The organism is Pseudomonas sp. AM8, assembly GCF_036346475.1.
GTDB classification, from domain to species: Bacteria; Pseudomonadota; Gammaproteobacteria; order Pseudomonadales; family Pseudomonadaceae; genus Aquipseudomonas; species Aquipseudomonas marginalis.
Genome location: NZ_JAOTNX010000001.1, coordinates 453,821 through 562,006, shown reverse-complemented (window position 1 = coordinate 562,006; position 108,186 = coordinate 453,821). Strand labels below are relative to the sequence as shown.

Sequence of the window (108,186 nt, the reverse complement as noted above, 5' to 3'; positions counted from 1 at the left end):
CCCCCGCATTGGATTTGTTGAAAAAAGTTCGCGCCGAACATCGCGTCCACAGTTATGAACACGACCCCAAGGCGGCCTCCTATGGCCTGGAGGCCGCAGAGAAATTGGGCCTCGACCCGGCGCAGGTGTTCAAGACCTTGTTGGCCAGCAGTGAAAAAGGCGAATTATTGGTGGCTGTGGTGCCGGTCGTCGGAAGTCTGGACCTCAAGGCCCTGGCTCATGCGGCGGGTGTGAAAAAAGTCGAAATGGCTGATCCGGCAGCGGCGCAGCGTTCCACCGGTTACCTGCTGGGAGGCATCAGCCCACTGGGGCAGAAGAAGCGGCTGCGCACATTTATCGATGTAACGGCGCAGCCGTTCGCGACAATTTTTGTGAGTGCGGGGAGGCGCGGGCTGGAAGTGGAGTTGTCCGCCGCGGTGCTGGCGGAACATACCCAGGCCAAATTCGCAGAAATTGGCCGGGTGTAATCCCGATATGCTGGAGAATCAATGTGGGAGGGGGCTTGCCTCTCCCACACGTTGATCATTGACTCAGCCAGCCGGGCTGTAGCGCCGTACGCCGGATTCGGCGTGAGGAACCTGCGCCGCGACGCTGCCTGAGGCCTGGAACAGCACCAGATGCTCCGCGGCCACGCGAATGCCCACTTGTGCGCCCACCTGATGGTCGGCATGGCTGGGGAAAATCGACTCCAACTGCGCACCCGTCGGCAGTTGTAGGCGGTACAGGGTTGATGCGCCGAGGAAGGTCTTGCCGACGATCCGCGCTTTCAAGGCACTGTCCGGCGCGTAGACGATGTCGTCCGGGCGCAGCAAGACGTCCACGGCACCCCCCGTAGGCCAGGTGTAGGCGCGGTTTCCGCGCAGGTCGCCCAGTTCGGTGTGGACGGACTCGGGCGAACTCAACTGGCCACGAATGAAATAACCCTGGCCGATAAAGCTGGCGACATACGGCGTCAGGGGTTCGTGATAGAGGTTGTAGGGGGTATCCCACTGCTCCAGGCGCCCTTCCTTGAACACTCCGACGTGATCACTCACAGCGAACGCCTCTTCCTGGTCATGGGTGACCAGGATCGCACTGGTGCCCCGTGCCTTGAGGATGTCGCGTACCTCGTGGCTGAGCTTGCGCCGCAGTTCGCCGTCGAGGTTGGAGAACGGTTCGTCCAGCAGCAACAGTTGTGGCTCCGGCGCCAGGGCGCGGGCGAGGGCGACGCGTTGTTGCTGGCCACCCGACAGTTCGTGGGGGAAGCGCTTGCCCAGGTTCTTGAGGTTGACCAGCTCCAGCAGTTCGGCGACCACACGGTCTTTTTGCGGGTGTTTGCGAATGCCGAAGGCGATGTTGTCGGCCACGCTGAGGTGGGGAAACAGTGCGTAGTCCTGGAACACCATGCCGATACGACGTTTCTCCGGCGCCAGGGTAAAACCGGCGCTGGAGATCACTTCGCCCGCGAGGCTGATTTCGCCTTCGTGCACCGGCTCAAAACCGGCAATCGCGCGCAAGGTCGTGGTTTTGCCACAGCCCGAAGAACCCAGCAGGCAACCGATATCGCCCGCGTTGAGGTGCAGATTGAGGTTCTGCACCACCCGTTGATCCTGGTAGCCGCATGCCAGATTGCGCAAGTTCAGCAGTAATGGCTGGCTCATGCGTGGTGGTACGCCGGTTCGACGAGGAATTCGAGCAGGGCTTTTTGCGCGTGCAGGCGGTTCTCTGCCTGGTCCCAGGCCACGGAGCGTGGGTCATCGAGCAGGTCGAGGCTGATTTCTTCACCCCGGTGGGCGGGCAGGCAGTGCATGAACAGCACGTCCGGCGCGGCCATGTCGAGCAGGGCGCGGGTCACCTGGAAGGGCGCGAACAGGGCCAGGCGCTTGGCGGTTTCGTCTTCCTGGCCCATGGAGGTCCAGACGTCGGTGCTGACCAGGTGGGCGCCGATCGCTGCATCCTTTGGATCGCGCAGGATCTGCACACGGCCATCGGCCTTGGCCAGGAACTCGGCGGCCGGTTCGAAGCCTTCCGGGCAGGCGATGCGCAGGTGGAAGTCGAACTGAATCGCCGCTTCTATATAGCTGTTGCACATGTTGTTGCCGTCACCGATCCAGGCCACGGTCTTGCCCTGGATCGAGCCACGGTGCTCAAGGAAGGTCTGCATGTCGGCCAGCAACTGGCATGGGTGCAGGTCATCGGACAGGCCGTTGATTACCGGCACGCGCGAGTTGGCGGCGAATTCGGTCAGGGTGCTGTGGGCGAAGGTACGGATCATCACCGCATCGAGCATTCGCGACATGACGATCGCGCAGTCGCTGATCGGCTCGCCACGGCCCAGTTGGGTGTCACGCGGCGACAGGAAGATGGCCTGGCCACCCAGCTGGATCATGCCCGCTTCGAACGACAGGCGAGTGCGGGTCGACGACTTCTCGAAAATCATCCCGAGCACGCGGTTTTTCAAAGGCTCGAACAGTACGCCGCGGTTACGCAGGTCTTTAAGCTCAATGCCTCGACGGATCACGCTGACCAGCTCTTCGGGCGTGCAATCCATCAGGGAGAGAAAGTGCCTTGCGCTCATCATTAACTACCTTTTTGCAACAGACCGCAGATACTCAAAGCCTTGTTTATTGTGACAACGGGCGAGACCTGCGGCGAAAGCCGCACGGGGCGACGAAATAGGGGAAGGCGCGATCTTATAATTAAATGTCGCGTCTTACCAATAGGGCTACGGTTTTATGGGTGTTCAAGAAGGGCGCAAGAGCGCATTCGAAGACGGTTTCCAGACAGCAGCAGGTCATTTGTACACTGGCCTCGCAACCATTTGCAATGTGCAGGGGCGGGCCCAGGCCGGGCTGTGTCGGTTTTAGACGTGGGTTACAGGCTCTGTAACATTTGCTCATGTTTGCTCATGGCCTGGCCTGATGGCTATCGATTCACAGGGCGAACGATGCTGGTGCCTGTCATGGTCACGGCCCATAGTCAGGCCAAAGCCCAATAAAGAGACTGGCCATGACCAAGACTCTCCACCACCGTGCGTGCCACCTGTGTGAAGCCATTTGTGGCCTGACCCTGGAAACCACCCAAGCCGAAGACGGCAGCCTGGCGATCACCTCGATCAAGGGCGACACGCTGGACAGCTTCAGTCGCGGCCATATCTGCCCCAAGGCCGTGGCATTGCAGGACATACAGAATGATCCTGACCGCCTGCACCAGCCCATGTTGCGGGTGGGCAGCGAATGGCAGCCAATCCCGTGGGATGAGGCGTTTGCCCTGGTCGCCGAGCGGCTGGCGGGCATCCAGGCGCGGCATGGACAGAATGCAGTGGCGGTGTATCAGGGCAACCCCAGCGTGCACAACTATGGGCTGATGACCCACAGCAACTACTTCCTCGGCCAGCTCAAGACGCGCAACCGATTTTCTGCCACCTCCGTAGACCAGTTGCCCCATCACCTCACCAGCCACCTCATGTACGGCCACGGCCTGTTGCTGCCGATTCCGGACATCGACCACACCGACTTCATGCTGATCCTGGGCGGCAACCCGCTGGCCTCCAACGGCAGCATCATGACCGTGCCCGATGTGGAGAAGCGTCTCAAGGCTATCCAGGCCCGGGGTGGCAAGGTGGTGGTGGTCGATCCTCGGCGCAGTGAGACGGCGGCGATCGCTGATCAGCATCTGTTCGTGCGGCCTGGCGGGGATGCGGCGTTGCTGTTCGGGGTACTCAACACACTGTTCACCGAGAACCTGACGCGTGACAGTCATTTGCCGGTAGAGGGCCTTGAGGATGTGCGCCGTGCGATCCTCGGCTTTACCGCCGAAGCCATGAGCCGCCAGTGTGCCGTACCCGCCGGGCAGATTCGCCAGTTGGCACGGGATTTCGCTGCTGCGGATAAAGCGGTGTGCTACGGGCGCATGGGGGTGTCGACCCAGGCGTTCGGTACGCTGTGTCATTGGCTGGTGCAGTTGATCAACCTGGTCACTGGCAACCTCGACCGCGAAGGCGGTGCGTTATGCACCAGTCCGGCAGTGGACTTGGTCGCGTCCACCGGTGGCGGGCATTTCAATCGCTGGCAGAGTCGCGTGTCCGGGCGCCCGGAGTACGGCGGCGAGTTGCCAGTGTCTGTATTGGCCGAAGAAATGCTCACCGGCGGCGAAGGACAGGTCCGCGCGCTGGTGACGGTGGCGGGCAACCCGGTGTTGTCGACCCCCAATGGCCGCCAGTTGGAGCAGGCCCTGGACGGCTTGGAGTTCATGGTCAGCATCGACCTCTATATCAACGAGACCACGCGTTATGCCGATCTGATCCTGCCGTCCACTTCGGCGCTGGAAAACGACCACTACGACACCACGTTCAACATGTTCGCCGTGCGCAATGTCACCCGTTTCAATCGCGCGATCCTGCCCAAGCCTGAGGGGGCGTTGCATGACTGGGAGATCTTCGTCGGCCTGGCCACGGCATTCGCTGTGCACACCGGTATGGCGCTCAAGCCCACCATGCCGCCTGCGCAAATGATCGACTTCGGCCTGCGCGCCGGCGCTTATGGTGATGCGTCGAGCCATCAGTTGTCGGTGGCGAAGCTGGCGGACCATCCCCATGGCATGGACCTGGGGCCGCTCAAGCCAAATCTCGCCGCGCGGTTGAAAACCGTGGATGGCAAGGTGCAGGCGGCACCGGCAGTGATTCTGGCGGATCTGGCGCGCTTTGCGGCGCAGCCGATGCCTGTGGCTGACGAGTTGCTGCTGATCGGCCGTCGCCATGTGCGCAGTAATAATTCCTGGATGCATAACTATCACCGGCTGGTGAAGGGCAAGCCTCGGCACCAGTTGCATATGCATCCCGATGACCTGGCCAGTCGCCAGTTGGCAGATGGGCAGTGGGTGCGCGTCAGTTCACGTATCGGCATGATCGAGGTGGAGGTGGTCGCCAGCCTGGACATGATGCCCGGCGTGGTCAGCCTGCCCCATGGTTGGGGTCACGGCCGTCCGGGGGTGCAGATGAGCATCGCCAGCGAGCAACCGGGGGCGAGCGCGAATGACTTGACCGACGAGCGGCAATTGGATGAGTTGTCGGGCAATGCGGCCTTGAATGGCGTACCTGTCCAAGTCGCTGCCGCATAAGGAGCCCGAGCACCGCGTTGGAATTTTGCGTTACAATGCGCCACCGTGCCGACCTGTGAGTCGCAAAGTTCCAGCCGAGGTGTTCCATGGATATCATCGAAACGATCAAAGAGCAGATTGCCAACAACACCATTCTGCTTTACATGAAGGGCGCACCTAACGCTCCTCAGTGCGGTTTCTCCGCGAAGGCTTCCCAGGCTGTTATGCAGTGTGGCGAGAAGTTCGCTTACGTGGATATCCTGCAAAACCCGGAAATCCGCGCCAACCTGCCGAAGTACGCCAACTGGCCTACCTTCCCGCAACTGTGGGTAGCCGGCGAGCTGGTCGGCGGTAGCGATATCATCACCGAAATGGCAGCTGATGGTTCGTTGCAGGCGTTGATCAAAGATGCAGCAGCAAACGCGGCGGCTAAGACCGACGCTTGATTCGCCTGTAATAAAAAGCCCCGCTTCTCGTGAGAGAGCGGGGCTTTTTTGTACCTAGCGACGGGATTATTCGCCCATCTGCGATTGCAGGTAGTTTTCCAGGCTGACTTTATCGATCAGGCCCAGTTGGGTTTCCAGCCAGTCGATATGTTCTTCCTGGTCTTCCAGGATGTCTTCCAGCAGTTCGCGGCTGCCGAAGTCGCCCTTGGTCTCGCAATGTGCAATGGCGGCCTTGAGGTCGCTGTGGCTCTTGCGTTCAAAGCCCAGGTCGCTGCTGATCATTTCCTGGGTGTGCTCGCCGATGTTCAGCTTGCCCAGGTCCTGTACGTTCGGCAGGCCTTCGAGGAACAGGATGCGCTTGATCAGCGCGTCGGCGTCCTTCATGGCCTTGATGGATTCTTTGTATTCACGCTTGCCAAGCTTTTCCAGGCCCCAATCGTCGTACATGCGCGCATGCAGGAAGTACTGATTGATCGCGACCAGTTCATTGGCAAGGATTTTGTTGAGTTGCTGGATGACTGAGATGTCGCCTTTCATGACTGGGGTCCTGCCCTGTAGTAGCTGTGTATAAGGCGGAGTTTGAGCGGCGAAAACCCTAGTGTCAAACCTAAGTTATTGAATAATAAATGAAAATTAATCGGAATAAGAATGTTTGTGTTCCGCGTCTTAGCGCTAACTAATTGAATTACAGGCATAAAAAAACCGGACACTCGGTCCGGTTCTTCAAAACACGCCTATTTAGGCGTGTGTAAATTCTGCTGAGTAGGGAACAGCGGCCTGTGCTGTTTGCAGCTGCGTCAGGGTTTCCCGTACCACTTGCTTGGCGAGGCAAGCACATTTACCACATTGACTGGCAACGCCGGTGGTTTCACGCACTTCCTTGTAGCTGCAGCAACCTTCATAGATTGCTTCGCGGATTTGTCCGTCGGTGACGCCGGTACACAGGCACACATACATAAGGGAGAACCGTCGCGGGTTTAAGGCTTAAGTGCGATGGATCTTAATGTTAACGAGAATGATTGTCAAAGTAGATTCGTAGGGTATTGGCCTGCACCGCCCTCACGCTGACGAACGGTTTTTTCAGTGTATGATGGTCGGTCTTCACGAAGCGTGACTGCGTCACAGGGCTGTCGCTTGAATGCGGCAGACTCAAGGCCGGTCCTTTTACTTCAATCGTCACCCTTACATCAGGAGATACCCAATGAGCGTACTCGTCGGCAAACAAGCCCCGGATTTCGACGTACCTGCCGTGCTCGGCAATGGCGAAATCGTTGACAGCTTCAAACTGTCTGAAGCCATCAAAGGCAAATACGGCCTGGTGTTCTTCTACCCGCTGGACTTCACCTTCGTCTGCCCTTCGGAGCTGATCGCTCTGGACCACCGCATGGACGATTTCAAGGCGCGTAACGTTGAAGTGGTTGCCGTTTCCATCGACTCCCATTTCACCCACAACGCCTGGCGCAACACGGCCATCAACGATGGCGGCATCGGCAAAGTCAAATACACCATGGCTGCCGACATGAAGCACGACATCGCCAAGGCCTACGACGTTGAGTCCGAAGGTGGCGTGGCTTTCCGTGGCGCGTTCCTGATCGATGACAAGGGCGTTGTGCGCTCCCAGATCATCAACGACCTGCCGCTGGGCCGTAACATGGAAGAGCTGATCCGCCTGGTCGACGCCCTGCAATTCCACGAAGAGCACGGCGAAGTCTGCCCTGCCAACTGGAAAAAAGGCGACAAAGGCATGAACGCTTCGCCTGAAGGCGTTGCGGCTTACCTGACCGAGAACGCTGGCAAGCTGTAAGCCGGATTCGCGGGACAAAAAAACCGGCCTGAGAAGGCCGGTTTTTTCATGCGCGGGATTTGACCTCAGTCGCCGAAGTCTTCCCAGCCGCCCATCTGCTTCCAGCGGTTGACGATGCCGCAGAACAGCTCGGCGGTCTTCTCGGTGTCGTAGCGGGCCGAGTGGGCTTCGCGACCGTCGAAGTCGATGCCGGCCGCCTGGCAGGCCTTGGCCAAGACGGTCTGGCCATAGGCCAGGCCAGCAAGGGTGGCGGTGTCGAAACTGGAGAACGGGTGGAACGGATTGCGCTTCATGTCCAGCCGCGTCACGGCGGCGTTGAGGAAGCCCAGGTCGAAGCTGCTGTTATGCCCGACCAGGATCGCGCGCTTGCAGCCGTTGGCCTTCAAGGCCTTGCGTACGCCACGGAAGATATCGGTGAGTGCCGCCTCTTCGCTGACGGCCATGCGCAGGGGGTGATCCAGCTTGATCCCGGTAAACTCCAGGGCTGCCGCTTCGATATTGGCACCTTCAAACGGCTCGACGCGGAAGAAGTGGGTGTGCTCCGGATACACAAAGCCCTGTTCGTCCATGCCGATAGTGGTTGCGGCGATTTCCAGCAGTGCATCGGTGGCGCAATTGAAGCCGCCGGTTTCTACGTCGACAACGACAGGCAGGTAGCCGCGGAAACGTTCGGCCATCGGGTGGCGCGAACCACCACCGCCACCGTGTTCCTGGTCGTCATCGTAATGGTCTTCACTCACTTGCTTTCCTCCAGCAGGCGCCAGCGCAGTGTTTCACCGGCGCGCAGCGGGATAACGGTCAGCTCGCCAAATGGCAGGCTGGCGGGGGCAGTCCAGTCTTCACGGACCAGGGTGATACGGTCGGTATTCGCCGGCAGGCCATAGAATCGCGGGCCATTGAGGCTGGCGAAACCTTCGAGTTTATCCAGGGCGTTGCGCTGTTCGAACGCTTCGGCATACAACTCGATGGCGGCAAACGCGGTGTAGCAACCGGCACAACCGCACGCGGCTTCCTTGGCGTGCTGGGCGTGGGGCGCAGAGTCGGTGCCGAGGAAGAACTTCGGATTACCGCTGGTCGCGGCATCCAGCAAGGCCACCTGGTGGGTGTTGCGCTTGAGGATCGGCAGGCAATAGAAGTGCGGCCGAATCCCGCCCACCAGCATGTGGTTGCGGTTGTACAGCAGGTGATGGGCGGTGATGGTTGCGCCGACGTTGGCCGAGGCCTCGGTGACGAACTGCACGGCATCGGCCGTGGTGATGTGCTCGAACACCACCTTGAGGGTCGGGAACAGCTCGACCACGCGGCGCATGTGCTCGTCGATGAAGATTTTCTCGCGATCGAACACGTCCACGTCGCCACGGGTGACTTCACCGTGGATCAGCAGCGGCATGCCGACTTCGGCCATGGCTTCGATGGCCGGCAGGATCTTGTCGATGCTGGTCACGCCGGAATCGGAGTTGGTGGTCGCACCGGCCGGGTACAGCTTGGCGGCGTGCACGAAACCGCTGGCCTTGGCCTGGCGAATTTCTTCGGGCTGGGTACGGTCGGTGAGGTAGAGCACCATCAACGGTTCGAAGCGGCTGCCGGCCGGCCGTGCAGCGAGGATGCGCTGGCGATAGGCGTCGGCTTCGGCGGCATTACGCACCGGTGGTACCAGGTTAGGCATGATGATGGCGCGGCCAAACGTACGCGCTACATCGGCCACGGTTTGGGGCAACGCAGCACCATCGCGAAGATGAATATGCCAGTCGTCGGGACGCAGCAGGGTCAGGCGGTCGGACATTGGGGATTCCAGGCGGGTCAATCTGGTGGGAATGCTACCGGAAAAGACTCTTGCAGGCACTCGCTATCAAGTTTTGCAGGATGCATCCGATAGCCTTTCGTATGCCTTATCGATGTATGACGCTTTGAAGTGTTGTAGAAACCAGTGGAGCCTCCCGTGCGCCAGCATTATCTAGCCCTGCTCAGTGTGTTCGCCAGCCTGCCTGCTATGGCCCTCACGTTCCAGACACGTCTGGAGAATATTGAGTGGAAGGTAGAGGGGGACAAGTTCGAGTGCCGCCTGAGCCAACCGATCACCGACTTCGGTTCGGGTGAGTTCGTGCGCCGGGCCGGCGAGCAGGCGACGTTTCGTCTGAAAGCCTATAACGGGTCGCTGGGCGCAGGGTCGGCCACCTTATTGGCCGCCGCAGCCCCCTGGCAGCCCGGTCGGGGTGACATCAATCTCGGCGCCGTACGTGCCGGTAGCGGTGATGTGCTGTTCAACAGCTCTCAGGCCCAGGCCGGGCGTCTCTTCAACGGTTTGCTCGATGGACGCTCGCCCACTGTGCGGCACTATGGACGTGAGGGTGGCTATTCGGAGATTCGCCTGCTGCCGGTGAAATTCAACAAGGCCTACAGCGACTATCAACTGTGCACCGCCAAGTTGCTGCCGATGAATTACGATCAGGTCAAGCAGACCGAAGTGGGCTTCCCCGGTGGCGGCATCGAGCTGGACGCTGCGGCAAAGCAGAAGCTGGCGGTGATTCTCGAATTCATGAAGGCGGACCCTACCGTCAACCATATCGAATTGAACGGCCACTCGGACAACAGCGGCAATCGCCTGAGCAACCGTGATGTTTCACGCCGTCGTGCGCTGGCGGTGATGGACTACTTCAAGGCCAACGGTATTCCTGAGTCTCAGATCACCCTGCGGTTCCATGGTGAAAGCTACCCCTTGGCGCCCAACACCACTGCCGCCAACCGGGCCCGTAACCGCCGTGTGAATATTCAGCTCGAACGCGTGGCTGCCCCTGAGAAACCGGCCCCCCAGGCCACGGGGCCGAGCAACCCGGCACACACCTCCTGAAGTGCGACCATCGGTCGCTCGCTCGACATAATCTGTCGCTTTATCTTCATTTGCTGTCGCGCCCCTGTAAATCCACGGTTTTGATCGGTAGAATCGACGCCTTTCCGTACAACCCCGTGGAGTGATGGCATGGCCGACGTAAACAAGGTCGTTCTCGCGTATTCCGGCGGCCTGGACACTTCGGTGATCCTCAAGTGGCTGCAGGATACTTATAACTGTGAAGTGGTGACCTTCACCGCTGACCTGGGTCAGGGCGAAGAGGTCGAACCTGCACGTGCCAAGGCGCAAGCCATGGGCGTGAAAGAGATCTACATTGACGACCTGCGCGAAGAATTCGTCCGCGATTTCGTCTTCCCGATGTTTCGCGCCAACACTGTCTACGAAGGCGAGTACCTGCTGGGTACTTCCATCGCACGTCCGCTGATCGCCAAGCGCCTGATCGAAATCGCCAACGAAACCGGCGCTGATGCCATTTCCCATGGCGCCACCGGCAAGGGCAACGACCAGGTGCGTTTCGAACTGGGTGCCTACGCGCTCAAGCCCGGCGTGAAAGTGATTGCCCCCTGGCGTGAATGGGACCTGCTGTCCCGTGAAAAGCTGATGGATTACGCTGAAAAGCACGCGATCCCGATCGAGCGTCATGGCAAGAAAAAGTCCCCGTACTCGATGGACGCCAACCTGCTGCACATCTCCTATGAAGGCGGCGTGCTGGAAGACACCTGGACCGAGCACGAAGAAGACATGTGGAAATGGACCGTCTCCCCGGAGAACGCTCCAGACAAGCCGCAATACCTGGAACTGACCTACCGTAATGGCGACATCGTCGCGCTGGACGGCGTCGAAATGACCCCGGCCACCGTATTGGCGACGCTGAACCGTATCGGTGGCGAACACGGCATCGGTCGCCTCGACATCGTCGAGAACCGCTATGTGGGCATGAAGTCCCGTGGCTGCTACGAAACCCCGGGCGGCACCATCATGCTGCGTGCCCACCGCGCCATCGAGTCCATCACCCTGGACCGTGAAGTGGCTCACCTCAAAGACGAGCTGATGCCCAAGTACGCCAGCCTGATCTATACCGGCTACTGGTGGAGCCCTGAGCGTCTGATGCTGCAACAGATGATCGATGCTTCCCAGGCCCACGTGAATGGCGTTGTGCGTCTGAAGTTGTACAAGGGCAATGTGATCGTTACCGGCCGTAAGTCGGATGACTCGCTGTTCGACGCCAACATCGCCACTTTCGAAGAAGATGGCGGCGCCTACAACCAGGCCGACGCAGCGGGCTTTATCAAGTTGAATGCATTACGCATGCGCATTGCTGCCAACAAAGGTCGTTCGTTGTTCTGAGTGTCAAGCCGGTTGTAAAAATGGCCCCTTGTTCAAGGGGCCATTTTTTTGTCTTGAATTCTTGATTAAGTCCACTTTCTTTAAACTTGTTTAATCAGTGTTTTTGATGATGGGGACGCTGGTTTTTTGTCGGGGGAATGTTTTTTATCATTTGTGTAGGAACCAGTCTTACAGATAATTCACTCATGTAGGTGCGAGGAGTATGTAAGAAGCCAAAAATTCTGTAGGAAATAAGGATGTAAGTAAATATGTTAAATGGAACTGAAACTACCGATTTTTCTCTGCCAGCTCCGCTACCTGCAGTCGACAGGCAAGGGGCATTTCCTGATAGTTGCGTGCGGCACGTTTACCTTATCCCCTGGGGGGGCTGGAAATTTCACTCAAAATATGTGAGGTCCCGGAAAGTTCTGAAGGGCCTCATAAAACTGGAAACATCTGTATCGGTGTTTTTTTGTAGGGCGTTTCCTTTATCTCTGTGGGTTGGGTCTCTGCTTGCTGTTGCTCGGGGGGGAACGCTATGCCAACTAGGAAACGACTAGGCTATTGTGTTTGCTCTAAATAATTCGAACAGCGAAATTGGACTTTCTCATGAATAAAGTGCTGATCGTAGATGATCATCCCGTCATTCGTCTTGCTGTGCGTATGCTAATGGAGCGTCATGGTTATGAGGTCGTTGCAGAGACCAATAACGGTGTCGATGCGTTGCAACTTGCGCGGGAGCATATGCCGGACATTGTCATACTGGATATTGGGATTCCCAAGCTCGATGGCCTGGAAGTTATTTGCCGACTTTCGTCTACCAAGCAGGCTGTCCCGTTCAAGGTCCTGGTGCTCACCTCCCAGGCTCCAGGTCACTTTTCGATGCGTTGCATGCAGGCGGGTGCTGCTGGCTATGTGTGCAAGCAACAGGACCTGACTGAATTGCTCAGCGCGATCAAGGCGGTGTTGTCGGGCTACAGCTATTTCCCAAACCAGGCACTCAACTCGGTACGCTCCACCATGGGCAATGCCAGTGAGGCCGATATGGTCGAGCGTCTGTCCGGCCGGGAGATGATGGTGTTGCAGCAGTTGGCCCGGGGCAGGACCAACAAGGAGATTGCCGACGGTATGTTTCTCAGCAACAAGACCGTCAGCACCTACAAGACTCGTCTGCTGCTCAAGCTCAATGCCCGCTCTCTCGTGGACTTGATCGAGCTGGCCCAGCGTAACGGCTTGGTATAGGTGAGGGCACAGCACTGCGCATAGGCCGCACAACCGGCAGAAAAAAGCCTCCGACAGGGAGGCTTCCGGCCGTCGACCGCTTGATCAGAGGTCGAAGTCGTAGTCGGCCAGTTGTTTTTGCAAGCGTCGTTCTTCCAGAAGGTTGTCGATAGTACGGCGTTTGCTCAGATTGGTCTTGGCGACCTCCGCCACAGGTGCTTCCACGCCATCGTCCTCCGATTCAACGAGGTCGTCTTCCACATCCAACTGTTCTTTGTCAGTGCTCATAACGTTAACTCCGGAGTAAGACTGCCGTTGGCGCTCCTTATAACGATAATCCATGAATGGGTAAAAAAGATTTTTTCAATCGACTGATCGAGAAAACCAATGAACCCTCAATCGTCCGACGTCTTGTCCTTGTATTCGCACAGGTCTTCAATGCGGCAGCTGCCGCAGCGCGGCTTGCGGGCCTGGCAAACATAGCGTCCGTGCAGGATCAGCCAATGGTGGGAGTCAAGCAGGTACGGTTTGGGCACGAACTTCATGAGCTGCTTTTCCACTTCGACCACGTTCTTGCCGCGGGCTATTCCGGTTCGATTACTGACCCGAAAAATATGGGTATCCACGGCCATGGTGAGTTGCCTGAATGCGGTGTTGAGCACCACGTTAGCGGTTTTACGGCCCACCCCCGGCAGGGCTTCCAGTGCTTCGCGGGTTTCTGGCACTTCGCTATTGTGCCGTTCTATCAGCAAGCGGCAGGTCTCGATGACATTCTTGGCCTTGCTGTTGTAGAGGCCGATGGTCTTGATGTACTCCGATAACCCGTCCACGCCCAGGGCGTAAATCGCCTCTGGCGTGTTTGCCACGGGATACAGCCTGGCCGTGGCCTTGTTGACGCCGACGTCCGTGGATTGGGCCGACAGGATCACTGCAATCAGTAACTCGAACGGCGAGGAGTAGGCCAGTTCGGTCTTGGGTTCCGGATTGTCTTCGTGAAGCCTGCGAAAAATTTCCAGGCGTTTTGCGGCGTTCATGGGGCGGAAGGTTCCTTTCGGGCAGTCAGCGTAGTTTCGAATAGTGGGTCCAGGCCTGGAGTCCTGCGAGCAGGACAACCCGACGATATCAATGTGGTGTCGGCGATGGACTGTAACAACCCCCAGGATTATCAGTCATGTGCCATGGGCGTCTACTTGGCGCTGCGCATCATCGAGCTTGTGTTGCGCGTCGGCTAATTGTTGCGGATCCGCCTGTTGGTCGAGGGCTTTCTTCAACTCGGCCCGGCGCATCGCCAATTGGATTTTGGCGCGCTTGAGGTCGGCGTTGTTGACGGCAGGCAGCGGTGTCGCGGGTGTGTGATGCTGGCCCAGGGCTGCCAACGCCTGCTCCGCTGCCTCGAACTGCTGTTGCAGGGCGATCAGTTGGGATTGTTGTTCAAAGGTCGGCGGGTGCCCAAAAGCCTGCAAGGATTTGTGCAATTGGGCGCGGCTCATGGCCACATTGATCTTGGCTTTTTTCACCTCCGCATCCTGGGCGGCTCGCGCTGCGTCAAGTGGCAAAGGGGGAGTTGGTGCTGAACGCTGAGGCCGCGCCACACGTTGGGCAATCCTGTGCTCTTCTTCCCGTTGCAGGCGCGCATTGCGTTGTTCAAAGCGTTGCCGGGCACGGTCGCGCTTGAAATCTCGTTCACGGCGTTCGTTTTCGTTCGCTGCCAGGCCGCCGACGATCGGCAGCCCTGTGACCAGTGGGCGTAACTCAATGCAGTCGACGGGGCAGGGCGCGACGCACAGGTCGCAACCGGTGCACTCATCGATGATAACGGTGTGCATCAACTTGGCGGCGCCGACAATCGCGTCCACCGGGCAGGCCTGGATGCATTTGGTGCAGCCGATGCACTCGGCCTCGCGGATGTAGGCGACCTGGGCCGGGGCGTCGCCACGGCTGGTATCCAGCTCCAGAATGGGTACACGCAGTAATAGCGCGAGGCCGGTGATCGTCTCCTGTCCTCCGGGTGGGCATTTGTTGATTGCCTCGCCCCGGGCGATACCCTCGGCGTAAGGCTTGCAGCCCGGGTGCCCACACTTGCCGCATTGTGTCTGCGGCAGCAGCGCGTCGATACGTTGAATCAGATTCATGGAGTGATCATTGGCGTGCCGGTTGAACAAACAGGGTTTGATTATCCGGCAAGCGAGAAGGGGGGACTAGTTGAAAAGCCCCGTCGCCGAAACGACAGGGCTGTTTTGCAGCGCTTACTTGATACGTTGACCCGGCTTGGCGCCGCTGTCAGGGCTCAGCAGGTAGATCTCTTCGCCGCCAGGGCCCGCCGCCATCACCATGCCTTCGGAGATACCGAACTTCATTTTTCGCGGCTTGAGGTTGGCAATCATCATGGTCAGGCGACCATTGAGCTTGGACGGGTCCGGATAGGCGCTCTTGATTCCGGAGAACACGTTGCGTTGTTCGTCACCAATATCCAGGGTCAGGCGCAGCAGTTTGTCGGCCCCTTCCACGGCTTCGGCCTTGATGATCAGTGCCACGCGCAGGTCCACGGCAGCAAAAGCGTCAAAGTCGATTTCCGGGGAAAGCGGGTCCTTGGTCAGCTCGCCGTTACCGGCCGGTTTCGATTCGCCGGTATCGGTCTGGCTGGCGGCCAGGTCTTCTTTCGAGGCGTCGGTCATGGCCTGGACCTTGACGGGGTCGATCCGGGTCATCAGAGGCTTGAATTCATTCAACTGATGGTTGCTGAGCAACGTGGCGTGGTCGTTCCAGGTGAGCGGGGCGACATTGAGGAACGCCTCGGCGTCGGCGGCCAGCAATGGCAGCACGGGCTTGAGGAAGATCACCAACTGGCGGAACAGGTTGACGCCGGTGGCGCAGATCGCCTGGACCTCAGCCTGCTTGCCTTCCTGCTTGTTCAGCGACCATGGCGCCTTGTCGGCGATCCAGGCGTTGGCGCGGTCGGCCAGGCCCATGATCTCGCGCATGGCACGGGCAAAGTCACGGGCTTCATAGGCGTCGGCGATGCTTGGCGCGGCAGCCAGGAACGCGTCGGTCAGTTCCGGCGCGGCGTTCTCGGCCACCAGCAGGCCGGCGTTGCCCTTGTGGATAAAACCGGCGCAGCGGCTGGCGATGTTGACCACCTTGCCGACCAGGTCCGAGTTGACCTTCTGGACGAAGTCTTCCAGGTTCAGGTCCAGGTCGTCGACGCCACGGCCCAGCTTGGAGGCGTAGTAGTAGCGCAGGTATTCCGGCGACAGGTGGTCCAGGTAGGTGCGTGCCTTGATAAAGGTGCCACGGGACTTGGACATCTTCTGGCCGTTGACCGTCAGGTAGCCGTGTACGGCGATACCGGTTGGCTTGCGGTAGCCCGAACCTTCGAGCATCGCTGGCCAGAACAGGGCGTGGAAGTTGACGATGTCCTTGCCGATGAAGTGGTACAGCTCGGCGGTGGAGTCCTTGCCCCAGAACGCATCGAAGTCCAGCTCCGGCGTACGGTCGCAGAGGTTCTTGAAGCTGGCCATGTAGCCGATCGGCGCGTCCAGCCACACGTAGAAGTATTTGCCGGGCTCGCCAGGGATCTCGAAGCCGAAGTACGGCGCATCGCGGGAGATATCCCACTGTTGCAGGCCTGCATCCAGCCATTCGGCGATCTTGTTGGCCACGGCGTCCTGCAGGGTGCCGCTGCGGGTCCAGGTTTGCAGCATCTGCTGGAAATCCGGAAGCTTGAAGAAGAAGTGCTGGGAATCCTTGAGTACCGGGATGGCGCCGGAGATAGCCGAGCGCGGGTTCTTCAGGTCAGTCGGTGCGTAGGTGGCACCGCACTTCTCGCAGTTGTCGCCGTACTGGTCTTCAGTGCCGCATTTCGGGCAGGTGCCCTTGATGAAGCGGTCGGCCAGGAACATTTTCTTTTCCGGGTCGAAATACTGCGTGATCGAGCGCGTGGCAATGTGCCCGGCGTCCTTCAAGCGCAGGTAGATCTGGCTCGACAGCTCGCGGTTTTCGGCGGAGTGGGTCGAGTGGAAATTGTCGAAATCCACCAGGAACTCGGCAAAGTCGGCGCTGTGTTCAGCCTGCACATTGGCGATCAGTTGTTCCGGGGTGATGCCTTCCTTTTCGGCGCGCAGCATGATGGCCGAACCGTGGGCGTCGTCCGCGCAGACATAGATGCATTGATTGCCGCGATGCTTCTGGAAGCGCACCCACATATCGGTCTGGATGTACTCAAGCATATGGCCAAGATGGATGGAACCATTGGCATAGGGCAGGGCGCTGGTGACGAGGATCTTGCGTGGCTCGGACATGGGGCTCGGCTACTTGATGAAACGGAGGTCGGCCACTATAAAGCGCCGGGAAATTTATTTCACCCCGTGGTGCTGTTTCAGAATCTTCCGCACCTGCGAAAGCATGCCGTAACGCGGCTGGAACGGTTAGGATAGCCGCCTGTTTCAGTCAGTCTTTTTTCGGGAGTTGCCCATGAGCGCCGTCAATCGCGCAGCGGTGGAAGCCGTTCTTCGCCAGTACACCGACCCCTATTTGAACCAGGATCCGGTCAGCGCCGGCTGTGTACGCGCCATCGAGGTCCAGGGTGACCAGGTCTCGGTCCAACTGGAGCTAGGTTATGCCGCCGGCCTGTTCAAGAGCGGTTGGGCGCAGATGCTGCAAATGGCCATCGAGGGCCTCGACGGCGTGCGTGCCGCCAAGGTCGACATCCAGTGCGTGATCGCTCCGCACAAGGCCCAGGCGCAGATCCCGGGCCTGGCCAACGTCAAGAACGTGGTGGCAGTCGCTTCCGGCAAGGGCGGCGTGGGCAAATCCACCACCGCAGCCAACCTGGCCCTGGCCCTGGCCCGTGAAGGCGCGCGCGTGGGTATTCTCGACGCCGATATCTACGGCCCGAGCCAGGGCGTGATGTTCGGCATCGCCGAAGGCACGCGGCCGAAGGTCAAGGACCAGAAGTGGTTCGTGCCGATCGAGTCCATGGGCGTGGAGGTCATGTCCATGGCGTTCCTGACCGATGACAACACGCCGATGGTGTGGCGCGGGCCGATGGTGTCCGGCGCGTTGCTGCAGTTGGTCACCCAGACCGCCTGGGGCGACCTGGATTACCTGGTGATCGACATGCCGCCAGGCACCGGCGATATCCAACTGACCCTGGCACAGAAAGTCCCGGTGGCCGGCTCGGTGATCGTGACCACGCCCCAGGACCTGGCGTTGCTGGACGCCAGGAAGGGCGTGGAGATGTTCCGCAAGGTCAACATTCCGGTGCTGGGTGTGGTGGAGAACATGGCGGTGCACATCTGCTCCAACTGCGGCCACGCAGAGCATCTGTTTGGTGAAGGCGGTGGCGAGAAGCTGGCGACCCAGTACGGCGTTGAACTACTGGCCTCGTTGCCATTGTCGATGGGCATTCGTGAACAGGCCGACGGCGGCAAGCCCACCGTAGCGGCAGAGCCCGATGGCCAGATCGCCATGATCTACCAGGAATTGGCTCGCCATGTGGGCGCCCGGATCGTCCTGCAGGAAGCGGCGGCCCCGGCAATGCCGACCATTACGGTCAGCGACGACTGAACTCGCTGAAGGACAAGAAGCCTCGACTTGTCGGGGCTTTTTCTTGCCTGGACATCGGTCAATGGGTTTCTTTTACGCTTTTACGCAATGGCGCGCGTAAGCATTCGCTTACTTTCTCGTAAGTGTTTGGTTTTTTTGCCGGGGGTGTGCGTCTCTAATCCTTGAGGGAGTTTTCTATCTAATTGAAATATAACAATTATTTATCTTTGTCTGGGCGCTGGAAACTGTCAGTGCCAAGTTTGGATCCCGTTGAACTTCCCTCGGAACTCTCTAACATCAGCCCTGTGTCCACGGATTGACACAGCCATCAAGGAACGATGGTTGAAGGAACGTCGCAGGATGCGATTCATCAGGATGATGAAAAGGAACACAGGGACTAGGGAAAAAATGTGGGCGGGTCATACCGCCCCTTTTTTCGTCTATAGAAAAGTGAATGCGTTCCCCGGAACGCAAAAAAGGCCCTTGAAGGGCCTTTTTTTGTTGGGCAGCGGCGCTTTTAGCGCTCTAGTTGCTCAATCTTGTTGGGTTTGCCATCCCATTCGGCGGCATCCGGCAACGAGTCTTTCTTCTCGGTGATGTTTGGCCAGATTTCAGCCAATTCAACGTTCAACTGAATGAACTGTTCCATGCCCGCCGGGACTTCGTCCTCGGAGAAAATGGCGACGGCCGGGCATTCAGGTTCACACAGGGCGCAGTCAATGCACTCGTCCGGGTGGATGACCAGGAAGTTCGGGCCTTCGTAGAAGCAGTCCACCGGACACACTTCTACGCAGTCGGTGTACTTGCACTTGATGCAGTTGTCGGTGACGACGAAGGTCATTTCTAATTCTCTCCTCAGGCGGCGGCAGCGAAACCCTTTGTGGTAGGGCTCGCGAGGTTCGGGAGCGATAGTCTGCAGGCCAGGCTAAGAGCCAGCAGCATCCCAAACCGCGCGAGAGTCTATCAGCTTGCAAGCGTGAGCGTTATATCCGAGTCTTCAGTGCATATAACATTTCCAGCGCTTTTCGCGGCGTCAAGTCGTCCAGGTCAAGCTTTGCCAATTCATCCAGCACCGGATGGGGCAGGCTGGCGAACATATCGCTCTGGTGCGGCGCAGCAGGTTTGCGGCTGGCCTTGGCAGGGCTGGCCACCACGGTTTCATGGGGCAGGGCCGTGGTTTCCAGGCGGCTGAGGTGCTCGCGGGCACGGGTGATCACGTCGTTCGGCACGCCGGCCAATTGCGCCACGGCCAGCCCGTAACTCTGGCTGGCCGGCCCTGGCAGCACGTGGTGCAGGAATACGATGCGCTCGTTGTGCTCGGTGGCATTCAGATGCACGTTGGCCACCAGCGGCTCGCTTTCCGGCAGCACCGTCAGTTCGAAGTAGTGGGTGGCAAATAGCGTATAGGCACGCAGATGCGCCAACCGTTCGGCCGCCGCCCATGCCAGGGACAGGCCGTCAAACGTACTGGTGCCGCGACCCACTTCGTCCATCAGCACCAGGCTGCGCTCGGTGGCGTTGTGCAGGATATTCGCGGTCTCGCTCATTTCCACCATAAAGGTCGAACGGCCACCGGCCAGGTCATCGCTGGAGCCGATCCGGGTGAAGATGCGATCCACCAGGGACAGCTCGCAACTGGCTGCCGGCACAAAACTGCCGATATGCGCCAGCAGTACGATCAACGCGGTTTGACGCATATAGGTGGATTTACCACCCATATTCGGACCGGTGATCACCAACATGCGCGTATCATCGTCCAGCGACAGGTCGTTGGCGACGAACGGCGTGGTCAGCACCTGCTCCACCACCGGGTGGCGCCCCTGCACGATGCGCATGCACGGCTCGCTGACAAACCGCGGGCAGTTCAGGTCGAGATTCAGCGCCCGTTCGGCGAGGTTGCTCAGCACATCCAGCTCCGCCAGGGCGGCGGCGGTGTCCTGCAGCGGCGCCAACTGGCTGATCAAGTCTTCCAGCAACGCCTCGTAGAGCATCTTTTCCCGGGCCAGGGCACGGCTCTTGGCCGACAGCGCCTTGTCTTCAAACTCCTTCAGCTCCGGGGTGATAAAACGCTCGGCACCTTTGAGTGTTTGGCGGCGTTGATAGTCGATGGGCGCCGACTCGGCCTGCTTACTCGGCAACTCGATAAAGTAGCCATGCACGCGGTTGTAGCCCACCTTCAGGTTGGCCAGGCCGGTGCGAGCTTTTTCGCGGGCTTCCAGGTCGATCAGGAACTGCCCGGCGTTTTCGCTCAGGGACTGCAGTTCGTCCAGTTCGCTGTCGTAGCCGGTCTTGAGCACGCCGCCGTCACGGATGATCGCCGGCGGGTTGTCGATAATGGCCTTTTCCAACAGCGCTGCCAGTTCCGGGTAGGTACCGGCCGTTACGGCGAGCTGTTGCAGGTGCGGCGTATCCAGTTCGGTCATTGCCACTTGCAGTTGCGGCAGGGCGCTGAGGGCATCGCGCAGACGCGCCAGGTCACGGGGTCGCGCATTGCGCAGGCCGATCCGCGCCAGGATGCGCTCGATGTCGCCGATTTCCTTCAGCTGCGGCTGCAGCTTTTCAAAGCGATAGCCGTCCAGCAGGCAGGTAATCGACGTCTGGCGCGCCTGCAGCACCGTCAAATCCCGCAACGGACGGTTCAACCAGCGGGTCAACAGACGGCTGCCCATGGCGGTTTGGCAGCGGTCGACCACCGATTGCAGGGTGTTATCGCGCCCGCCGGACAGGTTGGTGTCCAGTTCCAGGTTGCGACGGCTCGCGCCATCGAGCACCACGGTATCCTCCAGGCGCTCGTGGCGCAGGCTGCGCAGGTGCGGCAGCGCGGTGCGTTGGGTTTCCTTGGCATAGCTGAGCAGGCAACCCGCAGCGCCGATGGCCAGGGTCAGGGTTTCGCAGCCGAAGCCTTTAAGGTCCTGCACCGAGAACTGCTGGCATAGACTTTTCAGCGCCGAGTCACGCTCGAAATCCCACGGTGCACGACGCTTGGTCCCACGGCGTTTTTCCGCAGGCAGATCCTTCGGCCAATCATCCGGGATCAACAACTCCACCGGGTTGATGCGCTCCAGCTCCGCCAGCAGGTTTTCCCAGCCCTTGATCTCCAGCACGCTGAAATTGCCGCTGGTGATATCCAGTACCGAAAGCCCGAACAAGCGCTCATCGCCCAGCACCGCGGCGATCAGGTTATCGCGACGCTCATCCAGCAGCGCCTCATCACTCACCGTCCCCGGCGTAATAATGCGCACCACCTGGCGTTCCACCGGGCCCTTGCTGGTGGCCGGATCGCCGATCTGCTCGCAGATCACCACCGATTCGCCCAGCTTCACCAGCTTGACCAGGTAACCCTCCAGCGAGTGATAAGGGATCCCGCACATCGGAATCGACTGCCCCGCCGACTGCCCGCGCGCGGTCAAGGTGATGTCCAGCAACTTGGCGGCCTTCTTCGCGTCTTCATAGAAGATCTCGTAGAAGTCGCCCATGCGATAGAACATCAACTGATCAGGGTGCTGGTTTTTCAGGCGCCAGTACTGCTGCATCATTGGAGTGTGACTTGAAAGGTCTGTCATACGGGGCTTTCGGCTCTACCTGTCTATTTGACAATTCACATCTGTCTAATACTACAGGGATTTTTTAGGCATTGTTGGCGGCAGGCCTACGTTGATTTTGCGCAGGCGCAGATAACGTTGCGTCATCTTGGCGTCGGTGTGGCCACCCAGCTTTTGAGCGTCGTTGCCCTGGTCATCGGTGTCGGAAAGCGACTTCGCGCGCAGGTCGTGGAGACTGGCATCTTCGACGCCGGCCTTCTTGCAACTGGTCGCAAACGCATCTTTAACCGAACTGTAGTGCACCGGTTTTCCGCCACGCGGCGAACAGAACAAAGTGAGCCCGCGGATCTTCCGTGGGAGCGCCTTTGCCCGGGCCACCAGGTCCTCCAGGTCTGGCGTCATCTGCACCAGCAGCCTCGCATTCGTCTTCTCCTGTTTGAAGGCTATGCCCTCGGGGCTGATGTCGGCCAACCGGATGGCCAGGACGTCACCGATACGCTGGCCGGTCAGGTAGCACATCTCATAGATGACGCGCATGTTGTCGCTTGAGTTGGCGCAGATCGCCTGGAACTCGCCGTGGGTGATGTACCTGTCACGCTTGTGCTCAAGGTGTCGCCGCACGCCGATGCACGGATTCGAATCGACAATCTGCTGCTCTAGGGCATAGGTGAACACCGCCCGCAGTACCGAGATCACCCGGTTCGACATGTTCGGCGTGTCCGCCATGTGCAGCTTGAGCGCGACGACGTGCCGCTGAAGCACCTCGCGCGGCTCGAAGTCGGCGAAGTTTTCCTTCAATCGCTCGGCCGCCGCCTCGTATTGCTTGAGCGTGTTCGGTTTCAGTGCCGGCTTCGTCCTGGTGCGCATGTGCTCGAGTGCGTCGTCGATCAGTTTGGGCATCCCGCCCAGGCTGCGCTTGTCCAGCAGCATGGCGTATTCGGCGAGAGACGCCTGAAACTCAGTGCCGAGGCGCAACCACTTGCCCTTGCGGACCAAGTAGTACGCGCCGTGCTTCTGGTACATGCACGCCGGCAGGTGCCGGTCCTTCTTGCGCGGTCGCATCTATCTCACCTCAGCACAGCCGCAACTCCGGCCCCTTCCTTGATTGAATACCACCCAGCCGCCCAATGACAACTTGGCGCAGCACCTTTGGGTGCCCATCACCACCTACCGCGAACCCGTATCGTTCGGCGGTCAGCCACTTTATCTGTGCCCCTGGCTTTTTATATCCGGTCAGGTCGGCAACTTCCTCTGCTGTCAAAAACATACCTACCTCCCGCTGCCCTTGCCGGGCCGCGCTGTCTTGATCAATTTAATTTGGTGTCCTTGCCGCGCTGGGCGGCAGAAGCTGGGGGAGAGTTATGCGATCGGCACGTAAGCTTCGCCGCGGCGTTCAGCCGAAGCCTTTCGGTAAGTCTCGTTGGTGTATGGAGCATCAGGCTCGCGACGGACAAAGGTCATCTGGTAGTGGGAGCCTTTGGCGCGATGCGTTCCGGCGCAGTACTTCTCGATCAGGTACTGGGCGTCGTGCTTGTCGCCTTTCTCCGCGCGGCTGCCGGTACCGATGGTCCCGCCTTTCCACGACCCCTTTTCTGGGCCTGTCTCGCCGTCAAAAGCGATATCCAGCTCAACGAAAGTTCGCGTAGGGCGCAGCGCACCGAAGTACTTTTTCACCCAGCCGGTACCGATTCGGTAAACGCGCTTCTCCATATGGCAATAGGCTCGTATTTCCTGGCCGTCATAGTCCTTAAGCAAAAATACATAGCGGGGCATTGTGTCTTTTATGGCCTGAGCTTCCTTGTAGCCAAGGCGAACACCTTTGCTCTTCTCGATATGCTCAACGCCGTTTGCGTCACACAGCGCATTCAGGACCAGATCGAATTCGCGCCAAGGGAATGAAAAGTACCGAGACTTTTCAGATTGCGAGTCCATTGTGCTGGGCCCAAAATTTGTATGTATTCCTCGGGTCTGTAGGCGGAACCCGTACTTTCGAGCGTGATACTCGAAGTAGTCGAGATGACCAAACTGTTCAAGCCGTCGCGCTGTAGCTTCCGGGCTCAATGTAGTGAATGTGTGCTTCTGCGCCCAAGGCTTGATGATGTTGGGAATTTTGATCCAGGCTGAATACTTCCAGACGTGGATGATCAGCTTGTTTCCTGGGTAGTCGCCGTTGTCGCCGGAGTCGATGGCGATGCCGAATATGCTGTCACGCTGGCCCTTGTAGTAGAGGTCGATGAAGTTGAGGATCACGAACTTGTCTTGCCATGGATTGGCCCTGAAAACATTGCGGGAAAACCAGGCTTTGATTATTTCGAACATGCAGGAATACCTCGCCCGCCGTTCACCGGCAGGCATGTAGGGGGATTGGGGTTATGGCTTCGGCGGCGCTGGCAGTGCTTGCCAATGGGTCACGTAAAGAAGGTCGTGAAACTCACCAGTGAAGAAGCTGTTGTGTTGGGAGGCAATGAATATGTCGATGCCGTCGGAGCAAAGGACATCAGCATCCTCATCAGGAAGGCGGTCGCTAACTTCAATCCACCCGCTCATGGCCTTGGCCCCTTGTAGATGAAGACGTAGGCGAACCAGAGGGTGGCGATCATGGCGTCACCCGCTGGCCGAGCATCACGTCGGCGACAATTTCCCAGAGTTGGGACGGTGACCACTGGTAACGGTCGAATTCGTCATCAGGCTTCACGCCAACCAGGCAGCTTGAATGCGCACCGCGTGAATATTCGCCGAGCTTCTGCATGATCGTTGCGACCTTTCCATCGCCACCCGGCTCAGTCCGATGAAAGTGGTAGGCCTTCTGATCGTAGGTGCAGCCAGCACTGATGTGGTAGCTGTCGATCTCAACCATATGGCCTCGGCCATCCGGTAACCATGGACGTCCACCGCAAGCTGTGCGTGCGCCCTCATGCAGGTAGAGCATGAATCCACCGCCCGCTGAGGGGTCGAAGCGGTACTCAAGGTTGTGCTGCACGCCAATCAGGACGCGCGACACGAAGTCAAAACGGTGGTCATGGATCGCTGAATCTTTGAAGCAGGCCCGCCGGGGAAGCTCGGGGTGCCAGACATGCAGGCGCTGATTTCCTTCCAGCTGGACCTGCACAAAGCCCAGGCCGTGCAGGGTGATCTTGTCGGTCATTACGTCGTCGATGATGCTCACGGCGCCACCTCCCGGCGTGCCCACTGAACATAGGGGCCGTCATCCGTGTCGAATATCCCCATCAGGAACCACTCAGGGCCTGGCGATTCGGGATTCCAGGCAGTGCACGCGGCATCCTCGTCAGGTAGATCGTCGATCTCGTCACCCGAGTGCCAGCCTTTCAGCTCAAGGCCTTGCTCCTTCGTCCAGGCGATGTAGGGTGCAGGGTCTTCGCCGCCGCCAAAATCCGGAATGTCCGGGTGATACCACCAGCCGTCTGCATCGCGCTTCACCTCGACCGGCCCGAACGACTTGCTAGCGCTGTGCGCCTCACAGGGAGTGACGTAAACCACGTCGGAGTAGTACCCACCGCCAGAGCTGAACTCCATCTTGCAGCCGCACTTGGCAGGCTCGCTGTTGACGAACGTAATCTTTTCTTCAGGCATGACTTCGTCCTTGCCGCTATAGCGGCTGACTTTGAAGGGGGAGGGGTTACAGGTTTTTCGTGAAGAGTACGGATGTGCTCTTTTCTGATTTCAGGCCTGAGCGGCGGCGAACTCTTCGGCGCTCGGCAAATCCTCCAGGCAGGCGAAGATCGGCATTCCCAGCTCGCGCGCGCGGTGGACCTCGCCCAGGGTCCCGGCGCTGTAACGCCAGCCATTGACCAGGACTACCGCGTCGCAACGCTCCATCAGCGCCAGAGTGCCGTCGAGGAAGAACTGATCTTGACCGGGCAGGTCGTCATCGAAGTGCGCGGTGTTGGTGTGGGGGCAGAGCGGGAACCAGCCAAGGCGTGCGGTGGCGACGGCGACCGACCTGGCCTCAAGAATGTTCTCGGCGATTAGCTCGCGGGTTGCGGCGCGGTAGGGCCCAGCCACATAGACGACTAGTATTTTCTGTTTGGCGGACACAAGAATTTCCTTGCCGGACCATGCCCGGGCGGTGGAGTGGGGGAGTTCAGAGTTGTTGCAGAAGTCGCCGGCCGATCCAGCGAACCACTGTGACGGCCTTGCTGTTGCCGATCGCCTTGTAGCGGGGGCCGTCTGGGCACAAACCCAAAACCCTTCCGCGCCAAGGTATGCGCGTGTAGTCGTCAGGGAAGCCCTGGAGGCGTTCGCACTCGCGCGGAGTGAGACGCCTGACACTGCTCGACGAGACTAAGGCCTCGCTACCACCCCCAGCGTCGCCGGAGCTTTGACGAAGGGATGGGAGGCCCTGACCGTAGTCGCTGATCCCGCGCAGGACCGACACAATCGGTTGGCCGCGCCCGGTGCCGTCCTCGCTGCCGTCGAACCCTTCAGCTTTCAGTGTGTGCGTGATTTCTCCAGTGATGCACACGGCCACCTGGCCGCCAGCGTTGGCATGGCTGCCTGAGTGATTCATGGCGCGCAGGGTGGGGGCGATCTCCCCAGCGTCAGCGCCGTGATCCTTGCAGGAGAAAGCCAACACCGCATTTTCCTGGCCGTTGTTCCTGCCCAGGGCAAAGGCGAGCTTGTCGCTGAAACAGGGGTCTTGAGTGCCATGCACCACCAACAGGCCAGATTCAGCGTCCTGACTGGTCGCGCTGCCAGTCGCCTTGCCGTTGGCGTTAAGTGTGCCTGCGATCAAGTGTCCTGCCTGGGCGTGGTCGACATCGGCGCCGCCATCTGTGCTGCGCAGCGCGCCGGCGACCGCAAGAAAGTGACCTGCCGCTGCGCCCTCCGGTCTTCCGCCTGAGCCACCACTGCATGCGTTACTTGTGAAGGCACCGATGACATCTGGCTGAACAAAGAACGTCTCGCTGTCCAGGTCGTTGCGGCCCTCATGGTGGGTGAGGGTACCGGACTTCTCGATAGAGCCGGACATGCGCCCGGCGCCGAAGGCAGGTATGCCGCCGAACATCGACACCGCCGGTCCGAAGTCGCCTTCGCAGCTAGGGCAGCCATAAGCGCCTAACTGCTCTGGAAAGACGTACTCACATCCTTCTCCGCACTGGAGCGCAGGGCCGAAAGGAGCTGTTCCGGTAACGTCCTGCCCCTGGCCTCGGCGCGGCGCAGTATCCCGGCGCACGCTTTCTCGCTCAAAAAGTACCTCGGTGGGATCGAACCCGTCTCGAGCACTTGCGACAACGAACACACGACGGCGTCGTTGGGCCAGGCCGAAATATTGGGCGTCCAGGACCCGCCACGCGATTGTTCTTTTGGGTCCATACACACAACCAGCGTCCTGCCATTTTTTCCCTGGAGGCTGCAGCTCGCAGTCTTCCCCAGCAAGCGCGCCAAGAAAGCATCCGAAGGCGTTCCCTTTGTCGCTGAGGACGCCGGGGACGTTCTCCCAGACGATAACGCTGGCGGGCTTTCGCTGGCCGGCGCGAACATAGTCAACTGCATCTGCAAGCTCCACGTATTTGATGGTGAGGGCGCCGCGCGGGTCGGTGAGGCCTTCCCGCATACCGGCGACCGAGAAGGCCTGGCACGGGGTGCCGCCGACCAGCACGTCCGGCGCCGGGATCTTGCCTGCCAGCACCAGGGCGGCCAGCTTTGTCATGTCGCCGTGGTTTGGCACGTCCGGGTAGTGGTGGGCCAGGACCGCCGAGGGGAACGGCTCAATTTCAGCGAACCAGGCGGCGCGCATGCCCAGCGGGTGCCAGGCTTGGGTCGCGGCTTCGATGCCGCTGCAAACGCTTCCGTATGTCACGTTCATGCGGCCTCCTATGGGGTTGGGGTTACTTCTTCTGAAAGGTCTTGGTGAGCGCGGCGTTGACGCTGTTACCGCGCTTCAGCACGACGCGGGCGAGTCCTGCCCGTTCCGCGTGGCTATGGCTGGCCTGGCTGAGCAGGCCGAAGTAACTGTTGGCTGTCTCGCGCAGATCCTCGGCCGGTGCCGCGGCGGTGCGCTTCAGTGCCTGGGCCAGTGACCGCTTGCGGGTGGTTCGCCGCCACGGCTTGATGACGTGGCCAACGAAGTCGACGCCGCGATCCACGGGCTGCAGGATCGTCTTCGTGGGGTTGAGCTTGGCGCCGAGCCTGGGCAAGAACGCTTCGACCTCTGCCAGCCACTGGTTGAGCTGCTGCGGCGACTCATGCAGGAACACGAAGTCATCGACGTACCGTATGTAGTGCCTGGCGCGCAGCGTGTGCTTTGCGAACTGGTCCAGGGCATCGAGGTAGATGTTGGCGAAGAACTGCGAGGACAGGTTGCCGATCGGCAGGCCGAGGCGGGCAGGCTGCGCTACCAGACGCTTGTGCTGCGGTACCCGGTTGAACAAGTGCGCCGGGCTGCGTGTCTCGTAATCCTCGCGCGGGTCGTGCATGAGGATCTGCGTGGCCAGGGCCAGCCACCAGGCCTCGGTGATCCTGGCCTCCAGCTGCTTGCGCAGCACCGCCTTATCGATGGCGACAAAGAAGTTAGCCAGGTCGCACTTGAGGTAGAAGACTGGCTTCGACCAGTTCTCGCTGGCGCTGCGGATCTTCGACTCGAGGCGGGTAGCGGCGTACAGCGTGCCGCGCCCTGGAATGCATGCGCAACTGTCCGCTATGAAGCTGGCGTAGAAGCGCGGTGCCACATGGTTGTACATGAGGTGGTGGACGACGCGGTCCCGAAAGGCTGCCGCCCACACTTCGCGGGCTTTCGGCCTGGTGACAACGAAACAAATAGATCGGCCTGGCCGGTAAGTGCCGGCAATCAGGTCGTCGTGTAACTCCAGCAAGTTGAGCTCCATGTCCTTCTCGAACAGCCGGGCGCTTGCGGAATTCCGCTTGTTGCGCCGGCAGTCGTAGTAAGCCTGGACGAGATCCTCGAACTGGAAGGGGGCAACACTTAAATCTGCGGACAGGGCGCGCGAGCCGCTCGTTGTTCTTGTCGTTGTTGTTGAGCCAGCCATCTTCAAAGTCCATGTTGTAGGCGTTGTTGGCGGAGCGCTGCGACCTGTCGAGCTATCTACATCGCCAAACCGAAGGCAGTGCCGATCAGCTTGGAAACTGCGCGAGACCTACTCGGACGCTTTAGACCGGCGGTTTCTGTTGTGCGCATGGCGGTGACCCAGAGGTCAGCGGCTCGACCAGATTTGGCGCACAGGCAAGAGGGCCTTGACCCTCAAGCAGCGGGCGCGGTTGCGGACTTCTTCCAGGCATTTGCCTGTCGGCCAACTGAGGCCGTCATCTTCATTACTTTTCCGTGCTGGCCTTTGCTGATTAGCCCCATATTTGTAAGGGCTCTCAGCAAGTGATTGATCATCCAGATACTTTCCAAGAGAAGGTTGAGATGTGGCAGCTTCTCGCGGGTCATATTGGCGCGACCTATCAGTACCAACACATGCAGGCACTCGTCCCTGATCTTTGATCCCATAACCTGCTTAAGGTCTCGAGGAATGTTTCGAACAAGTGCGATTGCCGCGCCGAGCAACTCCTCGGCCACCTTGTGGATTTCCAAATCCGTATGCAGTGCCATCCCTGGCCTCCTGAAAAGCAAGGGTGCTATCGCACCCATGAATGAAGAATTGAATGATCAAATAAACTTTCTGCGGACAGGGCGCGCGAGCCGCTCGTAGTGCTTGTCGACGTAGTAGAGCCAGCCACCTTCAAAGTCCAGGCAGTAGGCGTAGTGGGCGGAGCGCTGCGTGCTGGTCCAGTGGTAGGCCTGGGTAAACGCCTCGGGCACTGTGATCTCGAGGAAGGACGCCTCACGGCGCGCCATCAGATAGAAGTCCTTGTGACCGTCGCGCTCGAAGTTGGCACAGAACTGGGCGGCCGGGTGGTCGTGCTCACGATTGCTGCTTGCCAGGTGAGCGGTGTTGGCCTGGCCATCCCATGGAGATTTGGCGCCGTCGAGTTCTTCGCCATAGCCGCCCCATTCGAGATTGGCCTCGGCATCTGCGCCCGTTGGAACGATCAGGTAGAAGGGCTTGTCGCCGCCGGGGAACAGGCCACCGTTGATGCCGCCTTCGCCGGGCCAGTACTCGCCGATAGGCGGGGCGCATGATGCAGCCGCCATGGGCGTGGCTTTACCACCCATCTCTGCGAGCACATGCAGCGCCAATTGATGGTTGGGCGTTGAGATGCTTGTTGTTCCATCGGTTACTGTAATCAGTTGCATGGGATGCTCCTGTGAGCGAGATAAGTTGCAGGTAGCCGGCGCTTCCCGACGAGCTTCTGGTCTGAGCGCCGTCCTGGCGCTCCCGGGAATCACCTGCGAAAAACGAATGAAGGAATGAATTACTGAATAGGGAGGCTGCGGACAGGGCGCGCGAGCCGCTCGTCGTACTTGACGCTGTCGCTGCGCCAGCCATCTCCAAAGTCCATGTCGTAGGCGCTGTAGGCGGAGCGCTGCGTACTAAGGTGATGCCAGCGCTCTTCATTCAGCACCACCAGGCCCTCGGCCTTGGCCGCCATCAGCAGTTGGCCCTCAAGGCAAGACGGGATGAAGCCATCCAGCTCAAGGGCCTTCACGGCGATCACGCTGCCAGCCTCAGCCATGGCGCGGGTGTTGGCCTCGCCGTCGCTGTAGCTGCCCGCGCCTTTGATCTCGACGCCATACTCGCCCCATGGGCCGCTGAGTTCGTCAGGCAGCAGGATCAGGGCGCGCTCTACGCCGTTGAGCCAGTAGCGGGTGCCGAACACGCCGCCGGCCAGAGGTTGGCCGCGCTCGGGGAGTTCAGCGGCGAGTACTGTTTGCTGCGCTTGCTTGGTCATGGGGTACTCCGGGTAAGCGCCGCCCTCCGGTTACCGGATGCAGCGAGTAGGGTGGGTTATGCTGGTCTTTCGATTTCGTCGTCAGGCTCTGGCGGGTAGTCGGCGAGCGACTTCATGCCCGCGGCCCTGATGATCTGCGACACCTTTTCAGTAACTACAAAAGGTGTCTTGACACACTTAAGCATCTGCGCTGCCGTTTCGAAGTCGGCGGCGATCACGTTGCGCAGCAGGTTCTGAAACACCTCCTGCTGGTTGTTGAAGCCGTGCTGCTTCATCAGGCGCTTGAGGTCGGCCTTGAACACGCCGGCCACCTCAACCGTAAACTTCTCGACGCCCAATGCAGCGTTCTTTTCGTTCGCCTTCTCGCGCTTGCGGCGCTGCTTCTTGGCTTCCGCCGTCAGCTCTTCCTCGGCCATCGCCTACCTCTTCGATTTCATGTGCTGGCAAATCAAGCCATGCCTGCCGCCGGCGCTGTCGCACCTGGTTGCTGATGCGCTTCATGGGGTGTCGGCGAACTTGAAGCCGTTCTCCTGGGCGATCAGCGTCACGCGCTTGATGTGCATGCCCAGGTTCTTTGCTGCCACGCTGGCTACGACGCCCTTGGCGGCTTCGGCGCGCACGGCCGGAGCCAGCTTGTCGCGTTCTTTCCGGAGGCGTTCGTGGTGAGCCGTGGTCCCGTTATAGGGGCCGTCGACTCCGACGCCGTTCGGGATCACCTGAACTGACTTGCCGGCGCCGAAGTAAGCGTCTAGCTGCTGGTTCAGGTTGTCGATGATCGAGTCCCGCGGGTCGGGCATTGGCACGCCGATCATGGCTGTGCACCGTAGTAGGCGAACAGCACCATCATCGCCGAGAAGCCGAGTGTCCATCGAAGCATGCGGAAACCGAAACGGCGTGACGTTGCCTTGGCGGCGGCGAAGAAGTCGGCGTTGCGCTCGAGCTGATCAGCGTACTGGCAGGCGCCGTCGTGGCCCGCTCGAGCGCCGCGGGAAACCCCGGTGGAGCGCTCCACCACATCGAACAGGTTCTTGCCGAGCGGCACCACGTTGAAGCGGGGCGCCTTCACTGGTTCTTCGCGACCGATCATCACGTACATCTCCGAGGCGGACATTTCGAATCGAGCCTGCAACGCCTGCAGGACCGCTAGTTTTTGGCGAATGGTTTGGTTCATCACGATTCCTTATGGTTGGTTGCGTCTATTCGTCAGCAGCCTGACCGCCTGGTGCGTGCCGGTGGGCCCAGGGGAGGGTGCTGACGAATAAAGACGAGGCGTAAAAAAGCCCGATCGAAACCGGGCTTTTCGTTCTGTCACAAACGCCTCCGTACGTGACAAGCCAGCGGGGCCGTCTGGGCTGCGCTGGTATCTGTGCGTTTACATGGCTGCCAATCCTCCGTGCTGAGATGAAGTAGCCGCCGGCCGGCTCACCACTGCCCAGGTGACGGGCTTTGCGCTAGGCTGAGCGCTCTCACACAACACAGCCTGCAAAGGAGGGCGAACTTGCCATGCGCAAATTCAAATTGAAGTACGGATATGACTTTGATGATTCATGTCCGAAGAGCTATGAGAGTGATCAGCCAATCAAGGTTGGTGATGCTATTTTCGTAACCAACGGCTTTTGGCACGGCGTCACGGACATTCGAATTCTGAAGAGAGATATTCAGCTAACTCTTTCGAAATCATCTCAATCCCCCGAAGAGGCAAAGCTTGTAATGAAGCAGCTATCGTCCGGCTGAGAACGATCGTTGCAAACTTCAAACAGCTTTGTTTTTCGATGTCTTGGCTGGGGTACATCAGGCTAAGTTTTGTCCGTAGCCCTGGATCTCCCTGGCAAGCCAGCGTCATTAGTGCCGCCTCTATGCGTGCTTGCAGTGAGGGCGCTTCTACTTTCGGCAGATCTTCAGCGACGCTTTTCATATTCCTATCCTCTCTGTCATCCCAAAGCACCCTCGCGAGAAGGTGCTTCAGTGATGCTGTCCGTCCAATTGCCGCCGGAAGGGGCGGGGCGCATTGCTTGCCGGGTCACTCACTCAGTTCTGGCGTTTCACCATCGAGCAGCCGTACAAGGTTTTCCCTGTCGTTGGCAGGCTTTCGGGCCTGTCTGCTCGCCGGTCGCCGGTAGAGGCAATGCGGTCTGTTGTTTGTTGCGCTGGCTGTTAAAGAGCGGTGGTGCTCAGCAGTGGCGGTGTGTCACTGCGATGGAAATAACAATAAGCTAATGCCTAATCATATGTAAATAGGTAATGCCTAATTATTTTCATGATGTAGGCATGCGCGCTATTCCGTTTTGGGAGATGACTTTCTCGGCAATCCTGATATAAGCTTCGCCTAAGCTGTATGGATATACAGCATTTATCTGGGAGGAGATTTCATGGCAAAGAAGCGGGCGGCACCGGCGGAACGGCAGGAAATGAGCGGGATGGAACGGCTCGGGCTGCGCGTTTCATCAATGATCAATCACCCTGTCGCGCAGGCGCAGCGTTGGGTCACGATTCATCGCCTTGACGCGGACGGGGATCGGGAGTGGGAAGAGGTGTTGGGCGTAATCGCCGAGACGGCCGAGCTTGAGCTCACGCTCAATGACGACGGCAGCGTGACGGTGAGATGGGAGCAGCAAGAAGTCGAGGAGACGGGAAGGGGAGAGGTTGAGTTTGAGCCAGAAGAAGAGGCGGCTCCTTTCTAGCAGGCAATAAAAAGCCCGCTAAACCGCGGGCCTCGTTTTACTTCTGCGGAGCCGATGCTGATGCCGGTTCCGACTTCTGAGCTGGCGGCGTATCAAGAGCTTTCTCACTCCTACCCATTTGGAAGGATGCAACCATGTTGGAGGTAAGCATGGCGTTGAACCCTGCGATACCGATCACAATGGCGAGAACAGTAGATACTGCAGTTACTATCATGGTCGTTTTCATCGAGCCAATACTCGACTTTATTTCTCCATGATTGCTGGAGATTTGATTGAGCGTCGCTTCCATTCTCTTGTCACGTTCCGCTTGGATAGCTACAAAGGCATCTATTTTTGCAGATACAGACTCAACCCGAGCGTCCATCTTGACTTCGATGGTCTCAAGCTTTGCGTTGAATTCTTCGCGCGTAATTTCAGTCATGGATTTAGTATGTCCCACGCCTTTCACGTTGTCACTCGCTCCTTCCGCTCCGGAGTGCTGAGAGGGAGCTCTGAAAGCTGGTGAGGCTTTCTCAAAGCCAGCCTTGATCTCCCCACACGTTGAGAACTTAATTTGCATTTTGGTCCTCATCTGTAGGATCTGGCCCGAATTCGAGCTCTGGTTCGATAGGGTTGTCTTCCACCCACTTCCTTACGACTTTGGCTAGGTGCTGCCTTAAGTAGCCACAGCTATCACAAAACAGGCCGAAACTTGATACCGTCAGCGGTTTAGATCCGTCCTTCAGCCGGGTTACGAGGCGATAAGTATCCTGATCTTCCTCATGATCGAAGGGGCAGATAACGGTCCATGTCTCCTCGCCGCATACTGGACAGTCGCTTTCGGGATTTTTGGCTTCTAGAAACCGGACAAAATCGTCTGAGGTTACCGCCAGCTTTGACCTTTCAGGTTTTTTAAGTGTTTGCTCGCTTGTCATTGCAATTCCTTTTCGGCGATTTTAGGTTGCCAAAGCACCCCTATAGCATGATAGCTATACTAAATTGGCATTCCACACCAGCAGCACGCGAGCCAGGATATAGGTGTCATCCATCCGGATGTCCTCGGGGTCGTGGTGCTTGTTGTCCGAGATCATCTTGAAGTGATCCTTGCCTTTCTTCTGTAGACGCTTCACGTAAAGCATGTCGTCGTGGGAGAAGAGGTAGATACCGTCGCCAGTGAACTCCCTGATCGTGATGTCCACGAGCAGCGGGTCGCGGTCTTTGATCGTCGGTGCCATTGACTGCCCCCACCCGGTGATCATCTTTAGGTGGAAGTGCTCTTTGAAGTTGACGCCCAGGTCGCGCAGATGCTTGGGGCTGACCCTGATGTCCTGGAGCATTTCGGGGTATTCGTGCGGTATCTGCCCGCCGCCCATCGCTGCGCGCACGTCGTAGTGGGCAATCCATACCTCGTCGCCTACTTGGCCTGGGCGAGAGAAGTCGACGTGTATGACGTTTCCTGAGTCGCTCTGCTCTGCTGCGGCCATCAGCCTGCTCCGAGCATCCTCTGAAAGGCTTTTGCCCTTGGTCGCCAACATCTGACGGACCATATCCGCTGCAGACGAAGCCATTGACTGCCCGTCATTACTGCGCTGACCAGAAGAGTCCTCGTTAGCTTCCTCGAGATTTTCGTAGGAGAAGCCTGGGCGTAGTCCCCAGTGCTCAGGGCCAACGACATCGGAGAAGTAGGCGATCACGTCCATCAGCTTTGATTTATCGATTCTGCCGTTTTTCACCCAGCCTTGTATCGACGGAGGCTTCACGGAGAAGTCGTCTGCGAGATTCTTTTTCGATACGCCCTTGGCGATCCGCGCGGCCTCAATGGCGGCGCCTAATTCTGGTCCGGTAAGCATTGCCTAATTAAGCCTATTGCGTTGTTGGTTAGGCAATGGCTTGCCCGCGATAAGGTAATGCCTTATATTCGGCATAAATCTCCAGGAGAGAACTCATGAAGTCAGCAGAAGCGGCCAAAGAAGCATCTCGCTTGCTGGGTAGTCAGGTGGAAATGGCGCGCCTGCTGAAGGTCACTGCACCCACCGTTAATCAATGGTGCTCCGGCGAGCGACCTGTTCCCGCAAAGCGTGCGATTCAAATCGAAGCATTGACCGGTGGCGCCGTAAATCGCGCCGATCTTTGCCCATCTTTTCCATGGGGGCAGATCATTTCTGCGGCCGGCGAGACTGCGGAGCAGACCGCCGCCTGACATCCCCGCTCAGCATTCCATTGACCAAATGATCGCCTTAGCACTGCAAAGGCGCCACGGAAACAAATTTGAGGTTTTACGAATGGAAGATTTCTTGAGGGCTTGCCACACCACCATCAAGGAAAGTGGGGCAGAAGAACTCGCCGGGAAGATGTGCCTGGCGCACGTGAGCCTGCTGCAGCGCTCGAACCCGGACAACTCGGCCCACCACCTCACCATTGAGCATCTATTCGGGGTTCTGCTGCACACCGGCGATATGCGCCCGCTGATGGCTCTTGCTGACAAGTTTGGCTTCGAGTTGCTCGCCCGTGAGAAGCCTGCAGCCAAGCCACTGATGGTCGCTCTCGGCCACCTTTCCGCCGAATGCGGGGATGTAGGCCGATTGATCTTCGATGCGGCCGCCGACAACCACATCAGCCAGCACGAAAAAGCGCAGGGCGAGAAGGCTATTCAGGAAGCGATCGATGCGCTGCATGTGCTACGCGAATCGCTCAAGGCCGCCTGAATCGCAGGCATAAAAAAACCGCCTGGCAGGGCGGTCCTTTCAACAGCAATAAAACTTGTGGGGCCATTATGAACACCAATACCGCTCCAGGCAATACCCCCCATGTCGCGACACTTTTTCGGCATGAACAAAACGTGTCGCGACACACGATGTCCTCACGAGAAATCGCCGAACTGACCGGCAGCACGCACGACAACGTGCTGAAAACCGTTCGGGCCTTGGTTGCCAAGGGTGTCGTTTCTTCAAACGACACCCCCTATATCCACCCGCAGAACGGTCAAGTCTATCGGGAGTTCCTGCTTTCCCAGCGCGACACCCTGGTAGTGGTTTCCGGTTACAGCGTCGAACTGCGCGCCCGGATCATAGACCGGTGGCAGGAGTTGGAGGCAAGGGCGGAACAGTTCCAGATTCCAGCCACCTATGCCGAAGCTCTGCAAGCGGCAGCCGACCAGGCCAAGGAAAACCAAACCCTTCGCTTGGTGATCCTGGATCAAGAGCCGAAGGTTTCCGCCATCAAGCGCCTGGCGGCCGCCGGCGGGGCGATCTGTATCAGTGATGCTGCCAAACAACTTCAGGTTCCACCCTCAAAGCTTTTTCAGTGGCTGGAGAAAAACCGGTGGATCTTTCACCGCGGCGGCTCCAAGCGCTGGACCGCCTATCAGCCGCGCATTACCTCCGGCTATCTGGTTCACAAGGTCACCGCGCTGAAGAGCGACCCGGAGACCGGCGGGGACCGTGCTGCCTTCCAACCTCTCGTTACGCCGAAAGGCCTGGCCTACCTGGCCGAAAAGAATATCGGAGCCTCGCTGTGAGTGTTCAAGCAATGTCCTGGGCGCTCTCTCTGCCCACCGAAACCCTGAAAGACTCGAGCGCGCGTCACGTGCTGCTGTGCCTGGCCAACTACGCCGGTTCGAACGGTACAGGTGCCTTTCCGTCCGCCTCTACCCTGGCCCAGGACACAGGTCTTTCCGAGCGCACTGTCCGTTACAAGCTCGACGACCTGGAACAGTCCGGGCTGATCAAGAAAGGCAACCAAGCGATCGCCGCGGTTCACATTGATCGCCATGACCGCCGCCCAGTCGTTTATGACCTTCAAATATTGCGGGGTGCAAATACTGCACCCCGTACAAAACGGGGTGCAGATTACGCAACGGGGTGCAACCCACAACAGAACGGGGTGCAGTCTGGAACAGAACGGGGTGCAGCAGCTGCACCCAATCCATCACTTAACCATCAAGGAACCGAAGAGCAGCAGCAGCGCGAGATTGACGAGTTGATCGCTGAGCAAGAACGCCAGGCTCTGGAGCCCCAGGATGATCGCCAGCGCTTCGCCATGTTCGCCGAATTCGTGCCGCCTGAAGACGCGCTGCAAACTCAACTGAAAATCGCCGGGATGCCAGCTGACGCCCTGACCGCTGAACTTCTTTCCGGGTTCAAGGGTTTCTTCGTCGCAAAAACATCCGTTGTCGATACGGCCGCCGGTTGGTGTTTCAAGCTGGTCGGCTGGATCAAACGAGAGCGAGCCCTGGCTGCCGGCACAACGACCAACGAGGAAGGCTCAGCCGGTGATGACTGGGCTGCGAAAGGAGTGCGCCTGTGAACCGATCAAACAAGCCTGTCGCCGTAGGTGAGCTGGTTGCTCGCCGCCGATCTGATCCAACCTATCGGGGCCCCGAGCAATCGCCGGACGTCGTCCTTGTTGACCATGCAACGCGCGCAGTGATCGATGATCTGTTCATGCGACTGCGTGGCGCGTGCGGCGCCTGGCGCCAGTCCTGGCCGTCCGAAGCTGTTATGAACGCCTCGAAGCTTGAGTGGCTGGGCGAGTTCATGCGCTCCGGCATTACCCGGATGGAGCAGATCGACCACGGCATGCGCGTCGTGAGTGCAAGCAAGTCTGCTTTCGTGCCTGCCCCTGGTGTCTTCGTCAGCTGGTGCTTCGCTCCTGAGGGCTTAGGATTGCCGAGCATTGAGTCCGCTTACTCCCAAGCCCTTCGAAACTGCCACCCAGCCATGCGCGGCTGCGAAAAGTGGTATCACCCAGCTGTTTACCACGCCACGGCTGCAGCGGGATTCCACAGTCTGTCGATGCTGTCTCGTGAGCTTGGGATGGCGAGCTTCGAGAAGCACTACCTGAACCAGTGCCGGCGTATCTGGCAGGGCGAGAAGTTGAGCCCGGTACCGCTGGCAGAGATTGCCCTGGAGCCGAAGATAACGCCCGAGGTGGGCAAAAAGGCCTTGGCCGAACTCCGTGCGCAGCGCGCTGGAGGTTCTCGATGAGCAAGCTCACGAATGCCGCACGCGATCGTGACTGCCAGGTTCGGTTTCCGGGCTGCACCTGCGAACCCTCCACCACGGTCCTGGCGCACTACCGGCTGGCTGGCACCTGCGGCATGGGCATGAAGCCCAACGACTTCCAGGCCGCTTGGGCATGCGGTTACTGCCACGACATCGCCGACGGGCGCCTGCGCGCACCCGGTGAGCTGACCAAGTACGAGATCCGTTTGTTCCTGGCCGAGGGCGTCATGCGCACCCAGGACATCCTCATTCGCGAAGGGAAGGTGAAACTTTGAAGCCGTTCAGCCCGAAGGTCTTCATCGCCAAGCCAGTACGCGCCAAGTCCATCGACCGTGAGGGCCTGGAGCAGGCCGCCTTGATCAAAGAGATCACCCTACGCTATCCGGCGGCGGCCAAGCTGATCTACCACGTCCCGAACGGTGGGCACCGGCACAAGCTGGTGGCGATGAAGCTGAAAGAGCAGGGCGTGAAGGCCGGTGTTCCAGACCTGGTGCTACCCATGGCTCGCGGTGGTTACTTCGGGCTTTACATCGAATTCAAGGCGACCGCGCCGCATGACGCCGCGGTATCCCCGGCCCAGGACGCATACCTGCAGGCGCTGACCGATCAGGGTTACCTCGCCATCGTCTGCCGAGGGCACTTCGACGCAATTGAGGCGATCCGGGCCTACCTACTTCAACCACAAACGAGGGCGGCCGCATGAGCCATAACTTTAAGCCGGGCGACCTGGCAATGATCGTCGGCGCTTACACCCTGTCGGAGAACATTGGCAAAGTTTGCGAGCTGGTTGAGCTCCTTGCTCCTGAGCAAATCAGCGCGTGGACAGATCCAATCGAAGGGTTTCGTGTTCAAAACGGTGATGACGGCAACGCCTGGCTGGTAGTGGGTGATGGTCTCGTATCTTGGTGCGGGGCCAGGTCCTGGGTGATGGCCGATCCCATTCATTTGATGCCTCTGCGCGGAGAGTTCACTCCTGAACAGCATAAGTCGCAGGAGGTGATCGCGTGACTACTGCTGCCGTGAAGATCACCGACGCCGAAATCAAGCGCCAGGCCGCCGGTACCGAGCGTGACCTGCGCGACACAGAAAATCGAGGCTTGTACCTGCGGTTTAACAAGGCCCGAGACCGTGCCTCGTGGTACCTGGTCACCAAGGGTGAATGGAATCTGATCGGCAAGTACCCTGACCTAACCGCCAAGCAGGTAGTCGCCGCGCTCCCGGCTATCCGCCTGCGCCTGGAAGCAGGAGAGGGCAGCAGTTTGTCGAAGTGGGGAACGGTCGGTGAGCTGCTGGCCTGGTACGCCGAGCGCATGGCCCGTGACCGCAACCTGTCGAGCAAACGCAAGAAGACCGGCGCTTCGGCGATCAAGTGCCACTTGATGCCGCGCCTGGCCGATCTGCCGTTGACAAGCGTCGACAAGGCCGCGCTCGACAGCCAATTGATGTGGCCGCTGCAGGAGGCGCTTTCCATCGACTACGTGCGACTGGTGTTCCAGTTGCTGGCCCTGGCATTCCGTCAGGCGTTCAAACTAGGCCTGATCGCCTCCAATCCAATGGCCGGCATCAAGTTCAGCGACTTCTCCAAGGCCAAGGTTGGGATCAAGCCTTCTCGGCTGCGCGGCGTCCAGTTGCCTGAACTGCTCGAGCAGTTTCTGACTGTGGTCATGTTCTATCCCACGTCGGGCATGCTGGCCTTGATGATGCTCTGCCATGGCACCCGCATCGGGGAAACACGCCAGGCCCGCTGGTCCCACATCAGCATTGCAGAGCGCGAGTGGTTCATTCCTGCCGAGAACACCAAGACCGGCGTCGAGCATCACCTGCCATTGACCGACCAGGTTCGCAAACTGTTGATCCGGTACCGCGAAGTCCAGCAGGCCAGAGGCTACGAAGGTCAGTTCCTGTTCCCGTCCCGTACTGGTACTGCCTTGAGTGAAGGGCAGTCCAGTGCCGTATTCGCCAAGCTTGGAGGCGGGGAGTGGACCAGTCACGACCTGCGCAAGGTTGCCAGGACTGGCTGGGCAGATATCGGCATCGACCACCTGATTGGTGAGCTGCTGATCAACCACGCCATGGGCCACAACGTGAAGGTGTACATCCAATCGGACGTGATGGCTCGCAAGCGTGAAGCCCTTGAGAAGTGGCACGCGCATCTAGACCAGCGTGGGTTTGCCCTGATTCACCAGTTGACCGGCGTTAGATTCGGAGATTCCGGTAATCCTCTGGAAGCCACGGAAGACAAGGGCTGCAAGGCCATTCAAGAAACAACCATAGGCGAGGTTTAAAAATGATGAAAAAGCAGCATGGCCCCGCCTTCCGCCGGGAATTGAAGTTCATCGTTGAGTGCAGCGTCTGCCGAGGCACCGGCATTTACACAGGCGTCTTTCATCAAATGACCTGCGAGAACTGCCACGCCTCGGGCTGGGTGTGCGGCAGAACCCTTGCCAGGTTGCCCCTCATCGATGTCGTGCAGGTTCTCAACGCCAGGCTAAAGGAGGTGCAGCAGCAGTTTGCAGTCGCTCAGCGCGCTTTGGCTGTTATGGGCGTCGATGCAGGCCCCGCTCGGCAATACAACGAGAACAACCGCCGTGGCCCAGGTGCCACCAACTTCACAGGGGATTGAGCATGGGCATCCAATTTACAGAAGATCAGGCTCGAGTTACCGATCAAGAAGCGGTGGTGGTTGGACTGTTGGCAGAGGCCTGGAATGAGTTTCTGAAGTTGCCCATAGAGCATCCAATGGAGCAGCGCGAGTTCTGCACGGCGATTCATTCGTGCCAAGACAAGATATTGGCTCGCGGTGGTCGTCGCGTCATCAATACACAAGCAGGGGATTGAATCATGGCCTTCACACCGACATTCAAAGAACGCACAGCCGAGGATCTGCTCGAGCATTGGGGCCGCTGGGTTGTCCTGGGCTCCGGTGTGTCCTGCTGCGCCTCTCGCGAGAACACCGTGCTGTCGCCGATGATCACCGACGACGACGCGCTGCTGATCGATGGGTTGATGGGCCGACTGCTCAAGCGGTACCCAGAATGCGGCCAGGTGCTGATGAAGTACTACACCAGTCGCGACACTTCGCTGATGGAGGTCGGCAAGAAAATGAAGTTCGGCGAAGAGAAGACTCGCGGGCTCTGGAAGGCGGGTATCGCCTGGATCGATGGGGCATTAGATATTCGTCGTCAGGCTGCTTGACAGCCCCGGTCCCTGCATATAGATTTCTCGTTACTTTGCGGTTTTTCCGCGAGCAAAGCCCGACCCTGAGTTGGGCTTTTTGCTTTCTGTAATGCAGATGAATGCGCGGATTGCTGATGCGCAGCAAGGCAGAATGAGAAAGCGCGATGACCCCGGCCACCAGATGCCACGGGGGCCGCAAGCCGGGGATCAGCACCGGCCATCTGCACCAATTACGAGCCTCGGCATTTGCCGGGGCTTTTTCGTTTTCGGCTCCACCACACCCGTTGCTATGGCCGGGAGTGCTGATGGGGCCGGATTTATCAATCTCCCCGAGAGGGAGGAAATCCGGATGCCACCCATGCCAGACAAGCCAGACACGTGGGCCCAGATCTGGCTGGCCCTCTCGAACCCGCTATGGCAGGGCGCAATCATGGCCGTCACGATTACTCTTCTTCGGGTGTTGTACGAAGCGAAAGAGCCAAACAAGTGGCGGATCATCTTGGAGGCGCTGATTTGTGGTGCTCTCAGCCTGTCGGCCAGCAGCATTATTGAGTGGATGACCTGGCCGCCGAGCCTTTCAGTAGCGGCCGGTGGGGCAATTGGCTTCATCGGCGTGACTGCGATCAGGGACATGATCATTCGCTTCCTGGGCAAGAAGGTGGACTCGGCATGAAGGCGATCGCTGCGGCAATCATCATCGCGCTGGTGGGCCTTCTGTTGGTTGGCATTCAACAGCTGCGGGTCGAGGATCTTCGCGAAGAGAAGCTCGTCGAGACCCAGGCAAAGGACGAGGCCATCAAGGCCAACACCGAGAGCCAGGCCACCATCACCACCCTGCGCGCTGAAGCAAAGCGCAATGCCGAATATCAGGCCGACCTGGCAAAGCGCCTTAAGGCCAGCCAGGACAAGGCGAAAAAGGCGGAGAAGAACTTTGAAGACCTCAAGCGCAACAGCAAGCCTGTTCGTGATTGGGCTGCTCAGCCTTTGCCTGACGGCCTGCGCGGCAAAGCCGGTGGTAGTGACAAAGACCCAGGCCGTAAGGCTGGAAGCCCCTGAACTGATCCCGTGCGAACGCATTGATGAGGATACCGCCGACCTTCGCCTGAATGGCGATGTGTGGGAGCTGAAGGACAGGGCAATCAACTTGCTCGACACGTGCGCCGACCAGGTAGACGCCCAGATCAAGCGCAGCCAGAGCAAGTAGTCAGCCACGGTGACCTCAGATGCTTCAGATCGACGCTCGAACAAACATCGAAGAGCTTTCGAAGGCGTTGCGCACGGTTGGTGAAAAGCAGTTGCCCTTCGCCTTTGCGTTGATGGCTACGCGCCTGGCCGTGCTCGTAAAGAAGGGGGAGTTGTCGGTATTGAAGGCCCGCATTGATAGGCCTACTACAACGACCCTGAATAGTCTTTACGTGAAACCAGCCAAGCCGGGTAAGCCAGAAGCCCGAACGTTCTTCAAGGACGCGTGGACATCAGGCGTTCCGGCTGACACCTACCTGCAGCAAGCAGTGAAGGGTGGACGTCGACCTCATAAGCGGTTCGAGAAAGCACTGATCGCAAAGGGGATCATGAAGCCTGGGCAGTACGCACTTCCAGCAGCATCAGCACTCAATCAGTTCGGCAACGTTCCCCGCGGCACGATCATGAAGATACTGTCGGGCCTTGGTGCGGCCGAGACTGTTAGTGGTGTGCAGGCCAACGCTACGGGCAGCAAACGCAGTAAGCGTAAGGGTAATGCCCAGAAGTATTTCGCCGGCGAAGTCGACGGCACCCAAGGTGTTTGGGAGCGGAAGAAGACGGCGTGGGGTGATGCGGTTCGGCCGGTGTTCATCTTCAGTGATGGGGAGCCTGGCTACCGAGTCATCCTCCCGTTCTACAAGATCGCCGACAACATCGTGAAAGCGAACAGGGTTCGTGAGTTCCAAAGCGCAATGGACACGGCACTGGCGACGAAACGATAGGAGTTCTTGAATGGACGGCGGTGGGCGCCCCTGGATGGTGCACCCACCCCCCCCTTTGGGTCCTTCCCCGGCCCCCAGCCCCATGCGGGTAATTCGGGCCCCGCGCGCCAAATATGTATGACCTTTTTCCCACGGTTGGTTGTTGTTTAATCATGGCCAAAAACGAAACAACCAAACAGCGCGGGTGGTTGAACAAATCCGAGATGGCTTCGAGCCTCGGGATTTCCCCGCAAGCCTTTGACAAATGGGGAGTTGCGCCTGTCGCCCGCATCGGTCGAGAGGCGTTCTATACCGTGCAGAACGTGGTGGAAAACCGCGTTGAACATGCGCAGCGGAAACAACAACCGACGGGGGATGGAACCGAAGGTCTCGATCCGCTGATTGAGTACAAGCTGCTCGAAGAGCGCCGCGGCCTCACCGCCGCTCAGCGCATCGCCCAGGAGAAGAAGAACCTGGTGCTCGACAAGCAGCTCGTACCTGTTCCATTCGCCACATTTGCCCTGGCAAAAATCGCCGCTCAGATCGGCTCGAAACTGGACACCGTCGGCAAGACCGTCACTCGACGCCACCCGGAGGTTGACCCTCGCATCATCGAGTCGGTCGAGCGGGAGATTGCGCTTGCTCGAAATATTGCCGCCAGCTTTGGCGAGCAACTTCCGGAATTATTAGATGAGTACGCTGAGTCCGTGGCTGAATGATCTGCGCAAGTCGATCAAGCTAGGACTACAGGCGCTCTACAAAGAACCACCGCAAACCGCCGTAGAGTGGGCGGACAAGAATTTCTACATGTCGGCTGAGTCCTCCTACAACGAGGGCAAGTGGACGACCGAGCCGTTCCAGGTTGCGATCCTGAACAGCATGGGCAATGACCTGATCAACGTCGTCAACTTCATCAAGTCGGCGCGGATCGGTTACACCAAGTTGTTGATGGCGAACATCGGTTACAAGATTCAGCACAAGCGCCGCAACGTGATGATGTGGAGCCCGACTGACCCGGACGCTGAGGACATCAGCAAGAGCCACGTCAACGGCATGATCCGCGACGTACCTGTAGTGGGCGACCTGGCCCCGTGGTTCGGCCGCAAGCACAGCGACAACACACTCGACCAAAAGATATTCGCCAACCGACGCACGCTCTGGATCCGCGGCGGCAAGGCTTCGCGCAACTACCGCGAGAAGTCAGCCGACGAGGTGATCTACGACGAGCTGTCCAACTTCGACGAGAGCGTCGAAGGTGAGGGCTCGCCAATCACTTTGGGTGATAAGCGTCTCAACGGTGCGATCTACCCTAAGTCGATTCGTGGCTCAACGCCTAAGCGTGTCGGCTCCTGCCAGATCACCAAGGCGGTCGAGGAGTCGCCATACCTGCTGAAGTTTCATATCGACTGCCCGCACTGCCACCAAGAGCAGACGCTCAAGTGGGGCGGCAAGGATTGCGAATTCGGCCTGAAGTGGGAAAAGAACGCACTCGGCGAGGCGGAAAAAGCTTGGTACTTGTGCGAGCACGCAGCCTGCGTGATCTGGCACAACGAGATGGTCGAGGCGTCGAAGACCGGTCGCTGGATCTGCGAGCATACCGGCATCTGGACCCGTGACGGGATGGACTGGTTTGGGGTTGACGGCGAAATTATGCGCACCCCGCGCTCCGTCAGCTTCAGCATCTGGGCGATTTACAGCACCTGGAGTACCTGGCTCAGCCTGGCGGAAGAGTGGCTGAAGGTGAAAGGCGATGTCTCAAAGCTGATCACCTTCATGAACACCACGCGCGGCGAAACTTGGGACGACGACCAGGGCGAGAAGCTCGACTCCGAAGTTCTGTACGGGCGCCGCGAAGTCTATCCGCAGGTTCCGGCCCTTGGGCTTGTTCTTGTTGGTGGCATCGATACCCAGGACGACCGTTTCGAGGGGCGTGTCTGGGCGTTCGGCCCAGGCGAGGAGGCATGGCTGGTCCATCGTTTCATTCTGATGGGCGATCCGGCCAGCGAAGAACTTCGCCGCAAGGTGGGGCTTGAGCTGCACAGGCAGTTCACTCGTGTGGACGGTACCGTGATGAAGGTTGAGCGCTGGACGTGGGATGCCGGCGGCCACTATGCGGACGAGGTGTACGCCGAAAGCCGTAAGCACGGCGTGCATTGGGTAGTGCCAATTCGTGGCGCGACCATCTACGGCAAGCCGATCGCGAACTTCCCGCGCACGAAGAACAAGGTGCACAAGGTATTCCTCACCGAGGTTGGTACCGACAACGCCAAAGAGTTGCTCTACAGCCGCATGGGTTTGCCGGTCGATACAGCTGCCTCTCAGGCTGGCGTGTCTCAGCCCGGGGTGGTTCACCTGCCGGCCAATGACGTGATCTGCGACGAGTCGGAGGTCAAGCAGCTCACCTCTGAAAAGAAAAAAGCAGCCATATCCAAAGGCAAGCGCGTGATGCGCTGGGACAGCGGTGGCCGCCGAAACGAGGCCCTCGACTGCTTCGTGTACGCGCTCGCCGCCCTGCGCATCTGCCAGCAACGGTTTGGGCTTGATCTTGATCTTCTGGTTTCTGCCGTCACTGGCGGCAATGAACCCGACACGGAAGAGCGGCCTAGGAAGAAATCCACATTCTGGTAGCGAGACTTATGGCTTTCACAATCGAGCAGTACCAGGCCTTGCAGGCGGCCATCGCCGAAGGCGCGCTGTCCGTCCGCTACGCCGACAAAAGCGTTACCTACCGGTCACTCGACGAGATGATCCGGATCCTCAAGCTGATGGCAACCGAGCTGGGGCTGAATGCATGTAACGACGGCGGTCGCCGTTATACCTCGTTTTCGAAAGGATACTGCCCATGAGCATGCTCGACAGCCTGTTTCCTGGGTACGCCGCCAAGCGATCAGATGCGCGCCTTAAAAAGCTCCGCACTGAAATGACCATGGACGTGATCAAGCGTCGCTTTGAGGGTGCGGCGGGCGGGCGGAGGAATGATGGATGGCGTACCAGCGGCACAGACGCCAACGCCGAGAATGCGCCGGCGTTGGCCAATCTCCGTAACCGCGCGCGGGACCAGCGCAGGAACAACCCTTTTGCCGAGCGTGCCATCACCGGTATTGCCGATAACGTGGTCGGGGCGGGGATAGTTCCGCTGCCGTTGGCCAAGCGTGATCGAGACGGCGTGAAGCTGATGGACCTTTGGCAGGCGTGGGCAGAGACGACCGCCTGCGATGCTGATGGGCTGGAGGATTTCTACGGCCTGCAGCACATGATCATGGAGGCGGTCGCAGAAAGTGGCGAGTGCTTAATTCGCCGCAGGCGCCGGTTCAGCTCCGATGGTCTGCCGGTTCCGGTCCAGCTTCAGGTACTTGAGGCCGATTTTCTCGACGAGTCGAAGGCCGCCATAGTTGGGCTCAACCGCATTATTCAAGGGATCGAGTTCGACGCACTTGGTAAGCGAGTCGCCTATTGGTTGTTTGATGAACACCCAGGAGCAAACGTTGCTTGGGGTTCGCTCCAATCTCGTCGAGTTCCCGCGGAAGACGTGATTCATGTGTTCTTCCGGAAGAGACCGGGGCAGGCCCGAGGCTACACCTGGCTGGCGCCGGTGATTCAGCGCATGCGCAACTTTGATGAAATGGAAGATGCGGTGATGGAGCAGGCAAAGATAGCGGCCTGCTTCGCTGGATTCATAACCAAAGACCCAGACAACAGCCCTCATGGCACCACGAAACGCCCGCCACTGATTGACCGCATGGAGCCTGGAATGCTTCAGGAACTGTCGACTGGGGAGGAGGTGAGTTTCGGTACACCGCCGACTTTCAACGGCTATGCGCCTTATTCATTGCAGGCCCTTCACGCAATTGCTGTGGGTCTCGGCGTTCCCTACGAGCTGCTCACCGGCGACCTCAAAGGAGTCAACTTTTCCAGCGGTCGTATGGGGTGGTTGAACTTCGCTCGCCGCGTAGACGTTTGGCAGTGGCGCATGCTGATCCCGCAGTTGTGTGATCAGGTTTGGCGATGGTTCATGGAGGCGCAGGTGCTGCTCCCTGGCGGAGTCATGGATGACGTCAAGGCTTACTGGGTTCCACCACGCCGAGACATGGTTGATCCAAAATCAGAAACGGAAAACGTGATCACCCGCGTGCGTAACGGCCTCACCACTTGGCCTGACGCGCTGCGCGAGCTAGGTATCACCGACCCCAAGCGGCACGCCGAACAAATCAAAAAAGCAAACGACATGATCGACAAGTACGGGTTGGTGCTGGACTGCGACCCGCGCCGAGTAGCGGCCGCAGGTTCGCCGAGTCAGCCACCATCAAACGAAGAGAAACCAGACGATGCCAACTCCGAATCAGGTGATGACACGAAAGACACATGAGACGCCGATGCTCAGCCTGCGTGCTGCCGTGCGGCCTGGCTCGGTCGATATTGACGCGCGAACCGTCGAACTGACCTGGACTACTGGCGCCAAAGGGCGGCGCTGGTCTTGGGATGTCGGCAGCTACATGGAAGAGCTTGATGTCAGCGAGGGGGCGGTCCGCCTTGATCGGCTCAACAACGGCGCGCCACTGCTCGACACCCACAACCAGTACCAGCTGAGTGCGGTACTCGCCGTGGTAGAGCGAGCCTGGCTCGATGGTGGCGAAGGTCATGCTCTGGTCAGGTTCAGCAAGCGTGAGGACGCTGACGTGGTCTTCAAGGACGTTGTTGACGGCATCCTTCGAAACATCAGCGTCGGCTATGCGGTGCACCGGTACGAAGTCGTGGAGGAGGAAGACGACAAGCTCCCCACTTACCGCGCTGTCGATTGGGAGCCTTTGGAACTATCTCTCGTCCCGATCGGTTTCGATGACGGCGCAAAAGTGCGCAGCGCCAAAACCCCGGCCGAGTACGAAGGCCAACGATTCCAAACAATTTTTGAAGTTCGGTCGGCAGTTGAGCCGATCGTAGAACCGGCCGCCGTGCCTATTATCCAAGAGGAAGTTGCAATGACCGAAGAAGAGAAGCGCGCGGCCGACGAGAAGCTTCGCCGTGAATCGGCTGAAGAAGAGCGTAAGCGCAGCCTGACGATTCGCACCATGGCCCGCAAGGTTGGCCTCAATGACGAAACCGTCGTCGAGGACTTGATCGCCCGTGGGGTTTCCGTGAGCGATGCAAGCGCTGCGCTGATCGATGCTGTGGCCGAGCGCCAGAACAAAGATCAGCCAAACACCCGCAACAGCCAGCCAACTATCGTAAGCGGTTTGGATCAGGCTGTTCTGACGGCAAAGCGCGACGCTATGCAAAATGCCCTGCTCAATCGTTGCAACCCGACGATCGCCTTGATCGAGGGTGCGCGTGAGTTCCGCGGTATGCGTTTGCTCGATCTGGCGCGTGAATGTGTGGAGACTGTCGGCGGCAATGCTCGCGGCATGCTTCCTCAAGAAGTAGCACGGGCGGCTCTCGGCTGCGATCGCACTGCAATGCGTGCCGCCGGCATGCATACCACCAGCGATTTCCCGATCTTGCTCGGTGGTGGCGTGACGCGAACCCTCCGAGATGCTTACGCCCAGGCCCCGCAAACCTGGCGCCCGCTCGGTCAGATGACCACCGTTCCGGATTTCCGCGCTACTACTCGCGCAGCTCTGGGTGACATCTCAGCACTGGAAGAGGTTAAGGAGCACGGCGAGTACAAGTACGGCAAGCTCGAGGAGGACGGCGCTCCGATCCGCGTCGCGAAGTTCGGCAAAATTATTGCCATTACCTGGGAAGCTGTAATCAACGATGATCTGGGGGCACTTACCCGGATTCCCCGCGCCTACGGCTTGGCGGCTGCCGAAACGGAATCCAACGTGGTTTGGAATCTGATCCTCAGCAACCCGAACTTTACCGATGGCAAGGCCATCTACGTCGCTGACCACGGCAACCTTGCCGCCAGTGGTGGTGCGATCAACACGACCACCTTGGGCGCGGCGCGCGCAGCGATGCGCAAGCAGAAATCCAAGGCTGGCGCATTTCTGAACGTTGAGCCGCGCTATCTGGTTGTTGGTCCAGACAAAGAGTTGGAAGCGTTCCAGTTCACCAGCTCCAATTACGTGCCAGCGAAGAACGCCGACATCAACGATGTCCGTAACACTTCGCTGATTGTTATTGTCGATGGCCGGATCACCGGCAATCAGTGGTTCTTGTTCACCGAGGCCGGTCTGATCGATACGTTCGAGTATGCCTACCTGGAAGGCGAGCCTGGCGTTTTCACCGAAACCCGTGAAGGTTTCGAAGTCGACGGTATGGAAGTCAAAGCTCGACTGGTCTTCGGTGCTGCCTGGATTGACTGGCGGGGCACCTACAAGAATCCGGGAGCGTAAGCCCGCTGTTCTATCCAACCCCAAAGGGCGTCAAGTGGCGCCCTTTTCGTTTTCCAGTTTCTGTCTCTAAAGGGGACCATGCATGAAGACTTATATCCAACCAGGCGATTGCTTGCCTGTTCTGGCACCTGCTGGCGGGACCGTCTCGGGCGAGCTCTACAAGGTGGGCGCGATCATCGGTGTTGCGGCTACCACGGAAGTCGCCGGCGCGCCGGTCGTACTCAAGACCACTGGCGTGTTCGATTTGACAAAAATCAGCGCGCAGGCATGGGCTGTTGGTGACCTGGTGTTCATGAACACCACCAGCCGCGCGCTGACCAACGTGTCCGCTACTGGTCTCGTACTGGTCGGCCTGGCTACCGAAGTGGAGGTCAACCCATCCGCGACTGGCGCCTGCCGCCTCAACGGCGTATCCGCGCCGGCGGCGGTGGCGTAAATGGGCTGGGCCTCAATGGCCCAGCGCATGCTCGGCGTTTCGATCCGCGCCTTCAGTGAGCCGCCAGCAGCGCTTGATCCATTGGGCGCTGTGTACTGGCTGACCGATGGTGTTGCGCCTGGTGTGCCGCTGGCGCAGGCGGTGTTCGATAGTGCCCACGTTACCGTCGATCCTGAGACGGGCGCGCCGGTGTCTTCTAACAACCCCACCCTCGGGGTTCGAGTGATTGACTTGCCGAACGAGCCTACGAACCGGGATCGCGCCCAGGCGCGTGGCGTTTTGTACAAGATCCACGACGTGCAAGCCGACGGAGTGGCGGGCGTAACTTTGTTCCTTCGCAAGGTTTGAATATGGCTCACCCACGAGAACTGATCCGCAAACAGGCCGTTGCGGTGCTGCTGGGTGCCACTAATGCGGGGGCCAGTGTCTATGCCAGCCGCGTGGCCCCGCTCATTTCCAACGGATGGCAGAGCGAGTTACCGGCGATCATCGTTTTCACCATGGACGAATCGGCAGAGATATTTAACCAGGCGCCCAGGGAATACAGGCGCAGGGTAGAGCTGGTGGTTGAAATTCACGCCGAAGGAAACGATGCGCTGGATGACACTCTCGACACCCTGGCTCGCCAGGTAGAGCGCCTCTTGCTCATGGACGACACGCTCGGCGATACGGTGAATGACCTGCAGTACGTGCGCTCGCGCATGGTTCTGCTGGACCAGTCGGAGCACCTGACGGGCGCGTGCCGCCTCATCTTCGACGCTGAATATTTTGATCGTCACCCCGACGACCTGTTCAACCAAAGCCTGCCAGACCTGAAGTCGGTTAAGACTGAATACAGCCTGGGCAACGCGCAGCCGAATCCGGCTGATCGCGCAAAAACCATCATCGAGGACCTGAATCCATGACCACGCGCGTGCTCGTGAAACCGGCCGAGGGCCGCCTGGTGCGTCACCCCGACACCTATGAGCAGATCAAGCCAGAAGGCTTGCCTGTTGAACTCAACAGTTACTGGATCCGCAAGGAAAAGGCCGGTGACGTCGTCATCAAAGAGGCTGTAGTACCGGCCGAAACCAAGGGTGAAAAACAATGACCATCGGAATGGATACGATTCCTGGTGCCGGCGCGCTTCGCAAGCCTGGTGTCTACAGCGAGATCGACAACAGCAAGGCGGTGCGTGGCCCTCAGCCGGTCAGCTACCGTCGCCTGCTGATTGGTCAGAAGCTGGCCGCCGGCGCTGCCGCTGCCAACACCCTGATCCGCATCACCAGCCCGGCCCAGGCAGATGTTCAGTTCGGGAAGGGTTCGATGCTGGCTGGCATGGTTCGCGCGGCGATGGCGATCGATACCTATACCGAGCTGCAAGTGATGCCGGTTGTTGATAATCCAGCAGGCGTAGCAGCAGCCGCCACGCTGGCGTTCACCGGCCCCGCCACAGCATCCGGCACCATTGAGCTGATGATCGCCGGGCGCCGCGTTTCTGTCGGCGTGATCAGTGCCGACACCGCAACCGTCATCGCGGCATCTGTGGTCGCGGCAATCACGGCCGCAGATGACATGCCAGTAACGGCCACCGCCGCGACAGGCACCGTTACGCTGACCAGCCGCCACAAAGGCGAGGCCGGCAACAGCTTGAACGCCCGTGTGAACTACTACACCGGCCAGGTACTGCCTTCCGGGGTCGCGGTCACCATCAGCGCTTTCACCGGCGGCTCTGGAAACCCAGAACTGGGTTCGGCGCTGGCGGCTCTGGGTGATGAGTGGTTCCAAGTATGGGGGCTGGCATATACCGACGCAGCCACCCTGGCGACGGTGAAGACTGAACTGAACAGCCGCTTTGCCTGGGATCGTGAAATCGAGGCCCACGCCTTCACAGCGGCCCGCGGCACTCAAGGCTCCCTTGGAACCCTTGGCGACAGCCACAACAGTCAGCACCTGGTCATCATGATGGCCAACGACGAGCCGATGCCGACGTACGAGAAGGCCGCGGAGACCATGGCCATTGCGGCCCTGTACGCCGCCATCGATCCGGCCCGGCCAATCCAGAATCTTCAGTACGCATGGTGCCTGGCGCCTGCAACGGCGGACAAGTTCACCAACCAGGAACGGAACCTGTTGTTGTTCGACGGTATCGCGACCAGCAAGGTCAATAACGACGGCACCATGGTCGTTGAGCGCCTGATCACCACCTACAAAACCAACACCGCCGGCGGCACTGACATCAGCTACCTGGACAGCGAAACGCTGTTCACCCTGATGTACATCCGCCACGACTGGCGCGACTACATTCTGCGCAAGTACCCGCGGCACAAGCTTGCCAACGATGGCACGCGCTACGGCGTCGGGCAGCCAGTGGTAACACCGGTGGTGATGAAGGCCGAGGCGGTCTCGAAGTTCCGTGAGTGGGAGCGTCTGGGGCTGGTGGAGAACATGGAAGACTTCAAGGCCAACCTGATCGCCGAGCGTAACGAGAGCGACCCAAATCGCCTGGATCTGCTGATCCCGCCTGACCTGGTCAACCAGCTGCGAATCGTCGCCAACAAAATTCAGTTCCGCCTGTAACGGCGATTGCCAGGAGAAAGAACATGGCAGGAAAAAACCGTATTGGCGGACTCATCGCCTTAAAGGTCAACGGCGACATTTACTTCGCCAAGGGCGCTTTCACTTACAACCTCGGCAAGCCCAAGCGCGAAGGCGTGGTGGGCTCCGACGTTGTCCACGGCTACAAGGAAACCCCTCAGATTCCATTTATTGAGGGTGAGATCACTGATCGCAACGAGCTGAGTCTCGAAGACCTGGTCACGCTCGATGACGCAACCATCACGCTGGAACTCGCCAACGGCAAGGTCATCACCCTGAGTGAGGCCTGGTACGCAGGCGAGGGCACCGGCAACACCGAAGAAGGCAACATCGCTTGCCGCTTCGAAGGCATCTCTGCCGAGGAAATCTCGTAATGGCAAAGGAAAAGACGATTCAACTCGCCGAGCAAATCACGTTCGGCAAGGACACGTTCACTGAGCTGACCGTGACCCGCAAGCTGAAATACCTGCGCGGCCATGCGTTGCGTATCACCTCGGATGGCAAGGGCAACGGCGGCGCGGACATGGACTTCGCCACCCTGATTGACCTCGGGGCCAAGATGGTTGGCCATCCTCCTGCGTTGCTCGACGAGCTGAGCGAGGACGATCAAGCCGCCGTCATCGGCGAGGCCCGGGATTTTTTGCTGAAGCACCTCGGGGGTGGGAAGGAGGCGTAACCGTCGTCGTCAAAGTTATGAGTGTTCAGCCGTCGGAAGTCATGGAAATGGATTTCGACGAGCTGAATTGGTGGCTTGAGCGCACCGAGGAGTGGGTTGGATGGCAGACAAAGGATACTCCCTAAACGTCATCATCGCCGCCGTGGACAAGATCACCGCGCCGTTGCGTGGGATATTCGGCAAGGTCAAAGCGGCGAGCGCTGGCATTGCAGGTGCGCTTGATCGTACCGGCCTGCCGATTTTCGCGAACAGCCTGAAGAACGTAGGCGGTGCGATCGGCGGCGTGGGTAGTGCGGTTGCTTCAAGCACCCGGAAGCTGCTGGGGCTCGGGGCCACGCTGGGAATCACAGGCGCAGCGCTGAACATGTTTTTCCAGGGTTTCGCTGATGCAACCGGCGCAATTGGTGATACTGCCGAGCGTACCGGCATCAGCCGCGAGCGATTCCAGGAGCTCAGCTTCGCTGCGAAGCTCAGCGGATCGTCAGCGGAAACACTGGGCGGTGCGCTGCAGAAGATGCAAATCAACATCGGCGCAGCAACGGCGGGCTCGAAAGAGCTTTCGCAAATGTTCAAAGGCCTGGGCATCAATATCAAGGATTCGTCCGGCAAGCTGAAAAGCTCAGATGCTTTGTTCGACACCTTCGTTGATCGAATCTCGAAGATCAAAGACCCGTCCCTACAAGCGCAGGCGGCGGTGAAGATCTTCGGCAAGAGCGCTACAGAGCTTTTGCCGTTGATTCGCGGTGGTAGTGCGGGACTCAAGGAAATGTCAGACGAGGCGCGCCGCCTCGGCGTCGTCATTTCTGACAGCGCGGTTCGTGAAGGCGAGGATTTCGGAGATACGCTTGACACTATCCATGCGGCACTCGGCGGTGTCAGCAATAGCATCGGTAGCTCCCTGGTACCGCAGTTGAATATGCTGGGCAAGCGGTTGATTGAGACGATCGTCAAGTACCGCCCACAAATTGAAGCATTCGCCACGGCGTTCGCCGAAAACCTGCCTGGGAACATCGAACGAGTCACTGGCTTTCTTGGTGACCTGTACGACGGTGTTCAGCCGGTGATCGAGATATTCGGCTCGCTTTCCGACACATTCGGCACGGCGAACCTGATATTCACGGCGCTCGGGTTGTACATCGGCGGTGGCTTCCTGATGGCGGTGCTGAACCTGGCGCTGGCCCTGAAGGGGCTCGGGTTGGCTATCACTCTCACGCCGGTCGGCTGGTTCCTGGCGGCGATCGTGGCCATCGGCGCTGCGGCCTACGTCATCTACAAGAACTGGGACAACATCGTCGGGTTCTTCGAAGAGAAATGGGCGGGCGTCAAGGCGGCCTTCAGTGACGGAATAATCAACGGTATCTGGAAGCTATGGAAGGAATACAACCCCATCACTTTGATGATGGAAGGCTTCAACGGCCTGATCAAGTACCTGACGGGCTGGGACCTGGGCGCAATCCTCGGCAGCAAGATCACCGAGGCTGTTGCCGCCATCAAGAACGGATTGCCCGACTGGGCTAAGAAGTTGCTTGGCATTGATGGTGCCGGGGTCAGTGGTGGTGCTGAAGGCGGATCGCCCTCTGCATCCACAGGCGGTGCAGATACCGACCTTGGTCGGCGCGCTGCGCAGATCGGCCGGGACGCTGTTCAGCAGATGGCCCCGCCTGAGCAAGCAGTAAGGGTGCAGGTCGACCTGAACAACGTCCCAGCAGGGTCCAAGGTGAAAACCGAGGGCAGCCAGGGAGCGACATTCGATACCGACATCGGTTACTCGATGATGGCCCCGTAACCGGAGTTCCCTATGGCTTGGCGAGACAACTACCGCGCCGCGACCTTTCGCGGCGTGGGCTTTTTTGTGGCTACGGCAGACAGCAGTCACGGCCGGCGCCAGGCAGTACACGAGGCGGCCCAGCGCGATATTCCCTATACCGAAGACCTGGGCCGAAAGTCTCGTGAATTCAGTATCACCGGCTACCTGCTGGGAAAGGAATACGATGTCGCCCGTGAAGAGCTGATCAAGGTCTGCGAACAAGCGGGCCCTGGTGTGTTGGTTCACCCGTACCGGGGTGAGCTGACTGTCGTCTGCCGGGGGCTCACCGTCAGCGAGTCGTCGGACGAGGGGGGTAAATGCACGATCTCGATGACTTTCCTCGAGGCCGGCGAGGCGTCTTACCCGTCTGCCAAGGTCGACAGCGTCAATGCGATCAGCGCAAAGGCGGGCGAGGTCACCGAAGCCAGCAAGGAAAACTTCGTTGCAGACTTCCTCACCAAGGGTTACCCGTCGTTCGTAGCCGAGGCGGCCACTACGCAGATAAAAGGGTTGAGCGATTTTTTGAGCTCGCCTGAGTTCATCGTTTCAAGCGACATACAGGCAGTATCCGACTACTACGACAAGGTCAAAGGCATCGGATCTGATGCGTTCAATCTTATCCAGGCCCCGTTCGAGTTCGCTGGCCAGGTCGTTGACGCTATCAGCAGCATCCGGTCAGCGTTCGGCGGCAGCGCGTTTGGAATGCTGATGAGTCTGTACAGCCAGTATTTCCCAACCTCCGACGATACATCCTCTTCTGCTACGCCGAGCCGTCAGCAGGTCGTGAGGAATACCAGCGCCGTTTCCGCGCTCGTTCGTCAGGCCGCAATTTCTGAGGCAGCTGTCGCCGCAGTGGTCACGCAGGCAACTGAGGACGTCTCCAACGGCGGCACGAAAACAACCTCCGAACCGACTAAATACGATAGCTACGAGGCGGCCATTGCGGTGCGCACTGAGCTTTCTGACAGGTTGGACGAAGAGAGCGAGTCGACAAGTAACGACCTGGTGTATGTCGCGGTTACCGATTTAAGGACCGCCGTGGTTCAGGCCGTTCCGGATCCTGAGCAGGACTTGCCCAGGCTCGCGACATTCTCGCCCAGGCAGACGCTGCCGTCTCTCGTTGTTGCATACCAGCTCTACGGTGACGCCAGCAGGGCCGAGGATATTGTGTTGCGCAACGACCCGCGCCGCCCAGGCTTCCTGATCGGCGGCCAACAGCTTGAGGTTCTTGCAAATGGATGACCTTGAACTGCTGGTCAACGGCATGAATTACGCGGGGTGGACCCAGGTTGGAGTAACGCGCGCCGTTGATGCGTCCTCTGGCGCCTTCACTGTGACCCTTACGGAGCGCTGGGAAGGGCAAGAGGGCAGGGGCGCTCAAGTAGAGCCCTGGCCCATTCTCCCAGGCGATAAGTGCGAGGTCCGTCTCGGCGGAATAACGATGGTGGTGGGCTATGTCGACATCTTCAAGCCTTCGTTCAGCGCGAATGACCACACCATCAATATCCAAGGGCGCGACCGGACATCGGACCTAATCGACTGTAGTGCCGTGCACACGCCGGACGAGTGGAAGAACATTGACCTATTGCGCTTCGCCCAGGTCTTGGCCCAGCCATTCGGCGTCGGCGTTTCGGCTGATGTACCGGTGGGCGCTCCATTCACGGTCTGCAAACTGCAGCAGGGCGAAACAGCGTTCGAAGCAATTGAGCGTTACGCCAAGCAGAGGCGCCTATTGCTGACGCCGGATGGCGCCGGCGGCCTACTGATCACCCGGGCGGGTAACAAGCGGGCCACCGTTGGACTGGTTCAGGGTGAAAACATCCTCAGTGCCACCGGAAGCATCGATCACAGCCAGCGTTTCCGCAATTACTTGGTTAAAGGGCAGGCTGGATACAACCCAAACAGTGATGGAGGCACTGAGGCGCATGTCGAGGGCGGGGCAAGCGACAGCGGAGTCAGGCGTTATCGACCGATGCTGATCGTCGCTGAGTCCGGTGGATCGAACGGCAGCGCCCAAGAGCGAGCTACCTGGGAGGCCAACAGCCGGCTGGGAAAATCAGCTTCCGCGTCCATAACCGTCCAGGGCTGGCGGCAAAGCCCGGGCGGGCCAATCTGGGAGCCAGGAATGCTGGTGCAGGTCAGGTCGCCATGGTTGCGCATGGATGGGCAAATGATTATTCGGCAGGCCACCTACGAGCGTGGGGAGGGCGGTACCACTACCAAGCTCGACATCGTCAGCCCGCAAGCCTTTTCGCCGGAGCCTCCTGATTCGAAGAAAGCCAAGGCAGGGAAAAAGGGCGGTCGGAATATTTGGGCGGAAGCCATCGGGGAAGAGGACAAAAAAGATGGGTAACCCAATTCGCGATCTCAGCAACCGCGTGATGATGATGTTTGCCCGTGGTGTTGTGCGCCGGGTCACCGACACGAACGGACGGCAGCAGTTGCAGGTGGAGTTGCTCAAGGACGAGCTGCGAGACGATATCGAACACATGCAGAACTACGGATTCACCAGCCACGCAAAAGGTGGTGATGTGGCCGTGGCCTTCATTGGTGGTAATCGCGAGCAGGGCATAGTCCTCGCCGTCGATGATCGCCGCTACCGGCTCGTCCTGCAGGCTGGAGAGGTCGCGATGTACGACGACCTTGGCAACAAGGTCGAGCTGCTGCGCGACATGGTCAAGGTCACGGCCGTTCAGCATGCGGAGGTTCAAGCCCCGACCATCAAGATGATCGGAGAGATTGAGATGGTCGGTAACGTAAAAATCCAGGGGAATATCGATTCCACCGGCACCGTTACAAACAACGGCAAGAACATCGGCAGCACTCACCAGCACGGTGGCGTGTTGTCTGGACCTGCGAACACGGGAGCGCCCATTTAATGGCTGACGCCGCAATGGTAATGACCGAGTTCGGCGGTGACCTGGTGCTGTTTGGTTTCGACCTTGAGCGCGATGACGGTCTTGAAACTGCCGTGATCATCAGTCTATTCACCGATCGCCGCGCCAGTGCTGAGCAGATCCCGCCCGAATATGAGCAGGACGATTTGCGAGGTTACTGGGGTGATATCACAAATGTCTCGGCGACCGACCAGACGGGCTCGCTGCTCTGGCTACTTGCCAGGGAGAAAGAACTGCCCCAAACGCTTAGCCGAGCTGAGCAGTATTGCCGTGACGCCTTGGCCTGGATGATTGATGACGTGGTGGCCACGACGATCGAGGTCGCCGCGTCATATCACTCGCGCGGCGTGATGCTGCTTGTTATCGACATCTATCGCCCGACCGGCCCGGCCGTTCGCTACCGATACAACTATGAATGGTCGGCCCAGGCCGGCAAGAGGACTGCCTGATGCCATTTGCTAGACCAACCTTGCCTGAGCTTATTGACCGGGTTACCACCGACATCAGCGGCCGCGTGACCGGCGTCCAAAGCGCAGTGCTGCGCCGCTCGTTGCTGGGGATCCTCTCCCGCTCTGAGGCTGGCGCAGTGCACATGCTCTACGGCTTCCTTGAGTGGGCGGCCAAGCAGGCGATCATCGACACTGCCGAGAAGGAATACCTCGAGCGCTGGGCAGCGATCTGGAAAGTTTTCCGCAAGGCCGCTGATTATTCGACCGGCGCCGCGCTGCTTACCGGCGCAATCGGCTCAACACTCCCAGCCGGAACGATCCTTCAGCGGCAAGATGGCGTGCAGTACCGCGTCCTGGCTGATGCGGTCTTCACTGATATCACGCTCCAGCCTACTGTTGTCGCCGTAGAGGCTGGTGCCGCTGGCGATGCGCCGGCCGGAACGCCACTGTTTCTGTTGTCTCCGGTAGCTGGCGTTCAATCGACCGGCTCTGCGGCCACTGACATTGATGGCGGTCTTGATGTTGAGACGGACGCCCAGTTGCTCAGTCGGTTACTGAAGCGTATCAGGCAGCCGCCACACGGCGGTGCAGCCTCAGACTATGAGCTTTGGGCTCTTGAGGTGCCAGGCGTCACCCGGGTATGGGTTTACCCACTTCAGATGGGCGCCGGGACTGTAACGGTCTTGTTCGTTTGTGATGGTGAGGCCGACATCATCCCGGACGCGGCGAAGGTCGCAGAGGTTCAGGCCTACATTGATGCGCGGGCACCGGTGACCGCCGAGGTGTTTGTCGCGGCTCCTGTGGCCGATCCACTCAATTTGGCGGTGAAGCTTTCGCCGAACACAGCGGCCGTCCAGGCCGCGGTGCGAGCAGAGGTCGCCGACCTGATTGTCCGCGACTCGAAACCTGGCAGCCCCATCTACATAAGTCGGCTCCGCGAAGCTGTTTCTATCGCCGCTGGTGAAGCGGACAACCAGATTACGGCCCCAACTGCGGACGTTGCGCACGCCACCGGACACATGGCAGTGCCCGGCACCATAACCTTCTCCAGCTTTTAAGGAGGCGTAATGCCGACAGCTGCCGACTACCTGGAGCAGCTGAAAACGCTGCTGCCTCCTGGACAAGCATTCCCTCGGGAATCTGGTACCACGCTTCACAGCCTGCTTGACGGCATGTCAATTGAACTGGCTCGGGTAGATGACCGGGGCGAAGCGCTTCCAATGGAGGCCAACCCATCCACCACCAGCGAGATGCTGAGCGACTGGGAGAGGGTCGCAGGCCTCCCCGACAAATGCTCAGGCGTTCTAGAAGAAACGCTGCAAGGCCGGAAGAACGCCTTGCTGGCGAAGCTATCCAGCACTGGCGGGCAGTCGGCGGCTTACTTCATCGAATTGGCGGGTGTACTCGGCTACACGGTGACCATCGAAACGTACCGGCCGTTCCGGGCAGGCCTTTCGCGCGCAGGCGATGCGCTTACCAACGGCGACTGGGTTTTCACCTGGCTGATCCGTGCTCCTGAAACATCGGTTATTTCGTTCCGCGCAGGGGTTTCGGCCGCAGGAGAGAGGCTGCGCACCTGGGGTAACGACACCCTCGAATGCAAAATTAATCAATTGAAACCGGCGCATACGATTGCGCTATTCGCCTACGGAGAATGACGCATGCACAGAATTGATGGCCCTGGGGCCACGGTCGATAACAAGTTCACCGAGGGCGATCCTGTTGGCGGTATTCAGGCGACAGTTGTAACGGACGACTGGCTGAATGATGTCCAGGAGGAGGTGATGAGCGTCCTGTCCGCCGGCGGAGTCACGCCTGTAAAAGGCACCCAGGACCAACTCCTGCAGTCGCTCTACAAGCTACTCCAAGTTCAGAAGGCCACGGCGTTCTCCGCTGCTGGCACTGCCACGGTGCTGACCCTAACGCCATCGCCAGCGATATCTGCTTACGCAACGAATCAGCGTTTCACTGTGAAGTTCCCTGTGAACTCAGGGCTGAACCCTACGCTGAACGTGTCCGCCAAGGGCGCCAAGAACTTGAAGCAGTATGACGCCACAGGAGCCAAGGTTGCCGCTGTTTTTTTTGCCGATCAGATATCTGATGTGGTTTACGACGGTACCGACTTCGTCCTGCTTGACCAGTTACTTTCCGCAGGCTCTGGATCAGTTCAAGGCGCATTTAAAAATCTTGCAGTTTCCGCTTCTGGCTTGGGGCCTGTCTGTTCGGTTGTTGCTGACGAACTGTGCGTCGGAAATGGAGCGGGCGGATACCAAACGCTGAGATCAGTAAATCTGACCCCTAGCTTTGCAGTTGCTGGGGTTAACGGTCTCGACGTCGGCTCGCCTGGGTCCCAAACAGCGTCAACTTGGTACTCAGTTTGGGTTATTTGGAATGGCACAACTGTCTCTAGCCTTTTATCGCTCTCTGCGATTTCACCATCATTGCCGGCGGGTTACACCCATAGAGCGAGGGTTGGATGGTTCTTGACTGATGCAACCGCTAACAAATACCCGTTTTCAAGCTTGCAATATGGTAGAAATGGATATTTCCGTGTCGCTGCCGGGACAAACTATGCCTCTCCAAGGGCCATTGCCTCAGGCACTACTTCCGGAGCCTATGTCGCTACGTCCGTAGCGCAACACTGTCCTCCTACGGCTTCGGTAATCATGCTTAGGTTGCATTCCTCTAATGCGAATAATGTCGTTGGAGCCGTTGCGCCAAATACGAGTTATGGCGCGCTCACCGCAGGAACTCCACCAACCTTTGCTACTTCTTTCGCTCCTGTAGTATTGACTACTCCGACAAATGCTTCTCCATATGATATGAGACGCGGAAGTGTGCCTCTTGAAGGGGCAAACATTTACTATCTATCAAACTCCAGCACCGTTACTCTGCTTGCTGACGGCTGGGAGGACAACTTATGAGTGGCTACGCAGTTAGGAAGGATGGTCAGGGTTATCGGTCGGTTGATGGTCCATCCCCAGACCCTGACGACGCATCGAAACTTTTTCCTGACCCTAAAACCGAAACATATACGTCGGATTTGCCACCCGATCCGGTTGCATTACCGCCAACAGCAGAAGAACTGCTTTCAGTAGCAAATTCAAAGCGGGATGAACTGTTAGCTCTGGCTACACTTCGGATCAACCCACTCCAAGACGCTGTTGATCTGGGTGACGCATCAGATTCTGACACCACACTTCTTAAACTATGGAAGCAGTACCGGGTCGCAGTTAACCGTACCTCAGCACAACCAGGCTTTCCCGGGGAAATCGACTGGCCCAGCCCGCCGAATTGATCCACAGAAACCGCGCGCCTATGACAATCGCCATACGCGCGCGGTTTGGTATAAGATATGCGCAACTTAAAATAATGGGCGGCAGGGATGATTTGGCCTTCAAAGTCATACGGAGACACTGATTTTATCACGGGGATGAGAGCTTTTGCGGCTATGGCTGTTATTCTCGTTCATGCAGGCGGCGCAGGCTTAAGAGAGCTTGGCGAAGCAGGAAACACGCTGGTAACGCTAGGGCGATCCGGGGTATATGTTTTTTTCGTAATATCTGGATTCAGTGTTGCACAGTCGTTTAATTCATCGAATGGATTTCCTGAATATTTTAATAAAAGAATATGGAGGATTGCCCCTCTGTATTATTTCTGGATCTTTCTTGCGATTTCTCTTTCCGTGACCGCCTCATTTTGGCAGGAGCGCTTTGGGGTTTCTGTTGATTTTTATAATATAATTATGCATCTTAGTTTTCTAAGTGTTTTCGATTATCGAGTGGCAAACACTATACTTGGAGTGGAGTGGTCTATATCAATAGAGGTTTTCTGGTACTTGTTCGTTCCGTTGCTTCTTTTTCTATGTCGAACAAAGCAATCAATGGCCATAATGGTTGTTTTAAGCGCTGCCCTATATCTCTTTGTAGATAAGCACTCAAGCGTGCTACCCATGCAACCTGAGGATGCAGAACTCGCTGTCTACTGGAGCCCTATCCCGTTTTTGTTTTCTTTTTGTCTTGGTATAGCGGCGTACAGGTTGCGGCCTGAACTACCAAAAACAAGCTTAATTGGCGATACTGTCTTGCTGGCGGCTCTTGTGTCTATAGCTGTTTACATAGTCAGGCCTGGTTTGATTACGTACTTCACTCAGGGGGACTTTATATATATGTCCTGCCTCGCTTTTGTTGTTTTGGCTTTCGGAACATCGAAAAGCAAAGTGTATAATCTTATTTTTGAAAGTAAGTTAGTTGTTGGGTTGGGTTCAATAAGTTATGGGCTGTATTTGTCTCATGTGCCAGTTATTAGGCTTCTAGAACGCTTTTCGCCTGATGCTTTTACTAATCATAAAGCTATCTCGTTTATTGTGGTTGCTGGAGCGTCTATTTTTATTTCTCTGATCACCTACCATGCTATTGAAGTACCATTCGGAAAGATTGGAAAGAGGATTTCTGAGTTGCCATTTTTTTCAAAGGGAAAACGCATACGTTTTTACAGTAGCTGAAAAAGAATAATCTCGTTAAGCCCGCCATGAGCGGGTTTTTTATTGTCTGGAGAAGGCCATGCCGATCACAGAGCAGCAGCTGCTGCAAGTACTCCCGAACGCCGGCCGCAGTGCCGGCGTTTTTGTTCCTGCCCTGAACACGGCCATGAACCGTTACGGCATTGTCGGCTCGCTTCGGGCTGCTGCCTTCATCGCCCAGGTGGGACATGAGTCAGGCCATTTTCGTTGGTTGCGCGAGATCTGGGGGCCCACGGCGCAACAGGCGGGCTACGAAGGCCGCGCCGATCTTGGCAACACGGTCAAGGGTGACGGCTATAAGTACCGTGGGCGTGGACTGATCCAGATCACCGGCAGGACGAACAATGCCGCGTGCGGTGAGGCCCTTGGCTTGGATCTGATCAATAAGCCCGAACTTCTGGAGCTACCGCAGCACGCCGCGATGTCAGCGGCCTGGTTCTGGTCCACCAGGGGGCTGAACACGCTCGCTGACCAGGGGGAGTTCGTGAAAATCACTCGCCGCATTAATGGTGGGGTGAACGGGCTAGCTGATCGGAAGGCTCTGTATGAAAAGGCGCTGAAGGTGCTTGGCTAACAGACCGACCATTGGTCGTGCCGTGAGGCTGGCTGGGCTATCCTTCCACTTTGTCCAGCGAGGATCCGACATGGAAGGTATGACGCTCAGCCCAAAGATCGAGCGCGAGGCTGACAAGCTGCTGGCGCAGATTGCCCGGGCGGACTCGATGATTGTTGCGGCGAAGGCGGGCGCTCGGGCCGAGGGCTTCGTGCTGGGCCTGGAGTCGGCCCGCGCGCTGACAGAGGCGACAATAGACCGGCTTTACGTGATATTTGACTCGGCTACTGAGCAACGTCTCAAAGCGCTTGCGGAGTAGGCGCTGCCGATGAAGCCTCCTTGAGTTCGCGCAGCTCGCCCAGCAATCGCTGGTTCTCCCTGAGCAGGTGGTCGCGCTGACCCGTGACTAGGTCGATCGGTCGAAAACTCACGTTGTCAGGTGCCTCACCGCTCAATGCCGATATGCGCTCAATGGCTTCCTTCAACCGGGTCTCTGCCGCTGCTTTGCCGGTGGCGAGCAGGTCATTCATCTGCACCAGGCCGGCCACATTGGCCCGGGCCTTTCGCAGCATCGCCTCGGTCTGGACGAGCTCGTCCTCGAGCAGGGCGCACTGGTGCTGGTACATTTCCAGGGGCGTGGGGCAGCTAAGCCAGTCATCGGTATCCATGTCAACGTTCATATTTCGAAACTCAAATACTGTATGTGCGCACAGTAATCGAGGCGTGTCGGATTTGGGAGTGGTGTTCGTCGGCAGGACGCCGGGAAGGGTGGTTTTCTGTCTAATACTACCTTGAGCAAAGTCGGTTTCATTGGGCTTAAAGCTCCAAGAATGACGATAGGGTTTTAGACAGGTTTAAGCGGAGGGCCCCGTAGCATAAGGCCCAAGACCAAACCAAGCCCATACTGCTGCATCATCGGGGTGTGGGAGGACAGATCGGACGTGTTTTTACTCATTGGATAATAGGCAAATTCGTTGAAAGGAGTGGGGCAAAGGTGGGGCGCTCGGCCCTGCTGATTTTGCAATGGCTGCAAGGTTAACACGCGAGGTCGGCCCTTCGCAGGTCGCAAACGGATAGGTAAAACGCAAAGTGGGATGGCGCATTTGTTTAAATGCGCAGGGACGTGTCGCTATTGGCGCGCAGCCGAAAATGCCTCCCTCAGTACGATGAGGCGATCGCCTTGGCCAGTTGCATGTCGGACATAAGAGGCGAGGCGTAGGTCGCGCGATAGTACCGAGATGCCTGTTCGAACTCAGCACCGCGGATCTCGCCGTCCGAACCGATAAAGGCGAGGGCATCGGTTTTGGAGGATGTGAAAAGCTTTGGCGCATCGGTCGTGAGAACGCTGGCTCCCCCAATCAGGATGGTGGGCACGAACGTCGTGTACATCAGCGCTTTATCGAAAGGGTTGGCGTTTTCAGCCGCCGCTACCGGGTTGCCGATCACTGCCACGGCAGCGATCGCCAGCGTCTTCCATGAGCCCATTCTTCGATGCTTCCATTTCTGTGAGAAGCCGCACGATAGCAGAGGCGGTCCCTTTGCAGATATAAGGCGCTGCCGAGCACAATGAATCCCGCGCTGAAGATGCGCTTTCGATTGAAGCAGGTCCACTGAAAGGTATTGCGAGTGCATAATTAATGCATGAATGATGCAAATTAGCATTTGCCAACCCCAAAAACTCCCGTCACTATCGCCGCTATGCAAAAACGCAACGTTTCTATCGTCTTAAGAGAACTGCTGGACCGCGACCGGATCTCCCCCACGGAGCTTCACCGGCGTACTGGCGTGCCTCAATCCACGTTGTCCCGGATTCTCAGCGGCAAGATCGTTGATCCGTCGGATAAACACATCTCGCGTATCGCCGAGTACTTCCGCGTCAGCACCGATCAACTGCGCGGGCGTGCGGCGGTGGGGGCTTTGCGCGATGACGGGCGCGACCCGACGCATTCGGAACTCAAGGATATAAGCCTGTGGGACGATGACACCCCCGTTAATGATGACGAGGTGTCGATCCCCTTTCTGCGCGAGGTTGAATTGGCTGCTGGATCAGGAAGATTCGTCATCGAGGAAAGCGAGAAGGCCAGCCTGCGTTTTGGAAAGCGCAGCCTGCGACATAACGGTGTGCAGTTCGACCAGGCCAAGTGTGTGACGGTGCGCGGCAACAGTATGTTGCCGGTACTGCGCGACGGCGCGACGGTCGGCGTGAATGCTGGCAAAAGTGGCATCGGCGACATCGTCGATGGCGACTTGTATGCCATCAATCACAATGGCCAGCTGCGGGTTAAACAGCTCTATCGCCTGCCTTCCGGGATTCGCCTGCGCAGTTTCAATCGCGATGAACACCCGGATGAGGACTACAGCTTCCAGGATATCCAGGATGAGCAGATCAGCATCCTCGGTCATGTGTTCTGGTGGGGGATGTACGCCCGTTAACCTCCTTGCGTAAGAGAGAGCCCGCCATCGAGCGGGCTTTTTTTCGCCCGTGGAAAATCGCCAAACCCTTTGCCCGCAAGGCATGAAATGCATCAGTGCATTATAATGGTGAAATAAATGCATTTGTGCATTGACTGTATATGCATAAATGCATATCCTTCATCTCAAGCCAGCCAACAAGGCCTGGTGGAGGCGGCAAGGATGCTGCCAAGGAAGACAAGGAAGGCACGCAACATCGGCAAGGACGCCATCAGAGCGATGGCAGGGATGCCAGGCAACACCGGCAAGGATGCCGACGCTCTTTAGTGACACCGCTTCAGCAACAGGCAGCGATGAACCGGCCTTAACGGTTCAGAGGGTTGGCAACTGACCCGGGTGTGCAGCGTAAAGCACCAGAAGCAGTTATCCGGCAGACAGGGATCGTGGTCGGAAAAACATCGAGGAAAGATCCGTACCGCGCCAGTAGCGCCGAAAGATCGACGCTGGACCGCATTACTGAAAAGCCTGGGCAACCGGGCTTTTTGGAATGCCTACCTATACATGGATTTACCCAAAAGCCGGTGCGTTGCCGGCATTGCTCAGCCAGGAGGCGTGACATGACAAACGAGCAGCAAGCGTTAGCGGAAATGCCTATCTGGCTGGTGATCGCACTGGCGCTGATTGGCGGCGTATCCGGCGAAATGTGGCGTGCCGACAAGGAGGGTGCCCGCGGTTGGTCGCTGGTCCGGCGTCTGGCCCTGCGGTCCGGGGCGTGCATGGTCTGCGGGGTTTCGGCATTGATGCTGTGCTACGCCGCCGGCATGTCGATCTGGACCGCCGGCGCCATTGGTTGCCTGACGGCCATGGCCGGCGCAGACGTCGCCATCGGCCTTTATGAACGCTGGGCGGCCAAGCGCATCGGGGTCAACGAAGCGCCGACATCCCGCTCGGATCAGCAGTAACTGCTGCAAGGACGCAACTGATGACACTTATCGAAAAACCCTCCCAACTGCCTGTAGCCATTGAGGGGGCGCTGAAGCGTGCCTTCCCACAATTACAGGTAGGCAACCACCAGGACGTTGGCGGCGCCGGGGATCACACTGGCGTGCTGATCAGCGTGGAACGCAACGGCCCCGGTGTGCGTTCCCGTGAAGGGCGCAAGGCGCATGCCTTGTCGGTATCACTCAGGGTTACGGTCGCCAGCGCGGCGGCGCCTTTTGACGCGTGCGACCTGGCCAGCCAATTGATGGACCTGGCCCTGGATAACCGCTGGGGCCTGCCGTCGGACCAGTGCGATTTACCCACGGCCGTCGCCGCGGCGCCCTCTGGGCTCGCCAGCGCCGAAACGGACTACGACACCTGGACCGTGTCCTTCACCCAAACCCTCTATCTCGGCCCGTCGTTGCTCGAAGACCCCACCGGCACACCGCTGTTTGCCCGCACCTGGGAAGTCTCGGACATCGACGATCCGGATCAATATCGGCCCCTGCAGGAGTAGTCCATGTTCGACGCATTGTTACGCATGCAACTGGGGCCGATTGTCGAGCGCCTGGCGGAAATGGAAGCCCAGCTCGAAGACCTGTATCGACGCGCGGACAGTTTCTGCCGCATTGGCGTGTGCCAGGAGGTCGACGCTGCCAGCAATACCTGCAAGGTCAGCCATGGTGAGTTGCTTACCCCGGCGATTCGGTTCTTCAACCCCAGCGCCGGTGCGCAGACCGAAACCCGTATTCCGTCGGTGGGCGAGCAATGCCTGTTGCTCAACTACGGCGGTGGGGAAGGGGGCATGCAGTCTGTGGCGCTGTTCGGGCTGAACAGTAGTCTGTTTCCACCGGTGTCCAGCGTGGCCTCGCTGACCCGGCGGCGCCATCAGGATGGCACCCAAAGCGACTACGACGATGCCAGCCACACCTTCAACTGGATTAACGGCCCAACCATGTTCAGCGGATCCCGCGAACAGGTCGACGTCAAGGTCGGTGCTGCCAGCCTGACCCTGAGCGCCCAGGGCATCACCCTGCAACTCGGCACCACCGGCCTCTCGCTGGATGCCGCCGGTGTGCATTTGAGCGGCCCGCTGGTGGATCACCAGGGCCGCGTGATCAGCCGCGCATAAGGATTTGCCATGATCGGAATCGATAGGAACACCGGGGCAGCCGTCGATGACTGGCTGCAATTCGTACAGCGTGCCACCCGAGCGCTGACCACCCCCTTGGGCACTCGCCAGAAGCGCCCGTTGTACGGCTCGATGATCCCGCAACTGCTCGGCCAGAACCTTGGCGATGACCTGTTGATCCTCGCCCAAAGCCACGCCGCGCAAGCGTTCTACAACAGCCAGAACGGCATTGTCGACTTCCAGCCCCAGGTCATCGTCGCCACCCGCCAGGGCGCCGGGTTATTGCTGCGTTTTGCCGGCACCTGGAAAAACCGACAACAATCCTTCGAGGTCGTGACATGAGTATGCTGATCCCAGGCCAGAACCAACTGGCGGAGCCGGCGATTATCGCGGTCGATGAGTTCGAACCACTGCTGGCGGAGTTCAAGGCGTTTGTCGTCGACTACGTCGCCATCCGCGCGCCGCACAGCGCGGCCAGACTCAAGGTCAGTCTCGACAACGAAAGCGAGCTGTTGACCCTGGCCCTGGAAGCGTTTTGCGTACGCCTGCAAACCCACGAACGCAAATATAACGCCCGCATCAAGCAGATGCTGGCGTGGTGGGCCACCGGCAGCAACCTGGATGCACGCCTGGCCGATATGGGCCTGGAACGCCAAGTGCTCGACCCCGGCGACCCGGCGGCTTTCCCACCGGTGCCACCCACCCTGGAAAGCGACGACGACGCGCGCCTGCGCTATTACCTGGCACCCCATGCGCCGGCGGCGGGTTCGCGGATGCAGTATCGCCGTGAAGTCTTCACCCTCGGCGAGCGGCCGTCGGTCAAGGTGCAAAGCGCCACACCGGGCGTGGTGACCGTCAGCTACACCTTCGATCCGGACGGCTACGCGGCCCAGGTCAAGGATGGCAACGGACGGCGCACGGCGCCTGGCGAAGTAATGGTCACCGTGCTTTCAAGGGAAGGAGATGGCACGCCGTCCGCCGATTTGCTTGACGGCGTACGGCGACATTTCGCACGGCCCGATGTACGCCCTGAGACCGACCTGGTCACCGTCCAAGGCGCGCAAATCCTGCCTTACAAAATTCGCGTGGTGGCCAGGATCAACGCCGGTCCGGATTCCGGACTCACCCAAGTCGCCGCGCAGAAATTGCTGCAAGACTATGCAGAGTCCTGCCATCGCCTGGAAGGCCGCGTAGACCCAAGTTGGATCGACTATGCGATCCACAGCGCCGGTGCCGCGCAGCTGCAGATCCTCGAGCCGCTGGCGCCGATCATCAGCACGGCATTCCAGGCCCCGTATTGCACGGGCGTCGAGGTGGAGGTGCGCACGCTATGAGTGAACCCAAAGCGAGTTTGTTGCCCGCCAACAGCTCACCGCTGGAGAAGGCTTTGGATCTGGGGTTTGGCACGTTGCTGGAGCGGGTTACCCCACCGTTTCCCGAACTGATGGACCCGGATCGTACACCCGCGGCGTTCTTGCCCTACCTGGCGGCGGACCGGGCGGTCAACGAGTGGAGCGCCACAGCCCCTGAGGTCGAGAAGCGCCTGACCGTCAAACTTGCCTGGCCCACCGCGCGCCGGGCCGGCACCCGCCAGGCCTTGGAAAATGCCGCCAAGGGCCTGCAACTCAGCCCTGAAGTGCTTGCCTGGTATGCGCAGAAACCGCCGGGCGTGCCCTACAGCTTTGTCGTACGGGCCTGGACCGAATTGCCCTACAGCGAAGCCATCGATGCCCGACTCGACCGCCGCCTGGCCGATGCCAAAAGCGAACGCGACATCCTGTCGATCTCCGTGGGCCTGAGCGCCTTCGGCCGCCACAGCATTGGCGCCGCCACGCTGTGCGGCGAACTGACCACGATCTACCCAAACGTGCTGGCGGGCGTCGAGGCCTCGGGCCGCGCCTTTGTGGCGGCCGGTCTGTACACCGTCGAAACCACCACCCTTTATCCACAGGAGCACTAAATGGCTGACTATTACACCCTGCTCACGAATGCGGGGATCGCCTACGAAACCGCCTGCAAGGCGGCTGGCGTGCCGATCAAACTGGCGCAGATTTCCGTCGGTGACGGCAACGGTGCTGTCTACAACCCCGACGCCAACGCCAAGGCGCTCAAGCGCGAAGTCTGGCGCGGGCCGCTGAATGCGCTGTTCCAGGACGAGAAAAACGTCAACTGGCTGATGGCCGAAGTCACCATTCCATCGGATGTCGGCGGCTGGTATGTGCGGGAAGCCGGACTGTGGACGGACACCGGGATCTTGTATGCCGTCGTTAAATATCCGGAGTCGTATAAACCGGTGCTGGCGACATCGGGATCGGGGAAAGAGTTTTATATTCGCTCAATCTTTGAGACCAGTAATGCGTCGATCGTGACGTTGTTGATTGATGACACGGTGGTGAAGGCAACTCGGGCTTGGGTGATGGACTACCTGGCGAAGGGGACGTATTCCAAGGCTGAGATTGAGGCGATGATTGCTCAGTCCTCGGCGCTGCCGGTGGGGTCCATGGTTGCGTTTCCGGTTGACAATGTTCCGGTGGGATTCCTGGAAATTGATGGCAGCGTGAAGAGTGCCTCGGCCTATCCCGATTTGGCGAAGTTTCTGGGGGCGGCGTTCAATAAGGGGGATGAAGGGGTGGGGAATTTCCGGCTGCCGGAGTCGCGTGGGGAGTTTTTGCGGGGTTGGGATCATGGGCGGGGAGTTGATGCTGGGCGAATGATCTGCTCCTCTCAACTCGATGCATTCCAGGGGTTCACTCCTGCTGGTTCGATCGCCTATTCGAAAAATGACCCCGCTCGATTTAAAGATCTGCGTGGGGTGCCGTGTTTCAACGGCGCTGGTGGCACAACTCCGGCAATTCCATTGGACTGGGACGCCACAGTTGTTTCAGTCGATAGTTGGTCGCTGACCGGCGGATTCATTGTCAGTGATGATGTGCATGGTACGCCACGTGTGGCGTCTGAAACCCGCCCGCGCAACCTCGCGGTGATGTGGTGCATCAAAGCCTGGAGCGCCCCCATCAATCAGGGAAATATCGATATTGCAGCGCTAGCACTGTTGGCAACGCAAGCCACCGAAAACAATCAAGGCACGGCCAAGATCGCAACGCAGCCGATGACGGACGCTGGGCTCGATGACGCCACCATCGTAACGCCGAAGAAGCTGCGCTTCGGCTTTCAATTCATTAAGGGGGTCAATGGAGCGATTATTTTCCCAACCTGGCTAGGAGGATGGATTATTCAATGGGGATCCACCCCCGATATCCCTAACGCTACAGCGGCTACATTTAATTACACCGTACCTTTCCCTACGGCCGCGATCTGCCCAGGGGCTTTTCGTCGCGCCCAAGGTAACAACTCGGCCACCGTATCGACAACGCTAAGTCAGATCACTATCAACAATCGCCCGCACTACACGCCGGATACTTCGGGAACACCAAATCCTTACTATTTCTTTTGCTTTGGTTACTGAGGGGGCGTTATGCGTAAATACCTAGCTTTGAATGACGCTCGAGAAGTGATTGCGCACTTGATTGAGGGCGTGCATGAAATCCCATCAGGTGCCGTCTTGATTGATGCCGAGCGTTGGTATGAAGTCACACAGAACATTGGCTATACATGGCACTTTAGCGATGACGGGGTGCTATCCAAACATCCCAAAATTGTTCCTCTTGAGGACCCCGCAAGGTTCGAACGTGAGAGGCGCGATACTGAGTTGGCCGCCGTCATATGGTTGCGCGAGCGCCACCGTGACCAGAAGGAAATTGGCTTTGATACAGCGTTGTCCGATGCACAGTTCGAAGAGTTGTTGTTGTACATGCAAGCCCTGCGCGACTGGCCACAATCGCCGAATTTCCCGGATATTGAGCATAGGCCCCTAAGCCCGACCTGGATCGCCAACCAAACTGAATAACGCCCCGCACCGCCGGGGCGTTTTCATTCCCTCTCTGAATACCTGCCGCGCTGAGCGGTTTTTTTTCGCCTGGAGATCCTACCTATGACCCACCGCCAAACCTACACCGTCCTCATCCCATTCCCCACCGGTGCCGGCCATTGGTCCACCGTCGGCGAGGAACTGGACCTGCTGGACGTCGAAGCATCCGCCCTGCGCACCGCCGGCCGCCTGGAACTGACCAGCGTCCTCAACGCCACCCCGGCCAAAAAGGCCACCACCAAGAAGGCTGACTAACCATGGCTGAGGTTCTGAACTTCGAGCACAACGGCATCACCGTCAATGCCACCGAATCCCCCGAGGCCATGGGCGGCCTTGGCGACAACGTGATCGGCCTGGTCGGCACCGCGCCGAATGCCCATGCGTCGATCCCGAAAAACGCGCCGTTCCGTATCAACAGTTTCACCACCCAGGCGCTGCTGGACCCTACCGGCGCGGAGTCTGGCACGCTGTTCCACGCGGTCTACCAGATCCTCAAAGTGGTCAAGGTGCCGGTCTACGTGGTGATCGTGGAAGAGGGCGCCACCCCGGCGGACACCCTCAACAATGTAATCGGCGGCAACGAGCCGGTCACCGGTCGCAAGTTGGGACTGGCGGCACTGGCCAGCGTGCCGGAAGACCTGACCATCATCGGCGCCCCTGGCTTCACCGGTACCAAGGCTGTGGCGGGTGAGTTCGCGGCCTTCGGCAAGCGTATCAAGGCCCGTGTGGTGCTGGATGGCAAGGACGCGGCTGTGTCCGACCAGGTGACCTACAGCGGTGAACTGGGCGGTGCCGAGCTTGGTTTCGACCGTTGCCTGCTGGTGCACAACATGCCGTCGGTGTACTCCAAGGCGGCGAAGAAAAACGTGTTCCTTGCGCCGTCGTCCCTGGCGATCGCTGCGCTGGCCAAGGTCAAGCAATGGGAAAGCCCAGGCAACCAGGTGACGTTCGCCGAGGACGTTTCCCGGGTGGTCGAGTACAACATCCTCGACACCTCCACCGAAGGCGACCTGCTCAACCGTTACGGCGTGAGCTACTACGCCCGCACCATCCTCGGCGGTTTCTCGCTGTTGGGTAATCGCTCCATCACCGGCAAGTTCATCAGCTATGTCGGCCTGGAAGATGCCATCAGCCGCAAGCTGGTCAAGGCGGGCCAGAAAGCCATGGCCAAGAACCTCACCAAGTCCTTCATGGACCAGGAGGTCAAGCGTATCAACGACTGGCTGCAAACCCTGGTCGCCGACGAAACCATTCCCGGCGGCAGCGTGTACCTGCACCCGGAGCTCAACAGTGTCGAGAAGTACAAGAACGGCACCTGGTTCATCGTCATCGATTACGGCCGCTATGCGCCGAACGAACACATGATTTATCAACTCAACGCCCGCGATGAAATCATCGAGCAGTTCCTGGAGGACGTTCTCTAATGTTTACCAACCGAGTCAGACAGGCCATTGCGGCCACCCTTCAAGGCCTGCCGTTGTCCGCGACGGTTGAGGAATTCACTCCGCCGAAGATTGAATTCGACATGGAGCCCATGTCCGGCGGGCGCTTTATCGCCGAGGAAATGGCCAAGAGCGGCAAGGTGCTCAATGCCACTCTGGTGCTGCAAGGTGCCGGCCCGGAAATCATGCTGGCCCTGGGCGTACGCCTGGGTGATGACATCCTGCTGAACGTGCGGGAAGCCGGCCAGGATCAGGACGGCAAGACCTACTTCACCTATCACACGGTCGGCGGCAAGCTGAAATCCCTGGTCGAAGCCAAGTTGAAGATGGGCGACAAGGCTCTCACCACGCTTGAGCTTTCCTGCCGCACTTACAACCGCCTGGAAAACGGCATCCCGGTCATTGACATCGACGTGCGCACCCAGAAGTTCGTGCTCAATGGTGTAGACATCCTCGGCGATGCCCGCCGCGCGGTGCTGATGCCGTAACTCCCCGGGGGCGGGCGTGCTCGCCCCTTATTTGATCAAGGAATTGCCCCATGGCCTGGATGCCACCGCTGCACCTCCTGCTGTCTCCGATCACCGCCGACACCGGCGCGACGATCCAGCAGGTGCAACTCAAGCCGCTGTACTACGCCGCGCAAAAAGAAACGCTGGCCCGGGCCGGTGATGACGAGGACGACCAGTTTTTCGAACTGGCGAAACTCGCCACCGGCCTGTCGGAAAAAGAACTCGACCAGCTCAAGCGCCCGGACTACGTGACCATCGCCCAATACGTACATGAGATGTCGACGCGCCCTGCGTCCTTTTTCCTCGGTGAGGCTGAGCAATCGGCCCACGACCAGCCGGTCCAATTGCTGCTGCCCCTCGAGGCTGCGGGTCGCAGCCTCACCGTTCTGCCCCTGGAAATGCCCGCCCTGCGCGCCACCAAGGTGATGAAAAAACTCCCCACCAACAAAGAGCGCGCCGAGTTCATCACTGCGCATTGCACCGGCTTGATGATCCCCGACCTGGCCGGCCTGACCGTGCCCGACTGGACGCAGCTGCAGGAGCGTATCGACGATTTTTTAAATCAACCGGCGGCCTTCTTTCGCAACGCGACATCGATGTAATCCTCGATGTGGTGCCGCTGGTGTATTCGGTCAATGAAGCGGAGATCCTTGCTTGGGACGCCGCAAAAGCATTACGCCGCTACGACATCGCGATCACTCGGCTTGGCGTTAAACAGGAGTAGAGCGGGATGCAAGAGACTAAATACGGGATCAAGCTCGCCCAGGAAGACCTGCGCTGGATGTTCGGCGAGGCGGATCTGGGCAATGCACTCGCCCCGTTTTCCACACGTGCTGTGGCGCCTGTAAGCCTGGAGGCTGCATCGCACCCGCAGTTTATGCTCGGCTCTACGTTGGCCACGCTGAGTGTGGATATCAATGCTCTGACGCAGGAGCAAGTGCGGCTGCGTGAGACGTTGGAAACGCTTAATAGTACGTTGTTCATCAACAGCAATTCTTTGGCACCGAGAGAGGTCGATGTCGCCGCGGGCGCGTTGAAAAATGAGCCGAAGGCGCCGCCTGCCGATCCTTCTGCCGACGTGGGCAAGTCGGCCTTGGACACGTTATGGGACTCTGCCAAGAGCAAAGCCGCGGATAAACTTATTGATCTTGCTATCGACAAGATTGGCAAGATGATCAAAGGCCGTAAAAAAATCGGTGGGCGCGGCTCACCGCTTCGTCGTGTGTCCGAACGCACTGGTAACTGGGTAGGGGGCTCGCAAATGGGCTTTCATTCGGGAGCCCCCTTGCAAGGCTTGCAGTCCTTCGTGGGTGCAGTGCCCAGTTCGTCGAATATCCCCGCCAGTGGACTAACCGGAGTACTTGCCAAACTTGAGTCAACCGGCGTTCGCCGACTTGGCCCTCTGAAATATGCCGCCGTCGCCACTGACGTGATCCAAGGTGTCCGCAATGGTGACGCAAAAGCCGTCGGCTCAGGCCTCAGCACCGCCGGTGGCGCCTGGGCCGGTGCCTCCGCAGGTGCGGCCATTGGCACAATGGTTTTTCCCGGTGTTGGTACTGCTGTCGGTGGTGCAATCGGTGGTTTGCTGGGCAGTGAGGCGGGAGCCTGGCTCGGTAACCAATTGCTCGGCTCAAGTGATCGCCTGCCAACGCCTGGTGCGGTGAGCAAGGAACTCAGCGGTGCGCGCACGGACAACGTGCAAGTGACCCTCGCCCCGAGCATCCAGATCACCGGTGTAAACCCCGCCGATGCCCAGCAGGTCGTCAACCAGGTGATCCAGGCGCTGCAATTTCAGTGTCTGCCGATGCTCAGCGACGCCCTCGGCATCCGACGCAATGCGGCACTGGCCGATTCTCCTGGAGGTGACTGATGCGACAACAAATGGTGCTCGGCGACTTTATTTTCGGCTTGTCTCGAGGGTTTGCCTATTCCTCGTTGGTCCGTGCCAGCGACGGCGGCTGGAGTGACCTGGCGATTATTGCCAGCAAGTCGCAGTCGCGGCAGAGCGGTCAGAAGCTGGAAAAACTCACATTCAGCGGCACGGCCATGTACGGCGTAGGCATGCAGCGCCTGGACCAATTGCGCGCGCTGCAAAATGCGCGGGCGCCGTTGCCCCTGGTTGACGGCATCGGCCGTAACTGGGGCTTGTGGCGGATCAATTCGATTGTGGAAACCCAGAGCAATGTCATCGATGACGGCACCGCCATGGTCATGGCCTGGACGCTGGAGTTGGAGGAGTTCGCCAATGCGTAGAGTACGAAGTATTGCCGGTGATTCGGTCAACCTGTTGCTTTATCGCGAGGTAGGCCGTTGCGACGACACGGCGGAAGAAACCCTTTGGCGCCTGAACCCCGAGCTTGCCGAATATGGCCCGGTGCTACCGGCCGGCGTGTGGGTGATCGTACCTGAAATGCACGCTCGGCCGGGGGCTGTGCGACCCGTTTTGGCCTGGGATTAAGGAGGCGGCATGGCACAGGGATTTACGCCTATCGTGGAGTTTTATGGCGCCAACGCGGCGCTGCTCAATCAACGCCTGATGCGCTGGAGCCACACCGACGCCGCGGGCATTGAGACCGACCGGCTGGAGCTGACCCTCAATATCGAGGGCCTGGACGGCCTGCCCACGCTGAACGGCAGGATCGGCTTGCGTGCCGGTTACCTGGAATCGGGGTTGGTGGAAAAGGGCGAGTTTGTCGTCACCCAGCGCACCCCGGTGCTGTTTCCCATGCGCTTGATGATAGTGGCCACCGCAGCGCCCTTCAGCGTGGTCGATGCAACGGGTTATCGCCAGCGTCGATCCGCCAGTTACGGTCCGACCACCCTGGGCGCGCTGTTTCGCCAACTGGTCAGTCGTCACGGCTATTCACCGCGAGTGGCGCCGGCGCTGGAGGGGATTGCGATCGCGCACATCGACCAGTCCAACGAAAGTGACATGGCGCTCATTTCGCGCCTTGCCCGCCTCTATAGTGCGGTCACTAAACCGTTTAACGAACTCTATGTATTGGCCGAAGCCGGCCAAGCCAAATCGCTCTCCGGCCAGCTGTTGCCGGAAGTGAAGCTGTCCGTGACGGATGACAATCGCCCCGATGAACAGAGCTTCATCACCGCCAAGCTCGACGAAAAATCCCGCTCGAAATACCAAGGCTGCCGTGCCAGTTGGTGGGATGTCTCCGCCGGCAAGCAGCGCGTCGTCCAGGTGGGGAATGCACCGTTCAAAACCTTGCGCCAACGCTACCAGAACGAAGCCGAAGCCCGCGCCGTTGCCGAAGGTGAACTGCGTCGTGTGGGGCGTGAAAATTTGAAGTTGCTGATCGATTGCCCGGGCAATCCATTGTTGGCCGCGGAAGGCCTGTTAGTGCTGGATGAGAGCTGGCCGTCCTATATGCAGGGGCGCTGGTCGATAAAGCAGGTGGTTCATGTCGGCGATCCGGCGACGGGATACCGCAGTTCGATCACGGCCGGTGGGTTGTCGATATAGTTACTTTTCGAGAGTAAAACCAATGGTGATAACACTCCCCCAGCTGCTTGACGTTATGCCGGATGCCCGCCTTAGAGCGGGCGTTTTTTTAATGCCCTTGAATGCGGCTTTCGTTCGTTTCGAGATCAACTGTGCGAAGCGCATCGCCGCCTTCCTCGCCCAGATTGGCCACGAATCCGCCGAACTGCGTTACGTCCGTGAACTGGGCAGCGATTACTACCTGAGCAAATACGACACCGGCAGCCTGGCCGCGCGCCTGGGCAATAGCCCCGAAGCGGATGGCGATGGCCAGTTGTACCGTGGCCGAGGACTGATCCAGATCACCGGTCGGCGCAATTACCTGGCATGCAGCCAGGCGCTGTTTGGTGATGATCGTCTTTTACGGGAGCCGATGTTGCTGGAGCAACCGCAAGGGGCGGCTGAGTCGGCCGCCTGGTTCTGGCAGGTCAATGGCCTGAATGAGCTGGCCGACAAGGACCAGTTCACCACCATTACACGGCGTATCAATGGCGGGCTGAATGGGCTGGAGGATCGCTTGCGGCTGTGGGCGCGGGCGAAGGCGGTGTTATGCGTTTCCTAGGGGCCTACCAACTGATCGGTGCTTGCCTGTTGGTGGCGGTGACCTGGCAGGTCCAGGCCTGGCGCTTGGGGGTACAGCTTGAGCGCCAGGCTTCTGCCCATGCACAGGCGCTCAGCCAGCAAAGCCAGGCGGCCTTGCATCAACAACAGGCTGAACAGGACAAACGGCTGGCCCTGGAGCAACAGCTCATTGCCAGCGACCAACACCATGCTCGGGAGTTGAGCGATGCCCAACGTAACCAGGCTGCTCTGCGCGACCGTCTGGCCACTGCTGATGTGCGGTTGTCAGTCCTTCTCGACGCCACCGAAGCCGCCGATGGCTGCGCAGTGCCAAGTACCACCACCACCGGCGGCCTGGTTCATGCAGCCGCACGAGCCCGACTTGACCCGGCGCATGCTCAGCGAATTATCGGCATCACCGATGCCGGCGACCAAGGACTGATCGCCTTGCGCGCTTGCCAGGCGTATGTGCGCGCTGTCGCCCGCTAATCTCTTGTTCCAGTCTGTCGCTTGCATGAGCGATTTGCTCCTGTAGGGTAGGCAAACCCCCGCCCACTTCTGGAGACCGTCGTGAAGGAAATCACTCAACTTGCCGCTGACCTGGGCCGCCGCCTGCAGATGCTCAATGCCCACGTCACCACGGCCGAATCCTGTACCGGTGGCGGTATCGCCGAGGCCATTACGCGGATCCCGGGGAGTTCGGCCTGGTTCGAGGCGGGGTATGTCACCTATTCCAATCGGCAGAAGACCCGGCAGTTGAATGTGCCGGAAACCTTGTTTCCAAAGGTAGGGGCGGTCAGCCAGGAAGTGGTGGAGGCCATGGTGCGCGGCGCCCAGGAGAAAAGCCTGGCGCGCTTTGCCGTGGCGGTCAGCGGTGTGGCGGGGCCCGATGGTGGTTCGGCGGATAAACCGGTGGGTACTGTGTGGCTGGCCTTTGGTGTTGGCGATGAGGTCACGGCCGAGCTTGCGCACTTCCCTGGTAACCGCGATGAGGTCCGCCGACAAACGGTGAAGGCCGCCTTGGAGGGCTTGTTGCGACGAGCTGCAGCAGAAATAGAAAATCAGGGGTAGGCGATCTCTGATCTTTGTGGAACAATACTGTCTACTTATACAGGTGTTGGCCGTCAGGCCTTATTGATTACGTGAGGACTTTAATGGACGACAACAAGAAGAAAGCCTTGGCTGCGGCCCTGGGTCAGATCGAACGTCAATTCGGCAAGGGTGCCGTAATGCGTATGGGCGATCACGACCGTCAGGCGATCCCGGCTATTTCCACTGGCTCTCTGGGTCTGGACATCGCGCTCGGCATTGGCGGCCTGCCAAAAGGTCGTATCGTTGAAATCTACGGTCCTGAATCTTCCGGTAAAACCACCCTGACCCTGTCGGTGATTGCCCAGGCGCAAAAAATGGGCGCCACCTGCGCGTTCGTCGACGCCGAGCACGCCCTGGATCCTGAATACGCCGGCAAGCTGGGCGTCAACGTTGATGACCTGCTGGTGTCCCAGCCGGACACCGGTGAGCAAGCCCTGGAAATCACCGACATGCTGGTGCGCTCCAACGCCATCGACGTGATCGTGGTCGACTCCGTGGCAGCCCTGGTACCCAAGGCTGAAATCGAAGGCGAAATGGGCGACATGCATGTGGGCCTGCAAGCCCGCCTGATGTCCCAGGCGCTGCGTAAAATCACCGGTAACATCAAGAACGCCAACTGCCTGGTGATCTTCATCAACCAGATCCGCATGAAGATCGGCGTGATGTTTGGCAGCCCGGAAACCACCACCGGTGGTAACGCGCTGAAGTTCTACGCGTCGGTCCGCCTGGACATCCGCCGTACCGGCGCGGTGAAAGAGGGTGACGAGGTTGTGGGTAGCGAAACCCGCGTCAAGGTCGTGAAAAACAAAGTGGCTCCGCCTTTCCGCCAGGCTGAGTTCCAGATTCTCTACGGCAAGGGTATCTACCTGAACGGCGAGATGATCGACCTGGGCGTGCTGCACGGCTTCGTCGAAAAGTCCGGTGCCTGGTATGCCTACAATGGCAGCAAGATCGGTCAGGGCAAGGCCAACTCGGCCAAGTTCCTGGCGGACAACCCGGACATCGCTGCCACGCTTGAGAAGCAGATCCGCGACAAACTGCTGACCCCAACACCAGACGTGAAAGCTGCCGCCAACCGCGAGCCGGTTGAAGAAGTAGAAGAAGCCGACACTGACATCTGAAATAAACGATGACCGTTGTACTGGATACACTTGTCGCCGTTCGGCGCACCGCAATGGACCTGCTCGCTCGCCGCGAGCATGGTCGAGTCGAGCTGACGCGTAAACTGCGTCAGCGCGGTGCGGAACCTGAGATGATCGAAACCGCCCTTGACCGGTTGACGGAAGAGGGGCTGCTTTCGGAATCCCGTTATCTCGAAAGTTTTGTCTCCTACCGAGCCCGGTCCGGCTATGGCCCGGCGCGTATTCGCGAAGAGCTGAGCCAGCGCGGTTTACAGCGCGCCGATATCGACCTTGCCTTGCGTGAGTGCGGTATCAGTTGGCAGGCGCAGTTGGAGGACACCTGGCGCCGCAAATTCTCGGGTCATCTCCCCATTGATGCCAGGGAACGCGCCAAGCAGGGACGCTTCTTGAGTTATCGCGGTTTTTCGATGGAAATGATCAGCCGCTTATTAAGTGGCCGAGACATGGATGACTGAACACCTTGTTGTGCGGTGAACGGCCTTGTTGTGTGGTGAATGGGCTTGTTATGGCGAGCGGGCTTGCTTGTGGTGAGCGGGCTTGCTTGTGGTGAGCGGGCTTGCCCCGCGCTGGGCTGCGAAGCAGCCCCAATAGCCTCACCTTCGATCTAAACCTGAAACACCAAACCTGAAGCCCCCAAAAAAGGCCCGCTATGAAAATAGCGGGCCTTTTTGCGTTTCTGGATCCTGCGTTTCTGGATTTCACGCCGGCTGCGGCGCTACCCGCTGTTGCGTCTTCCCCTGAGCCTGCGCCCAGTTCTCCGGCAAGTTGATGTAATCCACCAGCTCCCGTAACCGGCCCTGGTCGCGGCCATTGAAGTTGAACACCAACCGCGTCAAATGGCTGAACTTCGGCTCATCATGCTCCTCACCGGTATAGGCAAGCTGCTGGAATTCTCCGCTCAACCGCAGGCTGGCAAATTCACTCTGCAAATGAGCCAGCGCTCGATCGCTGAGCGGGTGATTCATGCGCACCACAAACTCACGTTTCAACCAGCGCGTGGAATGGAAGTTGGCATAGAACTGATTGATCTCTTCCACTGCCTCTTCAGCGCTGTACACCAGGCGTACCAGCTTGAGGTCGGTGGGCAGGATGTAGCGATTGGCTTCCAGCTGGCTACGGATAAAGTCCAGGGCGCCTTGCCAGAAACCGCCACCGGGCGCATCCAGCAACACTACCGGCACCAGCGGGCTTTTGCCGGTCTGGATCAGGGTCAATACTTCCAGGGCTTCATCCAGGGTGCCGAAACCACCCGGGCACAACACCAGCGCATCGGCTTCCTTGACGAAGAACAGCTTGCGGGTAAAGAAGAAGTGGAAGGACAGCAGGTTCTCGGTGCCATCGATGGTCGGGTTGGCATGCTGTTCAAACGGCAGGGTGATATTGAACCCCAGGCTGTGTTCCAGGCCTGCCCCTTCGTGGGCCGCCGCCATGATGCCGCCGCCACCACCGGTGATTACCATCAGGTCCGAACGGGCCAGTGCGGCACCCACCTCACGGGCCAAGGCGTACAGTGGGCTTTCCACCGGGGTGCGTGCCGAGCCGAACACCGTGACCTTGCGGCGCCCCTTGAACTGTTCGAGTACGCGGAAGGCGTGGTCCAGTTCGCGAATGGCTTGCAAGGTGATCTTGGCGTTCCAGCGGTTGCGGTCGTCCTGGGCCATGCGCAGCACGGTCAGGATCATGTCGCGATACAGGGGGATATTCGGGCTGTTGGGGGCGATCTGCTGGAGCTGAGCTTCAACCTGTTGCGTAAGGTCGGCCCCGTTTTCTTCAAAATGCCGGAGCAGGCGGTCATTCGGTTCGTAAGGCATTCAACTTCTCCTTCTTCACAGAGGCTGGGCCAACGGCGAGAGATTCGTCCGGGGGCCACGACACTGCATGTGTCGCTGCATACCAAGGCATTGCACGTGTTCGCCAGGCAGCAAACGGGCTCTGTATGTTCCTTGTGATTTAAAAAACCTTTGCACTGCACGTCGCAGGAGGGCAACCCTCTTTTGCCCTGGAAATGTTACAGAACGGCGTGGAAGCCGTGATGAACGGGCGGTCGGGATGACTTGATCATGGGCCGAAAAACCCTTGGCTGGCAACCGCTTATTGGTCACTCAGCAGGGAGTTTAGCCGCCTGCAGGGAAATGAAGCAGGGGAGTGCGCGCTACTGGACAGCAGCGCGCGAAGGGCAAGCGACGATTACTTTTTCTTCTTGGCGGCAGCCGGTGCCGGGCAATCCGCTTCCACGAATTTCACCGATGCCACAGGACGATTGGTCTTGTTCTCGGTGATTTCATAGCGCATCACTGCGCCCTTGGCCATCAGCTCGCGATAACCTTTGTTCAGGCACACGCTTTGCCCCAGCTGGAAGTACACCGCCTTGGGGTTGGCGCGCATCTGTTCGGCGCGATCAGGCAATACGCTGAGGTGATCAATCAGTTGCATGCCCTCAACGGTGTAGGCCACTTCCAGGGTTTTTTCGTCGATTTCCCGGGGCAGGTCCTTGTTGCTTTCAGTCGCGACGCTTTGCAGCTTCCGGTTCATTTGGGCCTCCAGCAGCGAGGCCGCCTGGGCGCCCACGGGCAGTACCAGCGCAAGTGCGATGGATGGGGCGGCAAGACGCAGCATGGAACGCAGCATGAAACTCTCCTGATTCGGTTACTGGTGCATAGACCAGCCACTGCGCTGTGCGTTCAGTGGCGCGCAATTATAGGTGACCCCTTGCCACTACAGCCAGGCGTATCGCTGGTAAACTGCGGTCACTTCAGCCTTCCACGAGTTTTCTCCGTGTCGATCTACCCCTCTGTACGGCGCATCCGATGAGCCATGCCGTCTCCCGCCTGCGCACACAGCGCCTGGCACGCGCGATCAAGCCCTTCGTCAATCGAGGCTCACGTGCCGAACGCTGCCCCGGCTGCCGGGTCATCCCCGAGTATTGCCTGTGCGCCTGGCGCCCCCAGGTCGCGGCCAGGTCCGCCATGTGCCTGCTGATGCACGATGTCGAACCGATGAAACCCAGCAACACCGGCTGGCTGATCGCCGACGTGGTCGAGGACACCACGGCATTCGCCTGGTCGCGTACCGAAGTCGACCCGGATTTGCTCACCCTGCTCGCTGACCCGCAGTGGCAGCCCTACATCGTGTTCCCCGGCGAATTCGTGGCGCCCGAGCGTGTCGTCAGTACCGTGACGGTGGCAGAAGGCAGGCGCCCGCTGTTCATCCTGCTGGATGGCACCTGGAGCGAAGCGCGCAAGATGTTCCGCAAGAGTCCCTATCTGGAGTATCTGCCGGTATTGAGCCTGGCGCCTGAGCAGCTTTCGCGCTACAAACTGCGCCGCTCCAAGCGTGATGACCATTTCTGCACCGCCGAAGTCGCCGCCCTGTGCCTGGAACTGGCCGATGACACCGCTGCCAGCGAAGTGCTGGACGCCTACCTCGACGTATTCAGCACCCATTACCTGGCCGCCAAGTTCCAGCTGCCATTGGACCCGACCGACAGCGTCCATACTCGTCTTGCACCCTATATAGCCACGCTATAGCCAGACGACGTTTGCATGATGGCACCGTAAACCTGCATGCCGCTAAAATGCCCATGGGCGTAGTGCTTGACCCCCCAGGCTGCGCTGGGCATGCTGAGCGCCGATTGGGGTGCAACCGTGAGTTTTCGACGTCGTTCCAAGTGCTTTTGACGTTGAACGTACCCTGTGGCGATGGCTGCCTGGCCGTCGCCTTGTGTATTGGTGAACCCCGAACCCATCGGGGCTGCCATAAAAAACAGGATCATTTAATCAATGGCCACATACGAAATCCTGATAGCCGATGACCACCCGCTGTTTCGCAGTGCGCTGCATCAGGCCGTGACCCTGGGCCTTGGCCCGGACGTGCGCCTGGTTGAAGTGGCCAGCATTGCCGAGCTGGAAGCCCGCCTTACCGAAAAATCCGATTGGGACCTGGTGCTGCTCGACCTGAACATGCCCGGCGCCTACGGTTTTTCGGGGCTGGTGCTCCTGCGTGGGCAATACCCGCAGATCCCCGTGGTGATGGTCTCTGCCCAGGAGGATGCCGACGTGGTGGTGCGTTCCAAGGAGTTTGGCGCCAGCGGCTTCATTCCAAAGTCCAGCGCGATGGAAGATATTCAGAAGGCCGTGCGCGCAGTGTTGGACGGTGATGTGTCCTGGCCGCCGCAAGCGTTTGAACACATCAACGTGTCCGACGAAGCCAAGGCCGCCCGTGATGGCTTGGCCAGCCTGACACCCCAGCAGTTTCGAGTGCTGACCATGGTCTGCGAAGGTTTGCTGAACAAGCAGATCGCCTATGAGCTGAGTGTGTCGGAAGCGACCATCAAGGCTCATGTCACGGCAATCTTTCGCAAATTGGGGGTGCGTACGCGGACCCAGGCGGCGCTGCTCTTGCAACAACTTGAGTCAATTGCTCAGCATTAAGTTGTTACCGATTCACGCTTTTTTGACTTTGCGTGATCTAGTTTCCCCACTCCTTTGGTTCAGTTGCCTACGTCTATGTCGCCTTTCAAGGGTCAAACCGGTCTCAAACGTATCTTCAATGCAGGGGGCTATTCCCTGGATGGCCTGCGCGCGGCTTTCACCGGTGAGGCGGCGTTCCGTCAACTGGTCTTGTTGAACGTCATCCTGATCCCGCTGAGTTTTTTCCTGCACGTCAGCCGTGTTGAGCGCGCGCTGCTGATTGCGGTGTGCCTGTTGGCCTTGATCGTTGAATTGCTCAATTCGGCGGTAGAAGCGGCGATCGACCGTATTTCCCTCGATCGCCACCCCCTGTCGAAAAACGCCAAGGACATGGGCAGCGCCGCGCAATTCGTGGCACTGACCATGATCACCCTGGTGTGGGCAGTGATTCTGATCTGACGATCAGGCAATGCTCGGCAGCACGATCTCGTCGCTGCGCTGAACCCCGGCAGTGAAGGCGCGGCACAGCTCCAGGAACTCCCGCATCGCGGAGGTCTGGTATTTCTGTTTATGCCAAATGAAGTAGAACTGTCGGGCCAGGTCCAGGTCCGGGGTTTCTACCGGCACCAGGCTGCCACGGCGAAATGCATCGCGCAGCGCCAGCCGAGAAATACACCCAATGCCCAAACCCGATTCCACCGCCCGTTTGATCGCCTCGGTGTGCTCCAGCTCCAGGCGGATATTCAGCGCGCTGCGGTGATGGCGCATGGCCTGGTCAAAGGTCAGGCGGGTGCCGGAGCCTTGTTCCCGCAGGATCCAGGCCTCATGGGTCAATTCTTCCAGGGTGGCCACGCCGCGCTTGGCCAGGGGGTGCTGAGGTGCACAAAACACCACCAGCTCATCTTCCACCCAGGTTTGCACCTCGATATCCGGGTGGCTGCAGTCGCCTTCGATTAGACCCAGGTCAATTTCGTAGTGCGCAACTTGGTGCACGATATTGGCAGTGTTCTGCACATGCAGCTTCACCTGGCTTTCGGGGTGCTGCTGCATGAAGCTGCCGATCAGCAGGGTGGCCAGGTAATTGCCAATGGTCAGGGTAGCGCCGACCGCCAGGGAGCCGAAGCCGGACTTACCGTTGAGCAGGTCTTCGATCTCCTTGGCCTGGTCCAACAGCGCCACCGCTTGGGGCAACAGCTGATGGCCCAAGGCGTTGAGACTCAGGCGTTTACCGGCACGGTCGAATAATTGGCAGCTGGATTGACGCTCCAGCTCCGTAATCGAGGTGCTGGCGGCGGATTGAGATAAGGCCAGAAGGCCAGCAGCGCGAGAGACGCTTTCCTGCTGGGCGACGGCGACGAAGACTTGCAGTTGACGGAGAGTAAATCGCATATCGATATAACCGATAACCCTTATCTTAATAATCCAGTTAACAGATATTGTCGCCGCCATTAGAATGCTGTGCAATTGCGCACTTCATCTTTGGCGCAGACCCATTTCCAGGAGTCCCCCGTACATGAGCAACATGAACCACGAGCGTGTCCTCAGTGTTCATCACTGGAACGACACTCTGTTCAGCTTCAAGTGCACCCGCGATCCGGGCCTGCGCTTCGAGAACGGTCAGTTCGTGATGATCGGCCTGCAACAGCCCAACGGCCGCCCGCTCATGCGCGCTTACTCCATTGCCAGCCCGAACTGGGAAGAGCATCTGGAGTTCTTCAGCATCAAGGTGCCGGATGGCCCGCTGACTTCCCAATTGCAGCACTTGAAGGAAGGCGACGAGATCATCATCAGCAAAAAACCGACAGGCACCCTGGTGCTTGACGATTTGAAGCCGGGCAAACACCTCTACCTGCTCAGCACCGGTACTGGCCTTGCTCCGTTCATGAGCGTGATCCAGGACCCGGAAACCTACGAGCGCTTTGAAAAAGTGATCCTGTGCCACGGCGTGCGCTACGTCAACGAAGTCGCTTACCGCGAATTCATCACCGAGCACCTGCCGCAGAACGAATTCTTCGGCGAGGCCCTGCGTGAGAAGCTGATCTACTACCCGACCGTGACCCGCGAGCCGTTCGAAAACGAAGGCCGCCTGACCGACCTGATGCGCAGCGGCAAGCTGTTCAGCGACATCGGCCTGCCACCGATCAACCCCGAGGACGACCGCGCCATGTTGTGCGGCAGCCCAAGCATGTTGGACGAGACCAGCGAAGTACTGAACAGCTTCGGCCTGAAAGTTTCGCCACGCATGCGTGAGCCGGGTGATTACTTGATCGAGCGCGCGTTCGTCGAGAAATAACTGCGGTAAAAAATGTGGGAGGGGGCTTGCTCCCGATGGCGATGGGTCAGTCGATATACACGTTGACTGATCCACCGCCATCGGGAGCAAGCCCCCTCCCACATTGGGTTTCCGGTTTATCCCGCTGGCACCACTTCCAACACACAAATCATCCCAGCCTCTGGATAGTGCCAGCGCACATCCACATCCCAGAACTGCGCCCCGTATTCGCGTTCAGGCCCTGGCGTCTGGTACGCCGGCCGTGGATCCTGTGCCAGACACTGATCGATCAACTCCACCAACGGCTCCCCAAGGCGCTGGGCATGGCCTTGTGCCTGCTGCAGTGCGCTCTTCAGCCACTGCACGGGAATCAGCTGCGGCGCACCACTGGCGATGCTGTTGGTGGCTGTGTCGATGATGTCGGCGTAGGGCACATACGGCTTGATATCCAATACCGGGGTGCCATCGAGCAAATCGATCCCGGAGATCCACAGCCGGCCTGGCTCCACCTTGTCCAGCTTGACCACTGACTGGCCAATCCCGTTGGGCCGATGAGTCGCGCGGGTCGCAAACACGCCCATGGACGTGTTGCCGCCCAGGCGGGGCGGGCGCACTTTCAGGCGGGGCTTGTCCTCCAGGGCCTGGTGGAACAGAAACAACAGCCACACATGGCTGACCTGCTCCAGGCCCTGTACCGCCTCGCCCTGGTCGAACGGCGCCACCAACTCCAGCACGCCCCGCGCGGCAGGCGCCAGTTGCGGTTGGCGCGGAATGGCGAACTTCTCCTTGAAGCAGGAGCGTACGAAACCGACGGGCGAGACCTGGTAGGCCATTACTGGAGCCTCAAGTTGCAAGCCGCAAGCCACAAGCTTTTAACTTGCAGCTTGAAGCTTATGGCTGTTCTTATGCTCTGACGCGCAGCGTCAGGCCCTTGAGGAAGTTACGCAGCAACTGGTCGCCACAGGTGCGGTAGTTGGTGTGGCCGAACTTGCGGAACAGCGCGCTCAGCTCAGGCTTGGACACCGGGAATTCGGCAGCCTTGAGGATGGCGTGCATGTCGTCCTCCTTCAGTTCGAAGGCCACACGCAGTTTCTTGAGGATGATGTTGTTGGTCACAGGGGTTTCGATCGGCTGCGGCGGACGGCTTTCGTCCTTGCCGCGCTTGAAGATCACCAGGCCATCGAGGAAGTGGGCCATGACCTCATCCGGACAGAACACAAAGCCTTCTTCCTCGTCTTTCTTGAGGTAGGTCAGCAGGTCTTCCTTGGTCACGTCCATGCCGCCGAGCTTGATAAGCTCGACCATCTTGTTGTCGCTGATGTCGAGCATGTAGCGCACGCTGCGCAGTACGTCGTTGTGAATCATGGTGGGCAATCCTGGTTTTCAACGGTGGGCGCCGCCGGGTGGGGCGGTGCCTGGAAAGGGGGAGGCTGTTTAGAACTTTTCTTTGCCGGACAGATAACGCCATTGGCCAACCGGCACTTTGCCGATGGACACGCCGCCGATGCGAATGCGGCGGATAGCGACGACTTTCAGGCCAACGGCTTCGCAGAACAGGGCGATCACGCCTGGTTGCGGGTTTTTCATCGCAAATCGCAGGCGATTTTCGTTCTGCCAGCTGGCTTTTACGGCTGGCAGCTCTTTGCCTTTGTAGGTCAGGCCGTGGTTCAGGCGGTTGAGGCCGTGGGCAACCATGTCGCCTTCAACCTCCACCACGTATTCCTGCTCGATCTTGGCGGCATCGGCGGTCAACTTGCGCAGGATCTTCCAGTCCTGGGTAAACACCAGCAGGCCGCTGGCCTTGGCCTGCAGGTCGGCGCTGGCGGTCAGGCGCAGGAAGTGGCCCTTGAGCGGACGCTTGCTGAAGCGGTGTTCCTCCGAGAGGGTTTCGGCGCTGATCGAGGCCATTGCCGTCTCGGCATCGACACCAACCGGGGCGTGGAACAGGATGGTCACCGGCTCTGGCGCAGTGGCCTTGGCCTCCGGGTCCAGTTCGACCTTCTGGGTGGTGATCTTGAATTGCGGCTCGTCGATCACTTCACCGTCCACCGAGACCCAGCCGCCTTCGATAAACAGCTCAGCCTCCCGACGGGAGCAACCGACCAGTTCGATAAGGCGTTTGGAGAGGCGTATGGGGTCAGTCATGACAAGGGCCGTAACAAAAGGGGGCGGCTATTGTACCTGTGTGGGCGCGGTTAATCCCGGCCCCATTTCATTTAGCCCTGACGGGCGTTTTGTTGTTGCTGGCGCAGGCGCAGGTGCAGCAACGGATAGGGCTGGCCCAGGCCGTCATGCTCGGTGCGTCCGACCACTTCGAAACCCTGCTTGAAATAGAACCCCAAGGCTTGGGGATTCTGCTCGTTAACGTCGAGTTCGTCGGCGTTCATGCGCTCGATTGCATAACGCAGCAACTGCCGGCCGAGGCCTTGCCCGCGGTATTGCGGGTCGATAAACAGCATCTCCACCTTACCGCACGCCACCCCGGCAAACCCGGTAATACGCTGGCGTGCGTCTTTGGTGCAGATCAGCATCACCGAATCCAGGTAGCGGGTCAGCAGCAGGTTTTTCAGCAATATGATGTAACTGTCCGGCAAAAAATCATGGGTGGCCCGCACCGAGGCCTCCCAGATGCGCGCCAACTCCGCGTAGTCGCTGGCTTTAGGTGTGTGGATAACCGAATGCTGACGCATGCCCGCTGCCCCTTGCGATGATTGGCGCTGATGGGCAAAACGATAGACCTAAAAAAGCCCCGCATCTTGTCCAGAAGCAGGGCTTTTCAAGTTTTTTCGATCAGTCGCGCTTTTCAGCCCACAGATCGTACTCATCGGCGTCGGTCACGGTGCACCAGACCTTGTCACCCGGCTTCAAGCCGCTGGCATCGTCGATAAACACGTTACCGTCGATTTCCGGTGCATCGAAGAAGCAACGGCCGACTGCGCCTTGCTCGTCGACTTCGTCGATCAGCACTTCGATTTCCTTGCCGATACGCAGTTGCAGGCGCGCCGAGCTGATTGCCTGTTGGTGCGCCATGAAGCGCTCCCAACGGTCCTGCTTGACGTCATCCGGGACCACGGCCAGGTCCAGCAGGTTGGCCGGGGCACCTTCCACGGGCGAGTACTGGAAGCAACCCACACGGTCCAGTTGCGCTTCGGTCAGCCAGTCCAGCAGGTACTGGAAGTCTTCTTCGGTTTCGCCGGGGAAGCCGACGATGAAGGTCGAACGGATGATCAGCTCGGGGCAGATCTCGCGCCAGTTCTTGATGCGCGCCAGGGTCTTGTCTTCGAAGGCCGGGCGTTTCATGGCCTTGAGCACTTTCGGGCTGGCGTGCTGGAACGGGATGTCCAGGTACGGCAGGATCTTGCCGGCGGCCATCAACGGGATCAGCTCGTCCACGTGCGGGTACGGGTAGACGTAGTGCAGGCGCACCCACACGCCCAGGCTGCTGAGGGCTTCGCAGAGCTCGGTCATGCGGGTTTTCACCGGCGCGCCGTTCCAGAAGCCGGTGCGGTATTTCACGTCGACGCCGTAGGCGCTGGTGTCCTGGGAGATCACCAGCAGCTCCTTGACGCCGGATTTGACCAGGCGCTGGGCCTCGTCGAGTACGTCACCCACCGGACGGCTGACCAGCTTGCCGCGCATCGACGGGATGATGCAGAAGCTGCAGCTGTGGTTGCAGCCTTCGGAAATCTTCAGGTACGCATAGTGACGCGGGGTCAGCTTGATGCCTTGAGGCGGTACCAGGTCGATCAGCGGGTTGTGATCCTGGCGCGGCGGCACCACGTCGTGCACGGCATTGACCACCTGCTCGTACTGCTGCGGGCCGGTCACGGCCAGTACGCTGGGGTGCACGTTGCGGATATTGCCTTCTTCCACACCCATGCAGCCGGTCACGATGACCTTGCCGTTTTCCTTGATGGCTTCGCCGATCACTTCCAGGGACTCTGCCTTGGCCGAGTCGATAAAGCCGCAGGTGTTGACCACCACCACATCGGCGTCCTGGTAAGTGGACACCACGTCATAGCCTTCCATGCGCAGTTGCGTGAGGATGCGTTCGGAATCGACCAGAGCCTTCGGGCAACCCAGGGAAACAAAGCCAACCTTGGGGTTGGCTTTTGCGATGGTGGTGGACATGTCTAACCTCGGTATTGAATGACGCCGCCAGTCGGGCACGACAGGGCTGCGGACGGGCGCTTGCTGCGCCTCTGATCAAAAAGTGCGCAATTCTAGCGACGGGCAACGCACTTGACCAGCTTTATGCAGGGAAATGCGACGAGTGCTGCGTCATTCGATTCGCCAATCACTACGCGAACAATTCCGCGTGACTCCCCAAGTCCACAAAGGTGATCAGGTCAGCCCGCGATTGTTCATAAATCATCAGAAAATCACCGCCGATATGGCACTCTCTGAAACCGTCCCAATTCCCGGTAAGCGCATGGTCTCGATACTCGGCGGGTAGTTGTTCGCCTAAAAAAAGCATCACCATCACCACCCGGAACTCATTCATATCCCGACGCCCGGCACGCTTGTAGCGTTCCCAGACTTTTTAAACTCAGGCGTCTGCGCGCATTGGTTTGGCAGGTCAGCGCGCTTTTGTTTCTTCTCCTGTTTCGCCATCAGTGTCCCTTAGCATGTCGTCGATCGAGTCAAACTGGCGACGTATCGCATGCGCTTGTGCCATGGCACGAGCGGTCTTCTGCGAAGGAACCCGCACCTCAAACGGTATTCCCTGTGTTGTCACGACCTGGCGGAGGAAAAGACGCATGGCGTCACTGAGGCTAAGCCCACAGGCATTGAGCACAGCAGTGGCACGCTCCTTCAAATCCTCATCGATGCGGCATCGCACGTCAGTAGTCTTCAGTAATGCAGGCATATCATGACTCCCTCTCAAAGTTGTAGCTACGTTGTGGCTACAGCCAGAGTATGAGACAGCCCATAAAATTTGATCAAACGCTTTTTGTTCCCAGCACGCCGCTATGCAACCCATGCGTCGGAAATCGCGAAGTCCGTAAAAAGCGAAAAACCTAGCGTTGGAACTAAATGACGTCAATGCAGGCAAAAAGACTCCAGCTTTATGCAGGGAAATACGACGACTGCTGCGCTATGCTTCGCGCCGTTGCGCACGGGGAAAACCCTTGGGTCAATAAAACGTCTGTTACGAGAAGTAAAACAGCGCATGCTAGGGTCAGCTTAGACGCGCTGTTTATAAGAGACCTCAGGTCAAAGGGCAGGAGTGGTTGATGGGTCAGGCAAGTAGTCAGGCAGCAGGTGCCGAGCATTCCAACGCAAAGCCGATCGGCATGCTGGTGGCAGCGGTCGGGGTGGTTTACGGCGATATCGGTACCAGCCCGCTCTATACCCTCAAAGAGGTGTTCAACGGCGGTTATGGGGTGCAGGTCAACCATGACGGTGTGCTGGGGATCCTGGCGCTGATCTTCTGGTCGTTGATCTGGGTGGTGTCGATCAAGTACATGCTGTTCGTGCTGCGCGCCGATAACCAGGGCGAAGGCGGCATCATGGCCCTGACCGCGTTGGCGCGAAGGGCGGCGGGGGAGCGCAAGAAGTTGCGCAGTTTCCTCGTGGTGTGCGGCCTGTGCGGTGCTGCGCTGTTCTATGGCGACAGCATGATTACCCCGGCGATTTCGGTGCTGTCGGCCATTGAAGGCCTGGAGCTGGCGTTCGACGGCTTGGAAAAATGGGTGGTGCCGATCGCCCTGGTGGTGCTGGTGGCGCTGTTCCTGATCCAGAAGCACGGTACCGACCGCATCGGCAAGCTGTTCGGGCCGGTGATGGTGACCTGGTTCCTGGTGCTGGGTGGCCTCGGTGTGTATGGCATTACCCTGCACCCTGAAGTGCTCAATGCCCTGAACCCGATGTGGGGCGTGCGTTTCTTCGAGGCCCACCCTGGCATTGGCGTGGCGATCCTCGGTGCGGTAGTGCTGGCGTTGACCGGTGCCGAGGCGCTGTATGCCGACATGGGCCACTTCGGCCGCAAACCCATCGCCCGCGCCTGGTTCATCCTGGTGTTGCCGGCGTTGGTGCTCAATTATTTCGGCCAGGGCGCCATGCTGCTGGGCGACCCGGAAGCCGCACGCAACCCGTTCTACCTGCTGGCGCCAAGTTGGGCGCTGATCCCGCTGGTGGTGTTGTCCACCCTGGCCACGGTGATTGCGTCCCAGGCGGTGATTTCCGGTGCGTTTTCGTTGACGCGCCAGGCGATCCAGTTGGGTTATATCCCGCGTATGCATATCCAGCACACCTCAAGCGCCGAACAGGGCCAGATCTATATCGGTGCGGTGAACTGGTCGCTGATGGTCGGCGTGATCCTGCTGGTGCTGGGTTTCGAGTCCTCCAACGCACTGGCGTCGGCCTACGGCGTGGCGGTGACGGGGACCATGCTGATGACCACCATCCTGGTGTCGGCAGTCATGCTGTTGCTGTGGAAATGGCCACCGATTCTGGCCGTACCGGTCCTGGTCTGCTGCCTGTTGGTGGACGGGCTGTACTTCGCGGCCAACGTGCCGAAGATCATCCAGGGTGGCGCCTTCCCGGTATTGGCGGGGATTGTGCTGTTCGTGCTGATGACCACCTGGAAGCGCGGCAAGCAATTGCTGGTGGACCGCCTCGACGAAGGTGGCCTGCCGTTGCCGATCTTCATCAGCAGCATCCGCGTGCAGCCGCCGCATCGCGTGCAGGGTACCGCCGTGTTCCTTACCGCGCGCCCGGACGCCGTGCCCCATGCGCTGTTGCACAACCTGTTGCATAACCAGGTGCTGCATGAGCAGGTGGTATTGCTGACGGTGGTCTACGAAGATATCCCGCGTGTCCCGGCCTCACGGCGCTTCGAGGTGGATTCCTACGGCGAAGGGTTCTTTCGCGTGATCCTGCACTTCGGCTTTACCGATGAGCCGGATGTCCCCGAAGCCTTGAAGCTGTGCCATTTGGACGGCCTGGATTTCAGTCCGATGCGCACCACGTACTTCCTCAGCCGTGAAACCGTCATCGCCTCCCGCATCAAGGGCATGGCCCGTTGGCGCGAAGCGTTGTTTGCATTCATGCTCAAGAACGCCAACGGCAACCTGCGGTTCTTCAAGCTCCCGGTCAACCGAGTGATCGAATTGGGCACCCAGGTCGAAATGTAAGCCTGCGCGGTACGGGAGCCGGCAATCGGCTCCCGCTTTACGTCTGAACCCTGTGCAATCCACGGTTGTCGACTAGGCTCTAAGCACTGTTGTGTAGGAGCGGGGGGACGCCTAGTCCTTGCCCGCGAAAAACGTCACGGTAACGCGTTAATCCTGGATAAACGCGGCGCCTATGAGGCCTTCGCGAGCAAGCTCGCTCCTACAAAAGTGCCCAAAAGCCAAGAAGAGGTGCGCCATGAGTCAGCTGCTCGAACCCTATACCCTGCGCCAATTGACCCTGCTCAACCGCATCGCCGTGTCGCCGATGTGTCAGTACTCAAGTGTCGATGGCCTGGCCAACGACTGGCACCTGGTCCACCTCGGCAGCCGCGCGGTCGGTGGCGCCGGGCTGATATTCACCGAAGCCACCGCCGTAACCGCCGATGGCCGCATCACGGCCGAAGACCTGGGCCTGTGGAACGACGAACAGATCGAACCCCTGCGGCGCATCACACGGTTTATCGCCGCCCAGGGCGCGGTGGCGGGCATCCAGCTGGCCCATGCCGGGCGCAAGGCCAGCACCCACCGGCCATGGATCGGCAAGCACGGCAGCGTCAAGCCGCAAGACGGTGGCTGGGTGCCGGTGGGGCCGTCGCCGATTGCCTTTGACCCGCAGCACACCCAACCCAAGCCTTTGGATGAGGCGCAGATCCAGCAAGTGATCGCCGACTTTGTCGCCGCCGCCAGGCGCGCCCTGACCGCCGGTTTTGAAGTGGTGGAAATCCACGCCGCCCATGGTTACCTGCTGCATCAATTCCTCTCGCCCATCAGCAACCAGCGTCAGGACCAGTACGGCGGCTCCTTCGAGAACCGTATCCGCCTGGTGCTGCAAGTGACCCAGGCGGTGCGCGAAGCCTGGCCCCAGGAGCTGCCGCTGTTCGTGCGAGTGTCGGCCACCGACTGGGTGGAAGACGGCTGGAACCCTGATGAAACCGTGGAGCTCGCGCGCCGTCTCAAAGATCTGGGCGTGGACCTGATCGACGTGTCTTCCGGCGGCACTGCCGCCAACGCCGAAATCCCCACCGGCCCCGGTTACCAGACGCGCTTTGCCGAGCGTGTACGCAAGGAATCGGGCATCGCCACCGGCACCGTCGGCATGATCACCGAGCCGGCTCAGGCCGAACACATCCTGCGTACCTGCCAGGCCGACATCATCTTCCTGGCGCGTGAACTGCTGCGTGACCCTTACTGGCCGTTGCATGCCGATGATGATCTGGGCGGGCGCAAAGCCATTTGGCCGGCTCAGTACCAACGAGCGACCCATCGGGACCAACCGATTCATGAGTCTGACTTGAGGGATTGATCCTGCGTCGGCGCCCTCGAAACCCACCTTGAACCGGTGGGTTTTTTTTGCCTGCTGCTGTGGGATGGGGTTGTAGGTATTTGTTACCGAAGTGATTTTTTAAGTGAATGCTCTAAAAAAATCCCACACGTAACGAGATTGTTTCTACGCTTAGGGTACGACTGATTTCTGGCCCAGGGAGTCAGTCTGTTTGTACAGAGAGGCATTGCGCTCCCCGGGAAACGGTTTGTGGGCACAGGAGTTTTTGATCGATATCAGGAGAAACAGTCCATGGCCAAGTCCTATGGTGTAGCGGGTGCGGTGGTGTCTTTTTTTACCCGCAGGGTGTCCTTGCGTGGCCGCAGGTTGAGTTCGGACGAAGCCGAATTACTGGCGCAGTATCGCGCCCTGACCGAAAACGATCAGGTGGCGATGCGCTATCTGATTGGAGCGATGAAGAGTGTGTCGCGGTTCTGATGCCGTGCTGAAGGATCGTTCCCACGCGAGCGTGGGAACGATCTGGATCAGGTGTACTTGCGCTGCTCCGGCGCCGGCGGGAAGTACTGATACAACCAGGTTTCACTCAGGGTGCGGTCCTGGGTGCGAATAAACAGCCGCAGTTCCACCGGCTCCACGCTGTCGCTGGTCGGGTACCAGTCGAACAGGATGCGGTAACCCTTGATGTTGTCGAGCACCAGCACGCTGAAATCCTTCACTTCGCCGTGGGAGCAGGTCACCACCGGCTCGATCCCGGTGCCGGCCGGCAAACGGTCCAGGCCGCCGCCCTTGAAGTCCACGGCAAAGCGGCGCGCCCACACTGGCGGGTAGTGCTCGCCCGGCGCCCAACCTTCGGTAAAGCCGCCCATGCCGGAACGGGTCGCATCGACTTGCGCCAGCGGCGTGCTGACCGGGGGCAGGGCGCTCCAGTACAGCTTGTAGCCATAGTTGAGTGAATCGCCGGCCGCCACCGGCTTTTTCGGGGTCCAGAAGGCCACGATGTTGTCCAGGGTCTCACCGGTGGTGGGGATTTCCAACAGGTCGATCGAGCCTTCCCCCCAGGCGGTGGTCGGTTCGACCCACAGGCTTGGACGCTTGCTGTACCAGTCGACGGTATCCTGGTAGCTCGCGAACTCATGGTCGGTCTGCACCAGGCCGAAACCTTTCGGGTCGGTGTCGGCGAACGCATTGAACTGCAGCTTGGCCGGGTTATTCAACGGGCGGCAAATCCACTCGCCATTACCCCGCCACATCGCCAGGCGGTCCGAGTCGTGGATCTGTGGGTGGATGGTGTCGCACATGCGCCGCTCGTGGGTGCCGCAACTGAACATGCTGGTCATGGCGGCGATGCCCAACTGTTCGATGGCGGTGCGGGCATTGATGTTGGCGTCGATGGCCATCACCACTTGGTTGGCCTGGCAGTCGATATCGAAGCGATAGGCGCCGGTGGCGCTCGGCGAGTCGAGCAGGGCGTAGACCACAAAGCGGGTCGCGTTCTTATCCGGGGTCTCGAACCAGAACTGCGTGAAGTCGGGGAACTCCTCGCGTTTCTTCGCGTAGGTATCAATCGCCAGGCCACGGGCGGAGAGGCCGTACTGGCCGGTGGAATCCACCGCGCGGAAGTAGCTGGCGCCGAGAAACGACAGCACGTCATGGCGATCCAGTTCCGGCGCCTTGAACAACTTGAAGCCGGAGAAACCCAGGTCGCCGGTCAGCTGTTTGGTGTCGACGGTGGTTTTTTCATAATTGAACAGCGAAGGGCGGAAATGCACTTCACGGGCTTCACGGGTCTTGGGGTCGACGCTGTGCATGCGCACCGGCGTCTTGAAGCCCATGCCGACGTGGAAGAACTGCACGTCGAGCTGGCCGTTCAATTCCTTCCACAGCGAATGGTTGCCGTCGTAGCCGATGGCGTTGAAATTCTGCGGGGTCATGGTCGCCAGGGTGGGCGGCAGCACTTGTTTGGTGTCTTTATACGCGGTTCCGGCGAGTTGTTTGGCTTGGGCCTTGAGCGTTTCAAAGTCGAACGCCACGGCCTTGCCATCGGCGGCACGGTTCCCGGCCCAGGCCTGCGCGGCAAGCAGGCCGCTGGCCGATAAACCGGTGTAGGCCGCAATGGCCATGGAGGCTTTGAGCAAATTCCTGCGGTGCATAGAGACAACCTGTCGTGAGCAAATCCCGCGCCGTTCCTGGCACGTGCTGGATCAGAAATTACGGTTCGGACATGCCTTCGGCCAAACACAACGGACATTAAACAGACGCCGGATAGCTTAAGCGGTTCGATGACGTAGGAAAATTGATTGATGGCGGGGTGATTGCATTGCAAATGCGACAAGACATTTCCGACGCTGTGAGCGAACACATTACCCACGAATTATGAAGATCCAAATGTAGGAGCGAGCTTGCTCGCGAAGAACGTCAACGATAACGCGGACATTCTGACTAACCGCGGTGCGCTTGCGTTCTTCGCGAGCAAGCTCGCTCCTACAATAAAGCGTTACGGCACTTGGGCGATCAGTGCTTGAACATCACATGCCGAACCGTGGTGTAGTCCTCCAAGCCATACATGGACATATCCTTGCCATACCCCGACAGTTTCTGACCACCGTGAGGCATTTCGCTGACGAGCATGAAATGGGTGTTTACCCAGGTGCAGCCGTACTGCAAACGCGCGGCCAGGCGGTGGGCGCGTCCTACGTCGGCGGTCCATACCGATGACGCCAACCCGTAGTCCGAATCATTGGCCCAGCCCAGTACCTGCGCCTCATCGGTGAATTTGGTTACCGACACCACCGGCCCGAACACCTCGCGGCGCACGATTTCATCGTCCTGTTGCGCATCGGCGAGCACGGTCGGCTCAAAGAAGAAGCCATTGCCTTCCACCGCCTTGCCACCGGTGACCAGGCGGATATGCGGCTGCGCCACGGCGCGTTCGACAAACCCGGCAACCCGGTCGCGGTGTTGCGCAGTGATCAACGGGCCCAGCTCAGTGGCCGGGTCATCCTGCAAGCCGTATTTGATGCTGGCGACCGCCGCGCCGAGTTTCTCCACAAAGGCGTCGTAGATGTCCGCCTGCGCATAAATCCGGCACGCTGCGGTGCAGTCCTGGCCGGCATTGTAGAAGCCAAAGGTACGAATGCCTTCCACCGCTGCATCGATATCCGCATCGTTGAAGATGATCACAGGCGCCTTGCCGCCCAGCTCCATATGCATGCGCTTCACGCTGTCGGCGGTGCTGGAGATGATATTCGCACCGGTGGCGATGGAACCGGTCAGCGACACCATGCGCACTTTCGGGTGGTTCACCAGCGGACTGCCCACGGTAGGCCCACGGCCGAACACCAGGTTGAGTACTCCGGCCGGGAAAATCTCCGACGCCAACTCGACCATCCGCAACGCGGTCAGCGGGGTTTGCTCCGACGGCTTGAGCACCACGGTATTGCCCGCGGCCAGGGCCGGTGCGATTTTCCAGGCGACCATCATCAGTGGGTAGTTCCACGGCGCGATGGACGCGATCACGCCCACCGGGTCGCGACGGATCATCGAGGTGTGGCCGGGCAAGTATTCACCGCCGGCCGAACCGCTCATGCAACGGCTGGCGCCAGCGAAGAAGCGGAACACGTCGGCAATCGCCGGGATCTCGTCGTTCAGCGCGGCGCTGTAGGGCTTGCCGCAGTTGTCCGATTCCAGCTTGGCCAGTTCTTCGCCGTGGGCTTCGATCACGTCGGCCAGTTTCAGCAGCAACAGCGAGCGATCCTTGGGCGCGGTTTGCGACCAGCCTTCGAAGGCCGCATCGGCGGCGCGCACGGCGGCGTCGACCTGGGCTTCGCTGGCTTCTTTGATTTCCACCAGCACGCGGCCCAATGCCGGGTTGAACACCGCTTGCGCCGGGCCTTCGCCTTCGACGAGGTGGCCGTTGATCAAGAGTTTGGTTTGCATGGTTCAGTCCTCCAAAAAGCGATCGTTATGTCACTGAATAAACCGGCTCTGAATGTGGGAGAGGGCTCGGTGTCTTCAATAAAAAATTATTTACCACCACTCCCGGCCACGCTTTCACCGCCGCGGGTCAGGTAATAGGCGCCCAGGATCGGGAACATCGTCACCAGCATCACCAGCATCGCGACCACATTGGTCACCGGCACATCCCGTGGCCGGCTCAATTGGTTGAGCAACCACAGCGGCAACGTACGTTCGTGGCCGGCGGTGAAAGTGGTGACGATGATTTCGTCGAACGACAGCGCAAACGCCAGCATGCCGCCGGCCAGCAGCGCCGAGCCGAGGTTGGGCATGATGATGTAGCGGAAGGTCTGCCAGCCGTCGGCGCCCAGGTCCATCGAAGCTTCGATCAGGCTGTGGGATGTGCGGCGCAGGCGTGCGATGACGTTGTTGTAGACGATCACCACGCAGAACGTCGCGTGGCCGACGATGATGGTGAACATCCCCGGCTCGATGCCCAGGGTCTTGAAGGTCGCCAGCAACGCAATACCGGTGATGATCCCCGGCAGCGCAATCGGCAGGATCAACATCAGCGACACGCCTTGCTTGCCAAAGAACTCGCGGCGATACAGCGCCGCCGAGGCCAGGGTGCCCAGCACCATGGCAATCAGGGTGGCGATGGCGGCGATCTGCAGCGACAGCTTGATCGCTTCCAGCACATCCGGCCGGGCGAAGGCCACGCTGAACCACTTCAGGGTAAAGCCCTGGGGCGGAAAGCTGAACGCGGCTTCTTCGGTGTTGAAGGCGTAGAGGAAGATGATCAGGATCGGGAAGTGCAGGAATACCAACCCGCCCCAGGCTGCGATCTTCAAGCCTAATGATGATTTCTCAGAGTGCATCGAAGGCCCCCAGGCGTTTGACGATGGACAGGTAAACCGCGATCAGCACGATCGGCACCAGGGTGAACGCCGCGGCCATGGGCATATTGCCGATGGCACCTTGCTGGGCGTAGACCATGCCGCCGACGAAGTAACCCGGCGGGCCCACCAGTTGCGGCACGATGAAATCGCCCAGGGTCAGCGAAAACGTGAAGATCGAACCGGCGGCAATCCCCGGCACCGACAGTGGCAGGATCACCTGCATGAAGGTCTGGCGCGGCTTGGCGCCGAGGTCGGCGGAGGCTTGCAGCAGCGACGGCGGCAAGCGCTCCAGGGACGCCTGGATCGGCAGGATCATAAAGGGCAGCCAGATATAGACGAACACCATGAAACGCCCCAGGTGCGAGGTGCTCAAGGTGCTGCCGCCCACGCCGGGAATGCCCAGCACGAACTGCAATACCGGTTCCAGGCCCAGGTGCTGCACGAACCACTGCGCCACTCCACCTTTGGCCAGCAGCAACGTCCAGGCATACGCCTTGACGATGTAGCTGGCCCACATCGGCATCATCACCGCGATATAGAAGAACGCCTTGGTCTTGCCCGTGGTGTAGCGCGCCATGTAGTAGGCGATCGGGAAGGCGACGATGGCGCTGGCGATCGACACCACGATCGCCATGCCCAGGGTGCGCAGGATGATGTCGAAGTTCGAAGGCTGGAACAGCGCGGCGAAGTTGGCCAGGGTCAGGTCCGGGGTGACCGCCATGGTGAAGTCGTCAAAGGTATAGAAGCCTTGCCATAGCAGGGTCAGCAACGAACCCAGGTAGATCGCGCCGAACCAGATCAGCGGCGGAACCAGCAGCATCGCCAGGTACAGGTTGGGCTTGCGGTACAGCAGGTTGGAAAACCTGCGCATCGGCGGTTGGGAAAGGGCCAGGCTCATGTCACACCTCGCCTGCGCGGTCAGTCAGCGGCGTCATGGCTTCTCGCGCCCAGCGGGCGGTGATGGACTGGCCGACCTGATGGCCGCTGCTGATGTCCAGCCACTGGTTGTTGGCCTGGCTGATGTTCAGCGCCTGGCCGTTTTCCAGTTTCAGTTCATAGCGGGTGGCGCTGCCCTGGTACTGGATGTCGTGCAGCAGGCCGCTGATTTCCACTTCGCCGGCGCCCAGCGGGCCCTCGGCAAACCGTACGTGTTCCGGGCGAATCGAAAACGGCTGCGCACTGCCGCTGAGGCGCTGGGCCAACTCGCCGCGAATCACGTTGGAGGTGCCGACGAACTCGGCGACGAACGCGGTGGCCGGTTTCATATACAGGTTGCGCGGGGTGTCGACCTGTTCGATACGGCCCTTGTTGAACACCGCCACACGGTCGGACATCGACAGCGCTTCGGTCTGGTCGTGGGTGACGAAGATAAAGGTGATGCCGAGCTGGCGTTGCAGCTTCTTCAGCTCGCTTTGCATCTGTTCGCGCAGCTTGAGGTCGAGGGCGCCCAAGGGTTCATCGAGCAGCAACACGCGGGGGCGATTGACCAGGGCACGGGCCAAGGCCACTCGTTGGCGTTGGCCGCCGGAGAGCTGTACCGGCTTGCGCTCGCCGTAGCCATCGAGGGCGACCATCCCCAAGGCTTCTTCGGCGCGGTTGAGGCGTTCGGTCTTGCCCACGCCTTTGACCTTGAGGCCATAGGCGACGTTGTCGCGCACGTTCATATGGGGGAACAGTGCGTAATCCTGGAATACCGTGTTTACGTCACGCTGATACGGCGGCAAGCCAGCGGCTTCCTCGCCATGAATGCGGATCGAGCCTGCGCTCGGTTGCTCGAAACCGGCGATCAGGCGCAGGCAGGTGGTCTTGCCCGAGCCGGATGGGCCGAGCATGGAAAAGAACTCGCCGTCCTGGATATCGATGGAAACCCGGTCAACGGCCTTCACTTCGCCGAACTGACGGGAAACGTGGGTGAATTGGACTGCAAGCGTCATGGTGCGGTGCTCCAAAAAGGCGCGTTTTGGATAAAAATAAAATCGTAGGAGGTGCTCAGAAATCGCAGCCTCGTTTCACTCGACAGCTCCTACCAACGGTGTAGGAGCAGTAAAGATCCGTAGCAGCTGCCGAGGCACGAGGCTGCGGTGGGCCGCGAAGCGGCCCCTGAGGGTCAGATGGCTTAGCGCCCGCCCATGATCGCGATGTAGTCCTGGGTCCAGCGGCTGTACGGCACGAACTTGCCGCCCTCGGCCTGCGGGGTTTTCCAGAAGGCGATCTTGTCGAACTGGTCGAAGCCGTTGGTCTTGCAACCCTCGGCGCCGAGCAGTTCGCTTTCCTTGCAGGCTGCGGGCACCGCCGGCAGCGAGCCGAACCAGGCGGCGACATCGCCCTGGACTTTCGGCTGCAGCGACCAGTCCATCCACTTGTAGGCGCAATTCGGGTGCTTGGCCTCGCTGTGCAACATGGTGGTGTCGGCCCAGCCGGTGGCGCCTTCCTTGGGAATGGTCGAAGCAATCGGCTGCTTCTCGTTCTGCAGGCCGTTGACCTGATACGGCCAGGCGCTGGAGGCCACCACGCCTTCGTTCTTGAAGTCGCTCATTTGCACGGTGGTGTCATGCCAGTAGCGGTGGATCAACGGCTGCTGCGCGCGCAACAGGTCGAGCACGGCCTTGTACTGGGTTTCGGTCAGTTCATAGGGGCTCTGGATCCCCAGTTCCGGCTGGGTGCTCTTGAGGTACAGCGCCGCATCGGCGATGTAGATCGGACCGTCATAGGCCTGCACGCGACCTTTGTTCGGCTTGCCGTCCGGCAGGTTCTGCGCATCGAACAGCACATTCCAGCTGGTGGGCGCGGTCTTGAACACGGTGGTGTTGTACATCAGCACGTTCGGCCCCCACTGGTACGGGGTGCCGTAGGTCTGCTGGCCCACCACGTACCACGGCGCATCCTTGAGGCGCGGGTCGATGTTCTTCCAGTTGGGGATCAACGCCGTGTTGATTGGTTGCACACGCTTGCCAACGATCAACCGCAGCGACGCATCCCCGGACGCGGTGACCAGGTCATAACCGCCCTTGGCCATCAAACTGACCATTTCGTCAGAGGTGGCGGCGGTTTTCACGTTGACCTTGCAGCCGGTTTCCTTCTCGAAACCTGTGACCCAGTCGTAGGCCTTGTCGCTTTCGCCACGTTCGATATAGCCGGGCCAGGCGACGATATCCAACTGGCCTTCACCAGCGCCCACCGCCTTGAGCGGTTCGGCGGCCTGGATACTGACGCTGGCCAGCAGCGCGGTGGTCAAGGCACTGAGCAGTGCGGTCTTATGCGCAGACATGGGGGTTCCCTCTTCTTTAATTATGGTCGGGGCAGTGTGTGAAGCCGTAACGCATGAGCTTAGTTGTTGTTTTAAAGATGCTGGCCGTGGCGGGCCATGATGTGGCGCACCACGCTGTAGTCCTGTAGCGAATCGCTGGACAGATCTTTCCCATACCCCGAGCGCTTCAAGCCGCCGTGGGGCATTTCGCTGACCAGCATGAAATGGCTGTTGATCCAGGTGCAGCCGTATTGCAGGCGCGCGGCGACCTGCATGGCCTTGTCCAGGTTCTGGGTCCAGACGGAGGAGGCCAGGCCGTATTCGGAATCGTTGGCCCAGTCCACCGCCTGTTCCAGTTCGTCGAAGCGGGTCACGGTGACCACCGGGCCGAACACTTCGCGCTGGACGATTTCATCGTTCTGCTTGCAACCGGCGAGCAGCGTCGGCTGGTAATAGAAGCCGGCCCCGGAATGCACGGCCGCGCCGGTGACCCGCTCGATATGCGGCTGGCCCAGGGCGCGCTCGACAAAGCTGGCCACGCGGTCGCGCTGGCGTGTGCTGATCAGCGGGCCGAGTTCATTATCGGCATCGCGCTTGCCGGCGAAGCGCAGGCTGCTGACGGCTGCGCCCAGCTCGGCGACCAATTTGTCGTGGATGCCCGCCTGGGCATAGATGCGGCACGCCGCGGTGCAGTCCTGGCCGGCGTTGTAGTAACCGTAGGCACGTACGCCTTCGACCACGGCTTGCAGATCGGCGTCGTTGCACACGATCACCGGCGCCTTGCCGCCCAATTCCAGGTGTGTGCGTTTGAGGGTCTTGGAGGCAGCCTGCAGGATTTTCTGGCCGGTGACGATGTCGCCGGTCAGCGAGACCATGCGCACCTTGGGGTGGCTGACCAAATGGCTGCCGACGCCTTCACCGCCACCGCACAGAATGTTGATGACCCCGCGTGGTAACACGTCCTTCAGGACCGGGGCCAATGCGAGGATCGACAGCGGCGTGTGTTCCGACGGCTTGAACACCAAGGTATTACCGGCCGCCAGCGCCGGGGCGATCTTCCACGCGGCCATCATCAGCGGGTAGTTCCACGGCGCAATCGAGGCCACCACGCCAATCGGATCGCGGCGCACCATGCTGGTGTAGCCCGGCAGGTATTCGCCGCTGAGCTGGCCGGTCTGGCAGCGCACGGCGCCGGCGAAGAAGCGGAACACATCGATGGTGGCGCTCAAGTCGTCCTGGCGCGCCAGGTGCAACGGCTTGCCGCAGTTAAGCGATTCCAGGCGGGCCAGATAGTCGGCGTGTTTCTCGATGGCGTCCGCGATGCCCAGCAGGATGTTGGAGCGTTGTTGCGGCGTGGTCCGCGACCAGCCGGCAAAAGCGCGGTGTGCGGCGAGGATCGCACTTTCGACCTGCTCGGTGCTGGCTTCGGCGATCTGGGTGAGCACTTCGCTGGTGGCCGGGTTGAGGATCGGCTCGGCAACGCCCTGGCCCTGGACCAGTTCGCCGTCGATCAGCAACGCAGTGAGCAGCGGGGTTGGCGCGCCGGACATTTTTCGTGATCTCTTTTCTTGTGTGGTCATGGGCGTTCTCTTACAAGGCGCATGACCTTCTCCTATGAATAAACAGAGACTAGAGGCCAGGCGTGAGGTCAACAAATACTAAATACTGAATGCAGCATTCGATTAAATAGATGGCTTGCGCAGGTGTGGTTGTTCCCGCGCAACGGTGAGGAACGGATCCACCAAGGCCGGTCGCGCGGTGCCTCGACGCCAGGCCAGGCCGACGTCCAGGGTCTGGCTGAGGTCGGCAATCGGCCGCGCTTCAATAATGTCGCCCTCCAGGGACCAGGGGCGGTAGGTCATGTCCGGCTGGATCGACACGCCCAGGCCCGCGGCCACCAGGCTGCGCACGGCCTCGGTGGAGGCGGTGCGCAGGGTCACGCGCGGTTGCAGGCCGGCAGCGGCCCACAGGCGCTGGGCGTTATGCCCCATTTCGTCGACGTTCAGCTGAATCAACGGCTCGCTTGCCACGTCGGCGAGGTTGATGCTGTCGTGCTCCAGCAGCGGGTGTTGCGCCGGTAGCCACAGGCGGTGGGGCGAGTGGGTGAGGACTTCGGTCTGCAGGGCGTGGCGGTCTTCCAGGTTGGAGAGGATCAGTACGCCCACATCGATCTCGCCGCTGACCAGCAAATGCTCGATATATGGGCGTTCGTCTTCCATCACGCGGATCTCCACGTTGGGGTAGGCGCGCTGGAAGCGGGTAAGCAAATCCGCCAGGTAGTAGCCGGCGACCAGGCTGGTCACGCCGATGATCAACTGCCCGGCGACCTGGTCGGTGCTCTGTTGCAGGCTGCGCTTGGCATTGTCGACGGTGGCGAGGATCAAGTGCGCCTGGCGCAGGAACTGGTGGCCCTGGTGCGTGAGGGTCATGCCCTTGGCATGGCGGTTGAACAGGGTGACGCCGATTTCCTGCTCCAGTTGCTGGATCGCCAGGGTCAGGGTGGACTGGGAAATGAACGCGGTCTGCGCGGCGGCGGAGATCGAACCGGTCTCGGCCACGGCGATAAAATGCCGGATTTGACGCAAGGTCATCATGCTGGAATTACCAGTGGGGTGTTTTTATAGATTTACCCGAGTGTATATCGATTTAAGCGAAGGGCAGCGGCGTTACATCTGGAAGCACTCTAGATCGCGGCTTTTTGGCACTTAGTTTTACGCTGAGGGCCTATTGGTCCTATGAACCCTAGTGTCTGGAGGCTACGAATGAATACCCGTGGATTGCTCGATCAGTTGCTCAAGTCCGGCCAGGACATGTTGCAGAACAAAACCGGCGGCCAGCGCAAGCAGGACGATAAAGGCGCCCTCGGCGGGCTGCTCGGCGGCGGCGGTCTGGGCAGCCTGCTCGGCGGTGCGGGCGGTGGCGCCCTGGCGGCGGGGGCGATGGGCCTGTTGCTGGGCAACAAGAAGGCGCGCAAGTTTGGCGGCAAGGCCCTGACCTATGGCGGGCTGGCCGCGTTGGGCGTGATTGCCTACAAAGCCTACGGCAACTGGCAGGCCAAGCAGGCCAACGCGCCTCAGGGCGAACCGCAAACCATCGACCGCCTGCCACCGGCCCAGGTCGAGCAGCACAGCCAGGGGATCCTCAAGGCATTGGTCGCCGCCGCCAAGGCCGACGGCCATGTGGATGAGCGTGAACGCGCACTGATCGAAGGTGAATTCACCAAGCTGGACAACGACCGCGAACTGCAAAGCTGGCTGCACGCCGAATTGAACAAGCCGCTGGACCCGGCCGACGTCGCCCGCGCCGCCGGCACCCCGGAAATGGCTGCCGAGATGTACATCGCCAGCGTGATGCTGGTGGACGAGGAGAACTTTATGGAAAAGGCGTATCTGGACGAATTGGCCCGCCAACTCAAGCTCGAGCCGGGCTTGAAGCTGGAACTGGAAAAGCAGGTACGGCTTAACCAATAACCGACGAGTGTACGCAATGTGGGAGGGGGCTTGCCCCGATAGCGGTAGACCAGTTGGAGTATTTGCAGCTGTTCCACCGCAATCGGGGGCAAGCCCCCTCCCACAGGTGTTTTTGCATATATGTCGGCACAACACCAAAACCCATTGATAAATGAGGGCTTCTGCTCAGCTATACTCCCCTCCATTTGAATGGCCCTTCGAGGAAACACTGTGAAGAATTGGACCTTGCGCCAGCGGATTTTGGCGAGCTTTGCGGTCATTATCGCGATCATGCTGCTGATGGTTGTGGTGTCCTACTCACGGTTGCTGAAGATCGAAGCCAGCCAGGAATCGGTGCGTGATGACGCGGTGCCGGGGGTTTACCTCAGTTCGATGATCCGCAGCGCGTGGGTCGACAGCTATTTGCAGACCATCGATATCATTGGCCTGCGCGAGGATAAAACCTTCACCAATAGCGATAAGTCGGATTACAAGGCCTTCGAGGCGCGTATCGAACAGCAGATGGCCAATTACGAAAAAACCGTGCATAGCCAGGCCGATCGCATGGAGTTCGATAACTTCAAGGCCGCCCACATCAATTACAACAAGGTCCTGGCCGAGGTGCTTGAGCGCGTCGAAGCCAATGACCTGCCGGCCGCCCGCGAGCTGCTGGAAGAGCAATTGACGCCGATCTGGACCGAAGGGCGCATGAAGCTCAATGACATCATCACGGAAAACAAGGCCGTGTCCGACAGGGCAACGGCCGCCATTGACGACGCCGTTGCCTCGGCCAAGGTCAGCATGTTCCTGTCGCTGGCCGTGGCCATTCTCGCCGCCGGCCTGTGTGGCCTGCTGCTGATGCGCGCGATCATGGCGCCGATGCAACGCATCGTCGAGATCCTCCAGACCATGCGCACCGGTGACCTGAGCAAACGCTTGAACCTGGAGCGCAAGGACGAGTTCGGTGCGGTGGAAACCGGCTTCAACGACATGATGACCGAGCTCACGGCCCTGGTGTCCCAGGCCCAGCGCTCTTCGGTGCAGGTCACCACCTCGGTCACCGAGATTGCGGCCACCTCCAAGCAGCAACAGGCCACTGCCACTGAAACCGCGGCCACCACCACTGAGATCGGTGCCACTTCACGGGA

General features: G+C 59.3%; 131 protein-coding genes (2 of these 131 only partly in view). 80 read left to right on the top strand and 51 right to left on the bottom strand.

Annotated features, from left to right (window positions below):
* On the top strand, positions 1–467 hold the 3' portion of the coding sequence (ybaK, locus tag V3W40_RS02820; protein WP_065926528.1) for a Cys-tRNA(Pro) deacylase. 4 nt of this gene lie to the left of the window's left edge; 467 of the gene's 471 nt are visible here — the last part of the coding sequence; its start codon lies off the left edge, out of view; its stop codon occupies positions 465–467.
* Between the two features lie 63 nt (positions 468–530).
* On the opposite strand, the gene V3W40_RS02815 is transcribed toward ybaK, so the two are convergent.
* Both V3W40_RS02815 and argF read right to left on the bottom strand, forming a co-directional pair.
* Positions 531–1,640: an ABC transporter ATP-binding protein gene (locus tag V3W40_RS02815; protein ID WP_065926527.1), complete on the bottom strand. Its 1,110-nt coding sequence runs from the start codon at positions 1,638–1,640 to the stop codon at positions 531–533.
* Positions 1,637–2,557 carry an ornithine carbamoyltransferase gene (gene argF, locus V3W40_RS02810; protein WP_027604593.1) on the bottom strand — a complete coding sequence of 307 codons (921 nt, stop codon included), beginning with the start codon at positions 2,555–2,557 and terminating at the stop codon, positions 1,637–1,639. The genes V3W40_RS02815 and argF overlap by 4 nt, the downstream gene beginning before the upstream one ends.
* A 431-nt stretch (positions 2,558–2,988) precedes the next feature.
* Here argF and V3W40_RS02805 point away from each other — a divergent pair, with 431 nt between their 5' ends.
* Together V3W40_RS02805 and grxD are read left to right on the top strand one after the other, a co-directional pair.
* The gene (locus V3W40_RS02805; protein WP_330214402.1) at positions 2,989–5,097 is read left to right on the top strand and encodes a molybdopterin oxidoreductase family protein; all 2,109 of its coding nucleotides are present in this window, start codon (positions 2,989–2,991) and stop codon (positions 5,095–5,097) included.
* A gap of 86 nt (positions 5,098–5,183) precedes the next feature.
* A complete protein-coding gene (gene grxD / locus V3W40_RS02800; RefSeq protein ID WP_027604591.1) occupies positions 5,184–5,522 on the top strand; it encodes a Grx4 family monothiol glutaredoxin in 339 nt (112 codons plus the stop codon).
* A 66-nt stretch (positions 5,523–5,588) separates the two neighbouring features.
* On the opposite strand, the gene bfr is transcribed toward grxD, so the two are convergent.
* Together bfr and V3W40_RS02790 are read right to left on the bottom strand one after the other, a co-directional pair.
* Positions 5,589–6,059, bottom strand: coding sequence for a bacterioferritin (gene bfr / locus V3W40_RS02795; protein ID WP_012722487.1), 471 nt, complete (start codon positions 6,057–6,059; stop codon positions 5,589–5,591).
* Positions 6,060–6,260: 201 nt separating this feature from the next.
* Positions 6,261–6,479, bottom strand: coding sequence for a bacterioferritin-associated ferredoxin (locus V3W40_RS02790; protein ID WP_074844072.1), 219 nt, complete (start codon positions 6,477–6,479; stop codon positions 6,261–6,263).
* Positions 6,480–6,723: 244 nt separating this feature from the next.
* On the opposite strand from V3W40_RS02790, the gene V3W40_RS02785 reads away from it, so the two are divergent.
* Complete coding sequence (locus V3W40_RS02785) at positions 6,724–7,326, top strand: peroxiredoxin (protein ID WP_003172097.1); 603 nt, start codon at positions 6,724–6,726, stop codon at positions 7,324–7,326.
* Between the two features lie 65 nt (positions 7,327–7,391).
* Here the strand turns inward: V3W40_RS02785 and rnt are convergent, their stop codons facing one another.
* On the bottom strand, positions 7,392–8,066 hold the full coding sequence (gene rnt, locus V3W40_RS02780) for a ribonuclease T (RefSeq protein ID WP_027604590.1): 675 nt from the start codon (positions 8,064–8,066) through the stop codon (positions 7,392–7,394).
* Positions 8,063–9,109: a dihydroorotase gene (gene pyrC / locus V3W40_RS02775; RefSeq protein ID WP_027604589.1), complete on the bottom strand. Its 1,047-nt coding sequence runs from the start codon at positions 9,107–9,109 to the stop codon at positions 8,063–8,065. Before pyrC ends, rnt begins: the two co-directional genes overlap by 4 nt.
* Positions 9,110–9,265: 156 nt before the next feature.
* Here pyrC and V3W40_RS02770 point away from each other — a divergent pair, with 156 nt between their 5' ends.
* The 3 genes from V3W40_RS02770 (at position 9,266) to V3W40_RS02760 (ending at position 12,742) form a co-directional block, all read left to right on the top strand.
* Entirely contained in the window at positions 9,266–10,174 is a 909-nt protein-coding gene (locus tag V3W40_RS02770; protein WP_092356347.1) for a flagellar protein MotY, read from the top strand.
* 129 nt (positions 10,175–10,303) lie between these two features.
* Entirely contained in the window at positions 10,304–11,521 is a 1,218-nt protein-coding gene (locus V3W40_RS02765; protein ID WP_012722490.1) for an argininosuccinate synthase, read from the top strand.
* A 588-nt stretch (positions 11,522–12,109) separates the two neighbouring features.
* Positions 12,110–12,742, top strand: coding sequence for a response regulator transcription factor (locus V3W40_RS02760; protein ID WP_027604587.1), 633 nt, complete (start codon positions 12,110–12,112; stop codon positions 12,740–12,742).
* Between the two features lie 84 nt (positions 12,743–12,826).
* Here V3W40_RS02760 and V3W40_RS02755 read toward each other — a convergent pair whose 3' ends face one another.
* The 4 genes from V3W40_RS02755 to metG form a co-directional block, all read right to left on the bottom strand.
* Positions 12,827–13,009 carry a PA3496 family putative envelope integrity protein gene (locus tag V3W40_RS02755; protein WP_027604586.1) on the bottom strand — a complete coding sequence of 61 codons (183 nt, stop codon included), beginning with the start codon at positions 13,007–13,009 and terminating at the stop codon, positions 12,827–12,829.
* A 107-nt stretch (positions 13,010–13,116) separates the two neighbouring features.
* Positions 13,117–13,755, bottom strand: coding sequence for an endonuclease III (gene nth / locus V3W40_RS02750; RefSeq protein ID WP_027604585.1), 639 nt, complete (start codon positions 13,753–13,755; stop codon positions 13,117–13,119).
* Positions 13,756–13,890: 135 nt separating this feature from the next.
* The gene (gene rsxB / locus V3W40_RS02745) at positions 13,891–14,853 is read right to left on the bottom strand and encodes an electron transport complex subunit RsxB (protein WP_065926524.1); all 963 of its coding nucleotides are present in this window, start codon (positions 14,851–14,853) and stop codon (positions 13,891–13,893) included.
* Between the two features lie 114 nt (positions 14,854–14,967).
* Complete coding sequence (metG, locus tag V3W40_RS02740) at positions 14,968–17,019, bottom strand: methionine--tRNA ligase (protein ID WP_330214401.1); 2,052 nt, start codon at positions 17,017–17,019, stop codon at positions 14,968–14,970.
* Between the two features lie 172 nt (positions 17,020–17,191).
* On the opposite strand from metG, the gene apbC reads away from it, so the two are divergent.
* Positions 17,192–18,286, top strand: a complete 1,095-nt coding sequence (gene apbC / locus V3W40_RS02735; protein WP_027604582.1) for an iron-sulfur cluster carrier protein ApbC — start codon at positions 17,192–17,194, stop codon at positions 18,284–18,286.
* Positions 18,287–18,782: 496 nt separating this feature from the next.
* Here the strand turns inward: apbC and fdxA are convergent, their stop codons facing one another.
* The 18 genes from fdxA to V3W40_RS02645 all read right to left on the bottom strand — a co-directional run bounded on the left by fdxA (position 18,783) and on the right by V3W40_RS02645 (position 32,536).
* Complete coding sequence (gene fdxA, locus V3W40_RS02730; protein ID WP_027604581.1) at positions 18,783–19,106, bottom strand: ferredoxin FdxA; 324 nt, start codon at positions 19,104–19,106, stop codon at positions 18,783–18,785.
* A 142-nt stretch (positions 19,107–19,248) separates the two neighbouring features.
* A complete protein-coding gene (mutS, locus tag V3W40_RS02725) occupies positions 19,249–21,828 on the bottom strand; it encodes a DNA mismatch repair protein MutS (RefSeq protein ID WP_330214400.1) in 2,580 nt (859 codons plus the stop codon).
* Positions 21,829–21,879: 51 nt separating this feature from the next.
* Entirely contained in the window at positions 21,880–22,869 is a 990-nt protein-coding gene (locus V3W40_RS02720; protein WP_330214399.1) for a tyrosine-type recombinase/integrase, read from the bottom strand.
* A 10-nt stretch (positions 22,870–22,879) separates the two neighbouring features.
* Positions 22,880–23,074 carry a DUF4224 domain-containing protein gene (locus V3W40_RS02715; protein WP_005785292.1) on the bottom strand — a complete coding sequence of 65 codons (195 nt, stop codon included), beginning with the start codon at positions 23,072–23,074 and terminating at the stop codon, positions 22,880–22,882.
* 92 nt (positions 23,075–23,166) lie between these two features.
* Positions 23,167–24,126, bottom strand: coding sequence for a hypothetical protein (locus V3W40_RS02710; RefSeq protein ID WP_330214398.1), 960 nt, complete (start codon positions 24,124–24,126; stop codon positions 23,167–23,169).
* 51 nt (positions 24,127–24,177) lie between these two features.
* Positions 24,178–24,354, bottom strand: a complete 177-nt coding sequence (locus V3W40_RS02705; RefSeq protein ID WP_177000349.1) for a DUF551 domain-containing protein — start codon at positions 24,352–24,354, stop codon at positions 24,178–24,180.
* 49 nt (positions 24,355–24,403) lie between these two features.
* The gene (locus V3W40_RS02700) at positions 24,404–24,952 is read right to left on the bottom strand and encodes a hypothetical protein (protein ID WP_442962818.1); all 549 of its coding nucleotides are present in this window, start codon (positions 24,950–24,952) and stop codon (positions 24,404–24,406) included.
* Positions 24,953–24,969: 17 nt separating this feature from the next.
* Positions 24,970–25,398, bottom strand: a complete 429-nt coding sequence (locus V3W40_RS02695; protein WP_330214396.1) for a hypothetical protein — start codon at positions 25,396–25,398, stop codon at positions 24,970–24,972.
* A 90-nt stretch (positions 25,399–25,488) separates the two neighbouring features.
* Entirely contained in the window at positions 25,489–25,863 is a 375-nt protein-coding gene (locus V3W40_RS02690; protein WP_330214395.1) for a DUF1937 family protein, read from the bottom strand.
* A 46-nt stretch (positions 25,864–25,909) separates the two neighbouring features.
* A complete protein-coding gene (locus V3W40_RS02685) occupies positions 25,910–27,634 on the bottom strand; it encodes a DNA cytosine methyltransferase (protein WP_330214394.1) in 1,725 nt (574 codons plus the stop codon).
* 22 nt (positions 27,635–27,656) lie between these two features.
* On the bottom strand, positions 27,657–28,814 hold the full coding sequence (locus V3W40_RS02680) for an RNA-directed DNA polymerase (RefSeq protein ID WP_330214393.1): 1,158 nt from the start codon (positions 28,812–28,814) through the stop codon (positions 27,657–27,659).
* A gap of 212 nt (positions 28,815–29,026) precedes the next feature.
* On the bottom strand, positions 29,027–29,380 hold the full coding sequence (locus V3W40_RS02675) for a four helix bundle protein (RefSeq protein WP_330214392.1): 354 nt from the start codon (positions 29,378–29,380) through the stop codon (positions 29,027–29,029).
* Positions 29,381–29,437: 57 nt separating this feature from the next.
* Positions 29,438–30,025 carry a DUF1566 domain-containing protein gene (locus tag V3W40_RS02670; RefSeq protein ID WP_330214391.1) on the bottom strand — a complete coding sequence of 196 codons (588 nt, stop codon included), beginning with the start codon at positions 30,023–30,025 and terminating at the stop codon, positions 29,438–29,440.
* A gap of 119 nt (positions 30,026–30,144) precedes the next feature.
* The gene (locus V3W40_RS02665; RefSeq protein WP_330214390.1) at positions 30,145–30,621 is read right to left on the bottom strand and encodes a hypothetical protein; all 477 of its coding nucleotides are present in this window, start codon (positions 30,619–30,621) and stop codon (positions 30,145–30,147) included.
* A 56-nt stretch (positions 30,622–30,677) separates the two neighbouring features.
* Positions 30,678–31,037 carry a hypothetical protein gene (locus V3W40_RS02660; RefSeq protein WP_330214389.1) on the bottom strand — a complete coding sequence of 120 codons (360 nt, stop codon included), beginning with the start codon at positions 31,035–31,037 and terminating at the stop codon, positions 30,678–30,680.
* 81 nt (positions 31,038–31,118) lie between these two features.
* Positions 31,119–31,433, bottom strand: a complete 315-nt coding sequence (locus V3W40_RS02655) for a hypothetical protein (RefSeq protein ID WP_330214388.1) — start codon at positions 31,431–31,433, stop codon at positions 31,119–31,121.
* Positions 31,430–31,792 carry a hypothetical protein gene (locus V3W40_RS02650; RefSeq protein ID WP_330214387.1) on the bottom strand — a complete coding sequence of 121 codons (363 nt, stop codon included), beginning with the start codon at positions 31,790–31,792 and terminating at the stop codon, positions 31,430–31,432. The genes V3W40_RS02655 and V3W40_RS02650 overlap by 4 nt, the downstream gene beginning before the upstream one ends.
* Before the next feature lie 456 nt (positions 31,793–32,248).
* Entirely contained in the window at positions 32,249–32,536 is a 288-nt protein-coding gene (locus V3W40_RS02645; RefSeq protein ID WP_330214386.1) for a hypothetical protein, read from the bottom strand.
* A 454-nt stretch (positions 32,537–32,990) separates the two neighbouring features.
* Here V3W40_RS02645 and V3W40_RS02640 point away from each other — a divergent pair, with 454 nt between their 5' ends.
* A complete protein-coding gene (locus V3W40_RS02640) occupies positions 32,991–33,302 on the top strand; it encodes a DUF1654 domain-containing protein (RefSeq protein WP_330214385.1) in 312 nt (103 codons plus the stop codon).
* Between the two features lie 37 nt (positions 33,303–33,339).
* Here V3W40_RS02640 and V3W40_RS02635 read toward each other — a convergent pair whose 3' ends face one another.
* From V3W40_RS02635 to V3W40_RS02625, 3 genes are read right to left on the bottom strand one after another with little or no spacing between them, the layout of a single operon-like run.
* Positions 33,340–33,861 carry a hypothetical protein gene (locus tag V3W40_RS02635; RefSeq protein WP_330214384.1) on the bottom strand — a complete coding sequence of 174 codons (522 nt, stop codon included), beginning with the start codon at positions 33,859–33,861 and terminating at the stop codon, positions 33,340–33,342.
* Positions 33,851–34,216: a hypothetical protein gene (locus V3W40_RS02630; RefSeq protein ID WP_330214383.1), complete on the bottom strand. Its 366-nt coding sequence runs from the start codon at positions 34,214–34,216 to the stop codon at positions 33,851–33,853. Before V3W40_RS02630 ends, V3W40_RS02635 begins: the two co-directional genes overlap by 11 nt.
* Before the next feature lie 54 nt (positions 34,217–34,270).
* Entirely contained in the window at positions 34,271–35,131 is an 861-nt protein-coding gene (locus V3W40_RS02625; RefSeq protein WP_330214382.1) for a S24 family peptidase, read from the bottom strand.
* A gap of 95 nt (positions 35,132–35,226) precedes the next feature.
* Between V3W40_RS02625 and V3W40_RS02620 the strand changes: the two genes are divergently transcribed.
* The 40 genes from V3W40_RS02620 (at position 35,227) to V3W40_RS02425 (ending at position 63,972) form a co-directional block, all read left to right on the top strand.
* Complete coding sequence (locus V3W40_RS02620) at positions 35,227–35,481, top strand: transcriptional regulator (protein ID WP_330214381.1); 255 nt, start codon at positions 35,227–35,229, stop codon at positions 35,479–35,481.
* A gap of 82 nt (positions 35,482–35,563) precedes the next feature.
* Positions 35,564–35,986, top strand: a complete 423-nt coding sequence (locus V3W40_RS02615; protein ID WP_330214380.1) for a phage regulatory CII family protein — start codon at positions 35,564–35,566, stop codon at positions 35,984–35,986.
* 68 nt (positions 35,987–36,054) lie between these two features.
* The gene (locus tag V3W40_RS02610) at positions 36,055–36,798 is read left to right on the top strand and encodes a phage antirepressor KilAC domain-containing protein (RefSeq protein ID WP_122711696.1); all 744 of its coding nucleotides are present in this window, start codon (positions 36,055–36,057) and stop codon (positions 36,796–36,798) included.
* 11 nt (positions 36,799–36,809) lie between these two features.
* On the top strand, positions 36,810–37,586 hold the full coding sequence (locus V3W40_RS02605) for a helix-turn-helix domain-containing protein (protein ID WP_330214550.1): 777 nt from the start codon (positions 36,810–36,812) through the stop codon (positions 37,584–37,586).
* Entirely contained in the window at positions 37,583–38,266 is a 684-nt protein-coding gene (locus V3W40_RS02600; RefSeq protein WP_330214379.1) for a replication protein P, read from the top strand. Before V3W40_RS02605 ends, V3W40_RS02600 begins: the two co-directional genes overlap by 4 nt.
* The gene (locus V3W40_RS02595; RefSeq protein WP_330214378.1) at positions 38,263–38,559 is read left to right on the top strand and encodes a DUF1364 domain-containing protein; all 297 of its coding nucleotides are present in this window, start codon (positions 38,263–38,265) and stop codon (positions 38,557–38,559) included. The genes V3W40_RS02600 and V3W40_RS02595 overlap by 4 nt, the downstream gene beginning before the upstream one ends.
* On the top strand, positions 38,556–38,987 hold the full coding sequence (locus V3W40_RS02590; RefSeq protein ID WP_330214377.1) for a VRR-NUC domain-containing protein: 432 nt from the start codon (positions 38,556–38,558) through the stop codon (positions 38,985–38,987). Before V3W40_RS02595 ends, V3W40_RS02590 begins: the two co-directional genes overlap by 4 nt.
* The gene (locus V3W40_RS02585; protein WP_330214376.1) at positions 38,984–39,292 is read left to right on the top strand and encodes a hypothetical protein; all 309 of its coding nucleotides are present in this window, start codon (positions 38,984–38,986) and stop codon (positions 39,290–39,292) included. The genes V3W40_RS02590 and V3W40_RS02585 overlap by 4 nt, the downstream gene beginning before the upstream one ends.
* A complete protein-coding gene (locus tag V3W40_RS02580; RefSeq protein ID WP_330214375.1) occupies positions 39,289–40,569 on the top strand; it encodes a tyrosine-type recombinase/integrase in 1,281 nt (426 codons plus the stop codon). The genes V3W40_RS02585 and V3W40_RS02580 overlap by 4 nt, the downstream gene beginning before the upstream one ends.
* Positions 40,570–40,574: 5 nt before the next feature.
* On the top strand, positions 40,575–40,907 hold the full coding sequence (locus V3W40_RS02575; RefSeq protein ID WP_330214374.1) for a hypothetical protein: 333 nt from the start codon (positions 40,575–40,577) through the stop codon (positions 40,905–40,907).
* Positions 40,908–40,909: 2 nt separating this feature from the next.
* Positions 40,910–41,122, top strand: a complete 213-nt coding sequence (locus V3W40_RS02570; protein ID WP_330214373.1) for a hypothetical protein — start codon at positions 40,910–40,912, stop codon at positions 41,120–41,122.
* Between the two features lie 3 nt (positions 41,123–41,125).
* On the top strand, positions 41,126–41,479 hold the full coding sequence (locus V3W40_RS02565) for an antiterminator Q family protein (RefSeq protein WP_046068885.1): 354 nt from the start codon (positions 41,126–41,128) through the stop codon (positions 41,477–41,479).
* 331 nt (positions 41,480–41,810) lie between these two features.
* Positions 41,811–42,134, top strand: a complete 324-nt coding sequence (locus V3W40_RS02560; protein WP_033901767.1) for a phage holin, lambda family — start codon at positions 41,811–41,813, stop codon at positions 42,132–42,134.
* Positions 42,131–42,517, top strand: a complete 387-nt coding sequence (locus tag V3W40_RS02555; RefSeq protein WP_330214372.1) for a hypothetical protein — start codon at positions 42,131–42,133, stop codon at positions 42,515–42,517. Before V3W40_RS02560 ends, V3W40_RS02555 begins: the two co-directional genes overlap by 4 nt.
* On the top strand, positions 42,480–42,665 hold the full coding sequence (locus V3W40_RS02550) for a hypothetical protein (RefSeq protein ID WP_330214554.1): 186 nt from the start codon (positions 42,480–42,482) through the stop codon (positions 42,663–42,665). Before V3W40_RS02555 ends, V3W40_RS02550 begins: the two co-directional genes overlap by 38 nt.
* A gap of 19 nt (positions 42,666–42,684) precedes the next feature.
* Complete coding sequence (locus V3W40_RS02545) at positions 42,685–43,425, top strand: hypothetical protein (RefSeq protein ID WP_213553095.1); 741 nt, start codon at positions 42,685–42,687, stop codon at positions 43,423–43,425.
* A 152-nt stretch (positions 43,426–43,577) separates the two neighbouring features.
* On the top strand, positions 43,578–44,123 hold the full coding sequence (locus V3W40_RS02540) for a terminase small subunit (RefSeq protein ID WP_065890650.1): 546 nt from the start codon (positions 43,578–43,580) through the stop codon (positions 44,121–44,123).
* The gene (locus V3W40_RS02535) at positions 44,095–46,032 is read left to right on the top strand and encodes a phage terminase large subunit family protein (protein ID WP_330214371.1); all 1,938 of its coding nucleotides are present in this window, start codon (positions 44,095–44,097) and stop codon (positions 46,030–46,032) included. The genes V3W40_RS02540 and V3W40_RS02535 overlap by 29 nt, the downstream gene beginning before the upstream one ends.
* Positions 46,033–46,040: 8 nt before the next feature.
* A complete protein-coding gene (locus V3W40_RS02530) occupies positions 46,041–46,250 on the top strand; it encodes a phage head-tail joining protein (protein ID WP_065890652.1) in 210 nt (69 codons plus the stop codon).
* Positions 46,247–47,770 carry a phage portal protein gene (locus V3W40_RS02525; RefSeq protein ID WP_330214370.1) on the top strand — a complete coding sequence of 508 codons (1,524 nt, stop codon included), beginning with the start codon at positions 46,247–46,249 and terminating at the stop codon, positions 47,768–47,770. The genes V3W40_RS02530 and V3W40_RS02525 overlap by 4 nt, the downstream gene beginning before the upstream one ends.
* 7 nt (positions 47,771–47,777) lie before the next feature.
* Positions 47,778–49,736, top strand: coding sequence for a prohead protease/major capsid protein fusion protein (locus tag V3W40_RS02520; protein WP_330214369.1), 1,959 nt, complete (start codon positions 47,778–47,780; stop codon positions 49,734–49,736).
* Between the two features lie 82 nt (positions 49,737–49,818).
* Complete coding sequence (locus V3W40_RS02515) at positions 49,819–50,172, top strand: DUF2190 family protein (protein ID WP_330214368.1); 354 nt, start codon at positions 49,819–49,821, stop codon at positions 50,170–50,172.
* A complete protein-coding gene (locus tag V3W40_RS02510; protein WP_330214367.1) occupies positions 50,173–50,520 on the top strand; it encodes a head-tail joining protein in 348 nt (115 codons plus the stop codon).
* Between the two features lie 2 nt (positions 50,521–50,522).
* Positions 50,523–51,077: a hypothetical protein gene (locus V3W40_RS02505; RefSeq protein WP_330214366.1), complete on the top strand. Its 555-nt coding sequence runs from the start codon at positions 50,523–50,525 to the stop codon at positions 51,075–51,077.
* Positions 51,074–51,262, top strand: coding sequence for a DUF2635 domain-containing protein (locus V3W40_RS02500; RefSeq protein WP_025858885.1), 189 nt, complete (start codon positions 51,074–51,076; stop codon positions 51,260–51,262). Before V3W40_RS02505 ends, V3W40_RS02500 begins: the two co-directional genes overlap by 4 nt.
* An 8-nt stretch (positions 51,263–51,270) precedes the next feature.
* Positions 51,271–52,731: a phage tail sheath subtilisin-like domain-containing protein gene (locus tag V3W40_RS02495; RefSeq protein WP_213553105.1), complete on the top strand. Its 1,461-nt coding sequence runs from the start codon at positions 51,271–51,273 to the stop codon at positions 52,729–52,731.
* 23 nt (positions 52,732–52,754) lie between these two features.
* The gene (locus V3W40_RS02490) at positions 52,755–53,123 is read left to right on the top strand and encodes a phage tail tube protein (protein ID WP_033901755.1); all 369 of its coding nucleotides are present in this window, start codon (positions 52,755–52,757) and stop codon (positions 53,121–53,123) included.
* A complete protein-coding gene (locus tag V3W40_RS02485) occupies positions 53,123–53,425 on the top strand; it encodes a hypothetical protein (RefSeq protein ID WP_025858882.1) in 303 nt (100 codons plus the stop codon). Before V3W40_RS02490 ends, V3W40_RS02485 begins: the two co-directional genes overlap by 1 nt.
* 100 nt (positions 53,426–53,525) lie before the next feature.
* Positions 53,526–55,211: a hypothetical protein gene (locus V3W40_RS02480; RefSeq protein WP_330214365.1), complete on the top strand. Its 1,686-nt coding sequence runs from the start codon at positions 53,526–53,528 to the stop codon at positions 55,209–55,211.
* A gap of 12 nt (positions 55,212–55,223) precedes the next feature.
* Complete coding sequence (locus V3W40_RS02475) at positions 55,224–56,474, top strand: DNA circularization protein (protein WP_330214364.1); 1,251 nt, start codon at positions 55,224–55,226, stop codon at positions 56,472–56,474.
* Positions 56,467–57,585 (top strand): phage baseplate assembly protein, encoded by a 1,119-nt coding sequence (locus V3W40_RS02470; RefSeq protein ID WP_330214363.1) that lies wholly within the window; start codon positions 56,467–56,469, stop codon positions 57,583–57,585. Before V3W40_RS02475 ends, V3W40_RS02470 begins: the two co-directional genes overlap by 8 nt.
* Positions 57,578–58,111, top strand: a complete 534-nt coding sequence (locus tag V3W40_RS02465; RefSeq protein WP_065890663.1) for a phage baseplate assembly protein V — start codon at positions 57,578–57,580, stop codon at positions 58,109–58,111. Before V3W40_RS02470 ends, V3W40_RS02465 begins: the two co-directional genes overlap by 8 nt.
* The gene (locus V3W40_RS02460) at positions 58,111–58,578 is read left to right on the top strand and encodes a phage GP46 family protein (RefSeq protein WP_330214362.1); all 468 of its coding nucleotides are present in this window, start codon (positions 58,111–58,113) and stop codon (positions 58,576–58,578) included. The genes V3W40_RS02465 and V3W40_RS02460 overlap by 1 nt, the downstream gene beginning before the upstream one ends.
* Positions 58,578–59,636 (top strand): baseplate J/gp47 family protein, encoded by a 1,059-nt coding sequence (locus V3W40_RS02455; protein WP_330214361.1) that lies wholly within the window; start codon positions 58,578–58,580, stop codon positions 59,634–59,636. Before V3W40_RS02460 ends, V3W40_RS02455 begins: the two co-directional genes overlap by 1 nt.
* 9 nt (positions 59,637–59,645) lie before the next feature.
* Positions 59,646–60,236: a YmfQ family protein gene (locus tag V3W40_RS02450; RefSeq protein ID WP_330214360.1), complete on the top strand. Its 591-nt coding sequence runs from the start codon at positions 59,646–59,648 to the stop codon at positions 60,234–60,236.
* 3 nt (positions 60,237–60,239) lie between these two features.
* Positions 60,240–61,502: a hypothetical protein gene (locus V3W40_RS02445; RefSeq protein ID WP_330214359.1), complete on the top strand. Its 1,263-nt coding sequence runs from the start codon at positions 60,240–60,242 to the stop codon at positions 61,500–61,502.
* The gene (locus tag V3W40_RS02440) at positions 61,499–61,876 is read left to right on the top strand and encodes a tail fiber assembly protein (protein WP_330214358.1); all 378 of its coding nucleotides are present in this window, start codon (positions 61,499–61,501) and stop codon (positions 61,874–61,876) included. The genes V3W40_RS02445 and V3W40_RS02440 overlap by 4 nt, the downstream gene beginning before the upstream one ends.
* Before the next feature lie 87 nt (positions 61,877–61,963).
* Positions 61,964–63,082 carry an acyltransferase family protein gene (locus tag V3W40_RS02435; RefSeq protein ID WP_330214357.1) on the top strand — a complete coding sequence of 373 codons (1,119 nt, stop codon included), beginning with the start codon at positions 61,964–61,966 and terminating at the stop codon, positions 63,080–63,082.
* A 58-nt stretch (positions 63,083–63,140) separates the two neighbouring features.
* Complete coding sequence (locus tag V3W40_RS02430; protein WP_330214356.1) at positions 63,141–63,674, top strand: glycoside hydrolase family 19 protein; 534 nt, start codon at positions 63,141–63,143, stop codon at positions 63,672–63,674.
* A 70-nt stretch (positions 63,675–63,744) separates the two neighbouring features.
* Positions 63,745–63,972 carry a hypothetical protein gene (locus V3W40_RS02425; RefSeq protein WP_028619196.1) on the top strand — a complete coding sequence of 76 codons (228 nt, stop codon included), beginning with the start codon at positions 63,745–63,747 and terminating at the stop codon, positions 63,970–63,972.
* On the opposite strand, the gene V3W40_RS02420 is transcribed toward V3W40_RS02425, so the two are convergent.
* Both V3W40_RS02420 and V3W40_RS02415 read right to left on the bottom strand, forming a co-directional pair.
* Positions 63,953–64,333, bottom strand: a complete 381-nt coding sequence (locus tag V3W40_RS02420) for a hypothetical protein (protein WP_330214355.1) — start codon at positions 64,331–64,333, stop codon at positions 63,953–63,955. The genes V3W40_RS02425 and V3W40_RS02420 overlap by 20 nt on opposite strands.
* A 478-nt stretch (positions 64,334–64,811) precedes the next feature.
* Positions 64,812–65,138 (bottom strand): DUF2388 domain-containing protein, encoded by a 327-nt coding sequence (locus V3W40_RS02415; protein WP_065926521.1) that lies wholly within the window; start codon positions 65,136–65,138, stop codon positions 64,812–64,814.
* A 213-nt stretch (positions 65,139–65,351) separates the two neighbouring features.
* Between V3W40_RS02415 and V3W40_RS02410 the strand changes: the two genes are divergently transcribed.
* From V3W40_RS02410 to recX, 22 genes are all read left to right on the top strand, one after another.
* Entirely contained in the window at positions 65,352–66,086 is a 735-nt protein-coding gene (locus V3W40_RS02410; protein ID WP_083221282.1) for a LexA family transcriptional regulator, read from the top strand.
* A 596-nt stretch (positions 66,087–66,682) separates the two neighbouring features.
* Entirely contained in the window at positions 66,683–67,027 is a 345-nt protein-coding gene (locus V3W40_RS02405; protein ID WP_027604569.1) for a phage holin family protein, read from the top strand.
* Positions 67,028–67,047: 20 nt separating this feature from the next.
* Positions 67,048–67,563, top strand: coding sequence for a hypothetical protein (locus V3W40_RS02400; RefSeq protein ID WP_330214354.1), 516 nt, complete (start codon positions 67,048–67,050; stop codon positions 67,561–67,563).
* Positions 67,564–67,566: 3 nt separating this feature from the next.
* A complete protein-coding gene (locus tag V3W40_RS02395; protein ID WP_330214353.1) occupies positions 67,567–68,178 on the top strand; it encodes a phage baseplate assembly protein V in 612 nt (203 codons plus the stop codon).
* A 9-nt stretch (positions 68,179–68,187) separates the two neighbouring features.
* Complete coding sequence (locus V3W40_RS02390) at positions 68,188–68,520, top strand: phage baseplate protein (RefSeq protein ID WP_315871455.1); 333 nt, start codon at positions 68,188–68,190, stop codon at positions 68,518–68,520.
* Positions 68,517–69,512 carry a baseplate J/gp47 family protein gene (locus V3W40_RS02385; RefSeq protein ID WP_330214352.1) on the top strand — a complete coding sequence of 332 codons (996 nt, stop codon included), beginning with the start codon at positions 68,517–68,519 and terminating at the stop codon, positions 69,510–69,512. The genes V3W40_RS02390 and V3W40_RS02385 overlap by 4 nt, the downstream gene beginning before the upstream one ends.
* Positions 69,509–70,138 carry a phage tail protein I gene (locus V3W40_RS02380; RefSeq protein WP_330214351.1) on the top strand — a complete coding sequence of 210 codons (630 nt, stop codon included), beginning with the start codon at positions 69,509–69,511 and terminating at the stop codon, positions 70,136–70,138. The genes V3W40_RS02385 and V3W40_RS02380 overlap by 4 nt, the downstream gene beginning before the upstream one ends.
* Entirely contained in the window at positions 70,139–71,644 is a 1,506-nt protein-coding gene (locus V3W40_RS02375) for a phage tail-collar fiber domain-containing protein (RefSeq protein WP_330214350.1), read from the top strand.
* Positions 71,645–71,653: 9 nt separating this feature from the next.
* Positions 71,654–72,085 carry a phage tail assembly chaperone gene (locus tag V3W40_RS02370; protein ID WP_081744401.1) on the top strand — a complete coding sequence of 144 codons (432 nt, stop codon included), beginning with the start codon at positions 71,654–71,656 and terminating at the stop codon, positions 72,083–72,085.
* A gap of 84 nt (positions 72,086–72,169) precedes the next feature.
* On the top strand, positions 72,170–72,361 hold the full coding sequence (locus tag V3W40_RS02365; protein ID WP_330214349.1) for a hypothetical protein: 192 nt from the start codon (positions 72,170–72,172) through the stop codon (positions 72,359–72,361).
* A 2-nt stretch (positions 72,362–72,363) separates the two neighbouring features.
* Positions 72,364–73,530: a phage tail protein gene (locus V3W40_RS02360; protein WP_330214348.1), complete on the top strand. Its 1,167-nt coding sequence runs from the start codon at positions 72,364–72,366 to the stop codon at positions 73,528–73,530.
* The gene (locus V3W40_RS02355) at positions 73,530–74,036 is read left to right on the top strand and encodes a phage major tail tube protein (protein WP_315871462.1); all 507 of its coding nucleotides are present in this window, start codon (positions 73,530–73,532) and stop codon (positions 74,034–74,036) included. The genes V3W40_RS02360 and V3W40_RS02355 overlap by 1 nt, the downstream gene beginning before the upstream one ends.
* A 50-nt stretch (positions 74,037–74,086) precedes the next feature.
* On the top strand, positions 74,087–74,659 hold the full coding sequence (locus V3W40_RS02350) for a phage tail assembly protein (RefSeq protein WP_330214347.1): 573 nt from the start codon (positions 74,087–74,089) through the stop codon (positions 74,657–74,659).
* A gap of 128 nt (positions 74,660–74,787) precedes the next feature.
* Positions 74,788–75,927, top strand: a complete 1,140-nt coding sequence (locus V3W40_RS02345) for a hypothetical protein (RefSeq protein ID WP_330214346.1) — start codon at positions 74,788–74,790, stop codon at positions 75,925–75,927.
* Positions 75,927–76,310, top strand: a complete 384-nt coding sequence (locus tag V3W40_RS02340) for a phage tail protein (protein ID WP_315871465.1) — start codon at positions 75,927–75,929, stop codon at positions 76,308–76,310. Before V3W40_RS02345 ends, V3W40_RS02340 begins: the two co-directional genes overlap by 1 nt.
* Positions 76,303–76,515, top strand: coding sequence for a tail protein X (locus tag V3W40_RS02335; protein ID WP_330214345.1), 213 nt, complete (start codon positions 76,303–76,305; stop codon positions 76,513–76,515). The genes V3W40_RS02340 and V3W40_RS02335 overlap by 8 nt, the downstream gene beginning before the upstream one ends.
* A gap of 9 nt (positions 76,516–76,524) precedes the next feature.
* Entirely contained in the window at positions 76,525–77,535 is a 1,011-nt protein-coding gene (locus V3W40_RS02330) for a phage late control D family protein (protein WP_330214344.1), read from the top strand.
* Between the two features lie 22 nt (positions 77,536–77,557).
* A complete protein-coding gene (locus tag V3W40_RS02325; protein WP_065926517.1) occupies positions 77,558–78,115 on the top strand; it encodes a glycoside hydrolase family 19 protein in 558 nt (185 codons plus the stop codon).
* Positions 78,103–78,603 (top strand): lysis system i-spanin subunit Rz, encoded by a 501-nt coding sequence (locus V3W40_RS02320; RefSeq protein WP_330214343.1) that lies wholly within the window; start codon positions 78,103–78,105, stop codon positions 78,601–78,603. Before V3W40_RS02325 ends, V3W40_RS02320 begins: the two co-directional genes overlap by 13 nt.
* An 81-nt stretch (positions 78,604–78,684) precedes the next feature.
* On the top strand, positions 78,685–79,185 hold the full coding sequence (locus V3W40_RS02315) for a CinA family protein (protein WP_330214342.1): 501 nt from the start codon (positions 78,685–78,687) through the stop codon (positions 79,183–79,185).
* Between the two features lie 83 nt (positions 79,186–79,268).
* Complete coding sequence (recA, locus tag V3W40_RS02310; RefSeq protein WP_065926514.1) at positions 79,269–80,327, top strand: recombinase RecA; 1,059 nt, start codon at positions 79,269–79,271, stop codon at positions 80,325–80,327.
* Between the two features lie 8 nt (positions 80,328–80,335).
* On the top strand, positions 80,336–80,803 hold the full coding sequence (gene recX, locus V3W40_RS02305; protein ID WP_012722522.1) for a recombination regulator RecX: 468 nt from the start codon (positions 80,336–80,338) through the stop codon (positions 80,801–80,803).
* 243 nt (positions 80,804–81,046) lie between these two features.
* Here the strand turns inward: recX and V3W40_RS02300 are convergent, their stop codons facing one another.
* Both V3W40_RS02300 and V3W40_RS02295 read right to left on the bottom strand, forming a co-directional pair.
* Positions 81,047–82,159, bottom strand: a complete 1,113-nt coding sequence (locus V3W40_RS02300; protein ID WP_065926513.1) for a TIGR00730 family Rossman fold protein — start codon at positions 82,157–82,159, stop codon at positions 81,047–81,049.
* A gap of 376 nt (positions 82,160–82,535) precedes the next feature.
* Positions 82,536–82,976 carry a PA3611 family quorum-sensing-regulated virulence factor gene (locus V3W40_RS02295; protein ID WP_027604548.1) on the bottom strand — a complete coding sequence of 147 codons (441 nt, stop codon included), beginning with the start codon at positions 82,974–82,976 and terminating at the stop codon, positions 82,536–82,538.
* Positions 82,977–83,155: 179 nt separating this feature from the next.
* Here V3W40_RS02295 and V3W40_RS02290 point away from each other — a divergent pair, with 179 nt between their 5' ends.
* From V3W40_RS02290 to V3W40_RS02280, 3 genes are all read left to right on the top strand, one after another.
* The gene (locus V3W40_RS02290) at positions 83,156–83,875 is read left to right on the top strand and encodes a tRNA-uridine aminocarboxypropyltransferase (protein ID WP_065926512.1); all 720 of its coding nucleotides are present in this window, start codon (positions 83,156–83,158) and stop codon (positions 83,873–83,875) included.
* Positions 83,876–84,127: 252 nt separating this feature from the next.
* A complete protein-coding gene (gene erdR / locus V3W40_RS02285; protein WP_065926510.1) occupies positions 84,128–84,778 on the top strand; it encodes a response regulator transcription factor ErdR in 651 nt (216 codons plus the stop codon).
* Between the two features lie 75 nt (positions 84,779–84,853).
* Positions 84,854–85,216 (top strand): diacylglycerol kinase, encoded by a 363-nt coding sequence (locus V3W40_RS02280; RefSeq protein ID WP_065938722.1) that lies wholly within the window; start codon positions 84,854–84,856, stop codon positions 85,214–85,216.
* Positions 85,217–85,219: 3 nt separating this feature from the next.
* On the opposite strand, the gene V3W40_RS02275 is transcribed toward V3W40_RS02280, so the two are convergent.
* Positions 85,220–86,146, bottom strand: a complete 927-nt coding sequence (locus V3W40_RS02275; protein ID WP_053137418.1) for a LysR family transcriptional regulator — start codon at positions 86,144–86,146, stop codon at positions 85,220–85,222.
* Positions 86,147–86,270: 124 nt separating this feature from the next.
* Between V3W40_RS02275 and fpr the strand changes: the two genes are divergently transcribed.
* The gene (fpr, locus tag V3W40_RS02270; protein WP_003172178.1) at positions 86,271–87,050 is read left to right on the top strand and encodes a ferredoxin-NADP reductase; all 780 of its coding nucleotides are present in this window, start codon (positions 86,271–86,273) and stop codon (positions 87,048–87,050) included.
* 116 nt (positions 87,051–87,166) lie between these two features.
* On the opposite strand, the gene tsaA is transcribed toward fpr, so the two are convergent.
* The 7 genes from tsaA to V3W40_RS02235 form a co-directional block, all read right to left on the bottom strand.
* Entirely contained in the window at positions 87,167–87,862 is a 696-nt protein-coding gene (gene tsaA, locus V3W40_RS02265) for a tRNA (N6-threonylcarbamoyladenosine(37)-N6)-methyltransferase TrmO (RefSeq protein WP_065926508.1), read from the bottom strand.
* Between the two features lie 70 nt (positions 87,863–87,932).
* A complete protein-coding gene (locus tag V3W40_RS02260) occupies positions 87,933–88,394 on the bottom strand; it encodes a DUF1456 family protein (protein WP_065926507.1) in 462 nt (153 codons plus the stop codon).
* 69 nt (positions 88,395–88,463) lie between these two features.
* A complete protein-coding gene (locus tag V3W40_RS02255) occupies positions 88,464–89,174 on the bottom strand; it encodes an rRNA pseudouridine synthase (protein ID WP_027604539.1) in 711 nt (236 codons plus the stop codon).
* A gap of 71 nt (positions 89,175–89,245) precedes the next feature.
* A complete protein-coding gene (locus V3W40_RS02250; RefSeq protein ID WP_065926506.1) occupies positions 89,246–89,719 on the bottom strand; it encodes a GNAT family N-acetyltransferase in 474 nt (157 codons plus the stop codon).
* 100 nt (positions 89,720–89,819) lie between these two features.
* Positions 89,820–91,160: a 30S ribosomal protein S12 methylthiotransferase RimO gene (rimO, locus tag V3W40_RS02245; RefSeq protein WP_005785474.1), complete on the bottom strand. Its 1,341-nt coding sequence runs from the start codon at positions 91,158–91,160 to the stop codon at positions 89,820–89,822.
* 169 nt (positions 91,161–91,329) lie between these two features.
* Complete coding sequence (locus V3W40_RS02240) at positions 91,330–91,533, bottom strand: type II toxin-antitoxin system YafQ family toxin (protein WP_330214341.1); 204 nt, start codon at positions 91,531–91,533, stop codon at positions 91,330–91,332.
* Positions 91,534–91,608: 75 nt separating this feature from the next.
* Positions 91,609–91,899 (bottom strand): type II toxin-antitoxin system RelB/DinJ family antitoxin, encoded by a 291-nt coding sequence (locus tag V3W40_RS02235; RefSeq protein ID WP_074844204.1) that lies wholly within the window; start codon positions 91,897–91,899, stop codon positions 91,609–91,611.
* 367 nt (positions 91,900–92,266) lie between these two features.
* Between V3W40_RS02235 and V3W40_RS02230 the strand changes: the two genes are divergently transcribed.
* The 3 genes from V3W40_RS02230 (at position 92,267) to V3W40_RS02220 (ending at position 95,966) form a co-directional block, all read left to right on the top strand.
* Positions 92,267–94,168 (top strand): potassium transporter Kup, encoded by a 1,902-nt coding sequence (locus tag V3W40_RS02230; RefSeq protein WP_027604535.1) that lies wholly within the window; start codon positions 92,267–92,269, stop codon positions 94,166–94,168.
* A 235-nt stretch (positions 94,169–94,403) separates the two neighbouring features.
* Positions 94,404–95,510 (top strand): NADH:flavin oxidoreductase/NADH oxidase, encoded by a 1,107-nt coding sequence (locus V3W40_RS02225; RefSeq protein WP_074844206.1) that lies wholly within the window; start codon positions 94,404–94,406, stop codon positions 95,508–95,510.
* A 270-nt stretch (positions 95,511–95,780) separates the two neighbouring features.
* Positions 95,781–95,966 carry a hypothetical protein gene (locus V3W40_RS02220; RefSeq protein WP_027604533.1) on the top strand — a complete coding sequence of 62 codons (186 nt, stop codon included), beginning with the start codon at positions 95,781–95,783 and terminating at the stop codon, positions 95,964–95,966.
* Positions 95,967–96,013: 47 nt separating this feature from the next.
* On the opposite strand, the gene V3W40_RS02215 is transcribed toward V3W40_RS02220, so the two are convergent.
* From V3W40_RS02215 to V3W40_RS02175, 8 genes are all read right to left on the bottom strand, one after another.
* Complete coding sequence (locus tag V3W40_RS02215; RefSeq protein WP_065926500.1) at positions 96,014–97,639, bottom strand: glucan biosynthesis protein D; 1,626 nt, start codon at positions 97,637–97,639, stop codon at positions 96,014–96,016.
* Positions 97,640–98,000: 361 nt separating this feature from the next.
* On the bottom strand, positions 98,001–99,425 hold the full coding sequence (locus V3W40_RS02205) for a gamma-aminobutyraldehyde dehydrogenase (protein WP_065948861.1): 1,425 nt from the start codon (positions 99,423–99,425) through the stop codon (positions 98,001–98,003).
* An 86-nt stretch (positions 99,426–99,511) separates the two neighbouring features.
* Positions 99,512–100,321, bottom strand: coding sequence for an ABC transporter permease (locus tag V3W40_RS02200; RefSeq protein WP_025856826.1), 810 nt, complete (start codon positions 100,319–100,321; stop codon positions 99,512–99,514).
* Entirely contained in the window at positions 100,311–101,240 is a 930-nt protein-coding gene (locus V3W40_RS02195) for an ABC transporter permease (RefSeq protein WP_027604529.1), read from the bottom strand. The genes V3W40_RS02200 and V3W40_RS02195 overlap by 11 nt, the downstream gene beginning before the upstream one ends.
* 1 nt (position 101,241) lies before the next feature.
* Positions 101,242–102,276, bottom strand: coding sequence for an ABC transporter ATP-binding protein (locus V3W40_RS02190; RefSeq protein WP_027604528.1), 1,035 nt, complete (start codon positions 102,274–102,276; stop codon positions 101,242–101,244).
* A gap of 182 nt (positions 102,277–102,458) precedes the next feature.
* Positions 102,459–103,610, bottom strand: coding sequence for a putative ABC transporter substrate-binding protein YdcS (gene ydcS / locus V3W40_RS02185; RefSeq protein ID WP_065926496.1), 1,152 nt, complete (start codon positions 103,608–103,610; stop codon positions 102,459–102,461).
* Between the two features lie 71 nt (positions 103,611–103,681).
* Positions 103,682–105,139: a gamma-aminobutyraldehyde dehydrogenase gene (locus V3W40_RS02180; protein ID WP_178084534.1), complete on the bottom strand. Its 1,458-nt coding sequence runs from the start codon at positions 105,137–105,139 to the stop codon at positions 103,682–103,684.
* A 132-nt stretch (positions 105,140–105,271) separates the two neighbouring features.
* Complete coding sequence (locus V3W40_RS02175) at positions 105,272–106,183, bottom strand: LysR family transcriptional regulator (RefSeq protein ID WP_330214340.1); 912 nt, start codon at positions 106,181–106,183, stop codon at positions 105,272–105,274.
* A 168-nt stretch (positions 106,184–106,351) separates the two neighbouring features.
* Between V3W40_RS02175 and V3W40_RS02170 the strand changes: the two genes are divergently transcribed.
* A complete protein-coding gene (locus tag V3W40_RS02170) occupies positions 106,352–107,059 on the top strand; it encodes a tellurite resistance TerB family protein (protein ID WP_065938734.1) in 708 nt (235 codons plus the stop codon).
* A 189-nt stretch (positions 107,060–107,248) separates the two neighbouring features.
* Positions 107,249–108,186, top strand: partial view of a methyl-accepting chemotaxis protein gene (locus V3W40_RS02165; protein WP_370671268.1) — the 5' portion only. It continues 706 nt past the right edge of the window; only the first 938 of its 1,644 coding nucleotides appear in the window; it begins with the start codon at positions 107,249–107,251; its stop codon lies off the right edge, out of view.

Excerpts from the sequence above, each read along its gene's own strand:
- V3W40_RS02815 (WP_065926527.1), bottom strand. The coding sequence starts at position 1,640 with ATGAGCCAGCCATTACTGCTGAACTTGCGCAATCTGGCATGCGGCTAC.
- argF (WP_027604593.1), bottom strand. The coding sequence starts at position 2,557 with ATGAGCGCAAGGCACTTTCTCTCCCTGATGGATTGCACGCCCGAAGAG.
- V3W40_RS02805 (WP_330214402.1), top strand. The coding sequence starts at position 2,989 with ATGACCAAGACTCTCCACCACCGTGCGTGCCACCTGTGTGAAGCCATT.
- grxD (WP_027604591.1), top strand. The coding sequence starts at position 5,184 with ATGGATATCATCGAAACGATCAAAGAGCAGATTGCCAACAACACCATT.
- bfr (WP_012722487.1), bottom strand. The coding sequence starts at position 6,059 with ATGAAAGGCGACATCTCAGTCATCCAGCAACTCAACAAAATCCTTGCC.
- V3W40_RS02790 (WP_074844072.1), bottom strand. The coding sequence starts at position 6,479 with ATGTATGTGTGCCTGTGTACCGGCGTCACCGACGGACAAATCCGCGAA.
- V3W40_RS02785 (WP_003172097.1), top strand. The coding sequence starts at position 6,724 with ATGAGCGTACTCGTCGGCAAACAAGCCCCGGATTTCGACGTACCTGCC.
- pyrC (WP_027604589.1), bottom strand. The coding sequence starts at position 9,109 with ATGTCCGACCGCCTGACCCTGCTGCGTCCCGACGACTGGCATATTCAT.
- V3W40_RS02765 (WP_012722490.1), top strand. The coding sequence starts at position 10,304 with ATGGCCGACGTAAACAAGGTCGTTCTCGCGTATTCCGGCGGCCTGGAC.
- V3W40_RS02760 (WP_027604587.1), top strand. The coding sequence starts at position 12,110 with ATGAATAAAGTGCTGATCGTAGATGATCATCCCGTCATTCGTCTTGCT.
- V3W40_RS02755 (WP_027604586.1), bottom strand. The coding sequence starts at position 13,009 with ATGAGCACTGACAAAGAACAGTTGGATGTGGAAGACGACCTCGTTGAA.
- nth (WP_027604585.1), bottom strand. The coding sequence starts at position 13,755 with ATGAACGCCGCAAAACGCCTGGAAATTTTTCGCAGGCTTCACGAAGAC.
- rsxB (WP_065926524.1), bottom strand. The coding sequence starts at position 14,853 with ATGAATCTGATTCAACGTATCGACGCGCTGCTGCCGCAGACACAATGC.
- metG (WP_330214401.1), bottom strand. The coding sequence starts at position 17,019 with ATGTCCGAGCCACGCAAGATCCTCGTCACCAGCGCCCTGCCCTATGCC.
- apbC (WP_027604582.1), top strand. The coding sequence starts at position 17,192 with ATGAGCGCCGTCAATCGCGCAGCGGTGGAAGCCGTTCTTCGCCAGTAC.
- fdxA (WP_027604581.1), bottom strand. The coding sequence starts at position 19,106 with ATGACCTTCGTCGTCACCGACAACTGCATCAAGTGCAAGTACACCGAC.
- mutS (WP_330214400.1), bottom strand. The coding sequence starts at position 21,828 with ATGACAGACCTTTCAAGTCACACTCCAATGATGCAGCAGTACTGGCGC.
- V3W40_RS02720 (WP_330214399.1), bottom strand. The coding sequence starts at position 22,869 with ATGCGACCGCGCAAGAAGGACCGGCACCTGCCGGCGTGCATGTACCAG.
- V3W40_RS02715 (WP_005785292.1), bottom strand. The coding sequence starts at position 23,074 with ATGTTTTTGACAGCAGAGGAAGTTGCCGACCTGACCGGATATAAAAAG.
- V3W40_RS02710 (WP_330214398.1), bottom strand. The coding sequence starts at position 24,126 with ATGTTCGAAATAATCAAAGCCTGGTTTTCCCGCAATGTTTTCAGGGCC.
- V3W40_RS02705 (WP_177000349.1), bottom strand. The coding sequence starts at position 24,354 with ATGAGCGGGTGGATTGAAGTTAGCGACCGCCTTCCTGATGAGGATGCT.
- V3W40_RS02700 (WP_442962818.1), bottom strand. The coding sequence starts at position 24,952 with ATGACCGACAAGATCACCCTGCACGGCCTGGGCTTTGTGCAGGTCCAG.
- V3W40_RS02695 (WP_330214396.1), bottom strand. The coding sequence starts at position 25,398 with ATGCCTGAAGAAAAGATTACGTTCGTCAACAGCGAGCCTGCCAAGTGC.
- V3W40_RS02685 (WP_330214394.1), bottom strand. The coding sequence starts at position 27,634 with ATGAACGTGACATACGGAAGCGTTTGCAGCGGCATCGAAGCCGCGACC.
- V3W40_RS02680 (WP_330214393.1), bottom strand. The coding sequence starts at position 28,814 with ATGGCTGGCTCAACAACAACGACAAGAACAACGAGCGGCTCGCGCGCC.
- V3W40_RS02675 (WP_330214392.1), bottom strand. The coding sequence starts at position 29,380 with ATGGCACTGCATACGGATTTGGAAATCCACAAGGTGGCCGAGGAGTTG.
- V3W40_RS02670 (WP_330214391.1), bottom strand. The coding sequence starts at position 30,025 with ATGCAACTGATTACAGTAACCGATGGAACAACAAGCATCTCAACGCCC.
- V3W40_RS02665 (WP_330214390.1), bottom strand. The coding sequence starts at position 30,621 with ATGACCAAGCAAGCGCAGCAAACAGTACTCGCCGCTGAACTCCCCGAG.
- V3W40_RS02660 (WP_330214389.1), bottom strand. The coding sequence starts at position 31,037 with ATGGCCGAGGAAGAGCTGACGGCGGAAGCCAAGAAGCAGCGCCGCAAG.
- V3W40_RS02655 (WP_330214388.1), bottom strand. The coding sequence starts at position 31,433 with ATGATCGGCGTGCCAATGCCCGACCCGCGGGACTCGATCATCGACAAC.
- V3W40_RS02650 (WP_330214387.1), bottom strand. The coding sequence starts at position 31,792 with ATGAACCAAACCATTCGCCAAAAACTAGCGGTCCTGCAGGCGTTGCAG.
- V3W40_RS02645 (WP_330214386.1), bottom strand. The coding sequence starts at position 32,536 with ATGAAAAGCGTCGCTGAAGATCTGCCGAAAGTAGAAGCGCCCTCACTG.
- V3W40_RS02640 (WP_330214385.1), top strand. The coding sequence starts at position 32,991 with ATGGCAAAGAAGCGGGCGGCACCGGCGGAACGGCAGGAAATGAGCGGG.
- V3W40_RS02635 (WP_330214384.1), bottom strand. The coding sequence starts at position 33,861 with ATGCAAATTAAGTTCTCAACGTGTGGGGAGATCAAGGCTGGCTTTGAG.
- V3W40_RS02630 (WP_330214383.1), bottom strand. The coding sequence starts at position 34,216 with ATGACAAGCGAGCAAACACTTAAAAAACCTGAAAGGTCAAAGCTGGCG.
- V3W40_RS02625 (WP_330214382.1), bottom strand. The coding sequence starts at position 35,131 with ATGCTTACCGGACCAGAATTAGGCGCCGCCATTGAGGCCGCGCGGATC.
- V3W40_RS02620 (WP_330214381.1), top strand. The coding sequence starts at position 35,227 with ATGAAGTCAGCAGAAGCGGCCAAAGAAGCATCTCGCTTGCTGGGTAGT.
- V3W40_RS02615 (WP_330214380.1), top strand. The coding sequence starts at position 35,564 with ATGGAAGATTTCTTGAGGGCTTGCCACACCACCATCAAGGAAAGTGGG.
- V3W40_RS02610 (WP_122711696.1), top strand. The coding sequence starts at position 36,055 with ATGAACACCAATACCGCTCCAGGCAATACCCCCCATGTCGCGACACTT.
- V3W40_RS02605 (WP_330214550.1), top strand. The coding sequence starts at position 36,810 with ATGTCCTGGGCGCTCTCTCTGCCCACCGAAACCCTGAAAGACTCGAGC.
- V3W40_RS02595 (WP_330214378.1), top strand. The coding sequence starts at position 38,263 with ATGAGCAAGCTCACGAATGCCGCACGCGATCGTGACTGCCAGGTTCGG.
- V3W40_RS02585 (WP_330214376.1), top strand. The coding sequence starts at position 38,984 with ATGAGCCATAACTTTAAGCCGGGCGACCTGGCAATGATCGTCGGCGCT.
- V3W40_RS02575 (WP_330214374.1), top strand. The coding sequence starts at position 40,575 with ATGAAAAAGCAGCATGGCCCCGCCTTCCGCCGGGAATTGAAGTTCATC.
- V3W40_RS02570 (WP_330214373.1), top strand. The coding sequence starts at position 40,910 with ATGGGCATCCAATTTACAGAAGATCAGGCTCGAGTTACCGATCAAGAA.
- V3W40_RS02565 (WP_046068885.1), top strand. The coding sequence starts at position 41,126 with ATGGCCTTCACACCGACATTCAAAGAACGCACAGCCGAGGATCTGCTC.
- V3W40_RS02560 (WP_033901767.1), top strand. The coding sequence starts at position 41,811 with ATGCCACCCATGCCAGACAAGCCAGACACGTGGGCCCAGATCTGGCTG.
- V3W40_RS02555 (WP_330214372.1), top strand. The coding sequence starts at position 42,131 with ATGAAGGCGATCGCTGCGGCAATCATCATCGCGCTGGTGGGCCTTCTG.
- V3W40_RS02545 (WP_213553095.1), top strand. The coding sequence starts at position 42,685 with ATGCTTCAGATCGACGCTCGAACAAACATCGAAGAGCTTTCGAAGGCG.
- V3W40_RS02540 (WP_065890650.1), top strand. The coding sequence starts at position 43,578 with ATGGCCAAAAACGAAACAACCAAACAGCGCGGGTGGTTGAACAAATCC.
- V3W40_RS02535 (WP_330214371.1), top strand. The coding sequence starts at position 44,095 with ATGAGTACGCTGAGTCCGTGGCTGAATGATCTGCGCAAGTCGATCAAG.
- V3W40_RS02530 (WP_065890652.1), top strand. The coding sequence starts at position 46,041 with ATGGCTTTCACAATCGAGCAGTACCAGGCCTTGCAGGCGGCCATCGCC.
- V3W40_RS02525 (WP_330214370.1), top strand. The coding sequence starts at position 46,247 with ATGAGCATGCTCGACAGCCTGTTTCCTGGGTACGCCGCCAAGCGATCA.
- V3W40_RS02520 (WP_330214369.1), top strand. The coding sequence starts at position 47,778 with ATGCTCAGCCTGCGTGCTGCCGTGCGGCCTGGCTCGGTCGATATTGAC.
- V3W40_RS02515 (WP_330214368.1), top strand. The coding sequence starts at position 49,819 with ATGAAGACTTATATCCAACCAGGCGATTGCTTGCCTGTTCTGGCACCT.
- V3W40_RS02510 (WP_330214367.1), top strand. The coding sequence starts at position 50,173 with ATGGGCTGGGCCTCAATGGCCCAGCGCATGCTCGGCGTTTCGATCCGC.
- V3W40_RS02505 (WP_330214366.1), top strand. The coding sequence starts at position 50,523 with ATGGCTCACCCACGAGAACTGATCCGCAAACAGGCCGTTGCGGTGCTG.
- V3W40_RS02500 (WP_025858885.1), top strand. The coding sequence starts at position 51,074 with ATGACCACGCGCGTGCTCGTGAAACCGGCCGAGGGCCGCCTGGTGCGT.
- V3W40_RS02495 (WP_213553105.1), top strand. The coding sequence starts at position 51,271 with ATGGATACGATTCCTGGTGCCGGCGCGCTTCGCAAGCCTGGTGTCTAC.
- V3W40_RS02490 (WP_033901755.1), top strand. The coding sequence starts at position 52,755 with ATGGCAGGAAAAAACCGTATTGGCGGACTCATCGCCTTAAAGGTCAAC.
- V3W40_RS02485 (WP_025858882.1), top strand. The coding sequence starts at position 53,123 with ATGGCAAAGGAAAAGACGATTCAACTCGCCGAGCAAATCACGTTCGGC.
- V3W40_RS02480 (WP_330214365.1), top strand. The coding sequence starts at position 53,526 with ATGGCAGACAAAGGATACTCCCTAAACGTCATCATCGCCGCCGTGGAC.
- V3W40_RS02475 (WP_330214364.1), top strand. The coding sequence starts at position 55,224 with ATGGCTTGGCGAGACAACTACCGCGCCGCGACCTTTCGCGGCGTGGGC.
- V3W40_RS02470 (WP_330214363.1), top strand. The coding sequence starts at position 56,467 with ATGGATGACCTTGAACTGCTGGTCAACGGCATGAATTACGCGGGGTGG.
- V3W40_RS02465 (WP_065890663.1), top strand. The coding sequence starts at position 57,578 with ATGGGTAACCCAATTCGCGATCTCAGCAACCGCGTGATGATGATGTTT.
- V3W40_RS02460 (WP_330214362.1), top strand. The coding sequence starts at position 58,111 with ATGGCTGACGCCGCAATGGTAATGACCGAGTTCGGCGGTGACCTGGTG.
- V3W40_RS02455 (WP_330214361.1), top strand. The coding sequence starts at position 58,578 with ATGCCATTTGCTAGACCAACCTTGCCTGAGCTTATTGACCGGGTTACC.
- V3W40_RS02450 (WP_330214360.1), top strand. The coding sequence starts at position 59,646 with ATGCCGACAGCTGCCGACTACCTGGAGCAGCTGAAAACGCTGCTGCCT.
- V3W40_RS02445 (WP_330214359.1), top strand. The coding sequence starts at position 60,240 with ATGCACAGAATTGATGGCCCTGGGGCCACGGTCGATAACAAGTTCACC.
- V3W40_RS02440 (WP_330214358.1), top strand. The coding sequence starts at position 61,499 with ATGAGTGGCTACGCAGTTAGGAAGGATGGTCAGGGTTATCGGTCGGTT.
- V3W40_RS02435 (WP_330214357.1), top strand. The coding sequence starts at position 61,964 with ATGATTTGGCCTTCAAAGTCATACGGAGACACTGATTTTATCACGGGG.
- V3W40_RS02430 (WP_330214356.1), top strand. The coding sequence starts at position 63,141 with ATGCCGATCACAGAGCAGCAGCTGCTGCAAGTACTCCCGAACGCCGGC.
- V3W40_RS02425 (WP_028619196.1), top strand. The coding sequence starts at position 63,745 with ATGGAAGGTATGACGCTCAGCCCAAAGATCGAGCGCGAGGCTGACAAG.
- V3W40_RS02420 (WP_330214355.1), bottom strand. The coding sequence starts at position 64,333 with ATGAACGTTGACATGGATACCGATGACTGGCTTAGCTGCCCCACGCCC.
- V3W40_RS02415 (WP_065926521.1), bottom strand. The coding sequence starts at position 65,138 with ATGGGCTCATGGAAGACGCTGGCGATCGCTGCCGTGGCAGTGATCGGC.
- V3W40_RS02410 (WP_083221282.1), top strand. The coding sequence starts at position 65,352 with ATGCAAAAACGCAACGTTTCTATCGTCTTAAGAGAACTGCTGGACCGC.
- V3W40_RS02405 (WP_027604569.1), top strand. The coding sequence starts at position 66,683 with ATGACAAACGAGCAGCAAGCGTTAGCGGAAATGCCTATCTGGCTGGTG.
- V3W40_RS02400 (WP_330214354.1), top strand. The coding sequence starts at position 67,048 with ATGACACTTATCGAAAAACCCTCCCAACTGCCTGTAGCCATTGAGGGG.
- V3W40_RS02395 (WP_330214353.1), top strand. The coding sequence starts at position 67,567 with ATGTTCGACGCATTGTTACGCATGCAACTGGGGCCGATTGTCGAGCGC.
- V3W40_RS02390 (WP_315871455.1), top strand. The coding sequence starts at position 68,188 with ATGATCGGAATCGATAGGAACACCGGGGCAGCCGTCGATGACTGGCTG.
- V3W40_RS02385 (WP_330214352.1), top strand. The coding sequence starts at position 68,517 with ATGAGTATGCTGATCCCAGGCCAGAACCAACTGGCGGAGCCGGCGATT.
- V3W40_RS02380 (WP_330214351.1), top strand. The coding sequence starts at position 69,509 with ATGAGTGAACCCAAAGCGAGTTTGTTGCCCGCCAACAGCTCACCGCTG.
- V3W40_RS02375 (WP_330214350.1), top strand. The coding sequence starts at position 70,139 with ATGGCTGACTATTACACCCTGCTCACGAATGCGGGGATCGCCTACGAA.
- V3W40_RS02370 (WP_081744401.1), top strand. The coding sequence starts at position 71,654 with ATGCGTAAATACCTAGCTTTGAATGACGCTCGAGAAGTGATTGCGCAC.
- V3W40_RS02365 (WP_330214349.1), top strand. The coding sequence starts at position 72,170 with ATGACCCACCGCCAAACCTACACCGTCCTCATCCCATTCCCCACCGGT.
- V3W40_RS02360 (WP_330214348.1), top strand. The coding sequence starts at position 72,364 with ATGGCTGAGGTTCTGAACTTCGAGCACAACGGCATCACCGTCAATGCC.
- V3W40_RS02355 (WP_315871462.1), top strand. The coding sequence starts at position 73,530 with ATGTTTACCAACCGAGTCAGACAGGCCATTGCGGCCACCCTTCAAGGC.
- V3W40_RS02350 (WP_330214347.1), top strand. The coding sequence starts at position 74,087 with ATGGCCTGGATGCCACCGCTGCACCTCCTGCTGTCTCCGATCACCGCC.
- V3W40_RS02345 (WP_330214346.1), top strand. The coding sequence starts at position 74,788 with ATGCAAGAGACTAAATACGGGATCAAGCTCGCCCAGGAAGACCTGCGC.
- V3W40_RS02340 (WP_315871465.1), top strand. The coding sequence starts at position 75,927 with ATGCGACAACAAATGGTGCTCGGCGACTTTATTTTCGGCTTGTCTCGA.
- V3W40_RS02335 (WP_330214345.1), top strand. The coding sequence starts at position 76,303 with ATGCGTAGAGTACGAAGTATTGCCGGTGATTCGGTCAACCTGTTGCTT.
- V3W40_RS02330 (WP_330214344.1), top strand. The coding sequence starts at position 76,525 with ATGGCACAGGGATTTACGCCTATCGTGGAGTTTTATGGCGCCAACGCG.
- V3W40_RS02325 (WP_065926517.1), top strand. The coding sequence starts at position 77,558 with ATGGTGATAACACTCCCCCAGCTGCTTGACGTTATGCCGGATGCCCGC.
- V3W40_RS02320 (WP_330214343.1), top strand. The coding sequence starts at position 78,103 with ATGCGTTTCCTAGGGGCCTACCAACTGATCGGTGCTTGCCTGTTGGTG.
- recA (WP_065926514.1), top strand. The coding sequence starts at position 79,269 with ATGGACGACAACAAGAAGAAAGCCTTGGCTGCGGCCCTGGGTCAGATC.
- recX (WP_012722522.1), top strand. The coding sequence starts at position 80,336 with ATGACCGTTGTACTGGATACACTTGTCGCCGTTCGGCGCACCGCAATG.
- V3W40_RS02300 (WP_065926513.1), bottom strand. The coding sequence starts at position 82,159 with ATGCCTTACGAACCGAATGACCGCCTGCTCCGGCATTTTGAAGAAAAC.
- V3W40_RS02295 (WP_027604548.1), bottom strand. The coding sequence starts at position 82,976 with ATGCTGCGTTCCATGCTGCGTCTTGCCGCCCCATCCATCGCACTTGCG.
- V3W40_RS02290 (WP_065926512.1), top strand. The coding sequence starts at position 83,156 with ATGAGCCATGCCGTCTCCCGCCTGCGCACACAGCGCCTGGCACGCGCG.
- erdR (WP_065926510.1), top strand. The coding sequence starts at position 84,128 with ATGGCCACATACGAAATCCTGATAGCCGATGACCACCCGCTGTTTCGC.
- V3W40_RS02280 (WP_065938722.1), top strand. The coding sequence starts at position 84,854 with ATGTCGCCTTTCAAGGGTCAAACCGGTCTCAAACGTATCTTCAATGCA.
- V3W40_RS02275 (WP_053137418.1), bottom strand. The coding sequence starts at position 86,146 with ATGCGATTTACTCTCCGTCAACTGCAAGTCTTCGTCGCCGTCGCCCAG.
- fpr (WP_003172178.1), top strand. The coding sequence starts at position 86,271 with ATGAGCAACATGAACCACGAGCGTGTCCTCAGTGTTCATCACTGGAAC.
- tsaA (WP_065926508.1), bottom strand. The coding sequence starts at position 87,862 with ATGGCCTACCAGGTCTCGCCCGTCGGTTTCGTACGCTCCTGCTTCAAG.
- V3W40_RS02260 (WP_065926507.1), bottom strand. The coding sequence starts at position 88,394 with ATGATTCACAACGACGTACTGCGCAGCGTGCGCTACATGCTCGACATC.
- V3W40_RS02255 (WP_027604539.1), bottom strand. The coding sequence starts at position 89,174 with ATGACTGACCCCATACGCCTCTCCAAACGCCTTATCGAACTGGTCGGT.
- V3W40_RS02250 (WP_065926506.1), bottom strand. The coding sequence starts at position 89,719 with ATGCGTCAGCATTCGGTTATCCACACACCTAAAGCCAGCGACTACGCG.
- rimO (WP_005785474.1), bottom strand. The coding sequence starts at position 91,160 with ATGTCCACCACCATCGCAAAAGCCAACCCCAAGGTTGGCTTTGTTTCC.
- V3W40_RS02240 (WP_330214341.1), bottom strand. The coding sequence starts at position 91,533 with ATGAATGAGTTCCGGGTGGTGATGGTGATGCTTTTTTTAGGCGAACAA.
- V3W40_RS02235 (WP_074844204.1), bottom strand. The coding sequence starts at position 91,899 with ATGCCTGCATTACTGAAGACTACTGACGTGCGATGCCGCATCGATGAG.
- V3W40_RS02230 (WP_027604535.1), top strand. The coding sequence starts at position 92,267 with ATGGGTCAGGCAAGTAGTCAGGCAGCAGGTGCCGAGCATTCCAACGCA.
- V3W40_RS02225 (WP_074844206.1), top strand. The coding sequence starts at position 94,404 with ATGAGTCAGCTGCTCGAACCCTATACCCTGCGCCAATTGACCCTGCTC.
- V3W40_RS02220 (WP_027604533.1), top strand. The coding sequence starts at position 95,781 with ATGGCCAAGTCCTATGGTGTAGCGGGTGCGGTGGTGTCTTTTTTTACC.
- V3W40_RS02215 (WP_065926500.1), bottom strand. The coding sequence starts at position 97,639 with ATGCACCGCAGGAATTTGCTCAAAGCCTCCATGGCCATTGCGGCCTAC.
- V3W40_RS02205 (WP_065948861.1), bottom strand. The coding sequence starts at position 99,425 with ATGCAAACCAAACTCTTGATCAACGGCCACCTCGTCGAAGGCGAAGGC.
- V3W40_RS02200 (WP_025856826.1), bottom strand. The coding sequence starts at position 100,321 with ATGCACTCTGAGAAATCATCATTAGGCTTGAAGATCGCAGCCTGGGGC.
- V3W40_RS02195 (WP_027604529.1), bottom strand. The coding sequence starts at position 101,240 with ATGAGCCTGGCCCTTTCCCAACCGCCGATGCGCAGGTTTTCCAACCTG.
- V3W40_RS02190 (WP_027604528.1), bottom strand. The coding sequence starts at position 102,276 with ATGACGCTTGCAGTCCAATTCACCCACGTTTCCCGTCAGTTCGGCGAA.
- ydcS (WP_065926496.1), bottom strand. The coding sequence starts at position 103,610 with ATGTCTGCGCATAAGACCGCACTGCTCAGTGCCTTGACCACCGCGCTG.
- V3W40_RS02180 (WP_178084534.1), bottom strand. The coding sequence starts at position 105,139 with ATGTCCGGCGCGCCAACCCCGCTGCTCACTGCGTTGCTGATCGACGGC.
- V3W40_RS02175 (WP_330214340.1), bottom strand. The coding sequence starts at position 106,183 with ATGATGACCTTGCGTCAAATCCGGCATTTTATCGCCGTGGCCGAGACC.
- V3W40_RS02170 (WP_065938734.1), top strand. The coding sequence starts at position 106,352 with ATGAATACCCGTGGATTGCTCGATCAGTTGCTCAAGTCCGGCCAGGAC.